At 62.8% G+C, this 115,343-nt stretch carries 103 protein-coding genes and 5 pseudogenes (1 of these 108 running past the window's edge); 58 read left to right on the top strand and 50 right to left on the bottom strand.

The window, feature by feature from the left end; genetic code table 11:
• From CH296_RS26455 to CH296_RS26470, 4 genes are all read right to left on the bottom strand, one after another.
• Nucleotides 1-533, bottom strand: a 533-nt coding sequence (locus CH296_RS26455) for a DUF6668 family protein (RefSeq protein WP_143546417.1), incomplete at its 3' end; no start/stop codon positions are given.
• Between the two features lie 32 nt (nucleotides 534-565).
• Nucleotides 566-2,278, bottom strand: coding sequence for a cutinase family protein (locus CH296_RS26460; RefSeq protein WP_094685987.1), 1,713 nt, complete (start codon nucleotides 2,276-2,278; stop codon nucleotides 566-568).
• A 5-nt stretch (nucleotides 2,279-2,283) separates the two neighbouring features.
• On the bottom strand, nucleotides 2,284-3,192 hold the full coding sequence (locus CH296_RS26465) for a hypothetical protein (protein ID WP_094685988.1): 909 nt from the start codon (nucleotides 3,190-3,192) through the stop codon (nucleotides 2,284-2,286).
• Nucleotides 3,193-3,283: 91 nt separating this feature from the next.
• Entirely contained in the window at nucleotides 3,284-4,531 is a 1,248-nt protein-coding gene (locus CH296_RS26470; protein ID WP_256980578.1) for a hypothetical protein, read from the bottom strand.
• A gap of 1,077 nt (nucleotides 4,532-5,608) precedes the next feature.
• On the opposite strand from CH296_RS26470, the gene CH296_RS26475 reads away from it, so the two are divergent.
• The gene (locus tag CH296_RS26475) at nucleotides 5,609-6,106 is read left to right on the top strand and encodes a helix-turn-helix transcriptional regulator (RefSeq protein WP_094685989.1); all 498 of its coding nucleotides are present in this window, start codon (nucleotides 5,609-5,611) and stop codon (nucleotides 6,104-6,106) included.
• A gap of 173 nt (nucleotides 6,107-6,279) precedes the next feature.
• On the opposite strand, the gene CH296_RS26480 is transcribed toward CH296_RS26475, so the two are convergent.
• Both CH296_RS26480 and CH296_RS26485 read right to left on the bottom strand, forming a co-directional pair.
• On the bottom strand, nucleotides 6,280-7,314 hold the full coding sequence (locus CH296_RS26480) for a GAF domain-containing protein (protein ID WP_094685990.1): 1,035 nt from the start codon (nucleotides 7,312-7,314) through the stop codon (nucleotides 6,280-6,282).
• A 41-nt stretch (nucleotides 7,315-7,355) separates the two neighbouring features.
• Entirely contained in the window at nucleotides 7,356-8,741 is a 1,386-nt protein-coding gene (locus CH296_RS26485) for a cytochrome P450 (protein ID WP_179277823.1), read from the bottom strand.
• Between the two features lie 213 nt (nucleotides 8,742-8,954).
• On the opposite strand from CH296_RS26485, the gene CH296_RS26490 reads away from it, so the two are divergent.
• Together CH296_RS26490 and CH296_RS26495 are read left to right on the top strand one after the other, a co-directional pair.
• A complete protein-coding gene (locus tag CH296_RS26490; protein WP_032370879.1) occupies nucleotides 8,955-9,167 on the top strand; it encodes a hypothetical protein in 213 nt (70 codons plus the stop codon).
• Between the two features lie 296 nt (nucleotides 9,168-9,463).
• Nucleotides 9,464-11,209 carry a hypothetical protein gene (locus tag CH296_RS26495; protein ID WP_179277824.1) on the top strand — a complete coding sequence of 582 codons (1,746 nt, stop codon included), beginning with the start codon at nucleotides 9,464-9,466 and terminating at the stop codon, nucleotides 11,207-11,209.
• A gap of 210 nt (nucleotides 11,210-11,419) precedes the next feature.
• Here CH296_RS26495 and CH296_RS26500 read toward each other — a convergent pair whose 3' ends face one another.
• Together CH296_RS26500 and CH296_RS26505 are read right to left on the bottom strand one after the other, a co-directional pair.
• A complete protein-coding gene (locus CH296_RS26500; protein WP_094685992.1) occupies nucleotides 11,420-12,592 on the bottom strand; it encodes an ATP-binding protein in 1,173 nt (390 codons plus the stop codon).
• A gap of 366 nt (nucleotides 12,593-12,958) precedes the next feature.
• Nucleotides 12,959-13,933, bottom strand: coding sequence for a hypothetical protein (locus CH296_RS26505; protein ID WP_094685993.1), 975 nt, complete (start codon nucleotides 13,931-13,933; stop codon nucleotides 12,959-12,961).
• Nucleotides 13,934-14,895: 962 nt separating this feature from the next.
• Between CH296_RS26505 and CH296_RS26510 the strand changes: the two genes are divergently transcribed.
• The 3 genes from CH296_RS26510 to CH296_RS29940 all read left to right on the top strand — a co-directional run bounded on the left by CH296_RS26510 (nucleotide 14,896) and on the right by CH296_RS29940 (nucleotide 17,782).
• Nucleotides 14,896-15,825, top strand: coding sequence for an alpha/beta fold hydrolase (locus CH296_RS26510; RefSeq protein WP_094685994.1), 930 nt, complete (start codon nucleotides 14,896-14,898; stop codon nucleotides 15,823-15,825).
• Complete coding sequence (locus CH296_RS26515) at nucleotides 15,809-16,681, top strand: metal-dependent hydrolase (RefSeq protein WP_094685995.1); 873 nt, start codon at nucleotides 15,809-15,811, stop codon at nucleotides 16,679-16,681. Before CH296_RS26510 ends, CH296_RS26515 begins: the two co-directional genes overlap by 17 nt.
• 786 nt (nucleotides 16,682-17,467) lie before the next feature.
• Nucleotides 17,468-17,782, top strand: coding sequence for a 2Fe-2S iron-sulfur cluster-binding protein (locus CH296_RS29940; RefSeq protein ID WP_373557311.1), 315 nt, complete (start codon nucleotides 17,468-17,470; stop codon nucleotides 17,780-17,782).
• Nucleotides 17,783-18,824: 1,042 nt separating this feature from the next.
• Here the strand turns inward: CH296_RS29940 and CH296_RS26525 are convergent.
• Entirely contained in the window at nucleotides 18,825-19,313 is a 489-nt protein-coding gene (locus CH296_RS26525; protein WP_094685997.1) for a hotdog fold domain-containing protein, read from the bottom strand.
• A gap of 138 nt (nucleotides 19,314-19,451) precedes the next feature.
• On the opposite strand from CH296_RS26525, the gene CH296_RS26530 reads away from it, so the two are divergent.
• The 7 genes and pseudogenes from CH296_RS26530 to CH296_RS26555 all read left to right on the top strand — a co-directional run bounded on the left by CH296_RS26530 (nucleotide 19,452) and on the right by CH296_RS26555 (nucleotide 29,458).
• Nucleotides 19,452-21,698 carry a molybdopterin-dependent oxidoreductase gene (locus CH296_RS26530; protein WP_094685998.1) on the top strand — a complete coding sequence of 749 codons (2,247 nt, stop codon included), beginning with the start codon at nucleotides 19,452-19,454 and terminating at the stop codon, nucleotides 21,696-21,698.
• Nucleotides 21,699-21,866: 168 nt separating this feature from the next.
• Nucleotides 21,867-21,995, top strand: a pseudogene (locus CH296_RS29700) (helix-turn-helix domain-containing protein); the annotation flags it as partial.
• 45 nt (nucleotides 21,996-22,040) lie between these two features.
• Nucleotides 22,041-22,442, top strand: a complete 402-nt coding sequence (locus CH296_RS26535) for a hypothetical protein (protein WP_256980597.1) — start codon at nucleotides 22,041-22,043, stop codon at nucleotides 22,440-22,442.
• A 291-nt stretch (nucleotides 22,443-22,733) separates the two neighbouring features.
• A complete protein-coding gene (locus tag CH296_RS26540; protein WP_306436984.1) occupies nucleotides 22,734-24,437 on the top strand; it encodes a nitroreductase family deazaflavin-dependent oxidoreductase in 1,704 nt (567 codons plus the stop codon).
• 729 nt (nucleotides 24,438-25,166) lie between these two features.
• A complete protein-coding gene (locus CH296_RS26545) occupies nucleotides 25,167-26,714 on the top strand; it encodes an MFS transporter (protein WP_094686001.1) in 1,548 nt (515 codons plus the stop codon).
• 1 nt (nucleotide 26,715) lies between these two features.
• Complete coding sequence (locus CH296_RS26550; protein WP_094686002.1) at nucleotides 26,716-27,537, top strand: GNAT family N-acetyltransferase; 822 nt, start codon at nucleotides 26,716-26,718, stop codon at nucleotides 27,535-27,537.
• 196 nt (nucleotides 27,538-27,733) lie between these two features.
• On the top strand, nucleotides 27,734-29,458 hold the full coding sequence (locus CH296_RS26555; protein WP_179277826.1) for an NAD(P)/FAD-dependent oxidoreductase: 1,725 nt from the start codon (nucleotides 27,734-27,736) through the stop codon (nucleotides 29,456-29,458).
• Nucleotides 29,459-29,712: 254 nt separating this feature from the next.
• On the opposite strand, the gene CH296_RS26560 is transcribed toward CH296_RS26555, so the two are convergent.
• Nucleotides 29,713-30,114: a helix-turn-helix domain-containing protein gene (locus tag CH296_RS26560; protein ID WP_179277827.1), complete on the bottom strand. Its 402-nt coding sequence runs from the start codon at nucleotides 30,112-30,114 to the stop codon at nucleotides 29,713-29,715.
• An 83-nt stretch (nucleotides 30,115-30,197) separates the two neighbouring features.
• Between CH296_RS26560 and CH296_RS26565 the strand changes: the two genes are divergently transcribed.
• The gene (locus tag CH296_RS26565) at nucleotides 30,198-31,001 is read left to right on the top strand and encodes an NADPH-dependent F420 reductase (protein ID WP_256980593.1); all 804 of its coding nucleotides are present in this window, start codon (nucleotides 30,198-30,200) and stop codon (nucleotides 30,999-31,001) included.
• A gap of 236 nt (nucleotides 31,002-31,237) precedes the next feature.
• On the opposite strand, the gene CH296_RS26570 is transcribed toward CH296_RS26565, so the two are convergent.
• The 6 genes from CH296_RS26570 to CH296_RS26595 are packed head-to-tail and all read right to left on the bottom strand — an operon-like array spanning nucleotide 31,238 to nucleotide 36,631.
• Nucleotides 31,238-31,918: an enoyl-CoA hydratase-related protein gene (locus CH296_RS26570; RefSeq protein WP_094686006.1), complete on the bottom strand. Its 681-nt coding sequence runs from the start codon at nucleotides 31,916-31,918 to the stop codon at nucleotides 31,238-31,240.
• A complete protein-coding gene (locus tag CH296_RS26575; protein ID WP_094686007.1) occupies nucleotides 31,915-32,772 on the bottom strand; it encodes an N-acyl homoserine lactonase family protein in 858 nt (285 codons plus the stop codon). Before CH296_RS26575 ends, CH296_RS26570 begins: the two co-directional genes overlap by 4 nt.
• Nucleotides 32,769-33,686: an NAD(P)-dependent oxidoreductase gene (locus CH296_RS26580; RefSeq protein WP_094686008.1), complete on the bottom strand. Its 918-nt coding sequence runs from the start codon at nucleotides 33,684-33,686 to the stop codon at nucleotides 32,769-32,771. Before CH296_RS26580 ends, CH296_RS26575 begins: the two co-directional genes overlap by 4 nt.
• Nucleotides 33,687-33,743: 57 nt before the next feature.
• The gene (locus CH296_RS26585) at nucleotides 33,744-34,139 is read right to left on the bottom strand and encodes a carboxymuconolactone decarboxylase family protein (RefSeq protein WP_094686009.1); all 396 of its coding nucleotides are present in this window, start codon (nucleotides 34,137-34,139) and stop codon (nucleotides 33,744-33,746) included.
• Nucleotides 34,132-35,202 (bottom strand): NAD(P)-dependent alcohol dehydrogenase, encoded by a 1,071-nt coding sequence (locus CH296_RS26590; RefSeq protein WP_094686010.1) that lies wholly within the window; start codon nucleotides 35,200-35,202, stop codon nucleotides 34,132-34,134. The genes CH296_RS26585 and CH296_RS26590 overlap by 8 nt, the downstream gene beginning before the upstream one ends.
• 52 nt (nucleotides 35,203-35,254) lie before the next feature.
• Complete coding sequence (locus CH296_RS26595) at nucleotides 35,255-36,631, bottom strand: MFS transporter (RefSeq protein ID WP_256980580.1); 1,377 nt, start codon at nucleotides 36,629-36,631, stop codon at nucleotides 35,255-35,257.
• A 239-nt stretch (nucleotides 36,632-36,870) separates the two neighbouring features.
• On the opposite strand from CH296_RS26595, the gene CH296_RS26600 reads away from it, so the two are divergent.
• The 15 genes from CH296_RS26600 (at nucleotide 36,871) to CH296_RS26670 (ending at nucleotide 52,552) form a co-directional block, all read left to right on the top strand.
• Nucleotides 36,871-37,296, top strand: a complete 426-nt coding sequence (locus CH296_RS26600) for a MarR family winged helix-turn-helix transcriptional regulator (RefSeq protein WP_256980581.1) — start codon at nucleotides 36,871-36,873, stop codon at nucleotides 37,294-37,296.
• Nucleotides 37,293-38,711, top strand: a complete 1,419-nt coding sequence (locus CH296_RS26605; RefSeq protein ID WP_094686012.1) for an MFS transporter — start codon at nucleotides 37,293-37,295, stop codon at nucleotides 38,709-38,711. The genes CH296_RS26600 and CH296_RS26605 overlap by 4 nt, the downstream gene beginning before the upstream one ends.
• Nucleotides 38,712-38,819: 108 nt before the next feature.
• Nucleotides 38,820-39,824, top strand: a complete 1,005-nt coding sequence (locus tag CH296_RS26610) for an MDR family oxidoreductase (RefSeq protein ID WP_094686013.1) — start codon at nucleotides 38,820-38,822, stop codon at nucleotides 39,822-39,824.
• A gap of 29 nt (nucleotides 39,825-39,853) precedes the next feature.
• On the top strand, nucleotides 39,854-40,621 hold the full coding sequence (locus CH296_RS26615; RefSeq protein WP_094686014.1) for an SDR family NAD(P)-dependent oxidoreductase: 768 nt from the start codon (nucleotides 39,854-39,856) through the stop codon (nucleotides 40,619-40,621).
• A gap of 85 nt (nucleotides 40,622-40,706) precedes the next feature.
• Nucleotides 40,707-41,498, top strand: a complete 792-nt coding sequence (locus CH296_RS26620; RefSeq protein ID WP_094686015.1) for a CoA transferase subunit A — start codon at nucleotides 40,707-40,709, stop codon at nucleotides 41,496-41,498.
• Nucleotides 41,495-42,160: a CoA transferase subunit B gene (locus CH296_RS26625; RefSeq protein ID WP_094686016.1), complete on the top strand. Its 666-nt coding sequence runs from the start codon at nucleotides 41,495-41,497 to the stop codon at nucleotides 42,158-42,160. The genes CH296_RS26620 and CH296_RS26625 overlap by 4 nt, the downstream gene beginning before the upstream one ends.
• A gap of 149 nt (nucleotides 42,161-42,309) precedes the next feature.
• A complete protein-coding gene (locus CH296_RS26630; RefSeq protein ID WP_094686017.1) occupies nucleotides 42,310-43,476 on the top strand; it encodes an acyl-CoA dehydrogenase family protein in 1,167 nt (388 codons plus the stop codon).
• Between the two features lie 61 nt (nucleotides 43,477-43,537).
• The gene (locus CH296_RS26635; RefSeq protein ID WP_094686018.1) at nucleotides 43,538-44,302 is read left to right on the top strand and encodes an enoyl-CoA hydratase/isomerase family protein; all 765 of its coding nucleotides are present in this window, start codon (nucleotides 43,538-43,540) and stop codon (nucleotides 44,300-44,302) included.
• On the top strand, nucleotides 44,296-46,560 hold the full coding sequence (locus CH296_RS26640; protein ID WP_094686019.1) for a CoA transferase: 2,265 nt from the start codon (nucleotides 44,296-44,298) through the stop codon (nucleotides 46,558-46,560). The genes CH296_RS26635 and CH296_RS26640 overlap by 7 nt, the downstream gene beginning before the upstream one ends.
• A gap of 74 nt (nucleotides 46,561-46,634) precedes the next feature.
• Nucleotides 46,635-47,414: an enoyl-CoA hydratase-related protein gene (locus tag CH296_RS26645; protein ID WP_094686020.1), complete on the top strand. Its 780-nt coding sequence runs from the start codon at nucleotides 46,635-46,637 to the stop codon at nucleotides 47,412-47,414.
• A 53-nt stretch (nucleotides 47,415-47,467) separates the two neighbouring features.
• Nucleotides 47,468-48,652: a thiolase family protein gene (locus CH296_RS26650; protein ID WP_094686021.1), complete on the top strand. Its 1,185-nt coding sequence runs from the start codon at nucleotides 47,468-47,470 to the stop codon at nucleotides 48,650-48,652.
• 87 nt (nucleotides 48,653-48,739) lie between these two features.
• Nucleotides 48,740-49,567: a CoA ester lyase gene (locus CH296_RS26655; RefSeq protein ID WP_094686022.1), complete on the top strand. Its 828-nt coding sequence runs from the start codon at nucleotides 48,740-48,742 to the stop codon at nucleotides 49,565-49,567.
• Nucleotides 49,567-50,826 carry an acetyl-CoA hydrolase/transferase family protein gene (locus CH296_RS26660; protein WP_094686023.1) on the top strand — a complete coding sequence of 420 codons (1,260 nt, stop codon included), beginning with the start codon at nucleotides 49,567-49,569 and terminating at the stop codon, nucleotides 50,824-50,826. The genes CH296_RS26655 and CH296_RS26660 overlap by 1 nt, the downstream gene beginning before the upstream one ends.
• A 58-nt stretch (nucleotides 50,827-50,884) precedes the next feature.
• The gene (locus CH296_RS26665; protein WP_256980582.1) at nucleotides 50,885-51,694 is read left to right on the top strand and encodes a FadR/GntR family transcriptional regulator; all 810 of its coding nucleotides are present in this window, start codon (nucleotides 50,885-50,887) and stop codon (nucleotides 51,692-51,694) included.
• 51 nt (nucleotides 51,695-51,745) lie between these two features.
• On the top strand, nucleotides 51,746-52,552 hold the full coding sequence (locus CH296_RS26670; protein WP_094686024.1) for an SDR family NAD(P)-dependent oxidoreductase: 807 nt from the start codon (nucleotides 51,746-51,748) through the stop codon (nucleotides 52,550-52,552).
• Nucleotides 52,553-52,667: 115 nt separating this feature from the next.
• On the opposite strand, the gene CH296_RS26675 is transcribed toward CH296_RS26670, so the two are convergent.
• Nucleotides 52,668-54,026: an SLC13 family permease gene (locus CH296_RS26675; RefSeq protein ID WP_094686025.1), complete on the bottom strand. Its 1,359-nt coding sequence runs from the start codon at nucleotides 54,024-54,026 to the stop codon at nucleotides 52,668-52,670.
• A gap of 110 nt (nucleotides 54,027-54,136) precedes the next feature.
• Nucleotides 54,137-55,525 (bottom strand): MFS transporter, encoded by a 1,389-nt coding sequence (locus CH296_RS26680; protein WP_094686026.1) that lies wholly within the window; start codon nucleotides 55,523-55,525, stop codon nucleotides 54,137-54,139.
• A gap of 232 nt (nucleotides 55,526-55,757) precedes the next feature.
• Here CH296_RS26680 and CH296_RS26685 point away from each other — a divergent pair, with 232 nt between their 5' ends.
• Complete coding sequence (locus CH296_RS26685; RefSeq protein ID WP_094686027.1) at nucleotides 55,758-56,756, top strand: amidohydrolase; 999 nt, start codon at nucleotides 55,758-55,760, stop codon at nucleotides 56,754-56,756.
• Nucleotides 56,757-56,798: 42 nt separating this feature from the next.
• On the opposite strand, the pseudogene CH296_RS29705 reads toward CH296_RS26685, so the two are convergent.
• Nucleotides 56,799-57,449, bottom strand: a pseudogene (locus CH296_RS29705) (penicillin-binding transpeptidase domain-containing protein); the annotation flags it as partial.
• Between CH296_RS29705 and CH296_RS29350 the strand changes: the two are divergent.
• Nucleotides 57,395-57,850 (top strand): S1C family serine protease, encoded by a 456-nt coding sequence (locus tag CH296_RS29350; RefSeq protein WP_373557312.1) that lies wholly within the window; start codon nucleotides 57,395-57,397, stop codon nucleotides 57,848-57,850. The pseudogene CH296_RS29705 and the gene CH296_RS29350 sit on opposite strands and share 55 nt — an antisense overlap.
• A gap of 24 nt (nucleotides 57,851-57,874) precedes the next feature.
• Here the strand turns inward: CH296_RS29350 and CH296_RS26700 are convergent, their stop codons facing one another.
• Nucleotides 57,875-58,639 (bottom strand): SDR family NAD(P)-dependent oxidoreductase, encoded by a 765-nt coding sequence (locus CH296_RS26700; RefSeq protein ID WP_094686029.1) that lies wholly within the window; start codon nucleotides 58,637-58,639, stop codon nucleotides 57,875-57,877.
• A gap of 157 nt (nucleotides 58,640-58,796) precedes the next feature.
• On the opposite strand from CH296_RS26700, the gene CH296_RS26705 reads away from it, so the two are divergent.
• On the top strand, nucleotides 58,797-59,714 hold the full coding sequence (locus CH296_RS26705; protein WP_179277829.1) for an SMP-30/gluconolactonase/LRE family protein: 918 nt from the start codon (nucleotides 58,797-58,799) through the stop codon (nucleotides 59,712-59,714).
• Between the two features lie 126 nt (nucleotides 59,715-59,840).
• Here the strand turns inward: CH296_RS26705 and CH296_RS29710 are convergent.
• Nucleotides 59,841-60,866: pseudogene (locus CH296_RS29710) on the bottom strand (alpha/beta fold hydrolase).
• Here CH296_RS29710 and CH296_RS26720 point away from each other — a divergent pair.
• Complete coding sequence (locus tag CH296_RS26720) at nucleotides 60,769-62,163, top strand: MFS transporter (RefSeq protein ID WP_094686032.1); 1,395 nt, start codon at nucleotides 60,769-60,771, stop codon at nucleotides 62,161-62,163. The pseudogene CH296_RS29710 and the gene CH296_RS26720 overlap by 98 nt on opposite strands.
• Before the next feature lie 129 nt (nucleotides 62,164-62,292).
• Here CH296_RS26720 and CH296_RS26725 read toward each other — a convergent pair whose 3' ends face one another.
• The 14 genes from CH296_RS26725 to CH296_RS26795 all read right to left on the bottom strand — a co-directional run bounded on the left by CH296_RS26725 (nucleotide 62,293) and on the right by CH296_RS26795 (nucleotide 75,617).
• Complete coding sequence (locus CH296_RS26725; protein WP_094686033.1) at nucleotides 62,293-63,006, bottom strand: alpha/beta fold hydrolase; 714 nt, start codon at nucleotides 63,004-63,006, stop codon at nucleotides 62,293-62,295.
• Between the two features lie 4 nt (nucleotides 63,007-63,010).
• A complete protein-coding gene (locus CH296_RS26730) occupies nucleotides 63,011-63,430 on the bottom strand; it encodes a cupin domain-containing protein (RefSeq protein ID WP_094686034.1) in 420 nt (139 codons plus the stop codon).
• A 40-nt stretch (nucleotides 63,431-63,470) separates the two neighbouring features.
• The gene (locus CH296_RS26735) at nucleotides 63,471-64,532 is read right to left on the bottom strand and encodes an alpha/beta fold hydrolase (protein WP_143546420.1); all 1,062 of its coding nucleotides are present in this window, start codon (nucleotides 64,530-64,532) and stop codon (nucleotides 63,471-63,473) included.
• The gene (locus CH296_RS26740; RefSeq protein ID WP_094686036.1) at nucleotides 64,529-65,563 is read right to left on the bottom strand and encodes a hypothetical protein; all 1,035 of its coding nucleotides are present in this window, start codon (nucleotides 65,561-65,563) and stop codon (nucleotides 64,529-64,531) included. Before CH296_RS26740 ends, CH296_RS26735 begins: the two co-directional genes overlap by 4 nt.
• Nucleotides 65,560-66,474 (bottom strand): NAD(P)-dependent oxidoreductase, encoded by a 915-nt coding sequence (locus CH296_RS26745; RefSeq protein WP_094686037.1) that lies wholly within the window; start codon nucleotides 66,472-66,474, stop codon nucleotides 65,560-65,562. Before CH296_RS26745 ends, CH296_RS26740 begins: the two co-directional genes overlap by 4 nt.
• 38 nt (nucleotides 66,475-66,512) lie before the next feature.
• Entirely contained in the window at nucleotides 66,513-67,535 is a 1,023-nt protein-coding gene (locus CH296_RS26750) for an ABC transporter permease (RefSeq protein WP_094686038.1), read from the bottom strand.
• Nucleotides 67,536-67,587: 52 nt separating this feature from the next.
• The gene (locus tag CH296_RS26755) at nucleotides 67,588-69,156 is read right to left on the bottom strand and encodes a sugar ABC transporter ATP-binding protein (RefSeq protein WP_094686039.1); all 1,569 of its coding nucleotides are present in this window, start codon (nucleotides 69,154-69,156) and stop codon (nucleotides 67,588-67,590) included.
• A gap of 69 nt (nucleotides 69,157-69,225) precedes the next feature.
• Entirely contained in the window at nucleotides 69,226-70,320 is a 1,095-nt protein-coding gene (locus CH296_RS26760; protein ID WP_094686040.1) for a sugar ABC transporter substrate-binding protein, read from the bottom strand.
• Nucleotides 70,321-70,590: 270 nt separating this feature from the next.
• The gene (locus tag CH296_RS26765; protein WP_143546421.1) at nucleotides 70,591-70,857 is read right to left on the bottom strand and encodes a hypothetical protein; all 267 of its coding nucleotides are present in this window, start codon (nucleotides 70,855-70,857) and stop codon (nucleotides 70,591-70,593) included.
• A 393-nt stretch (nucleotides 70,858-71,250) separates the two neighbouring features.
• Nucleotides 71,251-71,517 carry a hypothetical protein gene (locus tag CH296_RS26770; RefSeq protein ID WP_143546422.1) on the bottom strand — a complete coding sequence of 89 codons (267 nt, stop codon included), beginning with the start codon at nucleotides 71,515-71,517 and terminating at the stop codon, nucleotides 71,251-71,253.
• 558 nt (nucleotides 71,518-72,075) lie between these two features.
• Nucleotides 72,076-72,480: a cupin domain-containing protein gene (locus CH296_RS26780; RefSeq protein WP_094686044.1), complete on the bottom strand. Its 405-nt coding sequence runs from the start codon at nucleotides 72,478-72,480 to the stop codon at nucleotides 72,076-72,078.
• 11 nt (nucleotides 72,481-72,491) lie between these two features.
• On the bottom strand, nucleotides 72,492-73,376 hold the full coding sequence (locus CH296_RS26785) for an aldo/keto reductase (protein WP_094686045.1): 885 nt from the start codon (nucleotides 73,374-73,376) through the stop codon (nucleotides 72,492-72,494).
• Nucleotides 73,377-73,491: 115 nt separating this feature from the next.
• On the bottom strand, nucleotides 73,492-74,196 hold the full coding sequence (locus CH296_RS26790) for a flavodoxin (protein WP_094686046.1): 705 nt from the start codon (nucleotides 74,194-74,196) through the stop codon (nucleotides 73,492-73,494).
• Nucleotides 74,193-75,617 carry an MFS transporter gene (locus tag CH296_RS26795; RefSeq protein WP_094686047.1) on the bottom strand — a complete coding sequence of 475 codons (1,425 nt, stop codon included), beginning with the start codon at nucleotides 75,615-75,617 and terminating at the stop codon, nucleotides 74,193-74,195. Before CH296_RS26795 ends, CH296_RS26790 begins: the two co-directional genes overlap by 4 nt.
• 130 nt (nucleotides 75,618-75,747) lie before the next feature.
• On the opposite strand from CH296_RS26795, the gene CH296_RS26800 reads away from it, so the two are divergent.
• From CH296_RS26800 to CH296_RS26810, 4 genes are all read left to right on the top strand, one after another.
• Nucleotides 75,748-76,647, top strand: coding sequence for a helix-turn-helix transcriptional regulator (locus CH296_RS26800; RefSeq protein ID WP_094686048.1), 900 nt, complete (start codon nucleotides 75,748-75,750; stop codon nucleotides 76,645-76,647).
• A gap of 44 nt (nucleotides 76,648-76,691) precedes the next feature.
• Entirely contained in the window at nucleotides 76,692-76,838 is a 147-nt protein-coding gene (locus CH296_RS29130) for a hypothetical protein (protein ID WP_179277831.1), read from the top strand.
• Nucleotides 76,839-76,877: 39 nt separating this feature from the next.
• Nucleotides 76,878-77,642: a carboxymuconolactone decarboxylase family protein gene (locus CH296_RS26805; protein ID WP_218830274.1), complete on the top strand. Its 765-nt coding sequence runs from the start codon at nucleotides 76,878-76,880 to the stop codon at nucleotides 77,640-77,642.
• A gap of 76 nt (nucleotides 77,643-77,718) precedes the next feature.
• Nucleotides 77,719-78,693: a zinc-binding dehydrogenase gene (locus tag CH296_RS26810; RefSeq protein WP_094686049.1), complete on the top strand. Its 975-nt coding sequence runs from the start codon at nucleotides 77,719-77,721 to the stop codon at nucleotides 78,691-78,693.
• Between the two features lies 1 nt (nucleotide 78,694).
• On the opposite strand, the gene CH296_RS26815 is transcribed toward CH296_RS26810, so the two are convergent.
• Nucleotides 78,695-80,281: a Na+/H+ antiporter gene (locus tag CH296_RS26815; RefSeq protein ID WP_094686050.1), complete on the bottom strand. Its 1,587-nt coding sequence runs from the start codon at nucleotides 80,279-80,281 to the stop codon at nucleotides 78,695-78,697.
• A 63-nt stretch (nucleotides 80,282-80,344) separates the two neighbouring features.
• Entirely contained in the window at nucleotides 80,345-81,361 is a 1,017-nt protein-coding gene (locus tag CH296_RS26820; protein ID WP_094686051.1) for an aldo/keto reductase, read from the bottom strand.
• A 269-nt stretch (nucleotides 81,362-81,630) separates the two neighbouring features.
• Here CH296_RS26820 and CH296_RS26825 point away from each other — a divergent pair, with 269 nt between their 5' ends.
• The gene (locus CH296_RS26825) at nucleotides 81,631-82,668 is read left to right on the top strand and encodes an alcohol dehydrogenase catalytic domain-containing protein (RefSeq protein WP_094686052.1); all 1,038 of its coding nucleotides are present in this window, start codon (nucleotides 81,631-81,633) and stop codon (nucleotides 82,666-82,668) included.
• Between the two features lie 195 nt (nucleotides 82,669-82,863).
• Nucleotides 82,864-83,229, top strand: coding sequence for a DUF2255 family protein (locus CH296_RS26830; RefSeq protein WP_094686126.1), 366 nt, complete (start codon nucleotides 82,864-82,866; stop codon nucleotides 83,227-83,229).
• A gap of 702 nt (nucleotides 83,230-83,931) precedes the next feature.
• Here CH296_RS26830 and CH296_RS29945 read toward each other — a convergent pair.
• Both CH296_RS29945 and CH296_RS26850 read right to left on the bottom strand, forming a co-directional pair.
• The gene (locus CH296_RS29945) at nucleotides 83,932-84,489 is read right to left on the bottom strand and encodes a CBS domain-containing protein (protein ID WP_143546423.1); all 558 of its coding nucleotides are present in this window, start codon (nucleotides 84,487-84,489) and stop codon (nucleotides 83,932-83,934) included.
• Nucleotides 84,490-84,916: 427 nt separating this feature from the next.
• Entirely contained in the window at nucleotides 84,917-86,158 is a 1,242-nt protein-coding gene (locus CH296_RS26850; protein ID WP_094686056.1) for a sigma-70 family RNA polymerase sigma factor, read from the bottom strand.
• A gap of 286 nt (nucleotides 86,159-86,444) precedes the next feature.
• Here CH296_RS26850 and CH296_RS26855 point away from each other — a divergent pair, with 286 nt between their 5' ends.
• From CH296_RS26855 to CH296_RS26875, 5 genes are all read left to right on the top strand, one after another.
• The gene (locus tag CH296_RS26855) at nucleotides 86,445-87,086 is read left to right on the top strand and encodes a hypothetical protein (protein ID WP_143546424.1); all 642 of its coding nucleotides are present in this window, start codon (nucleotides 86,445-86,447) and stop codon (nucleotides 87,084-87,086) included.
• A 398-nt stretch (nucleotides 87,087-87,484) separates the two neighbouring features.
• Complete coding sequence (locus CH296_RS26860) at nucleotides 87,485-88,537, top strand: hypothetical protein (protein WP_143546425.1); 1,053 nt, start codon at nucleotides 87,485-87,487, stop codon at nucleotides 88,535-88,537.
• 246 nt (nucleotides 88,538-88,783) lie between these two features.
• Entirely contained in the window at nucleotides 88,784-91,381 is a 2,598-nt protein-coding gene (locus CH296_RS26865; protein ID WP_143546426.1) for a DEAD/DEAH box helicase, read from the top strand.
• Nucleotides 91,382-91,619: 238 nt separating this feature from the next.
• On the top strand, nucleotides 91,620-92,270 hold the full coding sequence (locus CH296_RS26870; RefSeq protein WP_256980583.1) for a hypothetical protein: 651 nt from the start codon (nucleotides 91,620-91,622) through the stop codon (nucleotides 92,268-92,270).
• A gap of 145 nt (nucleotides 92,271-92,415) precedes the next feature.
• On the top strand, nucleotides 92,416-93,792 hold the full coding sequence (locus CH296_RS26875) for a HEPN domain-containing protein (protein ID WP_143546427.1): 1,377 nt from the start codon (nucleotides 92,416-92,418) through the stop codon (nucleotides 93,790-93,792).
• A gap of 83 nt (nucleotides 93,793-93,875) precedes the next feature.
• On the opposite strand, the gene CH296_RS26880 is transcribed toward CH296_RS26875, so the two are convergent.
• Nucleotides 93,876-95,039: a tyrosine-type recombinase/integrase gene (locus tag CH296_RS26880; protein WP_094686062.1), complete on the bottom strand. Its 1,164-nt coding sequence runs from the start codon at nucleotides 95,037-95,039 to the stop codon at nucleotides 93,876-93,878.
• 857 nt (nucleotides 95,040-95,896) lie between these two features.
• Between CH296_RS26880 and CH296_RS29715 the strand changes: the two genes are divergently transcribed.
• The 10 genes and pseudogenes from CH296_RS29715 (at nucleotide 95,897) to CH296_RS26930 (ending at nucleotide 103,298) form a co-directional block, all read left to right on the top strand.
• On the top strand, nucleotides 95,897-96,028 hold the full coding sequence (locus CH296_RS29715) for a hypothetical protein (RefSeq protein ID WP_256980584.1): 132 nt from the start codon (nucleotides 95,897-95,899) through the stop codon (nucleotides 96,026-96,028).
• Nucleotides 96,029-97,381: 1,353 nt separating this feature from the next.
• The gene (locus CH296_RS26885) at nucleotides 97,382-98,185 is read left to right on the top strand and encodes a ParA family protein (RefSeq protein WP_094686063.1); all 804 of its coding nucleotides are present in this window, start codon (nucleotides 97,382-97,384) and stop codon (nucleotides 98,183-98,185) included.
• Between the two features lie 521 nt (nucleotides 98,186-98,706).
• Nucleotides 98,707-99,006 carry a recombinase family protein gene (locus CH296_RS26895; protein WP_143546428.1) on the top strand — a complete coding sequence of 100 codons (300 nt, stop codon included), beginning with the start codon at nucleotides 98,707-98,709 and terminating at the stop codon, nucleotides 99,004-99,006.
• Nucleotides 99,007-99,146: 140 nt separating this feature from the next.
• On the top strand, nucleotides 99,147-100,085 hold the full coding sequence (locus tag CH296_RS26900) for a DUF2637 domain-containing protein (protein WP_094686066.1): 939 nt from the start codon (nucleotides 99,147-99,149) through the stop codon (nucleotides 100,083-100,085).
• Nucleotides 100,086-100,199: 114 nt separating this feature from the next.
• Nucleotides 100,200-100,904 (top strand): hypothetical protein, encoded by a 705-nt coding sequence (locus tag CH296_RS26905; protein ID WP_094686067.1) that lies wholly within the window; start codon nucleotides 100,200-100,202, stop codon nucleotides 100,902-100,904.
• A gap of 190 nt (nucleotides 100,905-101,094) precedes the next feature.
• Entirely contained in the window at nucleotides 101,095-101,547 is a 453-nt protein-coding gene (locus CH296_RS26910; protein ID WP_094686068.1) for a PaaI family thioesterase, read from the top strand.
• Nucleotides 101,548-101,593: 46 nt separating this feature from the next.
• A pseudogene (locus CH296_RS26915) lies at nucleotides 101,594-102,171 on the top strand (hypothetical protein); the annotation flags it as partial.
• Between the two features lie 75 nt (nucleotides 102,172-102,246).
• A complete protein-coding gene (locus CH296_RS29135) occupies nucleotides 102,247-102,675 on the top strand; it encodes a molybdenum cofactor synthesis domain-containing protein (protein WP_256980594.1) in 429 nt (142 codons plus the stop codon).
• A gap of 15 nt (nucleotides 102,676-102,690) precedes the next feature.
• Nucleotides 102,691-102,927: a hypothetical protein gene (locus CH296_RS26925; RefSeq protein WP_143546430.1), complete on the top strand. Its 237-nt coding sequence runs from the start codon at nucleotides 102,691-102,693 to the stop codon at nucleotides 102,925-102,927.
• Between the two features lie 35 nt (nucleotides 102,928-102,962).
• Nucleotides 102,963-103,298, top strand: a complete 336-nt coding sequence (locus tag CH296_RS26930) for a molybdenum cofactor biosynthesis protein MoaE (RefSeq protein WP_373557310.1) — start codon at nucleotides 102,963-102,965, stop codon at nucleotides 103,296-103,298.
• A 132-nt stretch (nucleotides 103,299-103,430) separates the two neighbouring features.
• Here CH296_RS26930 and CH296_RS26935 read toward each other — a convergent pair whose 3' ends face one another.
• The 6 genes and pseudogenes from CH296_RS26935 to CH296_RS26960 all read right to left on the bottom strand — a co-directional run bounded on the left by CH296_RS26935 (nucleotide 103,431) and on the right by CH296_RS26960 (nucleotide 107,879).
• Nucleotides 103,431-103,631 carry a MoaD/ThiS family protein gene (locus CH296_RS26935; RefSeq protein WP_256980585.1) on the bottom strand — a complete coding sequence of 67 codons (201 nt, stop codon included), beginning with the start codon at nucleotides 103,629-103,631 and terminating at the stop codon, nucleotides 103,431-103,433.
• Nucleotides 103,632-103,690: 59 nt separating this feature from the next.
• On the bottom strand, nucleotides 103,691-104,764 hold the full coding sequence (gene moaA, locus CH296_RS26940) for a GTP 3',8-cyclase MoaA (RefSeq protein WP_094686072.1): 1,074 nt from the start codon (nucleotides 104,762-104,764) through the stop codon (nucleotides 103,691-103,693).
• Nucleotides 104,764-105,951, bottom strand: a complete 1,188-nt coding sequence (locus tag CH296_RS26945) for a pyridine nucleotide-disulfide oxidoreductase (protein WP_094686073.1) — start codon at nucleotides 105,949-105,951, stop codon at nucleotides 104,764-104,766. The genes moaA and CH296_RS26945 overlap by 1 nt, the downstream gene beginning before the upstream one ends.
• A gap of 118 nt (nucleotides 105,952-106,069) precedes the next feature.
• Nucleotides 106,070-106,547: pseudogene (locus CH296_RS29815) on the bottom strand (hotdog fold domain-containing protein); the annotation flags it as partial.
• Nucleotides 106,544-107,206: an enoyl-CoA hydratase/isomerase family protein gene (locus tag CH296_RS26955; protein ID WP_094686074.1), complete on the bottom strand. Its 663-nt coding sequence runs from the start codon at nucleotides 107,204-107,206 to the stop codon at nucleotides 106,544-106,546. The pseudogene CH296_RS29815 and the gene CH296_RS26955, both read right to left, overlap by 4 nt.
• Nucleotides 107,207-107,219: 13 nt before the next feature.
• The gene (locus tag CH296_RS26960) at nucleotides 107,220-107,879 is read right to left on the bottom strand and encodes a helix-turn-helix domain-containing protein (protein WP_094686075.1); all 660 of its coding nucleotides are present in this window, start codon (nucleotides 107,877-107,879) and stop codon (nucleotides 107,220-107,222) included.
• Between the two features lie 571 nt (nucleotides 107,880-108,450).
• On the opposite strand from CH296_RS26960, the gene CH296_RS26965 reads away from it, so the two are divergent.
• From CH296_RS26965 to CH296_RS26985, 4 genes are all read left to right on the top strand, one after another.
• On the top strand, nucleotides 108,451-108,837 hold the full coding sequence (locus tag CH296_RS26965) for a hypothetical protein (protein WP_094686076.1): 387 nt from the start codon (nucleotides 108,451-108,453) through the stop codon (nucleotides 108,835-108,837).
• A gap of 623 nt (nucleotides 108,838-109,460) precedes the next feature.
• Nucleotides 109,461-109,694: a glutaredoxin family protein gene (locus CH296_RS26970; RefSeq protein ID WP_094686077.1), complete on the top strand. Its 234-nt coding sequence runs from the start codon at nucleotides 109,461-109,463 to the stop codon at nucleotides 109,692-109,694.
• A 50-nt stretch (nucleotides 109,695-109,744) separates the two neighbouring features.
• A complete protein-coding gene (locus CH296_RS26975) occupies nucleotides 109,745-110,413 on the top strand; it encodes a DnaB-like helicase N-terminal domain-containing protein (RefSeq protein WP_143546431.1) in 669 nt (222 codons plus the stop codon).
• A 445-nt stretch (nucleotides 110,414-110,858) separates the two neighbouring features.
• A complete protein-coding gene (locus CH296_RS26985; protein ID WP_094686128.1) occupies nucleotides 110,859-111,194 on the top strand; it encodes a CopG family ribbon-helix-helix protein in 336 nt (111 codons plus the stop codon).
• 319 nt (nucleotides 111,195-111,513) lie between these two features.
• Here the strand turns inward: CH296_RS26985 and CH296_RS26990 are convergent, their stop codons facing one another.
• The 4 genes from CH296_RS26990 to CH296_RS27010 form a co-directional block, all read right to left on the bottom strand.
• A complete protein-coding gene (locus CH296_RS26990) occupies nucleotides 111,514-112,527 on the bottom strand; it encodes a hypothetical protein (protein ID WP_094686078.1) in 1,014 nt (337 codons plus the stop codon).
• 120 nt (nucleotides 112,528-112,647) lie between these two features.
• Nucleotides 112,648-113,073, bottom strand: a complete 426-nt coding sequence (locus CH296_RS26995) for a hypothetical protein (protein WP_094686079.1) — start codon at nucleotides 113,071-113,073, stop codon at nucleotides 112,648-112,650.
• A gap of 594 nt (nucleotides 113,074-113,667) precedes the next feature.
• A complete protein-coding gene (locus tag CH296_RS27005) occupies nucleotides 113,668-114,810 on the bottom strand; it encodes a lipase family protein (RefSeq protein WP_094686081.1) in 1,143 nt (380 codons plus the stop codon).
• A gap of 261 nt (nucleotides 114,811-115,071) precedes the next feature.
• Nucleotides 115,072-115,343 carry the final stretch of an IS110 family transposase gene (locus CH296_RS27010; protein WP_094686129.1) on the bottom strand. Its footprint extends 721 nt past the window's final position, so only the last 272 of its 993 coding nucleotides appear in the window; the start codon falls outside the window, past its right edge; its stop codon occupies nucleotides 115,072-115,074.

Below are 115,343 nucleotides of genomic sequence, written 5' to 3' on the forward strand. Positions count from 1 at the left end.
CGAACGGGTGAGTCGGGCTCGGTGGGGGTCCAGATCGCGAGTTCGTTCTGTCTGTGGATGCGCAGATCCTCGACGTACGGGATTCGCCACACCGCTGGTGCTGCGGATGCGACGACGTCCGCCCATCGGCGCAGGGTCTTGGGGAGTGGGCCGGGGGCGTCGGGAACCAGGACCAGTCCGAGGAGAGTGCAGTCGCCGACGAGGCCGGCCTGAGCTTGCAGGAGAAGGTCGTGGGCGGCGTCGAGGCCGGCGCGGTCGGTGCGGCAGACGACGACGACATTGCGGTGCCGGTCGGCGGCGGGCCAGCCTCGGCGAGCATCGCCCGCCGGGGCCCAGATCTGGGCGAGTGTGCCTGCGCCGGAGCGCCCGTGAGCGGCGAGGAGCCACATCACGGGCGGGCGACCGTGGACTGCGACCGGGTCGTCGTGAATCGGTGCTCGGCGTTCGGGCGGTGGTATCCGCAGCCCTGCCGGGGTGACCGACACGTCGTCGTCTCGGTAATAGTCATGGTGCTCAGCTGGTTGTGCGGCCATCTCGGGCGCACCTCTTTCTCCGGCGTTCTCGGTCACCAAGTGGTGGTTGGTGAGACGGTGGTCGGCACAGCGGCAGAAACAGAGGGGGTCGTCGTGGTGGCCGCTGTGTTCGTCGTTGCGGTGCCGGTGGCCCCGACGGTGGCGTGGGCGGCGAGGATGCTTCCCGCGCTGCGGACGGTGTCGGTGGTGGCGAACAGCGACGCGCCTTGTTTGATCACTGCCCCGACCTTGTCGGCGAGGCTCTGATCGCCGGTCAGGTCGGCGGCGAGCGCGACGATCCATCGCACGGTCAGCTCGACGGGGGTCTCACCTTTGGACCCGACCGGAACACTGTCGTAGGAGCCGTGTTTGGTGGCGGTGTTCCAGTACGAGGTGTCGGTGACGAGCTGCGCGAGACCGGCGTTCTCGTCGATGGTGTTCGACACTTCCTTGAACGCGACGTCGACGGCGGAGTCGATGGTCGCCGGGGGTACGAGCTTGACCGCCGAGGACAGCACCTTGGTGGCGAGTATGCCGAGGGCTGCGGGTGGGTTGGTCAGGCCGACGGTGGCGAGCTGGCCGATCGTTTCGGGGGTGATGACGTCCTTGGCGACGGTGATCGCCGCGCCGATAGCCATGCCGGCGATCTTGGTGACCGCGCCGACCGCTTGGTCGATCATCTCGTCGGTCGAGGTTGCGGAGGGGTCGGAGTACTTGGCCATCTTCGACAGCACGGTCTCCGATGACGAGTTGACCTCGAATCGTCCTGCCTTGGAGTCGAAGTCGATGTTGTCGTTGATCACCGACGCGCCGGTCATCAGGGCGGTGCGTCCGACGGCGGTGGAGACGTCGGTGAGGATCCGGACGGGGTCGCGGGTGTCCATCGAGGACTGGCCGGCGATGGAGGCCACCAGCTTGGCGGCCGGAGCGTCGATGGGGGTGTCGCACGCGAGATCGCCTGCGGTGCAGTACGAGGCGACCCGGTCGGAGACTGCTCCGAATCCGGCGATCTTCGGTGTCGGTGAGATACCGCCGCCTGCGGGGGCGGCTGCGGCGACGGCCGGGGCGAGTTGGACGGTGTCCACTGCTGCACCGCTGGTGCCCGGTGCCGGGGCGGGGGTGGAGCCACCGCTGGCGATGACGTCTTCGCCTTCGGCGCGGGTGGGGTCGGAGAACAGTGCTGCGCCGGCGAAGTGGTCGGCGTCGACAGGTCCGGATCCTGCTCCGATTTCACGGGTGACCTGGGAGGCGACCTCGCCGCCCTGGGAGTAGCCGGAGAGGAAGACCTTGGTGCCGGGGCAGCGCGCGGCGATGTCGGAGATCATCTTGGTGGTGTTCTCGACGCCGATGTCGACGGACTGGGCGTAGGGAACGGCGGAGCGATCGCCGGGCTTGCCGCCGAAACTCGCCGGGTACGGGACGTAAGTTCGTTCGAGAGCGGGCCCGTCACCTGAGTTCGCATCGCGCATCGCGGGCACGGTCAGCCGGGAGAAGAAGCCGGAATCGGTGTCGGGTGAGGTGTTCTCGTCGATCTCGGTGGTACCGGGGACGACGACGAGATGCAATACCGGGCAGTCCCCGCTACCGGTGTCCGGTGGGGTGGGTGTGGTGGACGGCTGCGCGGCCGCGACGCCGCTGGCGGAGACCACGATGGTCACTGCGGCGGTGGCGGTGAGCAGGCGCACGGTCAGGCGGCGAACCTGGTCGATGGGTGTGTGCACGGCTTCTCTCTTCTTCGGTGGGATCCAGCGGGTATGCCTGGTCATGGGGGTCAGCGGGAGACGATGGCGGAGATGAGCGTCGTGCCGGCCTGCGCCTTGGTGGTGGTGATGCGTTGGCGACTCATGCGCCCGTCGATGCCGGGGCCGCGCTCGACGACGGTGACGTCGTAGATTCCGGCGTCGATCGGGTCGGCCAGGACACAGAATTCGATATCGGGTTCGAGCTGGTCGATTCCTGCCTGGAGGCGCTGCGCGGACGCCATCACCGCATCGGGTGCACCTGCGGCGCGGGCTGCGACACCGTCGCGGTCGAAGTAGAAGGCCTTCTCGAACCGCCAGATCGCCACCGCACCGGGGTCGTCACTGTCTTCGGTGACCGGGTCACCGTGGGCTTGACCCCGGCACCAGGTGACATCGGCGGCCGCAGCTCCCGCTGCAGCGGGAGCGGTCGAGGTCGAGGTCGGAGCTGCTGTGGTGGTGACGATTTCGTCGGGAAGCAGTACGGGCGTTGGTTGCGGTTCGTCGCCGAATCTGGTGAGCACCAGCCCGGCTCCCACTACTCCCCCGATCAGGACCGCGAGTGCGGTCGTGACGGCGATGGTGGCGCGGTGGCGTCGCCACCACGACTGCGGGGGTGCGGGTGCGGGTGCGGTGTAGGGGCCTCCAGCGCGAAGTAGAGAGGTCCGTTCGTCGAAGGAGCCGTATCCGTCCGTCGGCCGGGATGCGTGGCCATGGTCAGGGCGGTCCACGTCGATGTCGTCGGTAGGGTGCTCGACGAACCAGTCGTCGTCCGGATCGGTGGCGGCGGACTGGTGCTCGGTCAAGACTGTCAGTCTGCGCTCGGTCGGATACTCGGAAGCTGCTGCGGCGGTGTCGGTCTCGGCGACGACCGGGTCGGCGAACCAGTCGTCGGTGCCGTGGTGGGTGTCGGCGTCGGTGGTGCGGTCTCGAGGTGCCACAACAGGCCTTTCCGAGGGTCGAGGTGAGGAACGAGGTCGAACCTTCGGATACAGCCCGACCCATCGGGGGCGGTCGGGCTGCACCCGGAGGTCAGATCGCGAGGTTCAGACCCGCCAGTGCTGCTTTCGCCTGGTCGAGAACGGGCGCGGCGGCGGTGTTGACGGCCGCCACGGTGTCCGCCACGGCGGGCTGCTCGAGCACCGTCGAGGTGAACTGTTGGACCTGCTCGTAGGCAGGTTCGGTCCACCCCTGGACCGCCGTGGCGGCCTGGTCGACGTCGGCCGGGGCGAGGTCGAGGCTGCCCTGGATCTGGTCGACGGTGGTGTCGATGGCGTTCTGCACGCTGGGGGAATCGACGGTCAGCGGCGCAGCAGGGGTAGCCGGGACGCTCTCGGGTGCCGGAAGCGGTGCGGGCTCTTCGATGATCTGCTGCTCGCCGCCGAGGACGGTGGCACCGAGGATGCCGCCTATGACTGCACCTGTGCCGGTCAGGCCCAGCACGATCGGAGCCGAGAGGGCAGCGCCGACTCCTGCGCCTGCGAGTGCCGCTGCGCCGGGGATGAAGACCCAGCCGACAGGTCCGCCCCAGACAATCGCACCTGTGCCGGTGGTGGCTGCGACGCCGAGTCCGCCGCCGATGGCGGCTGCGGTGCCGGTGATCACTGCGGCAGGGGCCACGGAAGCGGCAAGGCCGACAGCGCCGCCTGCGACGACTCCGGTGATGGTGCCCGCAGCGATACGGTCGGCGCGGGATGCGTCGGCGAATCCGTTGTCCACCAGCCAGTTTCCGCCGTCGGCCTGGATTGCGGCTCCGGTGTTGTTGAATTGCTTGACCAGGTTCGGATCGAGCAGGTTCGGGTCGTACGGCACGAGTTCGCCGCCGACGAGGACGTAGCCCTCGGGTGCGTCGATCGGTGCAATGACCTTGCGCTGCACAGTCGGAACCGGCGGCGGGGACGCTTGCAAGGCGTGCGGTGCGTCGGTCGGCGCGGCCTGCGGCGCGGGGGCAGGCTCGTAGTAGGTGTTCTGGTACGAGGACTGCTGGTTGCCTGACCGGTAGTCGTCGTAGCTACGCCACTGCGACTGCTGGACCTGGGGTGAGGCCTGGTAACCGGGCAGGAACTGGCGTTCGCTGGTCGGGGCCGGCGACGGCGCGACGGGGGTGGTGTCGGTGGTGCCGGACTGGGCGGTGTCGGGTGCGGTCACGAAGTCCTGCGGTGCCGCGTGTGCGGTTGCGGTGCCCCACGCCAGTGCGACGGCGACGGGCACGGCAGTGAGAACGAGTGCCCGTTCTCTGCGGCGGCGGTGACGCCCACCGATTCCTTGCTGGGGAGACATGTGTGGTGGTGCCTTTCGTAAGTCGCTGCGATGCAGCGGTATTGGGTGATGTGTGACTGGAGTGGTTGATGGTGGAACCACCACCGTCCGCGCTGGGAGAACGACCGAAAACGAGGGTCAGCCTTCGGGTGATCCCTCAGCGCGGACGATGGGTGATGCCTTGGGAGTGGATGCCGGCGCGCGTCCGTTGCACGCTGGCATCCACGCGAAATGTCAGCCGAACAAAAGGCCGAGGCTGCGCCAGAACCAGTCCTGCGAGAAGATCCAAGGCATCGGTCGTATTCCTTTCTGTCAGTGGAGTGGTGGGAATGTGTTCGATGTCCCGGCGGGGTCGCGCAGTTCGGCACACGATGAGGTCGAAGCGTCACCACGCGACCCTCGCGCCGGTCCACCAACTGAGGGGCTACACGGGAGCCTCAGTGCAGTGAGTTCGCCGCGTAGACCCTCGCGACTGATCGCCTCTTCAGGCGTCAGTCGAGATTGGGGGTACTAGGCCACGTGGCTGAAGACTGGAGACCGTGGGAGTGGTTCCAGGAACGTCGTATTGGCGTCAGTCCATTCACCGATCACCGCGTTCGTCTCTTCGCAGATCAGCCTGTGGTGGCTGTGGCGGGGCGCGGCTGGGAGCGAACACACGGCCAGGCCCGCAACACGGTCGTTGACCGAGGAACAGAGGGCGATGCCGGGATTGCAGGTGGAGCCCGGATGTAACGTTCGCGGTTGCGCGACAGATGTCATAGGTGTCTCCGATCCGATTGCGGTTCTGCTAGATCCGCATAGGCTGGGAGAGCCCCTGCGGATACAAGTTGGGCCCGATATTGGGGCTTTGTTCTGTAGGTGGAGGGACTCCGGATGCGTTTCGGGACGACCAATCACGGCGCATCTGGAGTCTGCTAATTCGAGTTACTCTGTGCCAGTTGGCTTCTCGCTTTCTTTGGCGTATCAGTGATGCGTAGACGCCGCGGTTGATGCGGTGTGCGTCTGTAAGCCGAATCTTGCTCTGCCGACACCCAGGGGCGAACCCCGATCGCATTGTCTAAACAACTGTGTCTATACAATAGCATCAAAACATGCTTTATGTGCTACCGAATTGGGACAAGTGGCATCGTGTCCTCTCGTGAGGTTCCATCGGTGAGGCGTCGGTTGCGTGGTTTCGCACCTGACAAGCTGCGGGCGCGACGAATTGAACTCAAGCTGAGTGGTGCCGAGGTTGCGCGCGTTCTCGGAGTGGCTTTGACGACGTACTCACAGTGGGAGCGAGGCCAGTCCCATCCCCGCATAGACACTCTTGCTCGATGCGCTAAGGAATTCGGGAGCGAGATCAGCGATTTCGTCTCAGTGCCGGAGGACGAGGAGTACCTCGGTGATCTGCGAATATCCAGGGGGCTGACCCAGGGGATGCTCGCGAGCGAAATCGGCGTCAGTAGCCAGTACATCGGGGCGCTCGAGCGCGGGCAGAGCAAGCTGAGCGCGCCGGCCGCCCGCCAGATAGCGGAAGCGTTGGGGTACCCGGCGCAACGGGTCAGCGAGGCATACGAGCGTGTGCGGAAGCGGCCACGGGGCGAACCGGCCTGACTGGGGACCTGACTCTGGATCGACATTCTGGCTCCAAGACGCGTGCTTGTTAGCCACGTGAAATGTGTTCCACGTGGTGCTCAAAGGCTGCGTCTGAGGGCCATGCGGCCGACAGGAAATCTTCAACTCTTCGGGAGAGCGGAAGGTGCCGAGGGCGAAGCTATCACGATCGGTTAGGGAGTGGGAACCTTGAGCACCTGCTCGGAAGGTTGTAGCGCGGGGAGCACCGCAAGGACCAGCCGGTCACCAAGCTGTCCAGGGTAGGGCCTTAGTTCGAGTCGGGTTTGCTGCCACTTCCAGCCGGTCGCGCCGCCGCCGTCGATTGCACGGACGTGTACATCAGCTGACACAGGAGACGTATCGTGAGTCCACTTTTCTAGAGCACCCGACAGTGTCGCCCGGTCGTCGTCGTGCAACACGCCGCACCCGCTTGTGAGATCACGCCATTTCACCCAGGTTGGAGCTTCCGGCAGCCACATCGTCAAAATCCCGGTTCGGCCGTCGAATACAGCGATGCGTGTTCCACCGCTCTCGAGGCCGCTCGGCATTCCCAGCTCAGCCAATGTTGGTTTGTCGGGTTCCGTCGTGTCTGTCACGTCGTGCCAGAGCAGCCTCAGACCGACGTTGGCAGGGTCAGTTCTCCCCCTGCCCCAGCAATGCCAACGCATGATTCGGCCATCTGCGTGAAGAACGGACATTGGGCCCTCCCACTTCTGACCGTGGGTAGGGACCAGTGCCTGGGCGAACAACTCCTCGGACCCATCGAATTTGACGGCCTTGGCGTTGTACTCCGCCGGGGTTCGTTCCGGCACGTGATCAGCGGCAGATACACCGGACATCGCGGAAGCCTCGACTGTCTGCTCGATGACGGTGCGTTCGAGTAGCCAGGCTATTCCGGAAACGGTGCGCACAGGATCGGGTTCGACCTCCGGGTCCCCCACCCAGACCTGTATGCCGTGGGTTTCCCCTGACGGCCCCAGAACTGGTACTGCGCGAATCCGAGCTTGACGCCGACGGCCTTTGAAGAGCACATCTTGCTCGGCGCAAGAACTGCGTGTGAGTTCCAGAAAACCATGCAGATCGAACTCAGGCCCAGGTGACAAGCGATCGATTTTGGTCCAATCTCGGACCTTCCCCCCAGTACTGATGACTGTCATCTGTCCTGGAACCAAGGTTTCCACCAGGTTCCAGCTATTCACGATGTCCACAGGTTCCCCTTCCTGATCGACCTAGACCGACGACGGTACAGTCACGGCCGCCGCGAAACAGAAAGTCTGACGCCATGTGGCCTCATTGTCACGGCTTCTCGCACGTCGAGCTGGTAATCGGGGTCTGCCCGAATCTCGTACCGACGAGCGATGGACGCCAACGCAAGCACCGCCTCGTGTAAGGCGAATTGGCGACCGATACACGCTCGCAGACCAGTGCCCCAAGGCTTGTATATACGGCGGTTGGTGTCGCTGGCCTGCCCTGTGGCGAACCGGTCGGGGTCGAAGGTGTGTGCCTCTGGCCCCCACTCCGGTGAGCGGTGCAGCTGTGGAAGGAGAACAAAAACCCATCCCTCGGGTACTTCATACCCGCCCAGCGAAGTTGCTCCGCGCTCACGTGCCTTGCGGAAGTAACCGGGTGCAGCGGGCCACAGCCGGAGAGTTTCGTCGACGACATGTCGTGTCCGTCGCAGCTTGGGCACGTTCTCGAACTCGATGTCGGTGCCATCAGGAGCGACGGCATCGACTTCGGCCCGTATCCGCTGCATCTCATCGGGGCGGGTGCTCAGGAAATGCAACGCAAAGGCGATGGTCGATGCTGTTGTCTCGTTCCCCGCTATTAAAAAAGTGATGATCTGATTGCGGATGTTCTCCAGTGTCAGTCTGTCGCCCGTATCGGGGTCTGGCGTATTGAGCATATGTTCGAGCAGATCCGGAGACGTTTTGCTGGAGTCAGGCTGGGCCATTCGCTGTTCGATCAGGGAGTCGACAGTGTGGCGTATGAGCTGGAGGTCCTCATCGTGCTGCCTCGTCGCCCTTCGTCCTAAGACAGAGCGGATGATCGGCACATCGTTCGATGACTTGTTCACATAGTGAAGGACGCGAGCGATGGCGTCCGCAAAGGGGACGGGCTGGCGAAACGAGCCGAAATCATGCGCCAGGGCGCAACGCCCGATCACGTCGAAGGTCAGTTTGGAGCACTCGTCGTAGGCGTCTACCGGACCCGATCCGCTGTCCCACGAGGTCAGAAGTTCGTTGACTGATTCCTGCATGGCTTCGTGGTAACCGCGCATGGCCCCTTTGCTGAACGCCGGCCCTAACACGGCATGCGCGCGATGCCAGTTCGGCTCCGAGTTGAACGCGGTGAACAGACCGTCTTCGCCGATGGCGCGTAGCTTGCGATGTGGCAGGGCAAGAAATTTTGCCCAGTACTTCTCGTCGTTTACTTCCGCGACAAGCTCCGGTTCGGAGACCACCACGAGTCGGTGGCCGAAAATCTTGCGTTCGTAGATCCCACCGAGCTCAGTGGCCATCGCCATCTCTTTTTGAACAGGCTTGGCGGTATCGAGGCCAATGATGTCTCCGGCAAACGGCAGTCGGTAACGCGGGTGAGGCAGAGTCTTCGAGATGGTTTGGGCGATCTCCATGCCAGATAGTGTCCACCACGTCCGCAGACATTGGTCGACGGCCACTGTGTGACGCCTGCTGCGAGTGCGGACCGGTCAACGCGTGAAGACCGCTTGAATGACAGAGGTGTAATTCCTGGTGACTTCCTCGGCGTGTCTCAACGCTTCGAAAATGATTCTGGTTCAGGATAGACACCGGTTGGGACCGCGGAAGTAGACGAAGGAGGCCGTGCCATGCCGATGCCCAGTAAGGGTGACCGGACGTCGCTGACTGTCCGACTGCCGTCGGAGCTGATTGACACGCTCAAGGCGCAGCGAAGCTCGGCTGGCGCGACATCTCTGAGTCAATACGTCGCTGATCTGATCGCGATTGCCAGCGACCGCGAAGATCTTGCGCGCGAACTAAATCGCGCGCATGAACAGGGGGTATTGCCCTTGACTGCGTAGCCGTCTCGACCTGAATCGACATTCGGGTCTTAGTCCAACTAAATCTACGCAGCACCTTGAGATGACAAAAACCCCCGGCGTGCGGGCCGAGGGCTTCTGAAGTCAGAGAAGCGAGTGACTAGCTCGCAACTCGTTCTGTGGTGCTCTTCCCCGAAGGGACTGTCTTGGCGGACATGTCTCAGGGTACATCGTGCCCTGAAGTAGGTACAAGATTGAATGCTCGTGTCGTCCATCCGGATGCGACTGCAGACCGGCTGTGGCATCGTTTCGCACCGGCCATTGCTGCCCGCCGATCGATGAGGCTGTACGACCCGACGACGCGTAAATACGTGTCCGCGGGGCCGTTAACGGTCAAAAGGCCGGCACTGCCGGCAGCTGTGCCGCTCTTCTCACGTGGGCGCGCCGGTGTCGTTGCCTTGGACTTCGACACCAAACATCACGGCCACGCCTCCGTTGCCGCTGACGTGACGCGTCTGCTGGCGTGGTTGTCCGAATGCGGTGGCCGCGTAGTAGTCGATGAATCGACGAGCGGCGGCCGACATGTGCTGATACCGCTGGCACCGGGAAAAACAGTCACCGCCGACGAGATACGTCCGTTGTTGCGCCTTCTGGCAGCGCGACTTCCCACGTTGGACATCACACCGATGACCAACCACAAAACCGGGTGCATCACCGTGCCGGGCTCGCAGTGCAAAGAAGGTGGTTACCGCACCCTCGTCGATCTGGACCCTGCGGCAGCGTCCGACATCCTGACCGTCGGGTCCGATGCCGGCACACTCCAGCGCCTCGAAGCCCTGCTCGGAGGAACGGGCCGACCGATCATCAGCCCGATCGACGCCCACATCCGAGCCGAGACGTCAGCTGAACGCGTCCTCGGCAGTAGTGATGACGCCCGGTTGCATCCGCGTTTCTGTCGCTCCACCCCGCCGCCGCGCTGCGTCCTCGACTTCGCCCGCACAGGCCGCATCGACACCCGCCGCTGGCCCTCTCGCTCGGAAGCACGCCAGTCCGTCATCACCCACGCCGTACTCTCCGGCGCCAGCGCCGCCGACATCCTCACCCGCGTCACCGAACCAGCCTGGGCTGGTGTGCATGCCGCGTACGCCCGCTACGCCGAACCTGAACGCGCTGTCCGCCGCGACACTGCCCGCGCACTCGACTGGGCCGCATCGACCCTCCCCGACCCAGTCCGGAATACCGGGCACAAGCAAAAGCACACAGGGGGTACCTACGACCCGGTACTTTGCTTCTGGCTTACCCACGCTCAAACTTGGGTCTCTTCCGCGTTTCTTCATCGAAGAGATCGATGGACTACCCATGCAGTTGTTCAAGCTTTGGCGTGGGCTGCGGCAGTGTCCGGTCAAACAGTCGAAGGTGTTCCCACTGTCGGTGTCGGTGGGCGGTCACTGTCCATCGCCGCCGGCATGCTCCCGGAATCAACGGTGTGGTCAGTTCTGGAGCGGCTGAGGGACATGGAAGGGTCGCCGCTGCTGCTCATCGAACGCGGGGTGGGTCAGAACCCCGACCGGTACGCGTTGGTGCCCACACACGCGGGACGAGCGACACCGATCGACATCGTGGCAGGGGCACCAGAGGTCGAGTCCGTACACCCGGCGTGGAGCGTCATCGGATGGCGTCACCGCATCCTCTACGACGCAGTCGTCGCAGCAGCAGAACCCCTCACCCCGGACGAGTTATTCACAGCCATCGGGGTCGGCCGCACCAGCGGATACGAGGCCCTGCTGGATCTGCGCGTCGCCGGTCTGCTCACGGTCGAGAACGCCCACATCGGTGTCGGGCCGGTCGAACTCGACGACATCGGCCATCGTCACGGCCTCACGTCCGCGGTCCGTGCCCGCATCGTGCGCCACCGCGCCGAACGCATCGTCTGGCGAGAATGGCTCGCAGCACGGGAGGAGGCACGCACCCCGCCCGAGCCCGATCGGTCGGTGTTTGTGGTCGCCGACGATCACCCGACCGATCCACCCGACCACGACTACATCCTGGCCGTGATGAACACGGGCCCACCGGACCCGTTCTAACGCATTTGTGTGGCGTACCGGCCACGAATCCAGGACAGACGTGAGCGCCGGCCTTGTTCGCGTCGCTCGCTCTGACCCCGCCCACCGCGCGGTTGCACGCTGCAATGGTGGACCGAACTGGAATTCATACACCGGCGTTGCCGTGTGATGCCGGTGCTGCACGACCCGTCGACGTGCTCGATCCGACCCGGTCGACGTTCGTCGTCGAGATCAGATGATCGGTGCGTTGGGTTGGCGACGGATGAACTCCGCCATCCCGGGGACGGTGAAGGCAACCAGGCCGCGGGCGGGAGACCAGATGAGTCCTTTGCGTATGCAGGAGTCACGGTGCGGTGCCATCGATTGCGGGTTCGATCCGAGGGCCTCGGCGAGGGCGGCCGTCCGCGGAGTGTCGGTTCCGCTGCGTGCAATGGCAACCAGATACCGTTTCTCGGCTTCGGTGGCCCGTAGCCACCTCGAACTGTAGAAACCGGAATCGAGCGTGGCGTGGCCGGTGTCCACGGCGTCCTCGGCGTCGGCCAGTGTGAACGGCGATTGCTGGGCCGCCTGCCAGAGCTCGTGACCGAACACCTGAAGAAAGTACGGGTATCCATTGCTCGCCGCGACGACGTAGTCGGTCGCTTCGACAGAGATGGCCTGGTTCAGCCTGGTGATGGGTGTGACGATCGCATCGCGGGCCTGATCGTCGGCGAGCGGCCCGATGGTCCGGTAATCGAACTGCCGCTCGGCGTACGACCGCGCATCGGCCAATGCTTGCGCGAGGTTCGGCAGGCCTGCGCCACACACGAAGAACGGCCATTCACGCTGAGCTGCACGGTGCTGGGTAGCCAGGATCACCTGCAGGAGCGCCGGCTCGAGTTCCTGCATCTCGTCGATGAACAGCCCCAGCGCGGTGCCGTCCTTGCGGAGTTCCTCGGTGAGATCTTCGACGAGGTCCTCGAATTCGACCCCCAGGGTCGGCCTCTCGGTGCCGGATGAGCGAGCGAGCTCGACGCCGACACCGAACGCGGTGGCGGACACCGAGAACTCTTCGGTCAACTGCCGGATCTTGTCCGCTACCGGGCCGGCGAACTGACGACGACGAACAGCGCGAGAGATATCTTTGGCGATCCGCCGCCGCAGGGCTTCGGCACCTTCCACGCTGGTCTGGGCTTCGACCTCGACCACCACCCAGTTGTGGCGGCGAGCTTGGTCCGCCATGGTCGCCAAGAGCGTGGTCTTCCCGACCCCTCGGAGTCCCTGCAACATCAACCCACGGTCATAGTGCCGCCGCTTCGTCCGCGCGATCAACAAGTCGAATCGTTCGAGCTCGGCGGTACGTCCGACGAGTTCGGGTGGGCGCGTGCCAGACCCTGGTGTGAAGGGATTCAGTCCGTACTCCATGTACCTCAGACTATCGGATTGTATCTAGTTGTATCGGACTCAGTCTTATATATTCGGATACAATCTGATAGGCGAAGTGACTCGGCGTAGATCCGGGCGCACTGAGTCGACAAGCTGCACCCGGGGCCACCGGAGTAGTGCGGTGCCGATGTCGGCTGATGGACGGGAAGTGGCTACCGCGTCGTCAAGAAATGCTGACAGTGTGCGGGGGTGTCGGGGGTGAGCCCTAGGCCACACGTCATTTGTCGCCGCTATGCGTTGAGGTGTTGAGCCCCCGTTGCGACAACGGGGGGTGTCCGATCGTTTTGATCGATGAGGTGTACGACGGCGGGGGGTCTCCGTGCGCCGGATCTTGAGCCCGACGGGTCAGGTGCTACCACCGCTGTCGGATGAGTCGAGGAGTTGCAGGGTGCGTTCGAGGAGTTGCTCGATACGGTCCTCGACGTCGTCGACCATGTCCGGTACACCGGCCAGCGCCGTGTGCGCGCGGCGACGTGCCTCGACACCCGACCGGTAGTAGCCGGAGTCGAGCTCGACAGACACCGGCTCCGGCGCGGCGATCGGCTTACTCCGATCGGTACCGTCGGACGGTCTGACGATGGCGCGACGTGGGGTGTGCAGTGGAGAAACGCCGGTACGGTGTCCCGCGATCACCGCTCCGACCTCGGCCGCGGTCATCGCCGTGACCGGCAGAGGCAGGTGGCCCCACCGATCGATCGGCACCGCGACCGGACCGCGGCGGTGCGGCGATCCTGTCATGTCGGGAAACGTGTTGCGCTGCAGATGTTCTGTCAGCAGCGTCGTCGACGGATAGCGGTCGGCGAATTGCAGGACCGTATGCCACAGGTCCCATAGCGTGGCGGGCTCGAAACCGGTGGCGTCGCTGGGGGCGATGTCGACTCGGTGGCGGCCCCCGATCCACACACTGTCGCCGTCTGTGGCGATATCGGTGCGGTCGAGTCCTGCAATAGCTCTGTAGGACAAGCCCGCTCCGGCGAGAACGAGAAGAACGGCATCGCGGCGACCGAACAGTGCAGCCGTCGATCCGGAAGTCGGCAGTCCGGCAGCGATAACCCGGTACTGCGCGGCACGCCGCATCGTTCGCTCGCTACGTGCAGAATTCAGTGCGATCCGGAGCGACGTCACTCGTCCGGGAGCTGGCTGGCCGGCATCGAGGTGAACGCGGTTGATCGCGGACACCCGGCGCAACTGAACCGCGTCGCGGGCGGGGTTTTCGGCGAGGAACTCCGCCAGCGTGATCGGCGACGCGGGGAGAGCATCGACGTCGGCCGCGGCACACCAGTCGACGAACAGCGACCACTGGTAGCTGTAACCGCTCACCGTGCTCCGTCTCGGCGTCACATGTGCGACGGTACCGGGCTGAAGGCCGGTACCAGATCGGACACAGTCGCGCGGGTCACTCGCCGCGAACCTGGGACGCAGGCGTGTTGACGGCTATCGCTGGCGTCGTCGTCTGTGCGTACTCGCGCCTTACTCGGCCAGCTTGGCGATCGACTGCGCCCACAGGAACTACTTGTTCCGTCCGAGATCACCGATGGCCTTGATCCATACATCATGACCATGCCCGGAAGCCCGAGTTGCCCACCGCGGGTTCGAGCAAGCCTTGCACCGAGCACACCTGTGAGTTTCACAGTCTTCAGAGTGGTCCGTAGGGATGGGCCGCGGATCGTCATGGCGCGTCTCTCGATGCTGAATATTGTTTTGAATTAACGTATTTCAAGGTCGATGGGTTCAGGCTGTTCGTTCGGTATCGACGTGTCGGGTCCGCGAAGCATCGCTGGCGCACGTGCCGGAGGTCGGTTGTCGGGTCGATTTCCGTGTTCCAATCCGGCGACGAGGAGTCCTCGATAGGCAGTAGTGCACGTCGTCGAGTTGGAGTGCCCGAGTGCATGATGCGCGCGCCGTCAGTCGTCTGTCCGTGCCTGGTGCCTTCGATAGGACTACCCGGCGAGCCGTGGTGCCTTCGATAGGACTACCCGGCGAGCCGTGGTGCCTTCGATAGGACTACCCGGCGAGCCGTGGTGCACGCGGAGAGTCTTGGCGGCATCAGGGCGAGTCGTATCTCGATGAGTCGTCGCAGGGTGCGGTCCTTTCGTCAGTCAAGTATTGCCGAACTCTGGGTGTTGATCTTCCCTCAGCTATCTGTTATATGTATACACACATACATATAGATGCAAGGGGCACCCGCTGCGACTCGAGCGTTCGAACACGCCGCCGACTCGCCTGGTTCGGTCTGTGCGAGCGCCGCAATCGTGAATCTATCGACGAACGGGAGTTGTGCGATGACGTGGTACGTGGAGGCGTCGGACGGTACAAGTCTGGCTGTGCAGGAACGCGGGAATCCTGACGCACCGACGATACTGTGCGTGCACGGGTTTCCCGACGATCATTCGGTCTGGGATGGCGTGGCACGCGAGCTTGTTGCATCGTTCAACGTGGTCACTTTCGACGTCCGTGGTTCCGGTTTGTCCGACGCGCCTGCAAGGGTGGCGGACTATCGGCTCGACCAACTCGCCGACGACATCGTTGCGGTGGCCGATGCCGTCTCACCGCACCGACCGGTACACCTTTTGGCTCACGACTGGGGATCGGTGCAAGCCTGGCATCTCGCGACCGAGCCTCGACACCGCCACCGGGTGGCCTCTCTGACGTCGATCTCGGGCCCATCCCTCGACCACATCCCGGCGTGGATCAGTGAGCGACTGCGGCGTGGACCGAACGGGTGGAAAGATATTGCCCAACAATGGAAGTCTCCTTTCTATATGGGATTCTTCCAGATGCCGTGGCTGGCACCGCTCGCGTGTCGGTTGGGCATCGTGGACCGAGTGATAGCGTTCGCGGCTCGATGGGAGTCGGGATCTGCACCCGTATCGACTTCGCGGCATCGATCGCGTGACAACAGAAACGGTCTTAAAATCTACACAGCCAATCTTCTTCCACGAATACTGTTCCCAGAGAATCGTTTCAGCGATGTGCCAGCCCAAGTGCTGGTACCCAGAGGCGACATTTTCATCACCCCATCCATTCAGATGGATATTCATCGGTGTACCAGCGCCGGCGAAGTCCATTTCATTGACGGCGGCCACTGGGCCCCGTCCTTCCACCCCGCGGTCGTCGCGACCGCGACACTCAGTTTCGTAAATGATCATTCAACGCCTCAGGTCGCCTCGACAAATAATGTGAACGGAGCCACTGATGGATCCCAAGATTGACATCGACAAGGTAGCCCTCTCCGCCCGAGACGTCTCGTGGGACTGGAGCGGCTTGCCTATGCACTACTTCGACGAAAGTCCTTTCGCGACCCACTTTGCAAATGGCATGAATATGCTCCTCCCGGAGGGAGAGATATTTTTCGTCGACATATTTCGCCGAGCACTCCCCTTCGTAGTGGATGAAACGGTTCGCGAGGATGTAATCGGATTCATCGGCCAGGAAGCAACTCATTCATCAGCGCATCAATCTCTGGTCGATCACTTTCAGAACACCGGACTGGATATGGAGCCGTTCGTCTCAGACGTACGGGAGCTGTTCCACAAGATGCTCGGTGACCGTGATTTGACGGGTCGGCGGGCCCACGCATGGCTGATTGAGCGAGTGGCAGTGGTTGCGGCGATCGAGCACTTCACCTCCTATCTCGGGGACTTCGCGCTCAATGCGACGGCGTGGGACGACGCCCTCAGTCCTCGAGTGCTGGATCTGTTCCGATGGCACCTGGCCGAGGAGGTCGAACACCGACATGTCGCGTTCGACCTATTCACCCATCTCGACGGAAACTACTTCCACCGTGTTCGCGCCTGGATGCTGGCGGCACCGACGCTTGCCCTGATGTGGGGGCGCGGTACGAGACACCTGATGGCTGTCGATCCGGAACTCGCGAACGAACAACGCGCGATTCGTTTCCGCGATTTCCGGAGAACCTGGAGGAAAGGGCTGCTACCGAGTCCGTTCAGTCTGACAAAGATGTTCTTTCAGTATTTTCGCCCTGGCTATCACCCCTCGCAGTACGGGTCGACAACGCAGGCTGTCGGGTACCTCGCGACCTCCCCGGCCGCGCGCGCGGCCCTCTAGAGCATGGCTGTATCGCGCGTTTACTCCGCAGTTGGTGCAGGTCGCGCTCGGGGCCGTTCGGGCGGCACGAGCGCCGTGATGTCGTTTTTGCGTGCCGGTGCGGGCGCGTACGCCGCGACAGCGACCAGGAGTGGACGTAAGAATCACGAACCCGTGGCTTCGGTCATTCCACTGGAACTGATCGTCCGATCGACACGGATCGAAGCCGACGGGGTGCTCAGCATTGACCTGGGTGCCCGGAACGGCAGGGACCTGCCCTCTTGGTTCCCGGGCGCGCACATCGATCTGATCATGCCGTCGGGAACAATCCGCCAGTATTCGCTGTGTGGCCCGGCATCGGACCGCACGTTCTACCGGATCGCTGTGCGCCGGCTCGACCACGGCAGCGGTGGGTCGATCGAGGCGCACACGCTACGAACAGGATCGCTCGTCAGCGTGCAAGGTCCACGGAATGCGTTCCCCTTCGTACACTTTCGGAATGCCCTACCGGGGGCACCGCGGGTAGTCTTCATTGCCGCTGGCATCGGAATCACAGCTCTGCTGCCGATGATCGAAAGCGCCGTGAATGCAGGAGCCGATTGGCACCTGACGTATATCGGGCGAGGCCGCACGGCCATGGCTTTCCTCGATCGCCTGGCAGCATTCGATCCTGGTGGGCACAGAGTTCGGATCCATACCGGACCACGACAATCCCCTGCACGCATCCTCGAACAAGTGCGCGCACAGAGTTCGGTCTACTTCTGCGGCCCGGCTGAACTTCTGTCTGCGGTGCGTCCACTGTTGGACATGGACCCGACCGTCGGTCTCCATTACGAACGTTTCGGCCCTCCTCCAGTGATCGGCGGCACACCGTTCAGCGTGCGTCTAGCCAACGGTGATGTCATCGAGGTCGATGCCGCAAGTTCCACTCTTGATGCCGTTCGCGAAGCCAGACCCGACGCACCCTATTCGTGCCGCCAGGGATTCTGCGGCACCTGCAGAGTACGAGTGCTCGACGGGGACGTCGAGCGGCGAGGGCGATCGCGATTTCTCGACGAGCAGGACACAATGCTGATCTGTGTGGACAGGGCCCGAGGAACGGAAGTGACTCTCGATCTCTGAGGCATGACTCAACTGTGACCGCGCAGCGCCGGTTACGTGAGTACGAACTTCTTGGAGCCCCGTACCGGGCGGCCAGAAGGTGCTTGTGAAAACACAATACGCAGTCCCCTATGCATCAGCGGGTGGCTTAATCACAAGGCCGGTCTGGCGTGCGGAATGGGTAGAAGCTTCTCAACAACCAGACAACTACAGCGTTGAGACATGCCGGGTCGGCCAATGAAGACGCCAGGTTCTATTCCATACATTTCTACATCTCGCAAGGCCCCTTGCCCGAGGCCATTCCCGCGTGGGTCTGCACGCAATCGAAAGTCCGCACGTTGATCCCTTCGCTCATACAGTTCACATGGCCTACAGGTGAGAGCGCGGTGGTCTTGGTCGACAGAGGGATGGACGCTGCGCCGATATCCAAGCCTGGTCCATCACTCGAATCGCCGATACAGGTGCGAAATATTCAGCAAATCTTGCTACTATTGTGGGGAACGGCTGGAATTCAAAACCCCCGGCTCCTGGCCGTTCAGAGCGCCTCGCGTACCCCCCTCCCCCCCGCGCGGGGCGCTCGTATGCCGTAGGAAAATTTTGTTGTATCATGCACAATCTGATTTCTCTTTCGATGGCAATTCTCGTCGAGGCTACCGTCGAATTGACGAGTCGGTGTCGAAGAAGGTGCCGCCAATGGCCAGCAGTTGATAGTCGCAAAAGGCAGGACTCTGCTTTCAGAGTGAGAATTGGACTCTGAAAGCGGCTAGGAATGCGGCAATCCCGCTGACCTGTATCGCCGCAACAACGACAGCCACCTCTGAGCTGCGCTCGTTGGGGCAGGACCGTACGTGGCGAGGCCGGCCACCACTCAGGTGTTGTTGACGTCGAAGACTGCGCACCCCACGTGCCCCTCAGCGGACTTGCATTCCCGCTTTCGACCCGCTGCCGTCACACTGACGACGCGCCGTGCTGCATTCGCAGTCGACCACGCAAAAAAAGCACGTCGTTACGTCAAAACTCTGTCGAAACACGCGGCACTCCAGGTGTATAGGTTCCCGGGTGTCTAGCTGCGCTTTGGTGAGATGTGCATCGTAATCTCCGCAGCAACGACAATCACGCGGTTCGTGTCCAATATTGTCACCGGTACAATTAGTTGCGACGGGCTATCGGCAAAGACCGGGATGCTGTCCAGAGACGCCACAGCAACGAGATCGGTCGTAGCCTTCGTTCGGTATTCCACGGTCATTGCTTTGGGAATCCATCGATGGGAGTTCGGGACGGTGGCGTCCGTCATCAATCCGGCCGCCAGTTCGGCCATGTTGCATGCGGCAATCGCGTGAAACGTGCCGAGATGGTTGTGAACCCGCCACCTGTTCGGTGCCTCGACCCGGCACAGTCCGGGCTCGAGTGCAACCACCGTGGGCCGGATGGTGCGAAAGTAGGGGGCCTTGAATCCAAGTCCCTTCGCAAAGAGCCACGGCCCGAACGGAACCCGTTGCAAGGTCTGCCAAATTTTGAGGTTCAGGCCGACCGTCGAAAGCTCAGTGGTCATCGGGTCTTGATCCTTCCAGTCGGTCCATGGAGCGGAGGTACTGCTCACGGCGCTCGAACCAAAACAGTTGTCTGCTCCAGTATGCTCAGCGCCATAATAATAGTATGGTTAAGTGCATAGTACGACAAGGGAGACCGCATGGCGAACGCGAACAAGCTGGATTGGCAGAAGACGGCATGCATCCTGTGCGAAAACAACTGCGGGGTGATCGTCCGCACGGAAGGTCGAGCAATCGTGAAGATCCGCGGTGACCAGGACCACCCCCGGTCACTCGGTTACACGTGTAACAAGGCCCTTCAACTGGACCATTACCAGAACGGTGGGACTCGGCTCGACACACCCATGCGCCGAGAGGCCGACGGGAGCTATACCGCAGTCGGATGGGACATCGCGATCCGAGAGGTCGCCGCTCGCCTAGGATCGGTCCGCGATGCTCACGGGGGGAAGAGCATCTTCTTCTACGGTGGCGGCGGGCAGGGAAACCACTTAGGCGGGGCGTACAGCGGGGCACTTATGCGCGGACTCGGTGCCCGGTATCGGTCGAACGCGCTGGCGCAGGAGAAAACCGGTGAAGGCTGGGTCGACGCACACCTGACCGGCGGGCATACAGTCGGCGATTTCGAGCGCGCGCAGGTGAGCGTCTTCATCGGCAAGAACCCATGGCAGTCTCACGGAGTTGCCCGTGCTCGCACCGTCTTGCAGGAGATCGGCAAGGACCCGGATCGGTCGATGATCGTGCTCGACCCGGTGCGATCCGACACAGCCGCTCGCGCGGACCTTCACTTACAGATCCGCCCCGGAACCGATGCCTGGTGCCTCGCGGCCATTCTCGCTGTGATAGTCGAGGACGACCTCCTTGATCACGACTTTCTCCGCCTGCATACTCGCGGCGTCGAGCTCGTCCTGCCAACCATCCTTACGATCGATGTCGCGGCTTACGCCCTCATCTGCGGCGTCGAGGAGCGCGATATTCGTTCTGCTGCTTACTTGATCGGAACGGCTGAAAGCGTCTCGACCTACGAAGACCTCGGAGTCCAGCAGGGACCCAACAGCACGTTGGTATCATATTTGAACAAGCTGATCTGGTTACTCACCGGAAACTTCGCCAAATCAGGTGCTATGCAGAATCATTCGTGGCTGGCACCACTGGCCGACTATTCGTTGACCGAGCGACGGACACCGGTGCACAAGACTCCGATCTTCGGCGGTCTCGTTCCTGGGAACGTCATTGCCGAGGAGATATCCAACGACCACCCGGATCGATTCCGTGCCATGGTCATCGAATCGTCCAACCCCGCGCACTCGTTGGCGGACTCGCAGCGTTTCGTGCAAGCGATGGAAGATCTCGAGTTCAGCGTCGTCATCGACGTTGCTATGACCGAGACTGCTCGTCGCGCTGACTATGTGCTGCCGGCGTCGAGCCAGTTCGAGAAGTGGGAAGCGACGTTCTTCAGTCTAGAATTCCCGCACAACAGCTTTCAGCTTCGGGCACCGATCCTCGAGCCGCTGCCGGGCACTCTCTCCGAACCGGAGATCTACTCTCGATTGATCGCCGAACTCGGACTCGCCAAGCCCTTATGGCTGACCGTACTCCGCACCGCACTCAAGCTGGGTCGCAAGGTTTACGCCGCCGCTTTCCTGGCTCTTCTCAAACTGGACCGAGACTCAGCAGCATTGGCACCGTACCTGCTCTACGAAACCCTCGGCCCCACGCTTCCCCACGGCGCGAAGGCCGCCTCGGTGCTGTGGGCACTCACCCAGAAACTTCACCTGGACCATCCTCGTGCGGTCCACGCTGCGGGCCATAAAAACGCGGAAAGCCTCTTTACAGCCATCCTGGAGAACCGCTCCGGAGTGAACTTCACCGTGGACGATCTCAAGGGCGGTGCGTGGCGGTACGTCCCCGTAGCCAATCAACCCGTCTCGCTGGCCATCGCACCGCTGTTGTCGTCCCTGGCTTCATTGCGGACAGCGAGCCCTAAATACACGAGCGAGGAGTTCCCGTTCGTTCTTTCCGCGGGAGAACGTCGTGCGTTCACCGCCAACACCATTTTCCGCGACGAGAGCTGGCGGAAGCGTGGTGGCACCGGCGCATTGAGAATGAACCCGAGCGACGCTGCGAACCTGTCTCTCGTAGAAGGCGACCGAGCCACGATCACCACGAACCGCGGCTCCGCCACTGCGGTCGTAGAAGTGACAGATGCGATGCAGCCCGGCCACATTTCGCTGCCCAATGGATTTGGACTCGACCTTGCAGGTGGATCCGAACGCGTCGGGGTGGCACCGAACGACCTGACCGACTCTGATCGCCGCGACGAATACTCCTCGACGCCCTGGCACAAACATGTTCCGGCCAGGGTCGAAGCGTGGACCGGCGGCCGCTGAAGTTAATGACAATCGGACCGGACTTGGTGGGTGACGGGTGGTCTGCGTGTGGAGGCCTGGTAGTTGCGGTAAGGACATCGTTCAGCTGTGCAGTTCATGAACCAGCTATACTTCGAGGCATAATTTGATTGGAGCATGATGCCAAGGAAGACGACGGCGCGTAACGATATGTTGCGCAGCGCCGCATTGCTGTTTCGAGAGAGGGGCGTCGAAGCGACATCCGTGGCCGACGTCATAGACCATGCAGGTGCTCCTCGCGGGTCGATATACCACCACTTTCCGCGCGGACGACCTCAACTGGTCGAAGAAGCAACGCGGGTAGCCGGTGCAACCATGGGTTCGATGATCTCAGCAGGTCTCGCGTCGATGGGTCCTGCGCGGACAGTCGAAGCGATCATTGCGTGGTTCCGTGATCAACTTGTCGCGAGCGATTACGCCGCGGGTTGCCCGGTGGCACCGGTTGCGATCGAGGGACCCCAAAGCCCTGCGGCTTTGAGTGCAGCCGGGGAATCCTTCACCTCGTGGGAAGACACCATCGCGGCGTCGTTGTGGCAGAACGGAGTCGGGCAGGACCGCGCTCACGGGTTGGCCACGATGGCGATCTCCGCTATCGAAGGTGCCCTACTCCTGGCCAAAGCTCAGCGGAGCACGCGGGCGCTGGACCGCGTCGAAGAAGAGCTCGCCTTTCTGCTGGCCGCAGCTCTGGGCGGCGTGCCCTCTGGGCCAGATCGCAAGCCTTCCTGAGCGGCTCGATCCAACACTCGCACAGGCAGTTCGCCACGATGCTCAGTGCGGAGTCGCTGAGTTGCAAGAATTCGGCGGACGATGATGTTTGACTGCGATAGACCCAAGGCGCGGACGCGCAAGGTAACTGCAGTTCGATGAGAGGCCCCAAATCTTGACGTGACAGAGGTTCACACATAGAGTCAAAACTCGGTAATATGTTCCGTTGCATACTCGGCGGGACGACCTGCGAGCATCGGACGTGACGCCTTGAACACCGATAAAAGCCGACTTTTACCGACGGTCAAGAGTGTGGCTTTGAGTGATCCGCTGCCGTTGGCGTGCGGTCGTGTACTCCCCAACCGGATAATGAAGTCAGCCTTGAGCGAAGGCCTTGCTACCCGCGGGCACGGTCCGGACGCCCGACTCGAGCGTCTTTACACTCAGTGGGGTGCCGGCGGTTACGGCCTGGTAGTGACAGGCAACGTTATGGTCGATCGACGGCACCTCGGCGAACCCGGCAATGTCGTCCTCGAGGACGAACGTGACCTCGATGCCCTCACTCGGTGGTCGAAAGCGACCCGCGACGGAGGTGCGCCGATCTGGATGCAACTCAATCACCCCGGACGGCAAGCGAATCCGCTGGCAACCAGATCTCGTCCGGTTGCGCCGTCCGCGATCGGATTGAATGTGCCTGGCATGCCGACTCCACGCGAGTTGACCGGTACCGAGATCGAAGAGATCGTCGACCGCTTCGCCGCGGCGGCCTGCGTCGCTGAAACGTCAGGTTTCGACGGTGTTCAGATCCATGGTGCCCACGGATACCTGGTTTCGCAATTTTTATCGCCCTTGTCGAACAAGCGTACCGACGCGTGGGGAGGCGACATCGATGGGCGGATGCGATTCCTGCTCGAGATCGTCCGGAAAATACGCGGTGCCGTCTCACCTGGGTTCGCTCTCGGCGTCAAGCTCAATTCTGCCGATTTTCAGCGCGGCGGATTCGATGAAGAGGAATCGCGGCTCACCGTCGAGCGCCTTGCCCAAGAGCAGATCGATCTCATCGAAGTCAGTGGCGGCAGTTACGAATCCCCGGCGATGATGGGTCGTGGCAACCGGTCGCTGTCCGAGAGCACCCGCATCCGGGAAGCGTACTTCCTGGACTATGCACGCACCGTCCGTCTCGCGGCAGGAACGGTGCCGCTCGCCGTCACCGGAGGCTTTCGCACCAGAGTCGGAATGGCCGCAGCGCTTGAATCCGGCGATTGCGACGTCGTAGGGCTCGGCCGCCCTGCTGCGGTCAGCACCTCCGCAGCCAATACCTTGCTCAGCGGACAGGTGGACAGGCTCTCCGCACCCGCCATCTCGTTGAACCTGCCGTCGACGCTCCGCTCGGTGCCTGCCCTGAAGTCCCTGGACGGGGCGCTCGACTTGCAATGGCATACCGACCAGCTGCATTTGATCGGCGACGGGAACGATCCCGACCCACATCGATCCGTGTGGCGAACTGCAGTGACTACCGTGCAGCGCAACGGTATCGACGCCTTCAGGAGTACGCGCGGAGGAAACTCGTCGGCGGATATCAAAGCCAAGAAGAAGTTTCGCCTCGAGCGAGCCGTCGGGCGATACCTCGCGAACCCAATGGTTCGTGGGCTCACCGCCGTTGGCGTTCGAGTCTCACTTGTCAGCGATATCGAGACCACGGGCCGAAGAAGTGGCCTTCGTCGCTGCGTACCGGTCTCCGCTGTATTCGACGAGAACGGTGCCTGGATCATCTCGCAGCACGGCACCCGATCGGGCTGGGGCGCGAACATCACCGCGGACCCGCGCGTCCGTCTACGCCATGGGAAGCAGTGGCGAGCTGGTACCGCTGTCCTCGTCCGCAGCGACGACGTCACCGCTCGCGCACGAACCTTCGCGACCCATCCATTGCTGAGCCGTGTCGTCGCCGCCACATTCCGATCGCTTCAAACCACACCCATCTCGGTACGGGTGACGTTCGACGAGTCTCTAGGATGACGCGACGAGATCGACGGGGCGCGCCAGCGCATAGCCTCGACCTCGCACTGCACCTGGCATCTCGGCACGGTCCGTAGGCGCGGTGCAAACCCGGAGCTGAGTCTGAACGCCGAGGGTGGAGCCCACTGAGGCGTTGCCCGCCGGAATGGCCACCCGGTTGCCCGGCCGCGCTGACCCCGTGCAGGTTCGGCTATCGGGTGCCGGACCGAAGATCACCACACCGGCGGTAGACAAGCCGCGGCCGACCTCACGGATCGACGTCTACACGGGTGCATGGACTCGATGGGTACCGAGCCCCACGCGGCACGGGTGATCTGTACTTCGCCACGCTAGCGGCATGACAGCGTCAGCGATATTCAGTCACTGGCATTCCGCGGTCCGCATCGATAGGGAAATCATCTCAATGCGCCTCAGGGTTCTAGACGAATGCCACTGCGGAACAGAGGATCTCAGGACTCGCCTGTGTTACCGCCAGCCGACCGACAAGTGCTGAGCCCATCGAGTCAAACCTGACGGCACGGAATTTCGATCCTTCCTTTTTGGACGCACAACCAAGCTGCGGGCCGTGGCGTCAACAGCGACCGAGCCCAAGTGGGGCAATTTGCTATTACTCATGGTTACATATAATTTCTTAATTATGTACCGAAACATACTCGGGAGGGTCTCGTGAGGTCACAGCAGCGACGGACCGACAAACGGTCGACGTTCCGCGGGCGGTGGATAGCCCTGATGGTGATTTGTGCCGCCGAGCTACTGGTCGTCCTCGACAACACTGTTGTCAACGTCGCCTTGCCGTCGCTGGGCGTGCAACTGCTGGCAAGTATGAGTGGCCTGCAATGGGTCGTCGACGCCTACACTCTGACGTTCGCCGGACTGCTGCTAGCTTTCGGTCATCTTGGCGACCGATACGGCAGGCGTCGAGTAATGATGATCGGATTGGCTGGAATTGCCGCGATGTCGATCGGTGGAGCCGTGGCCGCCGATCTGGGTCAGGTCGTCGCCGCTCGGGCGGCTATGGGTATCTGCGCCGCAGCTGTCTTCCCCGCAACTCTGGCGCTGATCATCAATATTTTTACCGACGCGAAAGAACGTGCGCTGGCGATCGCGGCATGGACGGCTATGGCCGGCTTCGCCATCGCCATCGGCCCCACGGCCGGCGGATTTCTCCTCGAGCACTTCTCGTGGCACTCGGTGTTCTGGATCAACGTGCCCGTAGCGGTGGCCGTACTGCTTGCCACGGCAGTGTTCGTGCCCGAATCGAAAGCGTCACACGTCGGCAAATACGATCCGGTAGGTATTGCCCTGTCGTTCGGAGGTATCACGGTATTGGTCTGGGCGATCATCGAAGCTCCCCATCATGGATGGCTGTCACCGATCAGCGTCGCTGCCTACGTGGTCGCCGTCCTGTCTCTGACGGTTTTCGTCGGATGGGAGCTCAGGCACCCATCGCCGTTGTTGGACATGACATTGTTCCGAATCCGCCGGTTCTCACTGCCCGCGTTGGCGATCGCAGTTGCATACTTCAGCATGTTCGGATTTCTTTTCATGATCACCCAGTACTTCCAGGGCGTGATGGAGTTGAGCCCCTTGCAGTTCGGCATTCACTCGTTGCCGTTCGCCGCTGCGATTGCGATCGGCGCGCCTGTTGCGACGATGGTCGCTCAAAAGGTCGGGACGACTGCGGTCATCGTGGCCGGGCTGACAATCATGAGCATTGGAATGTTCTTGGCTGGGCAGACCGAGGTCAATACGCCGTACCTGGGACCGGTCGTTGTGTCGATGGTACTGATGGGGCTCGGTCTGGCCATCGTGCAGGGTCCGGCCACCGAGTCGATCATGTCGTCGGTCTCGCTGGATGAAGCCGGTGCCGGCTCTGCAGTCAACGACACCACCCGTGAAGTAGGAGGAACTCTCGGAGTGGCAGTCCTCGGTTCGACTATAGCGTCGATCTACACAACACTGGTCGCGCCTAGAGTCGATGTCATACCGGACTCCCTGATGAATGACTACCAAAAAAGTTTCGCACGCGAGACCGTCATCAGCGTGATCGAAATCAACGATACGCCGATCAGTCCGATATTCGCGCAGCAGCGAGCGGACTTGGTCTTTGCGATGAAAGACGCAGCGCTACAGGGTTTTCAGATTGCATCGTTCGTCACGGTCGGCGCATCGATGGCGTGCGCAGTGGCAGTAGCAATCTTCCTACCGTGGTCACGCGCAAGCACCGAAAGTGTATTGCTCTCGTGGCGGGACAAGTCGACCGAGCGAGGGCAATGAGATGACTGGGACCTCTTCGAAGCTCACAGGCGCGCACCGATTCACCGTGGGACGCGGTTTCACCGGCCTTCGCTGGACCGATGTCGCCACTACCTTGACGCCGGAGGCACGTACTTTTCTCCGCCGAGAGTTCATACCCATTGCCGTAGAGACGTTTTCCGGTACCACAGCGGACTTCTGGGACGAATGGTTGGCCGACGAACGCCTGGACGACCTGCACGGCCTTGTTCTCGTTCTCGATGCTGACGGGATCCCCGCTGCATGGGTCGCAAGCAACCAGCGGGTGTTCGGCGGTCGGACATGCTTCTACGCCAATTCTGCCGGCGTTCGCCCGCAGTATCAGGGCGCAGGACTGTCGAGCGCGATCTGGCGCGCGCTGCTCACCAGTGCCATTCGGGAGTCGTTCCCACGACGACTTCACGCAGTCATGCGCACCGCGAATCCGCTGGTGTACGGAGCGTGGTCTGCAGCGGCTGGAGGGATCGCGAACACCTACCCGTCTGCGGGTACCGCGGCGATACCCGAGAGCATCCGTCGTGTTGCCTTCGATGTGGCCACAGATCTCGGCCAACAGCAACGGTTCTCGCCCGACACCCTCGTGATCGAAAACGCATACGAGAACACCGCTAACGGCCTGTGGGCACAACCGCCGACATCTGATCGCACGGATATCGACGAATGGATGAGATCGATCCTCGGACCCAAGGATGCGATCGTGCTGGTGGTGATCTTCCACCCCATATCGATCCTGTTCAGCGAAGCAGTTCGGGTCGTACGGCGTCGTTTCGGGCTGGCATCCAAACGTACGTCTCGCGAGAGATAGTCGACGTCCGAGTATCCCGCCCCTTGACTGCGTATTCGAAGTAAACTCTCCAAATACGACTACTATGCACCATTGCATAGTACGATCATGCGGAGCCATCTCCGCCGTAAGGCCGCTGGCCGGATACACATGCATCATGCCCACCTTTCTCTGCGGACCGTCCGCCTGTGAAAGCCAACCAGAAGGGGCTAATAGAATGAAGACGTACGACGCTGTAGTGATCGGCGGCGGATTGGCCGGCTTGACAAGCGCCGCAGCGCTCGCCGCCGCGGGGAAGAAAGTTGTTGTTCTCGAGCAATATTCCGTCGTCGGGGGTAGCACTCACGTGTTCAGGCGTAAGGGCAAGTGGGAGTGGCAGGTGGGAGTACACCACGTCGCCGACTGTGGCCCGAATGGCGATATGCCTACCGTTTTCCGAGGGCTGGGCCTCGAGGAGCACATCACCTACGTTCCCATGGATCGCACCGGTTACGAGCGGTACGTGTTCCCGGACTTGGTGTTCGAGCCAGCAGCAGACTGGGACGAGTTCATGACTCGGCTGACCGGATTGTTTCCTAAAGAGCGCGCAAATCTCGAAAAGTTCTTCAAGGTGGTGCGCAAGTGCGGTAGCGCCGTCGACCGTGGACCCGCGACATCGTCCGCTGGAGGGATCACGAAAGCCGCGGTCAAGCTGGGACTGCACGCGCCACTGGCCACGATGTCGACCACGGCGGTGATGAACCACTACAACTTGAGCAGCCGAGTGCAAACCTTGCTCACCACATCACCGTGCGGAAGTCTGAACTGCCCACCGGACCGATTCCCGTTCATCGCCTTCTCCACCTTCTGGTATCTCTTCGTTACCGGCGGGGCATGGTTCCCCAGCGGCGGGGGGCAGGTATTTTCATCGAACCTTGTTCGAGTGATCGAACAGTTCGGCGGCGACGTGGTCACCGGAGCATTCGCCGAGGAGATTCTGGTGGAGAACGGACGCGCAGCAGGCGTACGACTCAAAGGCGGTGCCACATACCGCGCTGACACCGTCGTGTGCACAGCCGATATCAAGAAGACCTACAACAATCTGATCCCCGCATCGGCAATGAAGCCGTCACATCAAAAACGGGTCAACAACTACCGTATGGCGACACCGTTCTTCAACGCATTCTTGGGTGCCGACGTCGACCTCGCCGCGCTCTACCCCAACCGAGATCACTTTTCGATGCCAACATGGACGACTTACGGCGAGATCGAACGCTTGCTGAAGTTCCAGGACGGCGACACTCCCGAGCGATGGATGGACCGAGTACGGCCGGTACTCCCCGCGTACATTCACTGCTCCAGCATGAAAGACCCTGTGCCGGGACGGTATGCACCGGAAGGTTCAAGCTCCCTCGAGGTCATGTTTCCCATCCCGATGGACTATCGACTGTGGGCGACCGGCGCGGCCGATGTCCGCGATCATGACTACTCGAGAAGCGACACGTACTCAACCATCAAGGAATTCCTCACGGACCGAATGATCGACCGCGCAACAGAGATCTTTCCGGAACTCGACGGTCATATTGTTCATCGCGAAGCCGCAACTCCGATAACCCAGGAGCGCTACACACAATCGAGCGACGGTTCGTCCTACGGGATCGAGTGGAACATGCGGCAGAACGCACTGTTGCGTCCCGGGCCGAAAACTCATATCGAAGGACTTTTTCTCGCCGGTGCAAGTTGCCGACAGGGACCAGCAACCGAAGGGGTGTTGCTCTCCGGGATTATCACCGCTGGAACAATTCTCGGCCGCGACCTGCTTTCGGAGTTCCGTTCCGGAAAGCAACTCGTTCCAGCGGGAACGATACCGTCGGTTCCTGCCGGATGGGATCCGCTTGCAGCGGCCAAGGGGCAGCGCGTGAAAGCCCCCCGGGTTTCGGCGTCGGACTCGACTGCCCTCTGACTCGACCAGCGCGGTTGATCGTCGGTGCTAGCTGACTGCCGTTCCACCAAGGCCCAACGGACCGGCGTTACGCTTGTCGCGGGGGTGCGTGCCCAGCACCCCCGCGACATTCCCACCAGCCAATATCGAAGTCGCGACCCTAGTCACTGAACGATCCACGACGCTGCTCGACATGTGCTGCACCGATCGGCCGGGCCGCGGCTTCGGTCACACATATGGAGCGCACAGCACTGCGCCCGACCCGATTCACCCCGCTAGATGATGTCGCCCGCCGCTTTGGAACGGCCCAAACTGATCTCCGATTGGTGACCAGCGTGATGCAAATTCCGTTGATACGCAACAATTCCGGGCAAGACACGATAAATGGCATCGATGAGGTCGCAAACACTCTGCGCTATGGGATCGCCCAGGTGTGACAGTTTGTAGTCGACGCCTCTCGCATCGAGCTCCGACCGACTGCGGTCGACGAGACCGTCCGCTTCGAGCCGCTGGAGCGTACGCGACAACATCCTGTCAGTAATCCCGTCGACCGCACGTTTGACCTGCGCGAAACGAAGCGGGCCGTCGACCAGCGCAGCCAAAACCAGCGAACCCCATCGCCCGGTCGCATGTTCGAGCACTTCCCGGGACACGCAATCGGGATCGAACACACTCATACCCGTGGCGCGCCCTCCCGGACCATCCATCATCGAATTTTAGCAGTTGCCCTGAGCATTATTTCACTATACTTTAGTAAGTAATCACGCACAGAGCGCGACCGCATCCGGTAGCCGGTCCTCGCCAGGACCCCCACCGGAGCACACAACCTCGAACCTCTCGGAGCCAAACAATGACCATAGGACACATCGGAATACTGGGAAGCGGAATGATCGGGGCAGGTGTGGCGCGGCTCGCCGCCGATGCAGGACTCAAGGTCACCATCAGTAATTCTAGAGGACCGGAATCCTTGATCGACCTTGTCTACGAGCTCGGGGATCGCGCCGTCGCCGACACTGTCACCAATCTCATCGCCAACTGCGATACGATCGTTGTCGCTGTACCCCTAGCAGCATGGAAAGCCCTGCCGGGCAAAGCTTTTGCAGGAAAAACACTGTTGGACGCAACCAACTATTACCCGGACAGATTCGGCAAGATCGATGAGCTCGACGCCAGCGGCCTCACGTCGAGCGAGTTCCTTCAGCAAGCGTGGCCCGCCGCCGCCCTCGTCAAAACGCTCAACACTGTCGACTACGTTCGACTTCCGCGACTAGCTGTCAAGACAGCCGGATCGGTCCGCACGGCCTTACCCGTAGCAGGAGACTCCGCCGACGCCCGAAACCGAGCCACCGCATTTCTGGATGCAATCGGCTTCGACACGGTCGACCTCGGCGAGTTGCGGCACGGGTGGAGATTCGAGCCAGGAACACCCACTCACGTGGCACCGTACTCGCGCGAGAAAGAGCCTTTCAGCGACGATCCGTACACGCGTTTCCTCGAAGCCGAGACCGTACCGGTCCCCACCGAGGATGCACTGCGACTTCTGAACGCGGCTACACGAGAATGATCGTGTGGGGATCCCGGAAACGGGTCTACGGTCCGGCATCCCCACCGAAGATTTCCGGTCGATTACCCGCTCGTGCAGATAAACGCATGATCGCGAGTGCGTTGTCAAAACCCATGACAGAGCCACTCGCACCTGCCGAAGTGTCCACCTCAGCGTCGTCACGCGACTTCGCTGACCCGATTCCGCAGGCGCAGACCAGTCGAGACGAGCAGGCAACGTCGGTTGCTCGGTCGACTTTACAACGCCAGGTCGATGCCGGCCTTCGGTTTCGACAGCGCCGTAGCGACTTCAGCGAACATCGTGGATTTGATGGCACCGAGGGTGACCGCATCCTTGCCGACCAGCGGGCTGACCATGTCCGAGGCCGCCGACATCAAGGCGTCGATGTCTGCGGTCGCGTCGATCAATCCGGCGATGCGGGCCTCCTCGCCGGAAAATCGTCTACCGGTCGTCATGGCGGCGACCGCTGTTCCGGGGGTCGTCTTGGCCTGGATCAGGGCCGCCATACCCGCGGTGAACGGAATCTTCACGTCCACTTCGGGGAAGCAGAAGTAACCTCGATCGGTTCGCATCACCCGAAAATCGTGCGCGGTAGCCAGCATTGCTCCGGCACCGAACGCGTGACCGTTCACTGCCGCAACGGTCGGCAACGGCAACGTGAGAATGCGAGCGAGCAGCGACTCCACGGTGTCGAAATACCAGTCGAGCCGATCTCGGTGGCCGGTCATCCACTCCACGTCGAGTCCGTTGGAAAAGAATTTGCCCGAACCGACGGTGACCAGTCCGGTCGGCTTTCCTTCGGTGACTACATCGAGCGCCGAGTTCATCGACTCCAACCAGTTGGGCGAGAAACGATTCTCGTCGGTGCCGACATCCAGAACGGCCACCTCGCCGCGGTAATCGACGGATACCGTCATGTCACAACTCCAGTCTCGACTGCGCGTGTGCCGTAGGTGCCGGCGAGTCCATCGGTTCGCACGGTCAGATCGACGCATTGATCGGCGACCGTCGCGAACATCGTCATGACCAAAGGGTCGTGTCCTGCGACGAGGGTGATCCCCGGCTTGTCGGCCAGTGACCGAAACCGCTCGTACGTGCCGAATGTCTGCACGAAATCCGAACAGGTGTGGAAGGGGCGGTCCAAGATCATCTCGTCGTAGAAGTGCAACGCATCCGAGCCGAGTACGACTACGCCCGCGGCCGTATCGACGCTGGTGACGAGTTGTCCGGGAGTATGCCCGGGCATGCGGGACAACCGAATTCCCGGGAATAGCTCCTCGTCGTCGTCCACGATCAGTCGCAGCCGCCCGTCCTCGCGGCGTTCCTCGATCAGCGCGATCTCAGCAGCTTCCACCGGCCAGGCTATGGCCGGCCTGTCCGCGTACGGCCCTGTCCAGTAGTCGAATTCGGTTGCAGCCATGCTGAACGTGGCGTTGTCGAAGAGCCCGACGTTGCCCACGTGGTCGTAGTGCATGTGCGTCAGAACCACATGGTCGATCTCCGACGGAGTGGTACCCATTCGCGCCAGCAGCTCGACGGGATCGGTCTCCTGCAGGCGATTTCGTCGTCGTCCCCGTTCGCGGTCGTAACCGCAGTCGACGAGAACGGTGCGATCCTGGTTGCGCACCAGCCAGAAGTAGTAGTCCATCGGGTAGTGCGCGTCGGGCTCGCCGTAGATTCCGTAGTGGAAGTACGCGGTGCTCTTTCGGCTTTCCGCCTCCGGCAACGCGGCATACCGCAGCGCGAAAGCGTCGTACACGGCGGCGGTCACGGGAGACTGGTGGTCGGCGCGAGCGTGTGGTCTACCGGCACGATGTGGGAACCGGCGAACCGGTCCATCATCAGAGCGGCAACGTTGACGTCCGCTTCGCGGCCCATCTCGTTGACACAGATCTGATAGAAGTCCTTGACCTGGTTGCCCAGATGCATCGGCACGTCTGCGTCGACACCCATCTGACAAGCCAGGCGAATATCCTTGTGCAACAACCCGACTGTGAAACCCGAAGTCAGGTGGCCTGCGAGGATGTCTGCGACGAACGTTTCGAGGTGGAAATTTCGGCCGGAGCTCGCGAGAAAGATCTCGAGTGCCTTCTTCGGGTCGACGCCGTTCTTCGCAGCGAGAGTGAGAGCTTCGAGACTCACCATGCGATTGACCGCGGACAGCATGTTGTTGGCCAGTTTCGTCACGTGCCCCGCTCCGATGCCTCCGGCGTGAAACACGTTGGGGCTGATGGCCCGGAGAATCGGCACCACCTTGTCGTATTGCGATTCCTCCGCGCCCACCATGATGGCGATGGTGCCGCTGTCCGCACCCATCGGACCGCCACTGACCGGGGCGTCGACGAATTCGATCCCGCGAGCGGCGAGCGTCGCGGCTATCTCACGAGTCGCCACCGGATCGCCGGTCGTCTGATCGAGAACGAGTGTCCCCTTCGCCGCGCTGTCCGCTACACCGCCGTCGTCGAAGATCACCGAGCGAACGTGGTCTGACGTCGGCAGGCACAGGAGGATGACGTCGCACTGCGCCGCCAGATCGGCCACACTCGAGCACGCCGTGGCACCGCGTTCGACCAGACTCGCCACAGCGGCTTCGCTGCGGTCGAAGACAAATAGCGGGTGCTCGAGTACGACGCGACGCGCGAGCCGGCCGCCCATGTTTCCCAGACCTACGTAACCAATTTTCACGGTGGTGCTCTTTCCGACCTCGACTCGAGGCCTGTGTCGATGGAACGGGTGGTGCGGTCAGGCTTCGGCGCGCATGTCGGAGAACGTTTTCGAGGCTACGAGAAGCGCTTTGCGCGCCATGGGAACGCCGACGTACCCCATCAGATGCAGGATCACCTCGGTGAGTTCTTCCTCGGAGTAGCCGTGTCGACGAGCGAAGCGTAGGTGCAGCCCCAGCGCCTCGGTCTGACCGGTCGCCACATCCGACGCGACGGTGACGAGGCATCGGGTCTTGATGTCCAGGCCCTCGCGGGACCACAACACCCCGAAGATCACTTCCTGGGTCAGATCGCCGAACTTCGCCATGATCGGGTCGTCGTCGTAGACGGCGGCGTCGAGCTTGTCGATGGCCTCGCCGCCCATCAGCTCACGCCGAACGGCCCTCCCCTTGGCCCGCAGGTCCGGTTCACTCATGTCCCGTTGCCTCCGATTTTGCTCCGAGGGTGGCGATGTCGAGAACAAACCGGTAGCGGACGTCACCCTTGACGAGACGGTCGTAGGACGCGTCGATCTCGTCGGCCCCGACCAACTCGATCTCCGCACCGATGTTGTGTTCGGCACAGAAGTCGAGCATCTCCTGCGTCTCGCCGATGGATCCGATGCGGGTACCGGCGATGGAGCGGCGGTGGCTGATGAAGTGGAACGCTTCGGCGGTGATCGGCCCCTTCGGAACGCCGATGATGACGAACGTCCCGTTCAGAGTCAGCGTCGACAGGAACGCGTTGTAGTCGAGATTGGCCGGAACGGTGGAGATGATCAGGTCCAGGGAGTCGGCGAGATCGGTGAACACGTCCGGTTCCGTGGTGAGGTGAAACTCGTCGGCTCCCAGCCGAAGCGCGTCCCCACGCTTTTCCTCGGCGAGGTCGAACACGACCGTGTGGGCACCCATGGCCGCACTGATCTGAACACCGACATGGCCGAGTCCACCGAATCCGACGATTCCCACTCGCGTTCCGGGTCCGACGTTCCAGTGTCGCAATGGCGAATACAGTGTGATGCCTGCGCACAGCAGGGGTGCCGCGGTGTCCATCGGCATGCCGTCCGGCAGGTGCAGCACATAGCGGTCGTCGACGACGACGCGGTCGCTGTATCCGCCCTGGGTGACAGTGCCGTCACGGTCGATCCAGTTGTAGGTCTGGGTGTTTCCCTTGCGGCAGTACTGCTCGAGCCCCTCACGGCAACGGTCGCATTCCTGACAGGAATTCACCATGCACCCCACCGCCGCCCGGTCGCCCACGGCGAAACCGGTCACCTGATCACCCACCGCACGGACGTGGCCGACGATCTCGTGCCCGGGCACGATCGGAAACTTGGTGGCACCCCAGATCTCTCGGGCACGGTCGACGTCGGAGTGGCACAGGCCGCAGAAGGCGATGTCGATCTCGACATCGTGCGGGCCCACCGCGCGCCGGGCGATCTCCATCGGGGCGAACGGTTGGTCTTTGCCGGTGACACCACGGGCGTGAGCGAGGGTCATTCTCTACTCCTTCGTGTGAGGGGAGGATCTTCGAGGACGGTAGATGAACGGGCTACGCCGTACGAGCAGAATCGTCGGCCGCGCCGTCGTTCGGAACGGAAGCGGTTGTGGCCGTGAGTTCGTCGGCTCGAACGATGCGCTGCAGTGCGAACACGACCACGATGGCGACAGCGACCGGCACCAGGAGCGAGAGGTACATGTTCTCGGTGGAGACGACGGCCAGCGCATATCCCACCGCGATCGGCGACACGATTGTGCCCACCCGGGCGACACCGAGCATCGAGCCGTAGCCCTTGGCGCGGGCCAACACGGGATACATCGAGGTCGAGAGCGCGGTGAACACGCCCGCGACTCCGTAGAGGGCGGCACCGAGCACGGCGGCCATGATCAAGGCCAGCGTGAAGGCGGCTTGGAGCAGCAGCGAGAAGGCCACCAACGACACCAGAGCGACCGTCAACATGGTCCAGCCGATCCGGGTGACCGGATGCCTCAGGCTCAGCACGCCGAACAGCAACGCGCCCAAGACGGTTCCGATGCTGACCAGAATTCCGGCGAGGGCCCCGCTACCGACGTCGCCACTGACGTTGGTGATCAACTGCGGGGTCCAACTGCCGACGAAGTAGTACGACGCAGTGACGATGCTGTAACCACCCCACAGCAGGAGTGTGCGTTTGCGCAGTTCCGCGCCGAGCAGGTACACCTTCTGGCCGCTGTCCGGTAGATCGTCCGCTGCGGGCGATGCGTCGTCGTCGACTGCGTCGTTGTCCATTCGAGCCGAAATCGCGTCGGCCTTGGCGATGGACTCGGCGGTCCCGACTCGGGTCAGGTACTTCACCGACTCCGGCATGAAGAACACCGACAGCGTGAACGCGGCAACTGTCAGCGCGGCCCCGATCCAGAAGAGCCCCCGCCACGAACCGTCGGCCACCGAGATGATCGCGGCACCCGATGCGCCGGCGACCATGCTGCCGATCGGGTAACCGATCATGACGATACCGATGGCGAGGTTTCCCTTCGACCGCGGCGCGATTTCCTTGCCGAGCACCATGATGACGACGCCGATCGTTCCGATGGCGACACCGGTGACGAATCGCGCGCCGAGCAGAACCGCGAAGCTGGGTGCGAGAGCGGAGACGCCCAATCCGACGATGTTGAGGATCAATCCCAGCAGGATGGTCCGTCGCCGCCCGACGATGTCGGCCAGGCGCGCCAGCAACGTCGCCCCGACTCCCATTCCGGCCAGAGCGGCACTGATGAGATATCCCTTCTCGGCCGTGGTGGCGAAGCCGTCCGGAAGCAACGGAAGCGCGAAGCCCATGATGAAGATGTCGTATCCGTCGAGCATGTTCAACAACATGCACAGCAGGACGATCCCGAACTGGAAGGGACGCATCCCCACCCATCGACGCTCGGTTTTCGGCGATGTCATGTGCTCTCCAGCGGTAGAAAACGGGGGCAGCGTACGCCGCGGTCGCACCGCAGCTCACCAGGTCGATCCGATTCGAGCGCCCGCGGGTGACCGCTGCGACAGGAGCCGTTGACGAGTAACCCTAGTCACATCAGTGGGAAAGTTCAATGGTTAGTCCATTTAGTGATGTGCATCTTTCGGATGGGTGACATCAGCCATAAAGACAACTAGATTGATCAATTTAGCTGTAGGTTTTAACGGTGCCTCAGTCGGAACCGCTCGCCGCAGAGCTTCGAGAATCCCTCCGCCCTATCTGGCGGCGACTCACCGCTGGCCGATCGATGTCGGTCGGCAAACTCGGGATACTGGCGTATCTCGCCGGACGGGGACCGGCCACCGCGTCGACTCTCGCGACCGCGGAGACGGTCAGCCCGCAGGCAATCGCCACTGCTGTGCGCGAGCTGCACACTCTGGGCCTGGTGGCGAAGACGCCCGACACCGACGATCGGCGTCGACAGTGGATAGAGATCACCGAGGCGGGGCGACGAACACTGGCCGAGGAGCGATCGCGTGGACTCGAGTGGCTGGCCGTTGCCATCGACACCCGGCTGACCCCGCGCGAGCAATCCACCCTCGCGGAGATCGTTCCCATTCTGCGCACCCTCGTGGACGAGTCGGACGCATGATCGACTCTGCAACCCATCGCCGCCTGCTACCGGTGCTCGTCTACGCCGCACTCACCAGCGCGGTGGTCAGCTCTCTGGGAATGCTCCTCGTCCCCACCATCTCCGACGAACTAGGTGTGGAGGTCAGTACCGGTCAGTGGATGCTGACGGTGAATCTCCTCGTTGGAGCCGTGTCGACCCCGATCATGGGCCGACTCAGCGACGGTCCGCACCGCACCCGCCTGCTGGTGTGGTCGCTGGTGATCATCGCAGCCGGGTCCGTCGTCGCCGCGACGGCCACGAACTTCCCCATGTTCCTGCTCGGACGCGGGATGCAGGGGCTGAGCTACGGCATAGTTCCGGTGACGATCGCTCTCGCGCGGCGATACCTCGCCGAGGACAAGGTCCGACACGGAATATCGAGTCTGTCCGTCACCGTCACCACCGGCTTGGGCGTCGGTTACCCGTTGACCGGGATACTCGCCGCGACGGTCAGCTTCCGCCTTGCCTTCTGGTGCGCCGCAATTTTCCTGGCCACGACGATCGTCGTCGTCTGTCTCGTCGTCCCGAAAGGGCCGGACGAGCAGGCTCCCCGCGCCCCCTTCGACTTCGTCGGTGCCGTGTCGATCGGCCTCGGACTGTCGCTGATGCTCATCGCCGTCAGCGAGGGATCGCAGTGGGGCTGGTCTGCCGCGCCGACGGTGGGCCTGTTCGCGGCGGCGGCGGCAACGATGGCCGCGTGGACCGCGGTCGAACTTCGCTCGCGCAACCCCCTGGTCGACCTGCGGGTGTTTCGCAACGCCGATGTGCTGGTGGCCAACTGCACGGCCATCGGACTCGGGGCCGTCATGTACATCGGCCTGTCCATCGGCAGTCTGGTGGCCCAGTCTCCAGCGTCGACCGGATACGGGATCGCCCTACCGCTGTTCTGGGCCGGATTCGTGATGCTCCCGTTGTCGGTGGGCAGCTTCGGGGCCAATCGACTGGTCCGCGCCGTATCGCATCGGGTACCACTGCGACTGTTGCTACTGATCGGTGCCGGACTCGTCACGGCGTCGGCCGTCCAACTGTGGGTCGCACACGATGCGTTGTGGGAGATCATGATCGGCATGTTCGGCTTCGGCGCAGGCATGGGAATGACGTATGCCGCCATGCCCGCCCTGATCGCCAGGAGTGTCGCGGACACCCAACTCGGTAGTGCCGTGAGCTTCAACCAGGTACTGCGGACGGTCGGTGGATCCTTCGGCAGCGCGGTGTCCGGCGCGGTGCTCGCCGCGCATCTAGGACCGAGCACGCGGCCCACCAGCACCGGCATCGACCTGGCGTTCTCGATCGGTGCAATCGGGTGCTGCGTCGTCTTCCTGGCCCTGTCCGTCAACTACGTTCTCTCGCGCGCGAACCACCGCGCGGACCGGGTCGCGCCGGTGCCCCAATAGACGTACGTCGCACTCGATGATTGCAGTGACGACTGACACAGTGTAGAAAGGTCTTACCATTTAATTTTCAGCCAAATTCTCGCCCGGCGACAGACAACGAGGAGAACGATGACGAACGCCCTTGCCCACCGCGCATACCGAGTCACAGCGCCCAAGGCACCCGCCGAGCTCGTCGAATTGTCCGAGTCCGATCTCGCCGACGGCGACCTGCTGATTCGCGTCACCCACTCGTCACTGAACTACAAGGACGGTCTCGCACTGCTCGGCAAGCCCGGCGTCGTGCGCACCTACCCGATGACCTGCGGAATCGATCTCGCGGGCACCGTGGTGTCCACCAGCGGCGATTCGTCGTTCGCCGAAGGCGACGACGTCGTGCTCACCGGTGCCGGACTCTCCGAGACCAAGCCCGGGGGATTCGCCGGCTACCAGCGGGTCGATTCGAGCCACGTTCTCCCCGCCCCCACCCGCCTCGGCACGTGGGGTGCAATGGCCGTCGGGACCGCCGGACTGACGGCAATGCTGTGCATACAGCGCATGCAGTCGGCCGGCGTCGGCACCGAATCCGGACCGGTACTCGTCACCGGAGCCACCGGCGGCGTCGGTAGCTTCGCGGTCTTCATTCTCTCGCGCCTGGGCTACGAGGTCCATGCCGCGACCGGCAAGGCGTCCGAGGCGGAGTACCTCCGAACCCTCGGTGCCACCACCATCGTCGAGCGCGAGAGCCTCACCGGAGAGCCGAAAGCACTCGGCAAGCAACGCTGGGCCGGATGCATCGACAGCGTCGGCGGCGTCACCCTGGCCAACGTCTTGGCCCAGATGGACTACTCCGGCGTCGTCGCGGCCTGCGGACTGGCCGGCGGGTCGTCGCTGCCGACCACCGTGATGCCGTTCATCCTGCGCAACGTCTCGCTTCTGGGTGTCGACTCGGTCAATGCATCGCTCGACCTGCGGCGCGCCGCCTGGACGTCGTTGGACGAGATGTTCACCCCCGACGACCTCCGCGAGATCGCCGTCGAAGTCACGCACGACGAACTACCGGCGCAGGCCGAGCGCATCCTTTCCGGAGCTGTGCGCGGGCGAGTCGTCGTCGATACGGCAGGACTGGCCGGCTGAGCCCGGCCGCCGCGAGGAGTCGTCCCATCATGAAACTGGGCATCGACGGCAAGGTCGTCATCGTCACCGGAGCCACCGCCGGAATCGGCCGGGAAGTGGCCCTGACCTTCGCGCGCGAAGGTGCCCACGTCCTAGCCCTGGCCCGACGGCCCGAACTGCTCGACGAATTAGGCCGCGCCGACACCGGCGACGGCACCATCACCGGCGTCGTCGGCGATGTGACCGTCGCCGACGACCGAGCGCGCACCATCGACCGTGCGCGCTCGGAGTTCGGCCGGATCGACGTATTGGTCAACAACGCCGGGTACTCCACGCCTCCGGGCTACCCGCTGTCACTGCCCCTCGACGCAGGCGAGGAGCCATGGCGCGCGGCTTTCGAGCTCAACTTCCATGCCGCGCGCCAACTTTCACACCTCGCGCTGCCGCACATGATCGAGCGCCGAACCGGATGCATCCTTAACGTGACCGGCAACCGCGAGCCGTCCGCGATCGGCGCGTCGGTCGCGGCCAAAGCCGCCCTGCACGCGTGGGCGAAGGGTTTGTCGCGAGAAATTGCCCGGCATGCGATCCGGATCAACAACGTCATCCCCGGACGCATCCACAGCGAGCAGGTCGACATCCGCATCTACGCGGACCCGGAGGTCCGGGACGCCTTCATCCGCGACAACATCCCGCAGGGCCGATTCGGCACCGTCGACGAAATCGCGCCGTTGATCGTCTTCCTGTGCAGTGACCTCGCGAGCTACATCACCGGTCAGACGGTCAGCGTCGACGGCGGCATGCAGCGCTCGATCTGACACGACCCACCCACCCCGACAGAACGTGTTTCGAGACATGCGCAGCATTCGATCGAGACACCTACGGTAATCGAAAGGCCGGAACATGATTTCGGAACAACGCTCAGCCCTCGAAGGGCCCAAAGTGGCCAGAAGTACCGCCGACGCCGTCGCGGACATCCCGTCCGGTGCCTCACTCGCCGTCGGAGGGTTCGGGCTCGCCGGCATACCCGACAGCTTGATCGCCGCGCTTGCCGAGACCGGTGCCGACGACTTCGAGGTGTTCTCCAACAACTGCGGCGCTACCGGCCACGGACTCGACCTCCTACTGACGGGCGGCAAGATCCGCCGCATGGTGGCGTCGTACGTCGGTGAGAACAAAGAATTCGCCCGTCAGTACCTGTCCGGCGAGCTCGAGGTTCACCTCACCCCGCAGGGGACGTTGGCCGAAATGCTCCGGGCCGGAGGGGCGGGCATACCCGCGTTCTTCACCCCCGCGGGCGTCGGAAGTCCGGTCTCCGACGGCGGTCTGCCGTGGCGATACAACTCCGACGGCACCGTGGCACTCGCGTCTCCGCCCAAGGAAATTCGTGAGTTCGGCGGCCGACGTTTCGTGCTCGAAGAATCGATCACGGCCGACTACTCGTTGGTGCACGCCTCGGTAGGAGACACCGAGGGGAATCTGATCTTCAACAAGGCCGCAATGAACTTCAACCCACTGGCCGCGATGGCCGGGCGCATCTGTATTGCACAGGTGGAGCGCTTGGTACCGGTCGGCGAACTGGACCCGGAACACGTGCACCTACCCGGCGTCTTCGTCAACCGCATCGTGCACACCGGACCACAGACGAAGAGGATCGAGAAGATCACCGTCTCCTCGGCGAAAGGAACGGCATGACAAGCAGCGTTACTTCCAGCAGTGCAACCGGCCGGTCTCGGCAGGATATGGCCGCACGCGCCGCGCAGGAACTGAACGCCGGTGAGTACGTCAATCTCGGAATCGGTCTCCCCACCATGATTCCCAGCTATCTACCTCCGGACGTCCGAGTGACTCTGCATTCGGAGAACGGCATTCTCGGAACCGGGCCGTACCCCACCGAGGATCAGGTCGACGCCGACCTGATCAACGCAGGCAAGGAAACGGTCACCGTCAACCCGGGCGCATCGTTCTTCGATTCGGCGTCGTCGTTCGGAATGATCCGCGGCGGTCACATCGACTGCGCGGTTCTCGGCGGAATGCAGGTCTCCGTTGCGGGTGACCTGGCAAATTGGATGGTGCCCGGGAAGATGGTCAAGGGCATGGGCGGAGCCATGGATCTGGTGCACGGGGCACGGCGGGTAATCGTGCTGATGGAACACTGCGACAAGGCCGGCAACTCGAAGATCGTCGAGAAATGCACGCTGCCGTTGACCGGTGAAGCGGTCGTCGATCGCATCATCACCGATCTCGCCGTCATCGACATTACCGAGCGTGGCCTGGTTTTGATCGAATGCGCACCCGGAATCACCCCGGAGCAGGTCACCGAGGCGACATCCGCCTCACTTCGCGTCGATATCTAAAATGGTCTAACCATTGACTCAATTGTACAACGAGATTAACATCACTCTCGACTTCGATTGTGTTCGACGACATCGCCTTCGGAGCACGCCCACCGAATCGACGAACGGTCGGCCCTTCGAAATCCATCACGAATTGCAGGGGTAGAGAAATGAACTTCGAGATCTCCGACGACCACAAGGACATCCGCCAGGCTGTCGCTGCGCTCGGCCGCCGCTTCCCGGACAACTATTGGATGGAAAAAGACCAGAAGCACGAGTTTCCCACCGAGTTCTACGAGGCCTTCGCCGACGGTGGATGGCTCGGCGTCTGCGTGCCCGAGGAATACGGCGGAATGGGAATGGGCATCACCGAGGCGTCGATCATCCTCGAGGAGGTCGCCGCCAGCGGCGGTGCCGTCAGTGCCTGCACCGCTGTGCACGGATCGATATTCGGGCTCGAGCCGGTCATCAAGTTCGGCGACGAGAACATGAAGCGCGAAGTTCTTCCCCGAATCGTCGACGGCAGTCTGCACGTCGCGTTCAGTGTCACCGAGCCCGATGCCGGACTCGACACCACCCGCATCACCACGTTCGCACGCCGCGACGGTGACAAGTACATCGTCAACGGGCGAAAGATCTGGACCTCAAAGGCCTTGGAGTCGGAGAAGGTCCTGCTCCTGACCCGCACCACCAAGCGCGAGGACGTGGAGAAGCCGCACCAGGGCATGACGTTGTTCCTCACCGATCTCAAGACCGCAGGCGTGGAGATGCGTGCCATTCACAAGATGGGACGCCACGCCGTCTCGTCGGCCGAAATCTTCATCGACGACATGGAGATTCCCGTCGAGCACCGCGTCGGCGAAGAGGGCAGGGGCTTCTACTACCTGCTCAACGGCCTCAATCCCGAACGCATGCTCGTTGCCGCGTCGGCACTCGGCATCGGCAGGGTCGCACTGAAGAAGGCTGCCGCCTACGCCAACCAGCGGGTCGTCTTCGGTCGGCCGATCGGAATGAACCAAGGCATTCAGTTCCCGCTCGCGAAGGTGCAGATGGAACTCGACGCCGCAGAGATGATCCTGCGCAAGGCGACCTGGCTGTACGACAACGACAAGGAGTGCGGTCGCGAAGCGAACACCGCCAAATATCTTTGTGCCGCTGCGGCATTCGAGGCCACCGACCGTGCGGTTCAGACTCACGGCGGCATGGGCTATTCCGCCGAGTACGCGGTCGAGCGCTACTTCCGTGAGGCTCGGATGCTGCGCATCACCCCGGTCTCGGAGGAGATGATCCTCAACTACATCGGTCAGCACGTTCTCGGGCTTCCCCGAAGCTACTGACCAGCAACATGATTCGCGCCACCTGGTGTGCGCACCACAGCTTCGGTGAAGGGGAACGACAATGGCAGACGAGGTTCTGTACGACGTGCGCGACGGTATCGCACGCCTGACCATCAACAGGCCGGCGCAGCGAAACGCCATCGACAAGGCGGTTCGAGAAGGTTTGCGCGCGGGGTTCGCCGACTTCGACGCGGACGAGGACGCCCGCGTCCTCATTCTCACCGGAGCCGGTGACCGCGCATTCTGTGCCGGCGGAGATCTCAAGGAGATGGCCGAGACGAGCCTCGGCGTTCCTCCGCCCGACTTCCTGGTGCAGCCCGGTCGCAATGTCCGCGTGGACAAACCGATCATCGGAGCTATCAACGGCTTCGCCTTGGCCGGCGGTTTCCAGTTGGCGCAGTCGTGTGACCTCGTCGTCGCGGCGGACACCGCCACCTTCGGTATCACCGAGGCTCGCGTGGGCCGCGGCGCACCGTGGGCAGCTCCGCTTCCGTGGCTCGTCCCACCGAGGATCGCGATGGAGATTCTGATGACCGCCGCGCCGATCACCGCACAGCGGGCCTACGAGGTCGGACTGGTCAACAAGGTGTGCCCGTTGGCCGACCTGATGGCGGAGGCCGAGAAACTCGCTCGCACGATCGCCGCGAACGCTCCCCTGTCGGTGATGGCATCGAAGAAGATGGTGTACGAGTCCGCCGAACACGGGCGCACGCGCGCATTCGATGTGGCAGACGAGATCTGGGACCCGGTCTACCGCAGTGCCGATGCGGTGGAGGGCCCCCTGTCGTTCAAGGAAAAGCGAGAGCCGGTGTGGACAGGATGCTGAACGAGAAGACGACCGCTCTCCCACTGGCCGGCCTCACCGTGGCCGCGGTGTCGCATTCACCCGCTGCCGCACTGAGCGCCTCGATCCTGGCCGATCTCGGTGCCGCCGTCGCCGTGCTCGACCGCTCGGACCTGTCCTGTGACCGATGCCTGGTACCGCGGCACGCCGAGTTCATGTATTCGGCGGGAACCGAGACGCTCGACCGCAACCGGCACGCGGACACCCGATTCGACGTTCTCATCGACGATTCGGCGCTCTGCGTGCACGACGCCTCGAACACGCCCGAGTGGATCCGCTATCGCACCGATGCCCGGATCACCGCGTTCGCGTCGCGGTCCGACGGCAGCGTCGCACGTCGAGGATCCCCGTTCACCGCCGAGAGCGCGGCAGGCGTGGCGGTGGCCCTCGGTGAGTCGGGCGAGTCGCCTCTTCGACTGCCCACCGGCGTTGCCGAATCCATCGCGGGTCTCAATACCGTCGCGGCCGTGCTGGCATTGGTTTACCGGCACAAGGGCGCTCGGCTCGGTCGCCACACTCTCGAAGTGTCGGTGGCGAGCTCGCTCGAGTATCTGGTCGGGATGAACACCAAGATGTTCGAGGGGTACCCGCGTACCTGGCACCGCGAGGGCCGCCGTTCGGCGGGGTCCTCCGGCCCGTATCCGCTGGCGATCTTCGACGCCGCCGATGGCTTGATCGGAATGGTCGGGCGCTCGCACGGCGACTGGTCCTGCATCATCGACGCCATGGGCAACCCGTCCTGGGCAGACGCGGAGAACTACCGCGACCCCTACTGGGTCGCTCTGAACTGCGCCGACGAAGTGGACACGTACGTCGGCGCGTGGGCCAAGAGCCTGACCATCGCCGAGATCGTCGCCAAATCGCACGAGTACGGTTTCGTCGCCGCACCGGTGTCCAGCATGGCCGCGGCGATGGGCGAGGAGCAGCTCGCCGAACGAGGATTCTGGACGAAGGCCGACGACGGAGCGTTGTCCGGCATGCGTCTGCCCTTCCGGCGGCTGGCAGCCCCGAATTCCGATTCCGCAGGCGATACCGCATCGAACCGACCGCTGTCGCTACCGCAGACGATCGTCGCCGATCCCACCCGGTTGCTGGCCGATGTCCGCGTCCTCGACTTCACCTGGGTGTGGTCCGGTCCCATGACGACCGGCATCCTGGCGAGCCTGGGAGCCGAGGTCGTCAAGGTCGAACATCCGGACCGTAAGGACGGTGCCCGGTTGCGCGGTCGAACCGTCGACGCGGACGGGGTGCCCCGGTCCGGCCCGGAGTGGGAGGTCACGCCGTACTTCCACCAGAACGGCGCAGGCAAGCTCAGTCTCGAAGCGAGTCTGAAGGATCCGGACGCCGTCACCGTTCTCACCGATCTGGCACGTACGTGCGATGTCGTGGTGGAGAACATGCGTCCCGGAGTGCTGCAGAAGAACGGTCTCGGGTTCGACGCGCTCCGTGGGAGCAACCCCGAGATGGTCATGCTGTCGATGTCGGTTGCCGGGCAGCAGGGCCCGCTGGCGCGGACCCGCGGCTACGCCACCGTCATGAGCGGCCTGGCCGGGTACGAATCCCTGGTCGGGTACGGACCCGATCGCGTCACGGGCGGTTACACGTTCGCGATTGCCGATCCCGTCGCCGGGTTGTACGGGGCTATCGCCGTGCTGTCCTCGCTCATCGACCGGGACCGTGGCACCGGCGGCAGCTACTTGGACATGTCGCAACTCGAGTGCATCCTCAACACCCTCCGGTTGCCCGTCGCACGGGAGCTGACCGGTCGCCGTGCGCACGCCGAGGGTGTAGCCGACGAACGGTTGGCAGCGCAGTTCGCCTGCCGGGTGACCGGCGACGACCAGTGGGTGGCCATGTCGTTCGGCACCGAGGAGTCACTCGCGCAATTCCGTAGCACGGTCGCGGCCGCGACGTCCGCCGGTGAGCAGGACTTCTGGGACACGGTCGACGCGTGGGCGTCGACCCGTTCTCACGAGGACGTGGTCGCGCTGATCGAAGCGTGCGGAGGGATGGCAGCCCCGGTTGTGGCGTGGGGCGACGACCGCCTTCGACGCATCTATCTGGGCGACGAGGCGTCGGTGAGTCTGCACCACCCGTTCGGTGGACGTGAGCGAATCTTTGTGCCGCCGTGGGACTTCGATGGATCGCGGCCGGGATTCACGCGGCGAGCGCCACTGTTGGGCGAACATACCGCCGCGATTTCGCACTGGGCCGATTCGAGCGGCCCCAGCTCCGCCTGACGAACAATCCGTCCAGCTACCGCATACCGGCGTGTCGTCGAGAAAACGACCCGCCGCATTTTCGAGGAGAAGTCATGGATACCTTCGACACGATCGTCGTCGACACACCGAAGCCGGGCGTCGGTCTGATCACCCTGAATCGGCCCAAGAGCCTCAACGCGCTCAACTCGGTGGTGGAGTCGGAAATCCTCGCCGCCGCAACGGCGTTCGATTCCGATCCCAGCATCGGAGCCATCGTGATCACCGGCGGAGAACGAGCATTCGCTGCCGGTGCCGACATTTCCGAGATGGCGAGCAAGACGCTGCGCGATCTCGACTCCGCGGCCGTCTTCGCGGGCTGGGATCGGCTCGCGACACTGCGAACACCTCTCGTCGCAGCCGTGTCCGGCTACGCCTTGGGCGGCGGTTGCGAGCTGGCCATGCTGTGCGATCTGATCATTGCCTCCGACACCGCCAAGTTCGGTCAGCCGGAGATCAAGCTCGGGATCCTCCCCGGATTCGGCGGCACCCAACGACTGATCCGCGCGGTCGGTAAGGCCAAGGCCATGGACATGTGCCTCACGGGGCGCATGATCGACGCGCACGAGGCCGAGCGCGCCGGATTGGTGGCCCGCGTGGTCACCGACGGCGCATACCTCACCGAGGCCATCGAGGCCGCGGCGACGATGGCCACGATGTCCAAACCTGCTCTGGCCGCGACGAAGCAGGCACTCAACAGCGCCTTCGAATCGCCGCTCGCCGAGGGGATACGACTCGAGCGGACCCTCTTCAAATCTCGATTCGCCACCGCCGACCAGAAGGAAGGCATGGCGGCATTTTTGGAGAAGCGTGAGCCCGACTTCACCGACTCCTGACATTTCACCGGCACATCCGAACGCACACTCACGAACACGGAGAAGACACGACTATGGCCGAGGCCGAGAAAATTCTGATACTGGACGGCGCGCGGACACCGGTGGGTAGCTTCGGCGGAGTCCTGTCCTCCGTACCCGCCCACGAACTCGGTGCTGCGGCAGCCAAAGCCGCACTGACGCGGTCCGGCGTCGCCGCCGAGGACATCAGCGAGGTCGTCATGGGGTGCATCGGACAGGTCGGCCCGGACGCCTATATCGCACGACGCGTCGCACTGGCTGCGGGGATGCCTCGTCGCACACCTGCGTACACCGTGAACAGACTGTGCGGCAGCGGGTTACAGGCAGTGTGGTCGGCCGCCATGCAGATGCGGTGGAGTGGTACGGACTTCACCCTGGCCGGCGGAAACGACAGCATGTCGCGAATGCCGTTCTACGACTTCGAGGCTCGCTCCGGATACAAGCTGGGCGATCGGGCCCTCGTCGACGGCACCGTCGGCATGCTGACCGACCCTTTCCATAACGTCCACATGGGTGTGACCGCGGAGAACGTCGCGCGCAAGTACGAGGTCTCCAGGCTCGAGCAGGACGAGTTCGCACTCGAATCGCAGCGTCGCGCTGCCACCGACGCCGCGAAAGCGGCCTTTGCCGACGAGATCACTCCGATCCAGACCCAGGGCCGCAAGCCGGTCACCGTCGAGGTCGACGAGCACCCGCGTCCGCAGACGACCATGGAAACGCTGGCGGCCTTGCGTCCGGTGTTCGAGAAGGGTGGCAGTGTCACGGCCGGCAACGCGTCGGGGATCAACGACGGTGGTGCCGCGCTCGTACTGGCCCGCGAATCCGCCGCTGCCGCGCGCGGCCTCACCGCGTCGGTCGAACTGGTGGCGGTGACCACGGCTGCGATGGAGCCCGAGCTGATGGGCTACGCCCCCGTCCTAGCGCTGCAGAGCCTCTTCGAGCAGACCGGCACCACCCCCGCGGACATCGACGTCGTCGAGCTCAACGAGGCGTTCGCGTCGCAGGCCGTGGCGGTCATTCGTGACGCTGGACTCGATCCGGAGAAGACGAACCCCTACGGCGGAGCGATTGCCCTCGGCCACCCGGTGGGCGCGACCGGCGCAATACTCACGCTTCGAGTCGCCAAGGACCTCGTCCGTCGTGACCTGGAGCTGGGCATCGTGACGATGTGCATCGGCGGTGGGCAAGCTCTGGCGGCCCTGTTCCGCCGCGTGCACTGACATTTCACCTCCACGGACTCGATACAACGGTAAGGTCTGACCATTGAACTACTACGCACAATCGGCGGGCGCGAGGAAGGCGAAACCATGACGTCACAGGAACGGGTGTTCGCCACCACTCTGCTGTACTGCCCGGCAATCCGGCCGGAACGTTTCTCGAAGGCTTTGGCCGCCAGCGAGCAGATCATCGTCGACCTCGAGGACTCGGTCCTGCCGGACGACAAGAACGCCGCGCGTCGATCGGTCGACGAACACTTCACCGACGGATCGTTGACGGCAGATCGCGTCATCGTCCGCATCAACGGCACCGGAACCGAATGGTACGACGCCGACGTCGAGCTGTGTCGTCGCCACGGCGTCACGGTCATGCTGCCCAAAGCGGAGGATCCGCAGCAGTTCCGCGCTCTCGCCGGGCTGTCGGTCGCGGCTATCTGCGAGACACCCCTGGGGGTTGCCAACGCAGGAGCCATTGCGCGAGAGGTCAATTGCGTTGCGTTGCACTGGGGCGGGGAGGACCTGACCGCTGCTCTCGGTGGCCGGTCCAGCCGTCGTGCGGACGGAACGTATCTCCCCCTGGTGCAGTACGTGCGGCCGCACATCCTGCTCGCAGCAGGTGCAGCCGGTAAACCGGCGATCGACGGCGCGTTCGTCGATCTCCAGAATTCGGACGGGTTGCGCGAGGAGACGACCGATGCCGTCCTGATGGGATATTCGTCGAAGATCGCACTCCATCCCAAGCAGATACCGGTGATACTCGACGCGTTTCGGCCCTCGGCCGACGAATTGGATTGGGCCGTTTCACTTCTCGCCGAGTCCGCCGGCCACGACGGCGCGTTCACCTTTCGCGGCAGAATGGTCGACGCCCCGCTGCTGCAACAGGCGCGATCGTTCGTCGCCGCCGGAGGGATGCCCTGATGCTCATGATCGAGAACATCGACGACCTGGTCGACGCGTTCACCGAACGGTTGTGCGACGGCGGAAGCATATTGCTGCCACAGGCGGTCAGTGAACCGACTGCGCTCGTAGAAGTCCTGGCCCGCGTGTCCGGACTGAAGAAGAAGGTCACGGTGTACGTCTCGCACGGATTGGGCGACGTCGTCGAGAAGCTTCCCGAGGACTCGTTCCGCATCGTCGCGTTGGCCGGCGTGGGTACGAGTCAGCGTCTGGTTCGATCGGGCCGCGCCGAAGTGTTACCCATGCAGTGGTCGCAACTCGTCGCCGACATCCGGTCGGGCAATCTGAAACTCGACATCGCCCTCCTGCAGGTATCGCCCGCAGTGGACAGTGTGCACAGTTTCGGTGCTGGGGCCGACCTCGGCGCGCTCACCTCGATGAACGCCGGTGTGGTGTTCGCCGAGATCAACGAACGGATGCCGCACACCTTCGGGCACGATGGAATCGAATCCGACAGAATCGATTACGCCATCTCGACCGACCGGGCACTGCCCGAGCTGGCAGCGGCCGTGCCGGGCGAGACCGAGAAGCGGATCGGGCAGTACATTGCCGAGATCGTCCCGGATCGAGCTGTCCTGCAGATCGGAATCGGCGCGGTCCCCGAGGCGGCGTTGGCTGCGTTGCACGGCCATCGTGGGCTGGGCGTCCACACCGGCGTTCTGGGGGACGGGCTGATGGCCCTGATCGAACGCGGCGTCGTCACCAACGAGCACAAGGAAATCGACAACGGGCTCAGCGTCACCGGCGGAATCCTGGGGACGGCCGCACTGTACGAGTGGGCCGATCGCAATCCTGCCCTGTCCACGCGCGGATTGGACTACACCCATTCCGACGCGCAACTGAGCCGGTTGACCACGTTCACCGCCATCAACTCGGCGATCGAGGTCGATCTGTCCGGGCAGATCAACGCCGAGGTGGCCGGGTCCCGGTACATCGGCGCGGTCGGTGGTCAGGTCGACTTCCTCCGCGCCGGCGCGCGAGCTGCGGGCGGTCTGTCCGTCGTCGCTCTGGGATCGCGGACCAACCGCGGTGCGGGCAAGGTGGTTGCGGCCCTGAAGGGCAGTGTCGTCACTACCCTGCGGACAGACGTCGATATGGTGGTAACGGAGTTCGGCATCGCCGATCTACGACGTGCCTCCCTGACCGAACGTAGGCGGCGTCTGATCGAGGTCGCACACCCGGACGACCGAGAGATGCTCGACAGCACACCAACGGAGTAGTTCGCCGCCATCCGTGAGGACGCTCGACCCGGCGCGCCACGCAGCATAAGGAGCATGCATGTCCACCAAGCCCGAGGCCGACCCGTACGCCACGGCGTTCGGAACCGAGACCGACGTTCCGATGACCGGTGTTCTGCCACTCATCAAAACGCAGAAGGCGTCGGACGTCCTCGCGGCGGAATTGCGTACGCGCATCGTCAACGGAATCTACTCCATCGGCGATCTGTTGCCGGCGGAGCGAGCTTTGAGCGAGACGTGCCAGGTCAGTCGCACAACGGTACGAGAAGCACTACGTATTTTGGAAGTGCAGGAGCTGATCCACATTCGCACCGGACGCAGCGGCGGTGCCGTGGTGCGGCATCCGTCCACTCAGTTGGTCGCCGATTCTCTCGACATGTTGATCCGAAGCCGAAAGATTGCACTTGCCGAGTTACTCGACGCACGAAAAGCGATCGAACCATCGAGTGCACGTCTGGCCGCGCTCCACCGTACCGACGAGGATGTGGCCGCGCTCAACGACGCGCAACAGCACCTGATGAATACGATCGACGGAACCCACCTCGAGTTCAACCGCGCCAACCTTGACTGGCACAGCGCCGTGACCCGAGCGAGCCACAACCGGATATTGATCTCCATGATGCACGCGCTGTCTCCGGCGATCTACCGTTCCACCGAGATGGAATCGGTACTCACCCAGGACGTGCGTCGATCAGTTGCGAAGATACACAACAAGATCACCGACTCGATCGTCGGACAACGCGCCGATGAAGCGGAACGCCGAATGACGGCCCATGTGGCCGCCGCCGCCGCCGAACTCGAGGAGTTCCTGGTGGAGGAAACGCAGTCCGAAGACGGCTCGACGGAATAGCCGACGTCGGTGGTCTCCCCTGCCGCTCGAACTAGTAGAAGGAGACCGACAATGACGGAGCCCGAAGACAACTGGCTGAAACTACGCGGCGGCACTGCCGTGGTGACAGGTGCAGCCGGTGGCATCGGTGCAGCAATCGCACTCGAACTCGCCCGCAACGGAATGCGGGTCGCGGTACTCGACCTGCAGGAGGACAAGGCGGCGGCGGTAGCCGACGAAGCTGCCGAGCTGGGCGTCGACGCGGTCGGGATGGCCATCGACACCAGCGATCCCGATGCCGTCACGACGGTGTCGAACCGCGTACTCGAACGGTTCGGTGAGGTCGACGTGTTGATCAACAATGCCGGCATCGTTCGTCCCGGGCCGCTCGCAGACATCTCCCTCGCCGATTGGCAGCGGGTCATTGACGTCAATCTCACCGGATATCTACTGTGCGCCCAGACTTTCGGCGCTGCCATGCGCACCCGCGGTCGCGGCTCCATCGTGCACGTGTCGTCGATCTGCGCGTCCAATCCGCAGCCGAACTCGGGTGCCTATTCGCCGAGCAAGGCGGCTGTGTCCATGCTTTCGCGCACCTTGGCGCTGGAATGGGCCGGATCGGGTGTCCGCTCGAACGTATTGTCGCCCGGCATGATTCGCACTCCGATGACCGAGACCATCTACCTCGATCAGCGTGTGGTCGACGCGCGCAACGCGGCGATCCCACTCGGCCGCGTCGGAACACCGCAGGATCTGGCTGATTGCGCAGCGTGGCTGGCGAGCACCCGCTCTGCATATGTGACGGGCCAGGACATCATTGTCGACGGCGGGTTCGATCAGTCTCTGCTGACGCATGTTCCGCTTCCCGCCAAGGACTGATTACGCACACACCACAGACAGAAACAGACAAAGGCCTCGGCCGAAACCAATGGGTCTCGGCCGAGGCCTCGAGTCGTAGCTGTCCGCGCTGGTAGGGGTTCTCGCTGTTGATGGTCTACAGAGCGGTGGGAACGATTCCCAGTCCCCACACCAGCAATGGGCTGACGACCACCATGACACCGCAGTACGCCAACATCTTTCGTTGCAGCGGCAGACGGTCCTTCTCATCCGCACTGGCGATCGTCATGGCGGTGGCGGCACCGAACGGCGTGACATCGACGACCGTGGCGCAGAATCCCAGCGCGGCGACCATGATCACGACGTTGACCTCCCCGGTGACCAACAGCGGGGCAGCAAGCGGCAGAACGACACCCAGGGTTCCCAGCGACGATCCGAACGCCGAGACGATGGCGACGGCGATACACAGCACCAACGCCGTCAGTATCGGCGAACCCAGCGATGACGCTGCCTCGCCGAACAGGTCGAGCGTTCCGTTCTGCTGGAGCACGGCCATGTACGTCAACATTCCCGACACCATCGCGATGGTGGGCCAGGGCAGGCTGTCGAGCACCTTCGGGTAGGCCTTCGGGGTCAGCAGCAGCAATGCCGCGCTGATGCACAGGGAACTGACACCCACATCGAGACCGAAGAAAACGGAACCGAGTACCAGAGCGAGGATTCCGATCAGGGTTGCCAGCCGTACCGGGTTCAGTGGAACCTCGGTTCCGACCTGCACGGTCTGCAGTCTCTTGGTCTCGAGTCCGACTCCACCGCCGACTCCACTACCGCCGCCCACGCCGCCCTCGGGTGCCGGCCGGCCTGTCGTGCTGGCTGAACCACCCGAACCTGAACTCTCGGAACCGGTGCCCTCCACCTCGGTCCGGCCTACTCCGCGGCCGAAGATCGCGAAGACGATCACGGCCAGAGCGAGATTGAGCACGAACGGCACGATGTACATGAGCCCGGGATTGGGGGTGAATCCGGAACTCGATACCAGCCCGTTCACGAACGCGCCGTACATGTTCACCGGCGACAACGCGCCCGCGAATGCACCGTGTGCGAGCATCGCCGCCATGAGGAAGGGCTTGATGCGGTATCGCGCCGCGAGCGGCATCGCCACCGGCGCCAGGATGCCCGCGGCGAGAACGGAACCGAGCGACATCAACAATGCGGAGAGGGCGAACATCATCCACAGAATGGCTTTGGGTTTGTCGCGCACCACCTTCAACGCGTGATGGGTGATCAGGTCGATGGTTCCGTTGGATTTGGCGATCGCGAACATCAACGTGATTCCGAAGACGATCAGGAACGTGGACCCGGGGAACGCGTCGATGATGTCGGCGACGGGAATGCCCGACACCGCGGCACCGACGATGAACGCGGCCGCGAAAGCCAGAACTCCCATGTTGATGGTGGTGGTCGTACCGACCGCGAAGATGATCGCCAGGACGATGAACGAAATTGCGTAAACCATAGTTTCCTTTCGGCGAAGATTTCGGTGAGATGTGTAGCCGAACAACGCACTGCGCTCCGCGGCAGCCGCGGCAGCCGCGTCACCGGCTGCCGCGGAGCGCGGCGGGACTGTCAGTCGACGCGGGCGGCGACGGCTGCTTCCTGCTCCTCGTGCGTGTCGTTGAGGTCGCTACCGCGCGTATCTCGACCCGCTGCGACGGCGCCGAAGGAGATGACCGAACCGACGGTCATCATGACTGCGACCAGAATCCACGACCCGCTGGCCTCGGAGAGTCCTGCGGCGACGAGCGGCGTGAGGCCGCCGACGATGGCGGCATTGACCTGATAGGAGAACGACAGGCCGGTGTATCGCACGCCCGTTCCGAACAGCTCGGACATGTACGTGGCCAACGGGCCGTATATGCAACCGATCAGAACGAGGGTGACCGTGATTGCGATGACGATGCCGAACCCCGAACCGGAGAGCACCAGCGGGAAGTAGGCGAAGCCCCAGACCATCAGGCCGCCCGCTCCGATCATCATCGGCAGCCGGCGCCCGACCTTGTCCGACCAAGCACCGACAAGGATGGTCGAGCATACGTAGATGACCTGTCCCACGGTGATCATCGCCAACAGAAATGGTGTCGACACATCCGAATTTGCGGTGACGTAGGACACGCTGAAGACCATGGCCACCGAATAACACACGAGCATTCCGGTGGGCATGAGCACACTGACGAGCACGGCGCGCGGATACTTCCGGAAGATCTCCATCAGCGGGCTTCGGACCGTTTCACCGTTGGCGACGGCGGCCTTCATGACGGGCGTCTCCTCGATGCGCAGTCGTAGGTAGAAACCGATACCCAGCAGAACTGCGCTGAGCAGGAACGGGATTCGCCAGGCCCAGTCCTCGAACTGCTGCTCGGTGGTCACCGCCGTCAGGACGGCGAGAAGGGCCGAGGCGAGAAGGAAGCCGCCCGAGGAACTACTGGCGGTGAGGCCGCCGTACAGACCGCGCCTGCCAGTGCTGTTGGTGTGTTCGAGCACCATGACCATGGCACCGCCGTATTCGCCGCCGACACCCAGGCCTTGAACTATGCGCAGAAGAACCAGAATGATCGGTGCCGCGACGCCGATGGTGGCGTAGGTGGGGAGCAAGCCGATCAGAACGGTAGCGCCGCCCATCATCATGAACGTCGCGAAAAGCACCCGCTGGCGGCCGTGCCGGTCGCCGAGGTGGGCAAAAATGATTCCGCCGATTGGTCGGACCAGGAAGCCGACCGCGAACGTCGACAGCTGCAACATGGTGCTGACGAACTCGTTGTCGCTGGGAAAGAACAGTTTGCCGAACACCAGACTCGAAACGGTAGCGAAAACGAGAAAGTCGAAGTACTCGATGACCGATCCGATCATCGCGGTGACGACTACTTTGCGGCGCTGTTTGCCCTCGGCCTTGTCCGAGGCTGCGGTACCCGATGACGACTCGGGCTTCCCTTGAGCCGACGTGAGGTGTTCTGTCATCCGATCTTCCTTCGGTCCGAGTCCTGGCTCGAACCACCCGGGCGGGCTGCCGACAATCAGAACGTCTGGCACTAAGAATGGTATTACCAAATGCCTGTGTCAAGGGTCACTTGGACTCGACTGCTGTAATCGAGATCACGGAGCGAATTTTTTGGTCTGTCCATTGGCATTTGGCGCAGATGTGGCTACCATCACGCGTGCTATCCATTTTCGACAGACGGGGTTCGACTTCGTGAACGAATCGCAAAGCGACCAGGACGACGTGATCGTCGACCCGACGTTGCGCATCATCGACGCCCATCATCACCTGTACGACCGAGCCCCGATGCCGTACACCATCGACGATCTGATGACCGATACGCAGGTCGGCCATGACATCGCCGCCACCGTCTACGTCGAAACGCAGGCTCATGCCCTCACCACCGGCCCCGAACTGCTTCGTCCGGTCGGTGAGATCGGCTACGTCACCACCCTGTCCGCGACGGCCGCGGGCGTCGAACCCGCCGCATGCCGGGTAGCGGCCGCCATCATCGGATTCGCAGACCTCACCGCGGGACACGCGATCGCCGACGCCCTCGATGCCTTCGTCGACGCGTCACCGAACCAGCTTCGTGGGGTACGCCAGAATGCGTTCGATTACCCGAGTCCGGCACCGTACCGGTTCATGACCTATCCCCCGCCGCGCGGAATCCTCCAGGCACCGGGTTTCGACGACGGGTTCGGTCAGCTCGCGGCCCGCGGGCTCAGCTTCGACGCAGCCGTGTTCCACACACAGATTCCCGAGATCGCGGCGCTCGCCGACCGGCATCCGAACACGACCATCGTGCTCGACCATCTGGGCTTGCCCATGGCAGTCGACACGACCGAGTCGGAGCGGGCCGAGGTGTTCGCGCGGTGGACCGCAGCGTTGCACGATCTGGCGAGACGGCCCAACGTGACGTGCAAGGTAGGCGGATTCGGTATGCCGTTCTGGGGTTGGCCGAGCGGGGATCGCACGTCGATGAGCTACCAGGCTCTCGCGGCAGAGTGGAAACCGCTGATAGAAACGGCGATCGAGGCATTCGGAGCCGACCGCGCCATGATGGAGAGCAACTTCCCGCTCGATAGCCGCACCTGTGACTATCGCACCCTGTGGAACAGCCTCAAGCACGCAGTCGCGGACTACTCGGCGGACGAGCGAGTGCAACTGTTCAGCGGGACGGCCGCTCGCGTCTACCGAATCGATCTGTGACCGGAGGGCCTAGCGGGCTCGGTCTGCGGAATCGGAGAACGGTCCATTCTGAGCACCGCGAACGTAGCGCGGATCGACCTCGGGTAGCGAGACAGATCCGAGGTCGGCTCCGATGGGCGTCATCGCGTCGAACCAGGTTCGGGCCGGCTCGTTACCGCCGAAGAGGTATGCCGACGAACAGGTGCGCACAGGGTACGAGCAGATCTTGCCCGGTTCGGGCGAGTCGCCGTAGGTGTAGACGACACCGGCGTACCGGTTGGTGAATCCCAGGAAGCCGGAGGACATGTTCGACTCCGTCGTACCGGTCTTGCCGGACATCGGCAGCGTCCATCCGGCGGATCGGGCCGCGGGTCGCGGCGGTTCCGCCCGGCTGATCGTCTCGGCTCATCGCCAACGCCGACGTGTTCACCAGACCGGGATCGACCACCTGCTCGCAGGCCTCCGACGGCAGCGGAACCGGAGTTCCGTTCTGGTCCACCACCGACTCGACGGGGTTGGGCGGGCACCACATGCCCCCGATGTCAGCGCCGCACCGACATTCGACAGTTCGAGGGGGTCGATCCAGGCCGGACCGAGAGCGAACGAACCGAGATTTTGGCTTCGTTGGAAATCCGCCGTGCTCTGCTCGCCCCCGAAAGATCCGGGCTCGAGGTAGGAGCGCAGGCCAAGGCGAACGGCCATGCAGACAACGGGGCGACACCGATTCGGACAGCGAGATGGCGGTGCTGCGCGTCGCGGGCACCGCACAACCGACCGTGGCGCTCGGTACCAGTGGGGCACTGCGGATCGGACAGTCCGTGCTGGCCGTGGGTTCCCCGCTCGGCCTCAGAGGCACCGTGACGGCGGGTATCGTGAGCGCCGTCGATCGGCAGGCGCGCAACACCCTCGGCGGCGGTCCTCCGATACAGACGGATGCCTCGATCAACCCGGGCAATTTCGGTGGTCCACTCGTCGATACGGCAGGGCGGGTGGTCGGGGTGAACACCGCGATCGCCACGGTGGGAGGCCGGGGGTCGGGCAACATCGGGATCGGATTTGCGGTGCCCATCGACCGAGCGGTCCTGGTCGCCGACGCCATCATCGTGGCGGGATGAGCGGCCCGGTGCCCAGCCGGTCGATCAGTCGCGGAGCAGGAAACCTCCGTCGACGACGAGGTCGGCACCCGTCGTGTATCCGGACAGGTCGGACAGCAGGAACACGACGGAAGCGGCGATGTCCTCGGGTGTTCCCAAACGTGCCAGGGGAATGTTCTCGGCCAGCCGCTCGGTGACCTCGCGCTGACCGTCGGCCATCGTCAGCGGTGTCGCGGTCACCCCGGGCGAGACGCTGTTGATCCGGATGCCGTGGGGTGCGTAATCCACTGCGGCACCCTTGGTCAATCCGCGGACGGCATGCTTGGAGGTGGTGTAGCTCGTGAACCCCCGAAGCACGGTGTGGGCTTCGACCGACGCGATGTTGACGATGGATCCGGCCTTACCCGCCTGCAGCATCGACTCGATCTCGGCCATTAGGGCGAATCCGACTCCGTCGAGATTGACACCCAGCACGTTATTCCAGTTCTCGGATCCGGTGTCGTGCAGTGGGCCCGGGAGTCCGGCGATTCCCGCGTTGTTCACGGCCAGATCGACCGGCCCCAGTGCAGCGACAACCGCGGCGACGGCGTCGATCACGTCGGACTGGGACGACACGTCCGCCCGTACGCCGACCACGCATCCGGGATGGCGTCCGTTCAGGTCGGAGACCACGTCGTCCAGCACCGTTACGTCACGGTCGAGGATGCCGACGGACCCGCCGCAGCCGAGGATGGCCTCGACCACTGCCTTGCCGATGCCCTGCGCACCTCCGGTGACGATCGCAACCCGGCCTGACAAATCGATCTTCATGGCACACCTCACATTTATGGACAGACCATTGGACGTTAGCCCGTATGCACGCACGACACAACACACTGTCGACACTCATCGTGATGCTTGACACATCTCGCGCGCTGTGTTTATGGTCGAACCATTTAGCCCTAGTCACATTCAGGAGTCGTCGACCATGTCACACCACCAGCCTCCCGCATCACCCCCCGACACGAAGGTCGTCCTGAAGGACCTGCACTTCCCGGAAGGAGCGCGCCGCGGACCGGACGGTGCCCTGTACATCTCCGACGTCTACGCATTCGAGATTCTGCGCATCGATCCGCACACGTACGAGCACACCTCCATCGCGTCGGTTCCGAACCAGCCATCGGGCCTCGGTTGGCTACCGGACGGCAGAATGCTCATCGTCTCGATGCGCGACCTGAAACTGCTGCGGCTCGAACCCTCGGGCGAGGTCGTCGAGCACGCCGACCTCAGCTCGATCGCCGTCGGAGCGATCAACGACATGTTCGTCGACGACGACGGGCGAGCATGGGTGGGCGACTTCGGTTTCGACTACTACGGCCTGCTCGAACGAGAACCCGACGCCGATCCGTTGTTCGGCCCGGATGCCAATCCACCGTCCGGACACGTCACCCGCATCGACCCCGACGGCAGCGTTCACGATGCCGCGCCCGACATGCGCTTCCCCAACGGAATCGTTGCGGTCGACGAACACACCCTGGTCGTCGCCGAGACCCTCGGTTTTCGACTGACCGCCTTCACCATCGGAGCCGACGGCACGCTCACCGACCGACGAGTGTGGGCCGACCTGGCAACTGCGGCACCCGGTGGCGGGCCGATTTCTCCCGACGGCCTGGCGCTGGGCCCCGAGGGAACGGTGTGGGTCGCCGATCCAGGCAATGCCGGCGCACACTGCGTCGAACAGGGCGGCCGGGTACGTCAGCATGTGCAGGCATCGCAAGCGTGCTTCTCGGTCCTCGAATTCGAGGGATCGGTGCTGTGCTGCACGGCCGAAACCTCCAACTCGAACTACGCGACCGCACACGCCACGGGATTGATCGAATCAACGGCGGTCGCGCTCGCACCCTGAGCAGCGACCCACCACACCGACAGACGCCGCCGGGCGGCATTCGCCCTTTCGCCAGTGCCGACCGGCGGCGTCGAGATGCAGCGGGACACGATGTCCACAGCTGAACCTTCTCGAGACGCGTTCGAGCTAACCCGCGTTCAGCGCACGAGCACGCGCGTCCAGTAGTGTCACGACCGCATCGGTAGCGGAGTAGAACGGCGAATGGTCGGCGTCGAGTTCCGTGGTGAACGTGGCCGAAGTGGCACGTTCGCGCTGATAGGCCGGATTCATCGCATAGTCGTCGGTACACACGACGAACGTCGACGCGACGTCCCGCCACGCCGGGCGCGTACCCGTCTGGCGCTGAGCCAAGGTTCGCATGGGCCTTAACCTGGCGATCGCCCGATCCGAAAGATCGGGCGGACAACGGTTGTAGAAGGCCTACCTGGCATGTTCGGGATCGAGTGCCACCGTCTCGCCGTCGGCAGACCGGACGACGGCTGCCCTCAACTCGGGTGTGGCCACCCTCGGAAACACAGTCGCCGTTCCTTCACCGTGCTTGAGCATCGAACCCGCAAGGTAGACAACGTGATCGGCCTGATGTCCCCCCTCGGTCACCACAGCGCCCCCGTAGCTGTGACCGACCAGCAGCACGAACGAAGCGTCTCGACGCGCGACCTCGATCGCCTCACGCACCACCCTGGCGTCCTCGTACAGCGATCGAAGAGGCAGGTCGACAGCACTGACCGAGTGGCCCAGTGCGCGCAGCGGTGGATCGACCGATTCCCAACACCACGGCCCATGACACGCTCCGTGGACGAGAATGATCGAGACACCAGAAGTGCTGTTCGAGAGCATGATCGACCTTCTTCTTCGACATCGTCCGCCATCGAGACACGTCGGTCCATGCGGAACCCGCTGCCCTGTCTCCAAATGGTCTATCCATTGACTATAACGGAACTCGTGATTAGCATCACACCCTGTGGATTGCGCTCCACAACTTCGTCTCGTGTTGCGGAAGGCTCCGCCCCGCAGTGTCGGGTTTCCCCGTATTTGGCCCCCTCTAGGAGATTCGATGGCAGAACATTCACTCGACGGGATCGACGGGCCGAGGAAGGCAGTCGCACACACCGACCCTCGCCGCATGAAACGGATTGCGTTCGCCAGCTTCATCGGCACGCTGGTCGAGTTCTACGATTTCGTCATCTACAGCACTGCCGCTGCACTGGTTTTCCCGCAGGTGTTCTTTCCCGCTCTGGGCGCCGCAGCCGGGACCGTGGCATCGTTTGCGACCTTCGGTGTCGCTTTCGTTGCACGCCCGTTCGGATCGATTCTGTTCGGCCACTTCGGCGACCGCCTGGGACGCAAGAAGACATTGATTGCGACACTGCTGCTGATGGGTATCGCCACAGGCCTGGTCGGACTCATGCCCACAGCAGACAAGATCGGTGTCATCGCGCCGATCATGATCGTGTTGCTGCGGGTTCTGCAGGGCCTGGCGGCCGGCGGCGAGTGGGCAGGTGCCGTTCTCTTCGCATCGGAGAATTCGCCGAAAGCCAAGCGAGGCGTCTGGGCCGCCGTTCCACTGCTGGGTGCCTGTGCCGCAATCATTCTGGCGAACGCGACGTTCCTGGTCAGCGGCCTGTCGATGACCAATGAGACCTTTGTGAGCTGGGGCTGGCGAATTCCCTTCCTGGCCAGCATCGTTCTGGTCGGTATCGGCCTGTGGGTCCGGCTGACGATCGAGGAAACTGCGGTCTTCAAGACACAGGTTGCCCGACACGGCACATTGAAGCTGCCGTTCCTCGAAGCGTTCAAGAAGCAGCCACGCATTCTGCTTCTGGCGGCAGGAACCGAGGTCACCGCGTTCACCCTGTCGTACGTCGCCGGCCCGTACATGACGAGCTACGGCACAGCGGTACTCGGACTCTCGCGTAACTACGTGCTCACCATTGCAATAGTCGGCGGCGTCTGCCTGTTCGCGGCGACATTCTTCGGCGCGTGGATTTCCGACCGTATCGGCCGTCGGCGGACGATCATCATCGCTGTCTCCACCGGCATCGTCTGGTCGCTCGTACTGTTCCCGATCCTGGAAACGAAGTCGCGGGTGGCATTCGCTCTGGCCGTGCCGTTGACACTGATGATCGCGGGCATGGCCAACGGCCCGGTGGGCGCGTACGTATCCGAGCTCTTCCACACTCGTTACCGTTACACCGCAGCCGGATTCAGTTACAGCCTGGCCGGTATCCTCGGCGGTGCCGTACCGCCACTCGTCGGCGCCTACCTGACTGCGCGCTTCGAACTGGGCGGGATCATATTCGGTGTGTTCGTAGCGGGTCTGTGCTTGCTCAGCCTGCTGTGTGTCCTCGCTCTGACCGAGACCAAGGCACAGAGTCTCACCGAGCTCGACGCGGCGTACAGGGACGCCGACGTCGGGACGAAGGTCGACGACGAGGTCGAAGTTCGTTGACGGACAACCGATTCGATACCGAATCGCCGTCCTGACGGCATTGTCCTGCGCGGTCCGCACACGAGAGCTGCCCCGGAGTTCGATCGAACTCCGGGGCAGCTGTCGTCGCGCCGTCGACGCGGCCGTGGGTCAGGTACGTCCGGCCACCCTGCGGGCGAGTTCGTCGAGACGGTCGACGACCTGATCGGTGGCGGAATAGAAGGCCGAATGGTCGGCGTCCAGTTCGACGGAGTCGCCGACGAGCGCCGCGAGTTCGCGCTGATACGCCGGTGCCATGGCGCGGTCGTCCGTGCACACGATGTAACTGGTGGGCACGGTTCTCCACGCAGCCGTGGTGATCTTCTCGTGCTGGGCCGCAATACCGAACGGCCGCAACCGTCTCAGCGAGCGCGCCACCTGATCGTCTCTGCAGCGGTTGTAGAACGCGGGCACCGCATTCTGCGGATGCAGCTCGATCCACTTCTCGTCTGAAGACAGGATCACCGCGTCGGCCAACTCCGGTGTGTCGATCCGGGGAAAGACACTGGCGCAGCTGTCACCCTCGTCCAGCATCGATCCGGCGAGGTACACGAGGGCGTCTGCGCCGCTCCCACCCTCGGTGACGACGGCACCGCCGTAACTGTGGCCGACCAACAACACTCGACCACCGAGGGCCTGGGCATCGCGTACGGCTCGAGAGACGACTTCGGCGTCGCCGTAGAGTGATTCGAGCGGCAACTCGACCGCATCGACCTTCCATCCACACTCGGTCAGGGGACCGACGACGTCTTCCCAGCACCACGGGCCGTGGCAGGCACCGTGCACCAGCACCAGCGTCACGTCGGTCTCGATATCGCTCGTCATGATCTCACTCGGCGGGTGTCGTTGCTGCGCAGGCGCAGTATTCTTCCTCGGTGACGTGCTCGCCCCACTGGGCGTCGGATCCACCCTCCGGCGCGCCCTGGAACATCGCGATGTGCGTCATGGCATGACCGGGCGCAGCGCCGTGCCAGTGCCACTCGCCCGGCGGCGTGTAGACGGTGTCGCCAGCACGAATCTCGACGACCTCTCCCCCGCGGCTCTGGACGAGGCCGATACCCTCTGTGACATAGAGTGTTTGGCCATGGATGTGATTGTGCCAGGCGTTTCGTGAGCCCGGAGTGAAGCGAACCACGCTCACTCGAAGGGGCATATCGCCCTCACCCCTGGTGAGAACGTCGATCCACACGTCGCCGGTGAACTTCTCGCTCGGTCCCCTCGTGGTTTCGGGGGAAGGTATGACGTCCACGGTGATTACTCCTCGGTTGCAGTCGGTTCAGCCTGACGGCCTAGAAAACGTTCTCGGCGATGAAAGCGCTGAGTCGGTCGGCGACCTCGATGTTGTTGAGATCGGAGAACATGAAATGCGAGTTGCCACGCAGACCCACCTCGGGCAGCAGCAACACGCTCGCTCGGGCACGAGAATCCACCTGGTTCAGCGCAGAAACGAATTGCCGTGCCGCCAGCACCTGAACGCGCCGTTTGTCGGCGGGCAGGTCCGCGACCGGCTCGGTGGGGATGTTGTCGCCGAACACGACCTGAATGGGGATCCGCGCGAGTCGATCGAATTCTGCCGCAGGCACGGTCGTCCCCGCAGGCTCGAGGCCGGACGACAGCGGAATCGGATGCGGCAGAGATTCTTCCGCGAAGACGACACCCGGCTCGTAGCTGACCACCGCGCGCACCTCACTCGATCTGGCAGCGGCCAGCCATCCCCACAATCCCGAATTGGAGTGCGTGACGAGAATGCACTCCCCGATCTCGTCGAACAGTGCGGTCAGTGCGCCCGCCACCACGTCGGCGTCGTCGGAGATCAGCGGCCGCAGGTGCTGCAGAAACGAGTCCACCGCATCCATCGGAAAGGCCTGCGTGTCGTATACCTGCGGATACGTGGGGCCCAGACGCCAACGAGACCAACCGTGTTCGCGTCCGGGGCGCAGAGTACGGGCAGGCACGAATTGCTGTGTCTCGTCCAGCTTTCCGACGTCGCCGTTGAAGCTGGGAAACCCGGATCTACCCCCGCGTGGGGCGTCGACGATGTACACTGGATGCCCTCGGCGCAGAAAGATGTTCTGGTAGCCCTCGCGCCCGTCTGGGGTGGTCTCCCACACGCGACCGGTGCCGCCGCCGCCGTGCACGAGAACGACGGGCAACCCGGTCCGATGCCGGGGAATCTGATATTGCACGTACATCTGGTCCACCCAGAAGCTCTGCCCGGTGTTGGGCGGGAACGTCGATACGGTCCCGTCGTAATTACCAGCGGCAGTGACCATCCGACCCCCGACGAAGAAACTCCCCTGGCCGGCCAACTCTATGGGTTCGCCGAAGGTGCGGTGCGCAGCGCGAGTCACGACTGTAGCTCGGCCGACTCGCGGCGTTGCGCGTGCACGGCCTCGCCCCAACCGTGAATCCGCGACCACAGGCGGAAACGAGTCCCACCGAAGTTGTGCATGTGGGCCATGCCCTCGCAGACGAAGACCGTGATATCCCGGGAATTGGGGTAGGCCGTCGGTTCCGACAACGGCGCAGGCACCGTGTCGCGTTCGCCGACGCCGACGAACACCGGTACCTCCACGCACGCCGCCTCGGACGCGATGGCACCCGGCGACATCATCGTCACCGCGCAGGCCGGAATGGTTCTGCTCGCCCAGACCGGGAGCTCGCCCCGCCGCGCCGGGTAATCGATCATGTCGGCGGCTACGATCTCCGCCGGCTCGGCCTGGTGGTGAAAACCCGGTGCGCACAGCGGCATTGCGTTGTCGTCGAACGCCATCTCGGGCATGGCCGAAACGAAGACGTCCGGCGTCAACTCCGCCAGATTCGTTCCGCGGGGGATGTAGGTTCGACGACCGACGGCCATCGACGGCGGTGCCCAGGTCTTGGTATGGTGGCCGGAGAAGCCGAGAACCGCGATGGCGTCGAACGTTCCGTACTGCCCCTGGGTGAGTACGGCAAGCGATCCGCCCAGTGACTGTCCGAGACCGATCGTGGTCGGGTCGACGATTGCGCGGACGCCGTCGGCGATGGTCCCTTCCACCAGTTGTCTCGAAATCGCCCGCACCGTGGCGTCGTTGGCTGCCGTGAGGTGTTCGTACGTCAGCGCGACACCGTCCGGATGAGTGCTGTCGCCGGAGTTCACCGTGTCCACCGCGACGAAGATCCAGCCGCGGCGAGTGTGCCATCCGGCTTGTCCGCCGCCGCCGCTGTCCGGCATGTCGAAATCGAAGTAGTGACGACCGTATCCGCCTCCGGGCCACGCGAAGCACACGACTGCGGGTTCGGCGACGTCCTCACCGATGTAGACCGTGGCAACAGTCTCGACATGCCGACCGATTCCCACCGCATCGGTCACATCTGTGCGGATGTCGATGGCCCGCGTCATCGGGTACCGCCATCGAGCGCCGACGAAGCGGGAACGACGGCGGTGCCGGCCATCCGATCCATCACGAGCGCGGCCGTGTTGACCCCGGCATCGGGACCGCGGTCGTTGATGCACATCTGGTAGAACTCCTTGACCAGATTTCCAAACAGCATCGGAACGCCGGATTCGTCACCCATCCGACATGCGAGCCGAACGTCCTTGTGCGACAAGCCCAGGCTGAATCCCGAATCGAGGTTGCCGGCCAGAATGTGCGACCGGCCGAACGTTTCGAGAAAAAAGTTCCGGCCACTGCCGGCCAGAATCATCTCCAGTGCTCGCTCGGGGTCGACCCCGTTCTTCGCTGCCAGCGCCAAGGCCTCCACACCTACCGCACGGTGCACGGCCGAGAGCATGTTGTTCACCAATTTGGTGACGTGGCCGCTACCCACGCCCCCGGCATGGAAGACGTTGGTGCTGATCACCCGCAGGATCGGTTCCAACTTCTCGAAGTCGGGATCGGCCGCACCGACCATGATCGAGATGGTGCCCTGATCGGCACCCATCGGCCCGCCGCTCACGGGTGCGTCGACGAAGACGAGGTCGCGCTCGGCCAAGTTCTCTGCAATCTTCCGCGACATCGCAGGGTCACCCGTGGTCTGGTCGACGACAATGGTTCCCGGCCGGGCAGTTTCGGCAACGCTGCCGGCGCCCAACACCGCGGACCACACGTGGTCCGAGGTCGGTAGACACAGGAAGACGACATCGCACGTCCGGGCCACCTCGGCCGCGCTCTCGGCCCCGCGGGCACCCGCGTCGACCAGGGCGGCCACCGCGCTCTCACTGCGGTCGTACACCGTCAGTTCGTAGTTGCGTTGCAGACGGCGGGCCAACCTGCCGCCCATGTTGCCCACGCCGATGTATCCGATGTCCATCTTTCAGCTCTCCATTGTTCGGACCGACTGTGCGGCGGCTACTTACGGCTACGTCGGGCGATCGCGTCCAAGGAGACCGCGACGAGCAGGATGGCACCCTGCATCAGCAACTGGCTCGAGGTGTCGAGAGCCAGGGAGTTGAAGACGTTGCTGATCGTTCCCCACATGAGGAGGCCGATCACGGTGCGCCACATGGCTCCCTCGCCGCCCATCAGCGAGGTTCCACCGATGATGACGATAGCGATGGCGTCGAGTGTCACCGTGGGGCCGATGTTGGCCTGGCCGACACCGGTCTGCGAGGCGACGATCATTCCGCCGATGGCGGCGCAGCTGCTGGCGATCGCGAAAGCACTGATCTTGACGAGCTTGACGCGCATACCTGCGAGCCGGGCGGCTTCCAGGTTGCCACCGACCGCGTAGATGGAGCGGCCGTACGGTGTTCGCGCGAGCACGAGCCCACCGACGATGAGCAGACCGATGAGAATGTAGGTGGCAATCCAGACTCCGCCCCATTTACCGGATCCCATATCGGTGAACACGGCCACGGTGCTCTGAATGGGTGCCGAATTGGCGTACAGGTACACCGCGCCCGAGAACAGCGACGCCGATGCCAGTGTCGCGATGAACGGGTTGACGTTCAGGCCGGTGATGACGGCCCCGTTGAAGATGCCGGCGAGGATGCCGATGACGACGGTCAGGGCAAATGCTGCGGTGAGTGGCATCTTGTTCGACAGGTCGGCGTACAGCACTGCGCCGCCGGCGAATACGGCTCCGACGGACAGATCGAAGCCGCCACTGATGATCACGTAGGTCATACCCACCGCGACGATGGCCGTGGGGGCAACCTGTCCGACGACATTGTTCAGGTTGGCGGAGGTGAGGAATCCCGAGTACAGCCCGTTGGCGACGAGGGCCAGCAGAATCAGCACCAGTACCATTCCGTACTTCACGAACAGTGTTCTGACGAAAGCGAGTTCGAACGACGGGCGGTGACGACGGGGCGGGGCGGCGGGTGTCTCGACCGCCTTGCCCTGTGGTGCACTGTCGGTGGTGGAGGACATAGCGGGTACCAATCTTTCGGTCGTGGCCACGGCGATGTGAGCCGGGGAGTTATCAGGCAGAGTCACGGACGCGGAATGCGAGACCGAGGATGTCGGAGGTCGTGATGCCACCGTCGGCGGAATCGAGGGTGCCGACATGCCGACCTTCGGACAGGACTACGACTCGATCGGCAACGGCGACAACCTCTTCGAGCTCGGACGAGACGATGACCAAGCCGAGTCCGTCGAGAGCCATGCCTTCGAGGGAACGCACGATTTCGGCTTTTGCGCCCACATCGATTCCGCGCGTCGGTTCGTCGGCCAGAAGAATTCGCGGGGTGCGATGCATCCACCGGGCCAAGAGCAGCTTCTGCTGGTTACCGCCGGAGAGTTCCGAGGCCCGACGCTCGAGCAGTTCGGGCGAGAGCCCGAACGCCGTTCCCGAATCGGTCACCGTCGATCGGACCGACTTGGGGGTCACCATCCCCCACCGTGATGTCTTGCCGAAGCCCGACAGCGCGATGTTGTCGGCGACGGTCATCGACAGGACGAGCCCCTGCCCTTTGCGATCTTCGGGGAGGAGCGCTATTCCGTACCGCAGCGCCTTGCGCACGGTTTTGGGCCACGCCACTTCGTTCCCGTCGATCCACATCCGCCCGGTCGCGGTACGTTCGAGGCCGGCCAACGCCCGGAGCAGGGTGGTTCGTCCTGCGCCGACGAGTCCGCCCACGCCCACCACTTCGCCGGCCCGAACCTCGATGTCCACGTTCTCGATCGCGCCCGGGACGGTCACCCCTTCGGCAACGAGAACGGGTTCCGTCGTCGACGCCGCTCGCGCCGACGGGACTCGCGCAGTCGGCATCGCCTCGGTGGGTACCGGTGCGTCGGCGTCGAGCAACTGAGCGGCGAGTCTGTCGTCTCCGGACTTGCCGATCATGGCCTCGACCAAGTTCTCCTTGGTGAAGTGCCCACGGTCGGCGGTCAGTGTCAGCCTGCCGTCACGAAACACCGTGATCTCGTCGGCGATGTCGAGCACCTCGTCGAGATTGTGACTGACCAACACCATGGCGACTCCCTCGCTCCGCAGGGTTCGCATCAGGCGGAACAGCGATGCGCGTTCGTTCTCCGCGAGGGATGCCGTCGGCTCGTCGAACAGGATGACGCGGGCGTCGCTGACCAGAGCTCTCAGAATCTCGAGTACCTGCTGTTCGGCGACCGACAACGACCCTGCAGGAGTTCCGGCCGGGACCGCTCGGACACCTGCCCGCTCACACAGTTCCAGGTATCGCGTACGCATGTTGCCGGTGGCGAGAAAGCCGGCTTTGCTCATCGGAGCGGCCAGGAACACGTTGGCCTCGGCGGTGAGCGCCGGGACGATCGTGAGCTCCTGGTAGATCGCCACCACTCCCGCCTTGCGGCAAGATCGTGGATCTCCGTACTTCAGCTCCTCACCGAAGACGTCGACTCGCCCGCTCGTCGGTGCGATGCGGCCGGCCATGATTCCAAGGGTGGTCGACTTTCCTGCGCCGTTCTCCCCGACGAGGGCGTGTACCGTGCCGGCTTTGATCGACATCGACACACCTTTGACCGCGTGATTGCGACCGAACGACTTGCTGAGGTCGGAGATGACGACGCTGTCCATGTTCTGCTTCCTTCTTCGAGGCCACGGTGGTGGCGGAGCTCCGCCACCACCACCGGCTGCTGCGACAGATCAGAATTGCGGGGTGAAGGAATCGACGTTGGTCGAATCGACGATGTAGACGTCGCCGGTGCCGAGCTCCTCGGGAATGTCACTGACGAACCGGGGCGACGTCGTGCCGTCCTGGGCGTCCTTGATGGAGGCCATCATCTTCTCCGCCATGACCGCGGGGAAGAGCGGACTGGTGAATTCGACGTTGCCCGCGGTGATTTCGTCGAGCGAGTACTGAGCGCCACCGCTGTCGACGACCTTGACGCGGCCCGTCATGCCTGCGGCTTCCACTGCCTGGATGACGCCGCGCGTCATGTCTGGGGAGTAGGTGGACAAGATGACGGTGGTGTCCGGATGGGCCGACAGGTAGTCGAGTGTGGCCTGGTAGGAATCGGGAGTGGTGTAGTCGGTGTAAATGAAGTCCTGGATGTCGAAATCAGGGTTCTCCGGCTGGAATTCGTTCATGGCCACCTCTTCGATGACCTGCTGAGCGGTGAGCAGCTGGGGTCCGACCACGTAGGCGACACGCTGCGGACCGGGGTTTCTCTCCACCGCTTCGGCAAGCCACGCGCGAACGTAATCGGCGGTGGTTCCGGTGCCGCCGACGAAGTTCAATGTGCCGCTTTGCCATAGTTCGTCACCCGAGGCCATCGACTTTCCGCACAGCTGCTGCGCACCGACGGTCACCAGCACCCCGGCTTCCGGCAGGATCTTCGAGAACGCATTGCACTCGAGCGCGCCGTCGATCGGGACCGCCAGGATGGCGTCGTACTTGCCCTGCGCAGCCGCGGTCTGCACCTGGTTCATCTGCTTCTGCACGTCGTATCCGCCTGACACGATCTCCACCGTCCAGCCGTACTCCTCCGCCGACGCAGTGGCCGCTTGCACCATCGCCTCCTGCCACGCATTGGTGGTGTCGTTCATGAAGACGCCGACGTTCAGTGGGCCGGTCGGCAGCTGGAGCGGTTCATCCAATCCGACATCGACCGGCACCGTCTCGCCGCCGCCTGAATCCGTCTCGCCGCTGCTACAAGCACCCAACAGCACGACGGCAGACGTCGCCAGCGCTACCGCGACCAGGCCGTGACGCAAGCCTGCGCGTGAACTACTTCTCATGGACTTCTCCTAGCAAGTGCGAGCCGCGCACAGCGGACTCAACGAAATGGGCGAGGCGGACCAAAGTGTGATTTCTCCAACCCGACTGACAAACTGTGACCCAAATCATTCTAAGTGTCAAGGGTCAGACCAATTAGAACGCGCGGTCTTCTACGGATCACTGGCGAGCAGGTAGATGTCGGCACGAAAATCTCAGCCGCCCGCACATAACGATCGAACCCGCCCGACGTGGGAGGGGTTCGGGCGGGTTTTCGTCTACGCAACCAGTGGTCAGAATTCGATGAGCACCTTCAGCGCTTCGCGGGCATCCATCGCGGCGTAACCGGACGACACGTTGTCGTCGGTGACTGTCTTGTCGAACACCCTGCCCGGGTTGATATCTCGGCTTAGCACCTGCGAAACTGCCTGCTCGATACACGCGCGGACCGGTGCGATCCCGTAGGACTGCTCGTACGGCGGCATGTGCCCGGCCGCCTCGAGCTGCAGAAACCACCTTGCGGATCGACCCCGGTAAGCAAGTGCAGCGTAGCCAGCCAAGACACTGTCCAGTCTTCACACCGCGGTTCCGATCCCCTTACTGGGGTGTGAGCCGCACAATCAACGACCGTCCGGCGGCGATCACGACGTACCGGCCATTTCAACGCGTACTCGACCCCCGGCCTGCGGAGCACTTCACGCACAATCAAAGCGGTCGCTCGCTCGATGCCGACAATCACCATGGCCCACTCGGCTGCGCGACCCTGATCGGGCAACGTCGAGTGCAGGCGCGAAATGTCCGTAGTTGCGCTCGTCCCCAATGCCGCTGCGAACTTGATGCACAGCATTCATCTCCTGGAACCTTGTTGCAGCCCGGAGAGCAAAATTTGTCGCTGTCAAAGTCGGCAAGAACTGTCACGGAATTCGCCGACTCGACCGCCGACGACTCCAACATCAATGCCACAGCAGTGACCACACCACGGTTAACAGGGCGAAACCGCCGCCGGTCGTCTCAGTCGTCATCGTCGAGGGGGCGCGCGCGACCACAAGAACACCGTCGAGCAAAAACGAGGGGCTCTCAGAAACAATCGGATCGACCAAAAAAGCAACGGCACAGGAGCTTCCGCCCTCAGCCTTCGTTTCGACCTCGCCGCGCGGTATGTCGCCGAACCTCGTCACAGCCCGAAATCGGGTAACACCGCCGGTCGACCCCAGTGCCATACCTGACCCAGGGTCGCACCGAACGACAACGCACGGCATGCATGCTCGGCGTCTTCGATACCCTCGGGAAGAATCGATCGCGGCACCGGTTCGCTCGGCATGTGCAAGAACCGCAGCGAGGGTTCTCGCCGTGCTCTCGGTCAGATCCTCTGCGTCGAGAGCGGCGTCGATCTTGATCGCGTCAAGGACACGAACGGGAGCAAGGCCACCGTGTTCGGCTTTGCACCGACGTCATCGAGCGTGACAACAAGCCCATGCCGACGCGCCCAGGACACAGTCCCCAACAAAGCAGCAGGGTTCTCGAGCAGCGAGCGTCCGGTCATCTCGATCACCATCCGCAACTCAGCAGAGGCACGTCCGAGAACGCTCACGAACTGCGCAGGTGGAGGCCACGCGAGACCTGCGCTGGGGGATTCGACATTGACGAACTACGTAAACTCCGTTGCGTTCCGGTTGCGATCGGTCTCGAAAACGTTGCGTCGCTTATTCTATTCGCAATCAAACAGACGATAACCCCCGACTCGCGGATGGCGGATCGGGGGTTCTCAGTGGGTTGATTCAGGGCTTTGCTGCGTACTCGGTGTCGCTCACATGTTCGAGCCATGTCGTGGTCGAGGCGGGATCGTCAGCGTTGTCCAGCATTGCCAAATGCTCCATGAACGAGTCCGGGGACGCACCGTGCCAGTGTTCTTCGTTCGGCGGGCAGTACACCGTTTGGCCGGCTGTCGCTTCGATCCTGTCACCGTTCCTGGTACCGATCCAGGCGATTCCCTGGGTGACGTGCAGCGTTTGGCCGAGCGCATGCGAATGCCACGCAGTGCGCGAGCCGGGTGCAAAGCGCACTTTGGCGACGATCATGGTCTGACCGTCCTCTCGCGGGAACGCGATGGGGTCCAACCAGACATCTCCGGCGAACTGTTGGGGTGGGTTCTTGGTAGTCGGCTTATTCGTATCGAGTTGCATGTCAGTCCTTTTCAGGCTTCTGGGATGTCCCGGCCGAAGGTTTCGAGGGTGACCGCTTCGGGCTCTGGTCCGCCACGGACGCCGGTGTCGAGATCGTCGATCGCGATAACCTGGTCGGCCGTGAGCTCGAAATCGAACACATCGAAGTTCTCTTCGATCCGCGACGGCGTTACCGATTTGGGGATGACCTGACGTCCCTCCTGCAGGTGCCACCGCAGCATGACCTGCGCCGGAGTCTTACCGTGTGTTCCTGCGATGTCGACAATCACCGAGTCCTCAAGTGTCGAACCCTTCGAGCCGTCCCGGTAGAAGGTAATGCCGCCGATCGGCGACCATGCCTGCGAAATGATTCCGCGTTCACGGTCTGCAGCGAGGAGTTCCTTTTGCTGGAAGTACGGATGGACCTCGATCTGGTTCACAGCGGGGACGATGGACGATTGTTCGGCCAGCCGCGCGAGATGATCGGGCATGAAGTTGCTGACACCGATCGCCCGCACCTTGCCGTCGGCAAGCAGGGTCTCCAGTGCGCGGTACGCATCGATCGTCAACTGGAACTCGCCGGGCAATGCCTGGTGCAGGATCAGAAGATCGATCTGCTCTACGCCCAGTTTTCCTGCGCTCTTGTCGAACGAATGCAAGGTCTCGTCGTAGCCGTAGTCACTGATCCAGATCTTCGTCTCGATGAAGACGTCCGAGCGGTCGAGACCGGAGCGCGCGATCGCCTCACCCACACCCCGCTCGTTGCCATACGCTGCAGCGGTATCGATGTGGCGGTAGCCGACTCGCAACGCTGTGTCGACGGCTGTGGCCGTCTCTTCCGGTGGCGTCTGAAAGACACCGAACCCGAGAGCCGGGATCTCGACGCCATTGTTGAGTGTCAATGCGGGTACGTTCATATCTTCACACTAGGCGCGAGGTTTCAGTCGTGGGAGTGTCCGCGGATCCAGGTACCGACAGTGCCCCTATCGTGGCGGCGTCGGGCCGCAGGGAGCGAAAACACGCAGGCTACCGCTATAGGAGACGCAGGCCCGACAGCCAGCTATCGACCTCATTTCGTGCGTCCCACACTTCCTCTCCCTGCACCGTCAACCCGTCCCCGATGACGGCACCGGGGCACGTCTGCTCGTACACAGCGGGCACCCCGCTCAGCCCACTGACGGCATGCGTCGTGACCGGGTGCAGGATCTTCCCGCCGAAATTCAATCGCTCGGCGAACGTCCACATCACCATCGGTGCGGAACTGTTCCAGACCGGGCAGGCCAGAATCACGGTGTCGTAGTCGTCCAACGACTCGATCGGATCGACGAGCGCGGGGCGTGCGTTCTCGCGCTGTTCGACTCGGTTGCGTTCCACGGTCTGTTCGTAGTCGAACGGGTAGGGCTCCGATGGCTCGATCCGATGCACGTCGCATGCGATGCGCTCGGTGATCATGCCCACCAGCACCTCGGTGTTGCCGACGTCGAGAACGGTGCGGTCACCGTAGTAGTAGTTCTCACCCGGCCGTGAGAAGAACGCGAGCAGAATGCGGCTGCCACTCCCCTGCCGCGGCGCGACAGCCGAGGCGGGCTGCGAGCCAGCAGCCTGGGGCGCATCGGGCGCCGCAGATTCCGCGTTCGAACAACCAGCCACCGCGACGCTCACACCCGTGGCACCGAGAGCCAAAGCCCCGCGCAGAACGGATCTTCTCGTTGCCACTCGGGGCAACTGCCGCGTCATCGAGCACTCACCGATGCAGCGCCGCGTGCCCCGCGCTCAGCAGGAACGATGACAGCGAGAACGACAATCAGGGCGAGAGCGAGAATGACACTGCCGCCCGTCAACGCGGCGCTAGCGCGCTCGGCGGCCGCCGCCGCACCGGCGCTGTCGGCACCGGCGTTCGCCGAGACCGCCACGAGAATTCCCAAGCCGAGAGCCATACCGAGCTGGTGAGCAGTGTTCAGCAGTCCCGACGCCGCGCCCGCGTCGGCGGGTTCGACGTCCGCGATACCTGCGTTGGTGAGCGGCCCGAAGACGAATCCCTGTCCTGCACCGATCAGCATCATCGGAAGCGCTACGGCGGTGAGGTAGCTGTCTCCCACGCCGATGGTGCTCAGCCACACCATGCCGATCAACGCAACGACCACACCGGTGGCCAAGAGTGTCGCATTGGACAACCGCGCGTTCATTTTCGGGATAGCCGTCGCGACAATGAAATTCACGACAGTCATCGGTAGAAAACCGAGACCGGCTTGGAACGGGGAGAAGCCGAGAGCATCCTGCATGTACTGCGTGGTGAAGAAGAAGAAACCGATCATCGCACCCAAGAACAACAGCCGTGTTCCGTACGCTCCGCTGCGGACCCGGCTGGCGAAGAGTCGCAGCGGCATGATCGGCTGATCCACCCGCGATTCGTTGTACACCAACCCTGCCAACAGCGCGAACCCGAGTACCAGTGAGACAATCACTCGTGAACTCCCCCAACCGGTTTCACCCGATTCGATGATGCCGAACACCAAAGCGCCGACACCGAACGTCGCTGACAAGGCGCCGACCACGTCGAAACGTCCCTTCTGTCCCGGAGCGTGGTCCAGCACCGAGCGTGCCGCGATGATCATCGCTATCGCGATGGGAACGTTGACCAAGAACCCTGCTCGCCAGGACACCCACTCGGTGAGCGCACCGCCCACCAACAGACCGAGGCTCGCGCCGACACCGGCCGAGGCTGCGTACCAAGCCACTGCACGTTTGCGTGCTTCGCCTTCGAAGTACGTCGTGATCAATGCCAATGAAGTGGGCGCGACGATGGCAGCCCCGATCCCCTGCACTGCGCGACCCGCAATCATCCACGGCCCGGATGGCGCGAGACCGATTAGCAGCGACGCCGATCCGAAGATAGCGAGACCGACGATGAAGAGGCGACGACGTCCGACGATGTCGCCTACCCGGGCCGCAAGCAGAAGCAGACCACCGAAGACGAGCGTGTATGCGTCCTGAACCCAGGACAGTGCTGTCGGAGACAGATCGAGGCCGACCCTGATACTGGGCAGTCCGGTGAAGATGACGGAGTTGTCCATCAAGACCATGAAGTAGCTGATCAAGACAATCGCCAGAATAGCGACCGGCTTGGTGGTGGTACCTGGTGCGGTAGTTGTCGTCATGTCCCCTCGGACCCGTCGAAACGAATGTGTGAATACAGTTGACGTCAATCCCCGCCGCTCGAGGAGTGACCGTCGTTCCAGGTATCGTCAGTGCCTCCCAACAACGCGATTCCACTTCTATCGTGGTGTCATGAGCAGCACCGACCTACGCGCAGAGATTCGCGATTTCCTCAGCTCCAGGCGAGCGCGCATCACCCCAGAGGAAGCCGGTTTGCCCGCGTACGGAGGCAACAGGCGCGTCAAAGGATTGAGGCGCGAGGAGGTCGCCATGCTCGCCGGCGTGTCCGTCGACTACTACATCCGAATGGAACGGGGCAGTCTCACCGGTGCCTCGGACAGCGTCCTGGACTCGCTGGCCGTTGCCCTCCGACTCGACGATGCCGAACGCGATCATCTGTTCGCGCTGGCGCATCAATCGCACAGCACGCTTACCCGGCGGAAGCGGTCGACGGCCGTTACGGTGCGTCCGGTCCTACAGCAGGTACTCGACGCCATCATCGATGCGCCGGCGTGGATCCGCAACGGACGTCACGACATCTTGGCCATGAACCCGCTGGCGCGAGCTCTGTACTCCCCTGTGTTGGCCGAACCCAGGCGCCCGGCCAACACGACGAGATTCGTCTACCTCGAACCGGAGGCGGCGCAGGAGTTCTTCGTCGACTACGAACAAATCACCCGCGACGCAGCAGCAATGCTCCGCCTGGAAGCCGGCAAGAACCCACACGACAAAGCCCTGATCGAACTCGTCGGTGAGCTGTCGACGCAGAGCGGCCTGTTTCGCAAGCACTGGGCTTCGCAAGACGTGCGCTTCCACCGCAGTGGGCGTAAACGCCTGCGGCATCCCGTTGTTGGGCAGCTCGACCTCGACTTCGAGGCAATGGAATTGCCGTCCGAACCAGGATTGCAACTCAACATCTACACCGCCGCTGCCGGGACACCCACGGCCGACGCAATCAAGATGCTTGCCTCGTGGGCGGCGAGTCAGGAGCTACTTCCCACCGAGCAGAAGACTGCAGACGAACCCGGCTAGCTGCCTCCGGCCGGTTGAAAGATCGCGTTACGTAACCGGAAAGCATGAACATGACAGCACGATGTGAACAACAGAGAAACGCTGAACTCGGCTTCCTGTCAAAAGTGAAAGACCGGTTCAGCCGCTTCACCGACCCGGAAGATCTCAACGCCCGGGCGATGGGCACCGTGCACGACGACATAGTTCCCTGACCGAGCAACGGCCCGACCGACATCAGAGAGGACGCTGCAATGAACGTGGCTCCGAACGAGACAGCCCGCAACTACCACGACCTACTCTTTCCAGATGCAACCGCGACACTCGCGGCGACCGACCCCGAACTCGTCGAGTACTTCGACAACTTCGCCTTCGGCGACGTCATCGCAGAAACCGACCTCGATGATCGCACTCGACTCATGGTGCAACTTGCCGCGATCATCGCCTGCGGCGCGCTGACGGAATATCGCGTAATGCTCGGCGGCGCACTGACGATCGGTGTCACGCCGGTCGAAGCCAAGGAGATCGTCTACCAGGCTGTCCCCTACATCGGCATTGCCAAAGCAATCGACTTCGTCCACGCCACCAACGACGTTCTGACCGAACGCGGTGTCGAATTGCCACTGCCGGGCCAGTCCACCACCACGCCGCAGACGCGCGCCCTCGACGGTCTAGCGGTTCAGAAGCGCATCGTGGGTGACCCGGCGGTAGCCAGAATGTACGAGTCCGCGCCGCAGGACGAACAGCACATTCAGCGATTCCTGTCGGCCAACTGCTTCGGCGACCACTACACGCGCGCAGGCCTCGACGTCCCGACCCGGGAACTGCTCACACTGTCGACCCTCTCCGCCCTCGGCGGGTGTGATCCTCAAGTGAAAGGCCACGTAGCAGCCAACCTGAACGTTGGGAACAAAAGAAAGCTTCTGATCTCGGTCATGACGTCACTGCTCCCGTTCATCGGATATCCGCGCACCCTCAACGCGCTTCGAGCAATCGACGAGGTCACTCTCGGAAGTTGACCAGCAGTCACATATTGGAAGCCGGACCCTGGTCGCGCTGTCGACCCCGAAACGAACGACGAATTGGACACGCGTAATGAATTCGGTTGAAACCATAACTGCGTTGATCGGCGGTGGGGGCACAACACTGACGCAGCGTCGAGTGCCGAAGCCCACGATCGGGTCGACCGAGGTGCTGGTGCGCGTGCGCGCAGTTGCACTGAACAACGCCGATCCCGCCATGGCGGCAGACTCGACGTCCGACGAATACGTGGCTGGGTTCGAGTTCGCTGGAGATATCGTCGAACTGGGTGGCGATGTTCCTGGATTGGAGATCGGTCGACGCGTCATGGGTTCGACCCCGGCCAGCTTTGCGCAGTACGTGGCGTGCGACTACCGGCATCTGCTACCCATGCCCGACTCGATCGACTACGTCGACGCGGCACCACTGACCACCGGTCTGCTGACCGAGTACGGCGCGCTACGACGCGGCGGATTCTCGGCGGGAGACACTGTTGCGATCACGGGCGCAACCTCGGCCATCGGGCTCATCGGCATCCGGATTGCACAGGCTCTGGGCGCCGGGCTCGTGATCGCGACGAGCCGTACTTCGAAACGCACTGCGTCACTTCACGATGCCGGCGCGGACGTGGTCGTGGCCACCTCGGAAGAGGATCTGACCGCAGCACTACTCGCTGCGACCGATGACAAGGGCGTCGACATAGTGCTCGATCACGTCGGAGGTTCGATCTTCGGCGCATCCCTCCCTGGAATCCGCAAGGGCGGATCGATCGTCAACATCGGCCGTCTCGGTGGGCCCGACGCCACAATCGACCTCGACGCCCTGTCGTACCGCCTGTTGAGTGCGTATGGGGTGTCGTTCGGTTTCAGCGACCCCGATCAAATCGGTGACATCCTCGAAGGCGTCACGGCAGACCTGCTACCCGCGATCGCAGACGGACGTGTACGCGCAACCGTCGATTCGGTCCACACTTTCGATACTGCGACAGAAGCGCTGGCTCTCGTCGGCCACGGCCGCTCACGCGGCAAAGTGGTAATGACTGTCGACTAGTTCAGTCGAGCACTTCGGGCTGAAGCAACCGCAGAGCTTCACGGTCGAGGCGTGCCTGCATCGTCACAAGCGTCGTGTCGCCGATGATGTGTGTATCTCTCAGCTGCAAGATTGCAGCCCGCTTGGGTTCGAGCATTGCCACTCGCAGCTGGGTGAGCTCCTGCTGTCTTCGTACCGAACCGACGTCGTCTTCGCTGTCGGGGTCGAACGAGAGGAGTGCAAGGTGATCGTCGTACTCACGTCGGAGCCTGTCCGTGACCGCCTCGTCGACACCCAAGGATCGCGCCACGTCGGGTAGAGCGCGCACGGCTTCCTCGACCATCGCATGTTGGGCCAGTTCGAGCTCGTCCTCCCTCGAGGTGTCCGCGGGAAGATCGGCCCACCGAAGAACGGGCGGCAGTATCACCCCCTGCACCATGAGCGTGAGCAGTACGACGCCGGCAGCAACGAAGATGACCTGATCACGGCCCGGAAACGCCTCACCCGACGCGAATGTGACAGGAACCGCGAGCGCTACCGCCAACGACACGGCTCCTCGGAAACCCGCGACCGTGCTGACGACTCGCGCTTTGGTCGGCATTCGGCGCGCGTGCTGGGAGGGCCGTCGGTCGATGAGGCGGATGAGTGCCACGACGGCGACTTGAAACGCGAATCTGATGACCAGCAGGCCGATCCAGGCAGCGAATGTCAGCACGATCAACGGGCCGATTTCCGAGACAGCCACAGCCCGCACGGCCGATTGTGCCTCGATCCCGATCAGCGCGAACAACGCGCCATTGAGTAGAGACGTGGCCAGTGTCCAGAACCCGAAAGTCTGCTGACGCGATCGGGGCGTGCTCACCCGAGGACCGGACTGGGTGATGAACAAGCCTGACACCACGACCGCGATGACGCCTGACGCGTGAATCAGTTCGGCGAGCAGGAACGCGAAGAACGGAAGAACGACCAGCACGGTACTGATGACGAGGGGGTCGGACAGACGACGAAGCACGGCCGTGCCGAGCCACGCCGAAGCCAGACCGACAGCGGCACCGCCCAGGTAGGAGACGACGAGCAACCACGTGATGGACGCGGCGCTGTAGTCGATGCCGCCGACTGCCACGCCTACCGCGATGGTGAACAGAACCAAAGCCGTGCCGTCGTTGATCAGGCTTTCGGCGCGCAGCAGTGTCATATTGCGATGCGGTAGTGACTTCGCCATAGACGAGACGGCTGTCGCATCGGTGGGCGCAAGTGCGGCACCCAAAATCAGTGCGGCGCCCCATGTCATACCCAGGGCAGTTCCGAGGCCTGCTATTCCCAATGCGGTCGCGACCACGAGAACCGTGCTGAGTAGCAGAATGCCACGCAGGTCGCGTCGGATCTCCCGCAAGGACGTGGTCAAGCTCTCCCAGAACAGCAATGCGGGCAGGAACAACACCAGCACCGCTTCGGAGGGCAGGTGGATCTCACGTACCTGCGGGACGAAGCCCACCACGATGCCGGACACCAGCAGAACGAGCGGCACCGGTACTCGCAGGCGCGGTGCCACCACCGACGCGACGACCATCAGTACACCGATCAGCACGATCGTCTCGAGCGACTCCATGGACGTGACTCATTTCTCGGGTGGTAACACCAGCGAATTCGGGCGATCGACGCAATCGAACGATCAGCGACGTCGTGCGCCGACTGTCAGTTCCGTTGCGCCATAGCTGTTGTCATCGGGATTGACGGTGACGCCTGGGGCGACCAGCTCATCGATTCTGTCCAAAACCTCGGTCGACAGGGTGACCTCGGCGGCGGGCAACTGCGACACAAGCTGCTCCATCGTGCGCGGGCCGATGATCGCCGACGTGACGCCAGGATGATTGATCACGAAAGCGATCGCCAGTTCGATGACGCTGATCCCCGCTTCCTCGGCAACCGTCGCGAGCGCGTCCACGATGTCGAGCTTCTGTTGGTTGGCCGCACTCGACATGTCGAAGCGCGGACTCGGCCGAGCCGCCGAGGTAGGCACCGGTGGCGCATCCTTGCGCCACTTACCGGACAGCCATCCGCCGGCGAGCGGGCTGTAGGTCAGCGTTCCCATTCCGTGGCGGAGTGTGGTGGGCAGAACGTCTTGTTCGATGCCGCGCACAAGGATCGAGTACGGAGGCTGCTCGGTGACGAATCGCGCGAGATTGGCGTCACGAGAAGCGAATTGCGCTTCGACGATCTGGCTCGGTGCATACGACGAGGAACCGATGTAGCGAATCTTGCCTTGGCGCACCAGATCGGTGAGAGCGCCGAGCGTTTCTTCGACGTCCATCACTGCACTGGGACGGTGGACTTGGTAGAGGTCGATGTAGTCCGTTCCGAGTCGCCGGAGAGAGTTTTCGACTTCCTGGACAATCCATTTGCGCGATCCGCCGCTGCGGTTCGGGCCCTTGCCCATCGGCATGAAGAACTTCGTTGCGAGAACGACGTCGTCGCGCCGGCCCTTCAGCGCTTTGCCGACTATTTCTTCGGATCCTCCGTCGGAGTAGACATCTGCCGAATCGACGAAGTTGATGCCTGCGTCCAACGCGTGATGGATGACTCGGATCGAATCGTCCACATCTTTGTTTCCCCACTCACCGAACATCATTGTGCCGAGGCACAGCGGGCTGACTTCCACACCGGTCCGACCCAAGAGACGGTAATCCATGTTTCTCTCCATCTGTCCAGTTCAGGAATTGACGAAATGAACGCTAGGGGCGATTCGCTGCGGATGGGAGGCCCTGTCGGTACCCCCGGCGCGTTAGGGCGGATCGCGAAAGCTCTCGGCGTGCGAAGGGGGCACTGCCATTACCTGGATGACCAGACACTCCCATGAGCACCGATCGACACGTTCAATGGATATCGACCGGCGCGACGATAAGTAACTCTTCGACTCATACCGCCTCGGAACAGACATTTCGAAAGGGAACCACCGCTATGCGAGCAACGTTCATGTACGGCGCAGGAGACGTGCGCGTCGAAACCGTTCCAGACCCTACGCTCCAGTCGAGCACCGACGCCCTGGTCCGCGTAGTACGCGCATGCGTCTGCGGCTCCGACCTGCACCCGTACCACAACATGGAAGCGTCGCCGCAGGGCACACCGATGGGTCACGAATTCGTCGGCGTCGTCGAGGACATCGGCAAGGACGTCGCCACCCTGAAGAAGGGTGACTTCGTCATCGCACCGTTCGCATGGTCGGACGGTACTTGTCAGTTCTGCCGCGAGGGACTCCAGACGTCGTGCGAGCACGGTGGATTCTGGGCCGCAGGCGGCATCGGCGGCGGACAGGCCGAGGCAGTTCGCGTTCCGTTCGCCGACGGCACACTCGTCAAGGCTCCAGTAGGCGAAGATTCCGCCCTTCTCGCGTCACTGCTGACCCTGTCCGACGTCTTCGGCACCGGCTACCACGCCGCCGTCAAAGCAAAGGTGACTGCAGACACCACGGTGACCGTCATCGGGGACGGCGCGGTCGGCCTGTCCGCAGTTCTGTCCGCCAAGCGCCTCGGTGCGCAGCAAATCATCCTCATGGGACGCCACAAGGCACGGACCGATCTCGGCATCGAATTCGGCGCCACCGACGTCGTCGCCGAGCGAGGAGACGAGGGCATAGCCAAAGTCCTCGACCTCACCGGCGGCACCGGGACGCATACCGTACTCGAAGCCGTGGGCCACATGCCCGCATACGAGCAGGCTGTGCGCGTCGTTCGGCCCGGCGGCGTCATCAGCCGTGTCGGCGTCCCTCAATACGAGGATGCAGGGGTCGGCTTCGGCAGCCTGTTCGGACCCAACATCACGTTGACCGGCGGACCGGCACCCGTTCGGGCCTACATCGAAGAACTACTCCCCGACGTACTGGACGGAAAGATCGAGCCCGGCAAGGTATTCGACCGAACGGTCTCACTCGACGACACCGCCGAGGGATACCGCGCCATGGACAACCGCGAGGCCCTCAAGGTGCTCGTCCGTCCGTGAAGGAGTCGAACTTTGTAGTGCAGCTTTGCCGTGCGTGGTGGGGGTCGTGAAGGAGCACGGCCCCCACCACCGGCGGGGCGACAGCGCAGGACCAGAGCCCGGACGCGCGACCGCTCTACTTTTTGCAGCGGTGATCGTGCTGTTGGCTCTACTGAATTATCTGGATTCACAAGGGATCTGAGAGGTGTGGACACAATGACCGAGTGGAAATCCGCCGAACTGGACGCAGTCGGAAGAGCAGGCGAACTGCGCATAGCCGGCCGCCGCAAGGACGGCACGCTGCGCAAGCTGATCATCATCTGGGCCGTCCGCGTGAACGATTCGCTCTACGTCCGGTCGGTGAACGGCCCCGACGCGGCATGGTTCCGGGGTACGCAGAGTGCAGGTGAAGGACGAATCGAGTCGGGCGGCGTCACCAAGGATGTCATGTTTGTGCGTGACGACTCGGTGGACGAGGAAATCGACGCGGCCTACCGGCGCAAATACGGATCGGGCTCAGCGGTGCGGGCGATCACCAGCGACCTCGCCATCAGCACGACGTTGCGCGTGGATCCGAAATGACGGTCGACGTCGAAGCTGAACTGTTGAGCGCATATCGGTCGATGTACCAGGGCATTGCCGAAAGCGACACCGATCTGCTCGACGATCTCCTGGGCCGACGACTACACGCTGACCCACATGACCGGGTACACCCAGTCGAACGGAATGCCGTCGGCCCACTCGGAACAATCCACAGGCCAAGGATTTGTCCAGTTGTGTCTCATGGCTGGCGAGCCCACCGCTCTTCTTACATAACCGGTCAGGAGATCCTGGTCGACGACAGTTGCGACCAATTGTTATCGACGTACGTGCCACATCCCTTCTTGAGAGGTGCCTGAGCAGCCCGTTCCGGACCTCCGCGTTGAACGGGATTGAGGGGGAGATCGTCGATATCGACCCGTCAACCTTTCAGGCAGTTGGCGATCCGGCCAGCCCGACATATCCGAAACGGATTCGCCTGAACATGTTCTGCCAGCAACGTCTAAGTCGGGTGGCGGTCAAATAACTGCAGCACCGACGCCACCGCTCCCGCATCTGCGCCGGCGCTCTACTTCGCCTACGTGGGTACGAGCCATTCGGTTCGGGGACCCCTCCGAAGAGGACGCACGGCCAGGTACCCGTCCGCAGCGCTTGGGATGTGCAAGTGGCGATCGATGATGTCGTCGCAAGGGCGCGGGTGAACTCGACTGAATCATTTGACTGTGACGACGCGGCGCGAAACCGTCACCGAGTGTTACGCATCGCCTCGACACCGGCGTCGGTGCAGAACCCGTCCATCCGTGTTTTCAGACAGAGAAGTCCGAGTAGGTGGCGGGCGTCGTCGACCACTGCCAGGCGTCGAACGCGATGTCGAACCATATGTTGGTGGACGACTGCGATCGGAGCGTGAGCGTTGATTGTGCGACCCTGAAGAGTGCCGAAGGTTGCGGCGTGGCGGTTCGGCTCATCGGCATCTTGGAGGTCCGGTCTGCTCACGGTGTTGGCGAGCCGATCGCTGGCGACGAGCAGAAGCAGATGATGTTTCGGGCTCGCAGCGAAGACTGCGCGGGCCCCGGCGACTGTGAGGTCGAGCGGGTGACAATTGGGACGGCTCAGCATGTGGTCCCGCACAGCGCCGGTGAGACCCGGGGGCGACGCCCCTGTGGCTGGTTCCAGTCCTGCCACCTCGTCAGAACACTCTTGTCGGTGGCCTCCGGACATACATCTCTCCTTCGGAGATCTCGGGCACCCAACCCGCTGGCTGCGTCGGCACAGCGGCGCTGATGTGGTTCTTGATCGCATCGAGGGTTGCTACGCCCGCTCGAATAGATACTATGTCAGTGTCCATAATATACGTGATTTGCGCTGCTAGTTCGGGTTGCAGGGCGGGCCCGTCACGACTCCACGCTTCCTGCGAGGGGGAGTGTGTTCGCATAGGTTCCGTCTGCGCTGCGATCCTGGTCAAAGTCGCTGAGCGAAATCAGCGAGTGTCCTCGGCCGTCACGCAAATGGGCGAGGCTCATGACCACGAGCTGCCACGCTCCTGCGAATTCGGCAGTTACCGCACCGTCAAGAAATGTTGACGTGAGGCCCGCCCGATATCTGATCTTCACGTCAGGCCAGATAGCGTCCATGACTCTTGGCGTCGTGGAGCAGATCGAGAGTGTGCTTGCAGCAAACGTTCCATGCCGTCTTCGCGCGACGTACCAGTGATTCCAACGAACGGCCCTCAGTCGGTGAAATATACCTCGGCAATTTTCCGTATTTTGTTCAGACGCTTCGATATTGCGCTGTGGTTTGAATATCCGAGTACCGACGCGATGTCTTGCTGTCGGGTCCAACCGCTGTTCAGCAGAAATACGATCTGCCGTTCCTTCGGGTCGAGCAGCGCCATGAAGTCGCTCGTAACCAGTCGACCATGAACGTCGGTGTCCGGGCCCTGGATGGGAATTGTGTCGGTCATTTCGACGAACCGGACCTTCACTTTGACTCGCTTGTTGCGCAGCTTGCGTTCGAAATCTTCTCGCGCGAATGACCATCGATCTGAGAAGTCGTCTTCGACCCGGTTCGACTTCACAGCGTCCAGAATTCCACGAAGGCGACCCGCGGAGTCTGCTTCTTCGACGGCCATCTGCAGGATGTCTGCTGCGTCTTCCTCGCCGCGCCATAGATCCCCTCCCATACGAGGGTTGCCGACGGTCGCTTCCAGAATCGATCCGTCCTGCAGGACCGCTGGCTGCGGTTCGACTCCTTTGTCGACTTCCGGGAAGTCGCCGAGGAGTTGTTCGATTGTGGAAGTAACTGCTGGAAGCCAAAAGTCGAGATTGTGGGCAAGCAGTCGCAGTGGCTCGTTCCGTGAGAAGGCACTGAGTCCGGATCCGGAGTTCAGGAGTGGCCACACCTGCCACGCCCATGCCTTGGAGAGTTGATCGGCGAATCCTGCGGGCAGGTGACGGTCTGCGTTCGCCCAGTCGGCGAGGAACGGCCACTGACCCGCCCTGACAAGTGGTAGCCCGAATCGTTCCAGGGTTGTTTTGGGGAGCAGATGCATTAGTGGGGCGTACTCGAAGTAGCGCGAGCTTGTTCGGGGGACGACGATGATGTTCCGGTCCCCGAGGTCTGCGAGCTGCCCGAGCTTTCCTGGTAGCTCGTTCTCCGAGTCGAAGTGGCGGCGGCGAAATTGGGCGGATTCCCACGCCATGTTCCATCTACCGACTGCCCCCGCCATCTCCAACGATCGATGATTCATTCGGATCGCGACGTAGTCTGCAGGCTCGGGAGTGTGTGGGCGTAGTACGGCGTCGAACATAAACCCTGCCGACATGTTGGTCATCCGAGGATACTGATCTGCGGTTGCGTCCTCGGGGGAGATGAACAGCCCGTCGCGCTGCCACTGCCTGATTTCGGACGCAGTTGGCTCGGGCTCGTCGGCTGTAGTTGGGTGCACCGTATTGGCTTTCGTCTGTGTCATACCTTCTCCACGACAGAACGGTCTGGATTTGTTCCGTGCGGGCATGATTTTCTCGACGGTACAAGACGCGGGCTCCACTACTGCGCCGTCAAGATGTCTTGATGGAGGTGTACCTGCAACGAGATGTGGTCGTAATCGGTGTCGGTGTCAGATGGTCCAATAGCGCATGACTATGAACGCTCGCCGTGCTGTTCTCGCTCGCCTAGGCAGTGGGGGTGCCTCGCGGTTCGGCCGTCCGTATCTAGTCAGCACCCTCCGCGAGGAAGTCGGATGCTCGGAGACCGAAGTGTGGGAAGCGCTTTGGGGCCTGGTCGGCGAGGGGTTGGTCTACCTAGACACCGCCGGACAGGGGTCGGGTACCGACAACTGGCAGTGGCGGTTGTCGTCGGATGGCCGGCGGATTGCTAACGGTGGCTCGTGGGAACCGCGTGACCCGGAGGGCTACTTGGATCGGGTTCGAAGACAGATCCCCGATTTAGATGGACTCGTTGAGCTGTACCTGACCGAGGCCCTGCAGTCGTTCAACGGGCGATGCTACTTGGCTACCTCTGTCATGCTGGGCGTCGCCGCCGAGCGCGCTTTTCTTGTAATGGCAGCGTGCTACGCCGCCTCCAGTGTTCCCGGTGCGCGAGCCATGACAAAGGAGTTGGCACGGCCGCGTGGCAACTACTTCGCTCTGTGGACTGAGTTCAGGAAGCGCATCGAGCCTATCCGCCAGGATCTACCCAACGGGCTGGCTGACTCTCTCACCCTTGATGCTATCGCTGACCTCATTCGTCTGACCCGAAATGAGGTCGGTCATCCGACCGGTCGCCAGATCGACGAAGACACCGCCCGAGTTCACCTGACGATCGCCCCTACATACCTGCGAAAGATGCGCGCGCTCACCGCGCACTTCGCCGAGAAGCCAGCGGAGGTCGAAGCGTGACTCAACTGCCAATTGCGGTCCAAGTCGGATCCGAACCTCCCGAACAGTGGGAAGACTTGGAGGAGAGACAGCGTCGGAATAGCGGTGATCCGGGACGGCATCTGAGTGAGAAGCAACGGCCGTCCGTAGCCAGTCCTGACCTCGACTGGCCCGCAATGGGCTTGGAGCCTCGGTGGGTGGGATTCGACACCGCAGATTGCTCAGCTGCGTTGCAACCAAGCATCTTCTCCGGGCAGGGGGCTGATGAGTTCAGCCGTTTCCGTCGGGGTGCTGAGGGGCGGGGTGAAGTAGCACTGGTGATAAGCCCCATCGGGGAACCTCAGGACGGATCTCGCAACACGCACCACATATTCGGCCCGCCCGTCGACTCGGTCTTGATCGGGCGGACCCAAACGAGCGTGGCCGGTCAGTGGATCGGACAGGGTGCACGAATTCGGGTTGTCGACAACGTCGGTGACGCAGACAGAGAACTTGCTCTTCGCGTGTTGAATTGCAACCCGACGCCCACGTGGCGCAGCCTGACTTTGATTGGATCAACGCTGGAGTCGATTCACGGCAAAGAACAGCATGCTCCAGAAGGAACACTGCTGCCGATACTGGAAACTGAACTCGGCGAACCAGTCGTCGCCGTCTGGCTCTCTCCCGATGGTGTCGAGCGACGCTACATCGTTCCGATCGAAGTCCCCTGGAAATTGCTGCTTTCGTGGCTACTCGAGCAAGCGATGCCGGAGTTCGTCCCGGACACGTTACGCAGAGCGCGGCGCGTGATGGCTTTCGACGAGAATTTGATGACCCGCAGTGAACGCGATGCCCGCAGCGCACTGACCGCGCTTGACGCGGATTATGCTGCGCGACGCCGCCAGCTGGAGCACCAACTCGAAGTTGCGGAGTCTGCCGCCGCGGCAACCCGTGAGGGTCTGATGTACGGAACCGGCCAGCAACTCGTCGACGCCGTGACGTCAGTCTTCGAGTACGCAGACATCGACGTCACCAACCTCGATGACGAGCTCGGAGGCACCAAGAATGCCGATCTGCTTTGCGCCCACGGAGGTACCTCACGGCTAGTTGAGGTCAAGTCAGCGACCGGAAGTGCTCCCGAACGCGCCTACCAAGATTTGGTCCGGCATATGAGGGAATGGACAACCTTGCCCGGCGCTACTCCGATCGACGGAGGAGCGCTTGTCATTAGCCACGACCTTCGCACCATTCCGCATAAGCGGAATCCGACTCCGTATACCAGGCCGGAGTTCCTATCCGCGCAGGCCGAGCCGGTGATTTCAGCGCTCGACCTGTTCTCAGCCTGGCGCGACGAGGACGTTGAAACAATCCATCGGCTGCTATTCGGCAGTGTCGCGGTAGCGGCTAGCGCGCTGCAGCGAGACGTTCCAGCGGATGTCGGCATGGACGCTGCCGTACCCAGCTCCGCCCGAAAACGTTGGTTTCGGAGGTAGGAACCATGACGCGGCAGCCCGGACCATCCTATTGACGCTTACTTGCAGAAGTTCTCGGGCTCGGGCGCGAAGTCGAGCTGCGTTATGCGCCGGCCGCCGAAGCATCGAACCCGACGAACTGGACTACCATTCAAGGTCGTTCGACCTCAAGTAACGTGGATTGACAAGCATCCCAGGGCCGTAGTTGTCGCACCGTATCCCGAAACGGGCGGAGATGGATCGGGGAGCTGCAGACTCTCGACGAACATGACGGGCAGGCATTTAACTGGAATGGCATTTCTAGGAAAGACTAAGCGGGCGGACCAGCAGTTTTCCTCGCCGGAGGAGCTTTACCTGAGCGGCACTCTGCCGCGCACCACGGCCGCCGTCGACTCTCTTTGGCTTCATCAAGGCGACGTCATCCGCGCCTACGCCGAGGACCATCAAAACACCCCTGATCTCGCGTTGGAGCTTCCGACTGGAACCGGCAAGACGCTGCCCGGCCTGCTCACTGGGGAATGGGTGCGACGCATGGCCGAAGGCCCCGTTATCTATGCCACGCCGACCAAACAGCTCGCACGGCAGGTGGCGGCTACAGCGGAGCGCGAGGGTATCCCTGGAGCGCTTCTGATCGGAGGCGTTAAGCACTGGGACCCAGCGGATCGAGCCTCGGTTGAGGGGGGCGAGGCAATTGGGATCACCACCTACAGCGCAATTTTCAATAGCAGGCCGAAACTTCCCGAGCCCCGGCTATTGCTTTTCGACGATGCCCACGCTGGCGAGCAGTTCGTCGGCAACGAGTACGGCATCAGCATCCGTCGTCACGACGACGAAGACGCCTATCTCCAGGTCCTTGAGGCGCTGAAGCCCTTCGTGTCCGGACTCTTGCTTCAGCGCCTGACAGGCAACCCCGATCCTGGCGCTCACCACCAAGTGCGATTGATCATTCCCGCGGTAAACGAGGCAGCCTTGACTAGCCTCGACGCCGCCTTGGCCCGTCTTCCCAATCCTCACTCGTACAAGCTCGCCATGATCCGCTCGGGCCTGCCAGCCTGCTGTGTCTACTTGTCGTACGGCGGAATCCAGATCCGGCCCATGATCCCGCCAACCTACGAAAACCATGTCTTCGCCCGTGCGAAGCAACGCATATACCTGTCGGCAACTCTCGGGTCGGGCGGAGAACTGGAACGAGCCTTCGGCCGCCGGGAAATTATCCGAATGCCACTCCCTACTAAGACGCCACCGCGGTCGGGTCGGAGACTGTTTATCTTCCCGGACCTGGTCAAGGGTGGGGATGCTGCTGGATTGACCAAGCAGATCATCGGGCTCACCGACAAGGCGCTCGTTCTGAGCCAAGAAACCGTCGCAAAGACTGAGAGTGCAGCCAAGGCATTGGCTGGGCCTGGCGTCCCGGTGATGGGGCGGGACGACTTGGAGGAACAAGGGTTGGAGTCTTTCGCGAAGGCTTCGGTCGGTCTGCTCAGCCTGGCCAATCGATATGACGGCCTAGACCTGCCCGGTAACGCTTGCCGGATCGTCGTTCTCGGTGGCAAGCCGGATGCAGTAGGGCTGCAAGAGAGATTCCTGAGCGAGCGGGCTGAAGCCCACGCGGCTCTTGCGGAGCGACTACGAACCCGAATCGTGCAGGGTGCCGGCCGGTGCACCCGCGGTCCCAACGACTACGCAGTGGTTGTCGTGCTCGGTTCGGACATCATGAGGTACTTCTCTCGTCCCGAAAACCTCAAAGCGCTTGAGCCGGAGTTGCAGGCCGAGGTCGAGTTCGGTTGGCAGAACAGTAAGGGTGCCGATCCCGACGCAGTAGTCGAGAATGTGTCGACGTTCCTTGAACACGGTGCCGATTGGCGTGCGCAAGGCGAGCCCATGGTGGCCGAATTTCGCAGGGACGCCGTAAAGGTCGAGGCTCCAGGAACCGACGCTCTCGGCAATGCCGCGGCGCTAGAGGTCGAGGCCTGGCAGCTGGCCTTCGGTGGCGACTGGACTGGTGCCAGTATGAAGTTGCAGGAAGCAGTACCGCATGTCGGCCCTGCCGCAACCCGCGGCTATAGAGGCTTGCTGCTGTACATCGCGGGTGTGTGGCTGCATCTGGGAGCCCGAGACGAGACCCAGCGCTCACGGGCCCGGAAGCTTATTCGTGACGCTGCTCTCGCGGCGAATCGTGGTGCTTGGCTCAATGAGATGCCTGAGCTACCGGGCGCAGAGGAGGTTCCATCCGTCTCGGAAGACGTCGTGGCTGTGAACGAGGTGGTCGCCCGCCTGCGTGGACAGCTCGGACCGAAGCGGATCAACACAGACATGACAGAGATGCAGGAGGCGCTCGACCAGGATGAGGCGAAGAGGTACGAGCGTGGTCTGACGACTCTGGGTTCCTTCCTCGGAGCCGACGCTTCCAAGCCGAAGGGGCAGGGGCGCTGTGACTCAGCTTGGTTGTGGGGCACCGCTATGTGGATGACCATTGAAGCGAAATCAGAGCCCCACGATGATGGGCTGCTCCCACTCAAAGATGTTCGTCAGACCAACACGCAGCTCGACCAGCTGGCTGCGGACCGAGGAATGAGTCACCCGCCAGCGGGCAGCCCAGCGATTATCGTCTCCGACAAGCTTTCGGTGGATCCGCAGCATGCATCGGCGGCGAACCCTAACGTCTATCTGGCTTCGACCCGGGTTGTTCGGGAGGTTGCAAGCGACGCAGCCATGGTCTGGGCTGACCTGCTTGCTACCGCTGTCGGACTTACCTCTGAGTCGGCCCAAAAGCAGCATGTCCGCTCGGTCATGACTGAGAATGGCTGCCTTCCAAGCCAGGTGATCGATCGGCTCACACAGAACAGGATCAGACCCGAAGAATGATGGGGCGTTGAATCTCGTGCCCTTGGTCGTCTGAAGGTGCTACCCGAGCAACCCGCCAGACCTTCTCGTCGGTACTCATAGCCGAGGTCAACGCACGCTTGTCCCTTGATTCAAACGAGTTTTCGCAGTGGAAATAACATGTTTAGGTGGGGTAATGACGTGTGAGAATGAAGGTGGCACTGCCCGGTTGCACCGCTTATTGTCCAGTCATGTCGGGTTTCTGAAACGATCCTGTTGGTTGTTCGATCAGGGTCACGAAGACGAGGCTTTGCGAATTGCGACAACGCTGCGAGTCTTGTTCCACGACACTGGCCAATCAACGTCGCTATTGACTCACCTCGGGTGGAAGTCGAGCGCGGTGATGCTCGGAACGCCGCGGGAGTACGAGGGAGACGGCTGGTGGCGCGATTTTTTCGGGGTGCGTATTGAACTGGCGAATCCGGAACCTGTTCGGGCGATCGCAGCATGCGGGACCACCCAGTACACCGCTCAGCCGGTGAACCGGTGGTGGGATGGAGACGTGCTCTTCAACCATGAAAGCGGCAGCTGCACGCGTAAATCGGTGGTGACGGCGATAGCCAACAGGGACGGTGGCGCTCACGTAGACCTGCGTCTGCAGCAGTTCTACAAGCAGTTGATAGCCCACAGTGATGGTCTTGGTATAGATGCGTCCGGAATCGAGTGGGCAGGACGGGCACCGTTCGACACAACGATCACTCAGTACGCGCGCAATGCCCACCTCGTGTTGATGCGAGTGTTTGCCCACGAAGTGCTGTCGACATCGCAATATTACGGCTGGCCGGTCGCGGATCGACCGATCATTCCCTGGGTGGCGTATCCCAAATCAGGTTCTGAGGCGATAGCATCGGCAGCCCCGTCCTCTGAGTAGACCCAGCCTGGCAGGCTTGACCGGACCCGACGGCGTCGATCGTCACCTGGTCTCTGAATGATGGGGCTTCGTCTCGTTTGGATGCGCTTCGTCGATCCCATCGACATGCTGCAACTTGACCCAGGGAGCAGGCAGACTCAAGGGCGTGGACTCGCGAAAATATCTAGGCAAGTGGTGGTTGGCGTCCGACGTGGGGCGGACAATGCAAATTGGTGGAGTTCTCACCGTCGAATCGAACGGCCGGGTACTGCTAGACCTTGCAGGCGACTTAATTCCGACACAGGTAACCCGCGGTGCGCAACAGCCCACTCATCCGTCACTGATCCACGGTGCGGCAAGCGGGCAGCAGATAACCCTCATTGCTTGCTGTGAGGCTGGCGGTACAACCGCAATCGGCCAAGAGACCACTACCAACCAGCTGATTCGCGCTCAAGCGGCAGTGATAGGGACGCTTCTGCGCGACGCGGACGACCAGGTTTTCGCAGGTGTTCGAGTTCGTCTGTCGCACTTGAACAAATGGGCGAACATGACCGGCATCAGCGTCCAGACTAGCCACGCCGATAAGGACGGCGAAAGGAACGGGCCCATGTACGTGGGCTTATTGAATCCGGTAAGGGAGCACTACTGCCGACTCGAAGCGAGAGGCATCGGTGTCTCACTCAAATGGCGACAAGAGATGTCATTAGGCAATCGCTCGACAGCGTGGACGCGCGAGCTTCATGCGACGGAGACTATCGAGTTCTGCGTCGAGTCGGACATCCCTCGCGCCTGGCACGAATACAGCGAGATCTACGGCGGTATACAAGACCTGGTCACTCTCGCTACCCAATCGGCGTGCGAAGTCGGCGACAAACATCTTGAGATAGCCACTGACGGATTCCCCATGAGTACAGCAGACCTGCACTACCGCACGACCCAGAGTTCGGCGAAGGATGACGCGGCGTCTGTCGACACCCTCTTCACACTTGACAATATCGAGCCCTTCGCCGAGTCGTTCGTTGAGTGGATGTCGCTCCGCGAGAAGCTAGGGACGTCTCTGGCGGTCCTGTTCGGCCTGGATTACATGCCAGTGGGGTACCTCGACGATCAACTGTTCAATGTCGCTGCCGCAGCGGAGGGCATGCACGCAGCCCTGCGCCCAGACGCCAGTGCGCTTAACGGTGTGGTGCACAACAATATCGAGAAATTGATCAAATCTGCTGTGCAGCAGAGTGATCAGGATGCCGTGGTTGCAGACTGGGTGAGCGACGCCGTGGGCTCTAACCGCCCTGGATTCAGCCAACGTTGTCGCGAACTTTCCGAGATTCCGGACCCGGAGGCCGTGAAGTATTTGCTCGGCGACGTGACTCAATGGGCTCGATGGCTTCGAGATGCCCGCAATTCGGTCGGTCACGCTACGGGGCAATTGGGCAACAAGATGCCCGATCATGCGCTCCATCCGCTATTTACCGTGACCAAGGGACTACTACACCTCGTTCTTATGTCCAGATTGGGCCTCGGGCCAGACGTCCGCCGTGCGTAGAACATGGGGCCACTCTGCCGGACAATTCAAAGACGCGGTGGCCGCCGTTTCAGGTCCATGAGGGAGTGGACTTGGAACTCTGACTATAAGCCAATTTCGGTCACAGCGTTCCCGACCAGCGGCGCGTGTTCTCGGCGGTAAACCTCGACGGAGTCGAGGCTGGCGTGACCGGTCTGCCGTGCGATAGCAGAGCCGTCGGCACCGTTGCGGGTGCCTTGGGTGACGAAGCCGGCGCGGAGCGAGTGCCCGCCGAGTTTGCCAAGCGCGGTGGGGTCGTAGCCTGCGTGTTCGGCGCGGCGGCGGATGGTCTGATGGATTGCTGCCCCGGACAGTGCCATGGCTCCGAGATTGCCGTTCTTTGCAATTGCCCTCAGTACCGGTGACCGGGCGGCGGTTCGGGGCACTCCCCCGCGACACACGTGCGCGTCGAACGGTTCCGGCCTGCGGAGTAGCCGAATGACCGCGGGCCTGCCACCGGCGTCGAACGCGGCCACGACCTGGATCCAACGGACGTACGCGCACGGCGGGCAAGTCTCGTGAGAGTCGGTGTACGGCAGCGCCTTGACCGCTCCCCTGCCCTCTTGGTCTGTCTTCGACTTCCGCAGTCGTATGTGCAAGCCGTCGCGCCGGTGCACAGTGACGTCTCCACAGACCATCTCCGACAACTCGCTACGTCGGTAGGCACCGGCGAAGCCGATCAAGAGGATGGCGGAGTCACGGCGTTCGAGAACTTCGTCCGCCCAGCCCCGACATCGCTTCCGCGCCGTCGAGACAAGGAGTTTGATGTCTTCGACCATCAGCGGATCTCGTGGGGTGCGGGGGCGGTCCCCCGCGGCGGCGTACTCGCGTCGTAACCCCGACAGGGTTGCGGTGACGAGTTCGTGCGCTGACGGGGACAGGTGGCCGGTGGTGCGGTGTTGATGATTGATCGCCGCGATCCAGGTGCCGAAGGTGGCGACGGCGTATGCCCGCTCCCCTGTTTCGGTGCGGGTGTCGGCTGCATCGACGAGGTAGGCGGCGACAGTGATCGGGTGTGCTGGAAGCGTCACGTGACCATTCGTCTCGCACCAGCTTGTGAAGCGTCTCCACGCGGCCGCATAGGTCTTGCGCGTACCCGCGGAGCGCGAGGACTGCACCGCGCTTGCGATGCGTTTCGCGACAGCAGTCGGGATCTCCGGCTCGACAGCGACCGACCCTACGCTCTCAGGGATGCCCACCGCGGGTGTTCGGGCTGGTCGGAAGTCCATAGGAGCAGCCTAACGCAGGTCGCCGACATGTCTGCAGTGAAAAATTGTGCTGAACTGGCGTTTTGGGGTTGACGGTGCGGAAAATGCAATTTACATGGCCAAGATCTACAAATCTAGGGGCGACTGTGGCTGAGGCCAAAGTCCGCCAAATTGTCCACGTCCGTGAGAGGCCGCACTAAAACGTCAGCCATCTGACCTGGGCGTACCTCAATCGATGTCAGTGATAGGCCGCAGTGGATGTCAGTGGGTATCGCCATAGACGCAGCTTGAGCTGCGGAGACGATGGTTCCATGGAGAGTTTGTCTGTTTTGCCGGGCGGCTCGGGGACCTGACTCGCTACCGGCCCCGGACTCGGTAGCGCCTCAGGCAGGAAGCGAGTCGTCGCAGGAGGCACCCGAAGCTGAACGTGGCGCGCCTCGATCTAGCTGCGGGTTTTCCGGTTATACACAGGTTATGGTGTGACACGCGCTATTCGTGCGCCCAACAGCAGGTCCGGATTTCAACCAAGGCGCTTCTCGCCTGTGGCTGGGCCGCAACGACCCATCAACGACATGCCCGGCTACATGAACGCTAATGTCCCACTCCTCCGATAGGCTCGGGCCGTTGGGCGGGACGACGCCCTCAAACTGGCATTGTCGCCAAGCGCGCGATGACTGATCCAGCGTGTCGTCGAGTGAGCGACTGGTGCTGCCGTCACACTGAAGACCGGTAGCACGACTGTGCCCAACACCCGATTTCGCGGTTCAGCGAGTCGGGTTTTTTCATGCCTGCATCAGGGCCCCAGACTCCTGCCGCGACAATGCCGCAGGACATTCGCCCACCACGGTGGGCATCACCCCGGAAGCGGAGGTGGCGTCATGGACATCTACGTCTTCATCGCTCTTCTGCCGATCGTTCTTCGCGAACTTCGCGAATGGGCACCCTTGCTGTCGGATCCCGTGTGCGCACGGGCTGTCCGGCTGGCAAAAGCCCGACGTCGGCGCAAGTAGCAAAAACGCCCTTCAATTTCGGAGGGGACAATTCTGCCCAAAATATCTAGCAAAAACCCAGGTCGCGACAAGAATCGCGGGATTTGTGAGCTGGCGAGGTGATAGGAGTACCCGTCCTACCCGACATTCATGGGGTCCTACCCGACCGAGATCTCCAAGGCAGCCGCGAGTGTGGAGACGTCGACGGTTGCTGGCCATTCTCGGTCCTATCGATGACGGGCGGGCAGCGTCAGATCGCACGCGTCCGCGCGTCACGTACGAATCGGCCTTCACGGCCGAGGCGCGTGTCTAGGGTGTCGGCCTGACGCACGTCGTGCACCTTGTGAAATGGTTCCGAAGGCGCTTGTGTTCACCGCCATCCGTCAACTTCCCATACTCGCCGCAGGCTGAGTCGGTCGCAGCCAATCGGGTTGAGCTACGTCCTGTACGTCACCATCGTGTGGAACGACCGGCCAACCTGTTGTTTGTTGGGAACGCTAGTGATGATAGCTAGCTGTGCTAGCAAAGCTAGAGGCATTAGCATCGGGCATCATCGCGCACAGGTTGGTTGAACAAAGCGGCCCAATCCGTACGTAACCACCACGCACGCTCGCGATCATTTGGGTTGCGATGTTGCTGTCTGGTGCAGTCGGTCGTGGGTCATGTCGCCTCTGAATACAGTCCGCCGACCCCAGGGCCCGTCGACATTCGGTTGACGCACTGTGGAGCAAGGTGTTGCAAGACTCTGCAACGCCAGCTTTCAACGGGCACTCTTGGCTTCGGCGTATTCGAGTGCTAGGCCATCTAGCATTGCTATTTGTCGTGGTGAGGGCCGTTGCTTGCGAGGTGCGGCTGCGCGCAGACTGCAGTTAACGGGTTCGCTCCGTGCGTGCTCTATCGAGCAGTCATTGGCGAAGTATGAGTGCAATGATAGCTAGCAAAGCTATCGCAGGACGCAGAGCGAGCGGAGCGCTGCACTGGGTGCTAATGTAGCGGACATAGCTAGCAGAGCAACGCGCGATAAGCAAGGTGTGCTAGATATAGTTGCTACACAAGCTTTGAAAGCGAAAGAAGATAGCGTTGTTTGTTTAGCATGCGTGTCTTGCTTAGCTAGTGACAGTTGGCTAGATACGCAAGGTACTGCAGCACGGCGTGCAAACAGTGCGAGATAAGCGAAGCAAGCTACGCGAACGAGCAGAGCGATCGTCGCAAGCTTCGCTCCGCGTGTTAACGCAGCACACGAAGCAATTGGTTATAGCGTAGCGAGCCAGAAGGCTTGCAGGGCATAGGTCCAGGGTGCGAGCCAACGCAGTCTTCCTCGGAGAAGAGTTCGTTGGCCTTGATCCTCGAACAGAGAAAGGAACGCGAATCCCAATGTCGACGTCGTCGAAGCAACCCAGGAAGTTCGCCATATGCAACCAGAAGGGTGGGGTTGGGAAGACAGCGACAACACTCGGATTGGCGAGTGCATTGGCAGACAAGGGTAGACACGTCCTTGTCATCGATATGGATCCTCAGGCCAACGCGACGACAGGTCTGGGAGTCGACGTTGATGACGACATGCGAACTACCTTCGACCTGATGTCGGTCACTGGCGAGGGGGCAGCAGCGGATGCGGTAGTAGCAACCGAATGGGATCGGGTCGACCTGATCGCGGCGACTCAGAGCCTCGCCAATCTTGAGGCTGACGGCGCAAACGACCTGATCTTTCGGTTAGATATCGCGCTTGAGGGTGTCGATCTGTCGCCTTACAGTGCAGTCTTCATCGACTGCCCGCCGTCGCTTGGAAAGTTACTTTTCGCGGTCCTCTGCGCCTGCGACTCAGTCATTGCGGTCACCGAACCCACCATCGACAGCGTGCGAGCGATTACCAAGGTTGAGGAAACCATCACCAACGTCAAGCGGCGTGCGAACCCTCGTCTCGAACTTGAGAAGATCGTCTTGTCGAAGAAACGAAGGACCTCGGAGCATCAGTATCGCGAAGACGAGTTGCGTGCTGCATACGGCGAATTGGTTGCAAGAGCGGGGATCCCGGAGCTGGCGGCGCGCCAAGACGCTCACAGCAGCCATACCCCCATCCACTCTTACAAGGGAGGCCGAGCGATAGATCTGCAAGTCGCCTACGACGCCCTGCTGAAAGAACTGTCTATCGACCTTCTAGGAGAGCCTGCCGCATGAACGCACAACGCGAACCCGCCATCCGCCGCCACCCGGCTGCAGACCTCCCTTCGCGACCGGCCGTTTCACCCCGGCGCGTTGGTCACGAAGCACAGCAAGAATCAACCGGGTCGCCGAGCGTCGACCTTTCGACCAGCGCTGGCGGTATCGGACCGACAAACGAGCCCACTCTTCCGGCCTCGAACGAACCTTCGGCTCCGCACAATGCGCGGCCGGCGGCAGGACCAGGTGCGGAAAAATTCACTGAGCAGCACAATGTGCGGATACGGAGTTCGACCAAGCTTCGTTTGAACAGAGCCGTCGACAGGCTGCGGTATGAGACAGGGGACCGATCAATCAGTATTGCTTCCTTGACCGACGCAGCGCTCTGTGAGTACCTCGACAAGCGGGGCATCTAGACCGCTGAATGAGGATGCCCGCTTGCTGTGCTAGCTAGCGTTGCTAGCACTGCCCTTTTGGTCACCCATCACCATTCAGACGTGTACGTGTGCGCGATGGCAGACCTGTAGCGGGGCTGAGACTTGATCTACGGTGGCCAGGTCAATAGCCCCGGCGACCCGGCGAGCAAAATGTTCTTCACCGTCCTCGGCGCGATGGCCGAGTTCGAGGCCGACTTGACCCGCGCACGCACCCGTGAAGGTGTGGCCATCGCCAAAGAGCAGGGCCGGATGACCGGACGCAAACCCAAACTCACTGCGTTGCAACACGAACACATCCTCGAAGACTACGAATCCGGTCGATACGGTGCAGCTGCCCTCATGGACCTCTACTACCTCAGTCGCTCTGCTGTTTACGCCTCGCGTGCTCGTGCACGCCACTAACGCGACACCAGCTCACCCCGCACCGCAACGACCAGAAATTAGATCGCCGCAATCGCGCCACCACACCAGCCGACACAGAGGCCCCGGTAGTGCTCCACACACCACCGGGGCCGGTCGATCACAGAACGGACCTGCGATCAATGAACAACGCTAATACCCTCGACCTCGACGCAACCAGCGAGGACACACTCGACATCCACCCACGCGTACTGACCGGCGCACTGATCACCGGCCTGACCATCGCCATCATCGTCGGCGCGGCTTCGTTCAAGCTTTCTTTCTCCACCCTGCTCGACCTCGCCGTCATGGCCGGCATCGACCCGGCCGACGCCTGGGTCATCCCCGTCGCCCTTGACGGCCCTATCCTCGCGGCCGCCGTCATCCGGATCGCCCTCTCTCAGCACACCGACGCTGCCACCAGGCGAGGCCGGCGACTCGTCGTGGCTGTGCTGACCGTCTCGGCGATCTTGTCCATCGCAGGCAACGCTTACCACGCAGTCTTGACCGCCACCGTCCTCAACGCCGCCGTCGCAGCTGCAATAGCAGCATTAGCGCCCGCGATGGTCCTCACGATGAGCGAGGTCGTCGCGGTCGTCCTGCGCGCACCACGTCGCCGCCGGGCCACGACCAAGATCGACACTGCCGGTGCTACCGCCGAAGCGGCCGTACCAGCTCGAACCAACGAACCGACCACCCGCGCGGAAATCGAACAGGACACTGCCGGAACGGTATCGGGCATTGCCGGTATAGACGAGGACCTCGACAACGGCCTGCTCAAACCTGCCGTGTGGACCAGCGTCGACCTCTACCTCGCGCACCCCGACTGGTCACTGAGCGACATCGCACGCCACCTCGAACTCCACACCTCGACGGTCTCGCGACACATCAAGACCTGGACTCAAGTCCAGCAGAACATCGCCGCCGAGCGCAGCACCGCCGCCCCCATCCTGGCCAACCAGGCACACGCCGCCGATCCCGACCACGACTCCGGCGACGCGCAGACGAGTTCGGACTACCGCGTAGACGACGACTACGCCCCGATGAGCAGCGATCGTGATTACGCGGCTGCGGCGCGATGACCCAACAGTGAGCCGTCAGAACATGCGCAGACCTTATCGGTCAGAGCTGCAACAGAATTCGCCCGATACGGTACGGGGTGACTAAACGAACGCTATCGAAGAACGGGAAGAGACATGGACGCCGAACAGGCGCGGTACGAGGTCACCGAGATCAAGGTGATCCGGGGTGCTGAGTCGAAAACGATCGCAGGTAAGCAGCAGGAAGGTTGGGAACTGGTCGACCGACAGGATGGCATCCTGCGAACCACCATAACCTTCCGTCGACCAAAGCCGAAGCCTCCCTGGCGATTGTGGGCCGCACTGGGAGGGGTCGGTGTCATCCTGGCGGGCATCATTACCGTCGGGGCGCTCACAGAGGACGACGACGCGTCCACGACCGACGCCGCAGCGCCCTCGCGCGCCGAACAACCCTCTCCGCAGCCTACTCCGGAACAAGAAGCGGAACCCTCCTCTTCGGCCGACCCGATGATCTGCGATACGACGGACCCGTGGTCCCGGGGAGGTCCATGCAGGTTCGGGCAGACCGCGATCTACAGCGACACGAGGCGGGATTTGAGCGAGGTGAGGCTGGAGATCACCGTGGGCGCACCGGTCGAGTTCGTACTGAGTGAGGACGCGATCATCGAATCTGACCAGCCTCCGTACCCCGTGAGCGTCTACTTCCCGGTCACCGTCAAGAACATATCCCCTGACTCAACGATGCCGAGTAAGGTCTCTACCCAGGCGACAAATGCCGAACAGAGCAAATACAGCGGTACTTACGTCGGTATTCAGAAAGTGAGCGACGGCGACGTCGGCTCACGCTCGGTCACTCCCTGAGTTGTCAATCGTCGGTCGAACGGACTGCGCTGGCCTTCGACCGGTTGCCTGGCAGGACTATCGGCGGCCGAGTGTTCGTTGCATCACCGAATGCTTAACAGAGCGTGTGCTCTGATAAAGTTGGTCGTATTGCGCCGGTCCGTTTCGCCGGCATCACCCCTTTTCCGATCGACTGTTTCGAGGTACATCCATGACCACAACCGACTTCAGCGCCATGACGGGACTCGACCTCCTGCGATGGGCCAGAGACGAACGCACAGACAACATTCCTTCGATCGGTCGTCTCTTGGGAATGACCTTCATCGACATCGAGCACGGTCACGTATCAATGGAAATGATCACGCAACCGGACTTCGCCAACCCATTGGGAACCGTGCACGGTGGTATCGCTGCAACGCTTCTGGACTCCGTGATGGGATGCGCCGTGCACACCACCCTTGCGGCGGGGGTCGGGTACACGACGTTGGAGTTGAAAGTGAACTACATCCGATCGGTATCGACAGATCATCGTCCTCTGACTGCGCGCGGCTCGGTGATACACGCCGGCAGAACGACAGCGACCGCAGAAGGATCGGTACGTGACAGCCAGGATCGCTTGATCGCACACGCCACAACGACCTGTCTGATCCTCGGCCGGGACTGATAAGCGACGAAATCGGCCGACAGGGAACATATTTCGATGATGTTGCATGGTGCGCCGCTACGACCGTGTCGGCGTGGTCCGAGCCAGCACTGGACCGTTATTGGTGCCGGGGAGCGGCCATCGCGCCAATCTGACAGAACGTCGTTCCGTGCTCGATTTCGACGATTGTTACAGAGCGACCGCTCTGCTATCGTCGGGTGAGTGCTCGGCGTGCGCAGCGTGCCGGCCTCATCCTCCCACCCCGATTGTCGAGGTCACCCCGGCAGCCGCCGACGGACTGGTCCTCACGCAAGCAGTCGATGCTCCGAACCCGTTGCCGCGCTTCGACAACTCCGCCGTCGACGGTTACGCGGTGTATTCACCCGATATCGCCCGTGCCGATTACGGACGACCGATATCACTGCCGGTTCACCGCCACATTGCCGCGGGGAACCCCACACCTATGACACTGACGCCGGGGACGACCGACAAGATCATGACCGGAGCCCGATCCCGGCGGGCGCAACCAGGGTCGTGCCCGTCGAAAACGTCGACCGGCTCAGCGGAACCGCGCACTTCGAGCGACCTGTCCTGCCCGGTGCCAACGTGCGGGTGACCGGAGAAGACATCGCCCACGATCAGCGGCTGCTCGACCGCGGAAATGTGCTGCGGCTGCTCCATATCGGTCTACTGGCCGCGGTCGGAATCGACAGGGTTGCGGTGCGGCGGCGGATCCGCGTCGCCGTCGTTTCCACTGGCTCGGAAATCACGCGCGGTTCGGGCCCGCTGGGATTCGGGCAGATTTACGAGTCCAATTCAGCGATGCTCGCGGCCGCTGTGCGCGCCTGCGGTGCAGATGTCGTGGCGTGCGAGACGGTGTCGGATTCGGTTCCTCTCTGCCGCGTAGTCCTCGGCCGTGTCTGCGCGGTAGCCGACGTCGTCATCACGACCGGCGGAGTCAGCGCCGGCGACCACGAAGTCGTCAAACAGACGTTGCGCGGGCTGGACGGCATGCTGTTCCGCGGTGTTGCGGTGTCCCCAGGTAAACCACAAGGGCCGGGCCGCATCAACGGGACCACACTGTTGGCATTTCCCGGCAACCCCCTCGCTGCGTACGTCTCGTTCGAACTCTTCGCCCGCCCGCTGTAGCGCCGGGCGATGGGAATGACCGACGACGAACGACCTACCGTCACTGCACCTCTGGCGTATCCGGTGACCACGACAAGTGGGCGAACGGGCGTCTACCTCGCCCGCCGCAACGAGTCAGGAACGATCACCCTCGCATCGGGGACAGGCAAGCATGGTCTCGGCGGCGTCCTCGGCGCAGACTGTCTCGTCCAGATCGGCCAGGACGGTGCCGCACTACCCAGTGGGCACCCCGTCACAGCGACAGTGCTGTGACGATCGAAACCGCTTCACGCAGAGGAAGTCCGCACATGAACGACCCGACACCACACCACCGAGCAGGCGCGCTGCTCGCTTCGGTGACGCCGACGACACTGTCGGTTCCCCATCACGAGGCGTTGGTGAGCATGCCGGCGCCCGGCGCGGTGGTCAGCTTCAGCGGCGTCGTACGCAACCACGACCAGGACCGCGGTGTTCACGGCCTGGAATATCACGGCCATCCCAGCGCACAAACGGTCCTCGAACGAGTAGTCGGTGAAGTATCCGAACGATTTCCTACTTGCTGTGTCGCGGTGTCGCACCGGATCGGGATGCTCGCCATCGGTGACGCAGCGCTGGTGGTGGCCGTGTCATCGGCTCACCGATGAGAGGCGTTCGTCGCCTGCTCCGAACTGGTAGACCACGTCAAAGAGCACCTGCCGGTGTGGAAACAACAAGTGTTCGACGACGGAGCAGACGAGTGGGTCGACTGCGCCTGACCGCCGGCGTCGAGGCGGTGCTCACCCACCCGCAAATGGGGGCAGCACATCGAGAATGCCCACATCGTCGACAGTGCGCTGCGGGTCCGCGGACGCGATGGCGTCGAGCAGGTACGAGCACCGCGGCAAGACCGCAGCCAAAGCTGGGCGCTCGGCTACCGCCCGGGCCAGCACGGTGGCGATGGTGTCGTTCGGCCGCAGGTCCCGTAGCTCTTCCTCCACCCCGGCAGCGTGCGCAGCGCCCGCGAAGTAGCGGATTCAAATTATGGCGGCGGTCACGGTCATCCTCCGATCGCGCTCATCGGACGTGCCGGCTGCAAGAACGCCGGGTCGTCGATGCCGTGGCCGGGTTGCTTGGTCCACATCGCATCTCGCCACCGTGCGGCAATCTCCGAATCAGTGTCAGCAGCGTTCTGCGACAGGCCCCGCAGCAGCGACATGAGATCGGTTTCCTCGCCGGCGAACAAGCAACTGCGCACTCGTCCGTCTGCAGTGAGCCGGACGCGGTCGCAGTCACCGCAGAACGGCTCTGTAACCGAGGCAATGACGCCGACCGCGGCGGGACCACCGTCGACCAGCCATCGCTGCGCCGGAGCAGCGCCGCGCGGCGTCGGATCCACCGTCAGATCATGACGCTCCCCGAGCAACGAGTGGATCTCGGCGGCGGTGATCATCTCCGAACGCTGCCATCGATGGCCGGCGTCGAGGGGCATCTGCTCGATGATGCGCAACTCGAAACCCTCTCGGAGGCAGTAGTCCAGAAGGTCACCGACACCGCTGTCGTTGACCTCCCGGATCAAGACCGCGTTGATCTTGATCGGATGCAACCCGGCCTCCCGCGCCGCACGTAGTCCGGTCAGCACGTCGTCGAGACGGTCACGGCGGGTGATCGCGGCATAGACGTCTCGGTCGATACTGTCGAGGGAGACGTTGATCCGGTCCACACCGGCATCGGCGAGCAGGTGCGCTTTGCGGTGCAGACCGAGGCCGTTGGTGGTCAAAGATATCGATGGCCGAGGGTGCAGTGCCGCAGCAAAGGACACCAGCTCGGGGAGGTCAGCGCGCAGTAGAGGTTCACCTCCGGTAAACCGGATTTCCTCGACACCGAGATCGTCGACCGCGATCCGTATCAACCGCTGTAGCTCTGCAGTGGAGAGCAGCTGGTCTGCCGGTTGCCAGTCGAGACCCTCCGCGGGCATGCAGTACGTGCACCGCAGATTGCATCGATCCGTCAACGAGATCCTGAGATCGGTTGCGGTACGCCCGAAACGGTCGATCAACCCATCGGCGTCGGGCCTGTCGGATACCGGCGTGACACCCCGGAGGGTCGGCAGACCCAGGGCAGTCGACGACATCAGGCACGCACGCTGGGCACTGTGTCATCCAATGCCCGGGACGCGGCGAGCATGTCGTCGCGCTCGACGACCTTCACGCGTTCACGGCCCTCGGGTTCGCCGAGTGAGCGTTCGTGTGCGTCGAGTCGGTACCAGCCGTCCCAGGTGGTGAAGGGGACCTGCTTGCCTTCGAGGAACGACGTGACGGCATCGAGATCCGGCTCGGCCGCACCGGTGAAGTTGGGTGCATCTTCGAGCAGGTTCGCGACGGTTTCGTTGGCGTCGCCTTTGGTGTGACCGATGAGGCCGACGGGTCCGCGCTTGATCCAGCCCGTGACGTACGTGGCGGGGACGGGAGTGGTGGAGTGCGGTGACTCGACGACGCGTCCGGCCTCGTTGGGGATGGTGCCTGCCTGCTCGTCGAAGGGGAGTGCGCTGATGTTCTGGCTGAGGTAGCCGACGGCGCGGTAGACGGCCTGGACGTCCCAGTCGTTGTACTTGCCGGTGCCGCGTACGTTGCCGGTGCCGTCGAGCTCGGTGCGTTCGGTGCGCAGTCCGACGACCTTGCCGTCCTCACCGAGCACTTCGCTGGGGGATTCGAAGAAGTGCAGGAACAGCTTGTGCGGGCGGGTGCCGACGTCGCGGATGGCCCAGTCCTGCAGGGTGTTGGCGACCATGTCGACCTGCTTGGAGCTGCGGCGGGCCTGCTCGGATCCTTCGTCGTAGTCGATGTCCTCGGGGGCGACGATGACTTCGATGTTGGGGGAATGGTCGAGCTCACGGAGCTCGAGCGGGGTGAACTTGGCCTGAGCCGGTCCGCGACGTCCGAAGACGTGCACCTCCAGAGCTTTGTTGGCCTTGAGTCCTTCGTAGACGTTGGCCGGGATCTCGGTGGGGAGCAGTTCGTCGCCGGTCTTGGCGAGGACGCGGGCGACGTCGAGGGCGACGTTTCCGACGCCGAGGACGGCGACCTTCTCGGCGTCGAGTGGCCAGGTGCGCGGCACGTCCGGGTGGCCGTCGTACCAGGAGACGAAGTCGGCGGCGTAGCGAATGAGCCCGAACGGTGCAGGCATGCGCTCGAAGAGGTCGATGCTGACGCCCGGTCCGCTGACATTGTGGTCGGACTTCATGAGCGCGTCGGCGGCATAGATGCCTGCCGGTCCGGCACCGACGATGGCGACGCGTAGTGGCCGCGATGAATCGAACATGGACTATCCCCTGGTCTGTGTGGATGGATGCGCCAAGTGTCGGACGGAAGGTGCGAACGACTACTCGGTGGCAGGCTGTGGCGGTCCGTAATGTTCTGGCATTGCTGACAATGCAGGCTTTTTTCGACACATGCATGGTGATCCGCGCAGTGACGAATGCGTTTCCGTCGGCGTCGAGGACGTCGACGGGAACAACGAGTTCGGTGGGTTCGTCGGTGAACTCGGGCAGTGTGTCGAGTCGAGCGACCGAGGTGACGGCGGTGGTGGCTCAGGCCTTGTACTCCACGGTCATTCCGATGGGGGTCCATCGGTGGGTGGCGGGGACGGTGGCGTCGGTCATTATACCGCCGGCGAGCTTGGCCATATTGCACGAGGCGATCGCGTGGTAGCTACCGAGGTGGTTACGCACGCCCCGTCGGTTCGGGGCCTGCACCCGGCACAATCCCGGCCGCATCTCCACTATCAGCGGATGGACGGTGCGGAAATACGGGGCCTTGAAGCACAGGGCTTGGGTGAAGATTCAATTCTAAAAGGCAACCGCTGCAGTTTGTCCAGATCTGAAGATTCGCCCCGATCGGTGCGGTCACAGTGCTCATGCGGCACGGCCTTGGCTCAATGCTGCAGTTACCGACGCATACATGGTGGTCTTGATCGCGCCCAGCGTGCCGCGATCCTTACCGGCGATGGGTGTCAACCGATCGATCGCAGCTGTGACCAGTTCGCTCTCGGCGGCGGTGCCGTCGACCAACCCGGCGGCGAGGGCGTCGGCGCCGCTGTAGCGATGCCCTGTCGTCATTGCCGTCGTTGCTGTCTGAGGGGAAAGCTTCGCTTGGACCAACGCCGCCATTCCGGGGGTGAAGGGGATGTTGATGTCGACTTCGGGGAAGCAGTAGTAGCCGCGGTCCTCGCGCATGAGGCGGTAGTCATGTGCGATGGCGAACATCGCACCCGCACCGAAGGTATGGCCGTTGACAGCAGCGACGGTGGGGAGCGGGAAGGTCAGAATTCTGTTGAACAAGGCTTGGACCCGACCGACGTACCACTCGGCGCGATCACCGTTCGACATGAGCCATTCCAGGTCGAGTCCGTTGGAATAGAATTTGCCCGACCCGACCGTGACCAACCCACGAGCCGTGGTTTCGATCTCGGTCAGGTGGGCGTCGACGGTGTCCAGCCATTCGGGTGAGAAGCGGTTCTCGTCGTCGCCGAGGGTCAGTACAGCGATATCGCTACGGAGTTCTAGAGATGCAGTCATGGATGGTGCCCTTCTATTGGTGTGCCAGGTGGTTAAGTGCTGCAGGGGTATTCGATGATTCGGGTAGGGGAAGTGCCAGGATCGCGCGGACCGCAGCGGCCAGCCGTTCCCGGACTGCTGGGTCCGGGGTCCGCGCACCCCGCAGAAGTAAGGCACCAGGTAGCTCTACGACGCAATCTCTGATCACTCGCACCGATTCTCTGTCGGCGCGTCCCCACATCGCGTGCGACAAGCGCCGCAGCACATCGGCAACAGAGGCGTCGAGCGTGCGCAGATCCGCGGCAATGGTGTCGGGTATCTCGGTCGAGCCGAGCAGTTCACTGCGGCGCACTGTCAGCAAGAACCGGCCCGAGACGGGAGACGCGATCAGGAATTTCGCCGGGGCATCGGCTGCTGCGACGACTGCCTCGGCCGCGTCGCCGGAAGGTTCCCGATCCAAAAAGGCGGCATCGACTGCTGCGGCTTGCAGGTCGAGGAACCGCCTGGCCGCGCGCAGCCAAGCGCTCCCGACCAAACCGGCGCGCGATCCGAAAGCGTGATAAATCGCCCCGTTCGACACCGACGTCAGATCCGACAGAGCGCGGACAGTAACCGCAGCTGCTCCGGATTCGACGGCCAGTTTCTCGGCAGCGTCCAGCAGGTTATCGAGATCGTGGATACGCGGGCGTGGCATAGTCCAATAATAGCAGAGCAAAAGCTCTGTTACTTGCTCGATACGATTCCGCCGATCAGGGCCAAGCTCTCAGGTCGTGTGAGTGATGGAGAGCGGGTCGCTGCCGGCAAGCTGCCCTACCAGGAATCGAGGGTCTTGCCCATGGCAGGCCTGACGGTGACGTTACGGTCCACGTTGCCACCGTGGCAGTGGATCCTCGACGCGAAGTCATGCAACGGGGTGGAGTGCGTGTCTACGCCGTCTTTGTGCGGTCGATTATTAGACATCTCAACGTCAAACCCGGCGGCCTGTCACCCCGGAGGTCCGTTTCACGGGTGAAATGCCGATCCGTCCGGGAAGTCAGGAAAGCCTAGGGAGGTGGTTTGCGCGGACAGCCGTTCGGCATCGGCGCGTTTGCTGCGCAGAAACGATCCCCACCGGATCAGTTTTTGGCTTCTGACTAGGCCGCATCCGAGGCCCCCGCCGCAACCATGCGGCGGGGGCCTCGGACATGCCTTCGTCACATACGGGCAGCTCACCCGATCGTCAACATATCTTGACGAAACTAGAATCGTCAAGATATGTTGACGCTATGGAATCTGAGAAGGTCCTCACCCCGCCCGAGCTGACCGAACTGTATGTCGAATACAAGGCCGCGCTGCTCGATGTCGAACTCGCGGAGATGGTGCGCGAGCAGGGAAGCAAGGATGCTGCGAGCTGGGTGAAGAACTCCGAGCGCCGAATGGACGAGGCGGTCTCCGACGTCGACGCACTCGAGATCAACGCGTTCCTAGCCTCGACGATGATCGCGGATCGCTACGCCATCATCGGACGCCTCCGGAGTCAGGAGCGGCCGCTGCCATGGTCGAAGATCGGCGAGATCCTCGGCATGAGCAAGCAAGCCGCGCAGCAGTGGTACGACACCTACAACCTCCGGTCCCCGGTGCAGAACCCCACCAAGCCGCTCGATCCCGCCTGACTGTGAACCGATGATGCTGTAACGCAACCATTGGTTTCGCATGGTCCGCAAGCTCATTGTCTCGGCACACGTCTTCACGGACACCCGCAGTTTGTTCCGACCTGACGACTGACCGCGGACACGGACGTCGCTGCAACCGGCGCGCCAACGAACGACGTCTCACAAACAGGATCGAAACGATGAACGACGTCACCGAACCGTCCGCAGTCTCCCCGTGACGTAACACGCGAGGAAGAGTCACCACCACCCTGAACCGGTGGGCATGGGGTCCGGCCCGCAGCCTCTCATCAGTCGCACCCGAACAGTTCGCCACTCTGCACGCCGCCGTCGAGCACCCTGCTCTGGCGGCGTTCTGTTTCTACTTCACGCAGGCGTTCTCGAAACACACCAGGAATCGCTTGTCTATTCATCGAAATCGAAATCGGAATCGGGTATCGACTTTTCGCCCAAACTAATATTGAAAGTTTCATATCCGGGACATTCTGTCGTTTCGGGTCAAGTGTCGATGCAAAAGTAAGTGCGGCAATGCATCAGAAGTATTTCCGCCAAATTTATCTATAGCGAATTCGGGCGTATTGATCTAGAATTGGACCTAGCGGAGCAATTCTTACCAGGAGCTATTCATGTCGATCACTGTGTACACGAAGCCGAAATGCAACAGCTGCGATCAAACGAAGCGACGTTCAGACAAGCACGGCATCGAATACGAGACCGTCGACGTGACCGAAGACGACGCCGCTCGCGAGTTCGTCACCGACCGACTCGGCTACCGCCAGATGCCGGTGGTGGTCGTCGACGAGAACACTCACTGGTCCGGCTTCCAAATCGAGGCGCTCGACAAGTTCGCCGCTGCCTGACCTGTCATTCTGTCACCACTGTCCGAGATCGCCTGCGAAAACGAGACCCGATGACGCCACTGAGCGCAGTCCCCGCGCCCGACGACGAGCCCACTCGCATCCATCCGCGCGGCCTGACCCCCGTCGCCGACGATGATGTCGCCGCCGTCGACGATTGGAGCGCAGCTCACCTACCCGCCACCGACCCCGAGGCACTGCTGCTGTGCGCTCTGATGTGGAGCGCCCACACCGGGGGAGTGTCCACCGAGGACCAGCGCATCACCGCGATCGTGACCGGCGACGACTTCGATACCGTCGCCTACCGGCGACTGTTCGTCGTAATCGCAGCTCTCGTCGCGGCCGGCGAACCCTACGACCCGGCGAGCGTCACCGCAGCCTTCATGCGATCCGGATCAGGCGGAGCCAAGGACGCACCCCTGCTCCGCCGCCTGAACGAGGTCATCACCGCAGGAGCGGACGGCTTCACCGCCACCCACTACGCCGACATCGTGCTTTCCCAGTCCTACCGGCGCAGTTACCGGACCGTGGCAGCGGCCATCGTCCAGGCCGCAGAAGAGCTGCCGGAGGAATACCTGTTCGATCATCTCGTCGAGTACGGCCGCGCTCAACGCGCACTATGGAAGCGGCTCAACGCCTTTCGAGGACAGCAGCGACCATCACGACCACCGACACGGATGGGCGGATCACCCTGCGGCCAGCCAAGCGTCAAGACATCTTGACGAACCAGAGTGTCAAGATATCTTGACGCTCTGGGCCCGGTTGCTGTTTCGGCGCAGGGTTGTGTACTACACAACCTGATGTTTTGTAGTACACTACCTGTATGGGGATCAGGTGGGCGAACAGCGCGGACAAGCACGGAATCGACCATGACGACGCCCTGCACGCACTATGAAACGCGTACTACGTCGAAGAGGAATTCGACGAACCGATAGTCCCCGGGCACGCGAAACCGACGTTGTTCATCGGCCCACCTCGAACACTCGGAGGTCCGCTGCTGGAGGTGATGGTGGAGATGATCCCGCCGCGCGACATGGTCGTCTTCCACGTCATGGAAGCACGGCGAAAGCATCTCGACCGGATGGACGACTGAACGACCCGTCGCCGTCCGGGTTCGACACGACCAGCTCTACCGCACGACCGCTACCCCGACCAGAGGTGAACATGATGAGCAACTCCGACAAGCCCGACGCGGGCACCGACTACGACGCCCTGTCCGACTGGGCCGAGAACGAAATGACCCTGCCCACGAAGTCGGCCACAGCGAAACGGGGCCGCGAGGCCGCCGCTGCGGGTCGGGCGCTGCTCGACCGTGTCGGTGGACGCCCGTCGCTGGACCCCGATGCCGAACCCGGCAGTGAATCCCCGGTACGCCAGGTCCGGCTACCCAAGCCGCTCGATGCACGGATCGACGCGATCGCCGAGCAACAAGGGCGCAGCCGATCAGCGGTACTGCGCGATGCAGTCGCCGAGTACGCCGACGCGCACAGCGCGAACGCGTGACCGCCCCGGTGTCGTCACCGCTGAAGTGCGCTCTCCAATCGGGGCGTACCTGTGGTGGTGCGGTGCGGACACGTCGGTGCCGACATACTCGATCTCGATGCGCTGCAGGAATGAAACTACCTCCACGCCGATGAGATGGCCGACGCCGAACGCCGCCGCCTGACCGTACGGGCACGCTCGGCTGGGATCTTCGGTGCACCCGACACCGCGCCGCACCCGCAGCACTGACCGCGCGAAAAGTCCCCGCCCGAGCCCGAACAGAAAGAACGGCACCACACGTCGATTGTGTGGGTGCCGTTCTCGTCCAGTGCGAGCGGTGTCAGTGGCGGTCGCTCACCTGTGTCGGGGCCGGTGCGATGTGCTGGCTGGTGGTCACCCGAGACCGTGATCGGCCGACCGCGATATCGCCGCAGTATGTATCGGTGCCGGTGCGGTGTACAGCGTCGGCGATGCAGCCCGCGCAGCGCTGGGTGTGCGTGTTGGCGGGGGAGTGACCAACCCGCGCGGACGCGTCGACGCACGCTCGGCATCGACATCGACCGCGTTCGACATCGACCGCGTTCGACACCGATACCGGCACGGACACAGCCGCCGTGTTGTCGGCGCGCGCGGCCGGCGTCGACCGCGCTTGCAGTTCCTCCAGGTCGGCTGCGAGGGCGGTGATGTATTCCGCGTCGGCCACCGGATCGAGGACGGACAGGTTCGCCCGCATCCGTTGGACCCCGGAGAATCGGTCGACGGCGACGCGGTCGGTGTCCGAGACATTGGCTTCGTGGGTCACGCGCAGCACGGTGTCGTTGCGAATCGGTTCGATCGTCCCGCCAAGGTCGGCCGCGAGCTGCTCGGCAATGCGGTGCGCGTCCTCGGGGATGTACGCGCCGACCTCGGTGCGCGAGTTCGGGATCGGACCCGGACGGGTGGAATACACCTCCACGTCCAGAACCGCGAGCGCGTCGGGACCGTCGACAGCAGAGTCGGGCAACGGCGGCGAAGCGTCGACAACAGCGGCGACGGCTGCGGTGACATCCCTCGGTGCCGGGATGACGGTGCGCAGCACACCGTTCTTGTAGTCCGGGAGCGCGGTCAGCTCGGCGGCGAGTTCACCGGGAGTGCCGATGAACTCGACATCGCGGCGAGAGGTTCCCTCGCCGACTGCGTCGATAACCACGGAGACGGTGTCGACCTCACGGGTGTCCGAGAGTGCTGAGGCTTGGGTGAGTGCGAACTGTGCAGCGGAACGAGAGGTGTAGAACGCGCCGCGGAAATGTACGAAACCGGGGTCGCCGCGGCGATCTAGGGAGGCTACTTCGACGTTAAATCCAGGCTGGCTCATGGCAAGTGGTCCTTCGAGGGTGTGGGTGTGCGCCCGCACGCGAGGAGATTTTTCGAGCCTGCGAGGGCACGGGGGATCCGCGACCGATGCCGGCGCGCGGGCGGTGCGAGAGCAGCAGTGTCAGTGCGCGGGCGAGGACTGAGGTTCGCTCGGCGTTTCGGGTGCAGTCGGCGCGGTCGCATCGTCGTGTCGCCGGTCGGGGCCGGCGGTGTTCTCGGCACCGACTCGGCGGCGCGCAGTGGCGCGACCGGAGCTGCGCTTGGCGGAGGCCTTGGATGGCTTCTTGCCGACCGGTGTCGGTGCAGTCAGACCACTGCCGGTGAGTTCGGCAGCTGTCCACCCGGCGTCGATGGCGTCCTTGTACGCGGCAGCGTGTTCGGCGGCGGCGCGATCGGCCGCGCGGGACGCCTCGGCGACTTTCTCGCGCGCGGCGGCGGACGCTTGGGCGGCGTCGAAGAGAGACTCGATGTATTTGGTGCGGTTCTCGATCGCGGCGCGCGCGCGGGCGATGACGGTGTCTTTGTCGACCGTGGGTGTGATGGACATCAGAAGTGAGGGCCTTCCAGTTTCGGTGCGCGGATATCCCCATCGGACAGGCACCGATCGCTTCAGCCCGCAGCGCCGTGAAGGCGTAGTGCGGGGTGGATCGGTACGGGTGGGGCGCGCTCGAACGTGACCCTCATCGACGCTCGAACTTGATCGAAAGTATAAACGATCCACACCGAATCCGCCCAGACCGGAACCGCACACCCGACCACCGGCGGACACACCGAAAAATCGGAGCTACCGCGACACCGAGCGTGGTTCCGTTTCGTCGCTCCCTCACAGTCACCGGGCGAGCCATACCCCACACCGCGCTGCAGAAGCACCGAACCCCGTCGGCGTCGGGCGTCTCGCCGGTGATGGCCGGTGCAGTTCTCGGGCAGGCCCTGGCGGGCCATACGCGACCCTGCGGGCCGCCGTCGAATCGAACTCCGCTGCGCTTCATCAGCATCGAAGAAATCAATCTCTGTGACGTTGTGGCTTCTTAATAGGGATTGTCAACTGAACGTGACGGGTGCGGTCGGCTTTTCACTTCCTCTTAACTCCAGTTGTGGGCTGGTCCTCTGACGAATTGTCAGCAGGTGTGCGTGGTGCAGTTCAGCGCAGCATGCCGAGGATTCGGGGCAGGGCGTCGCCGACCGTTGCGGCGACGATGTCGTAATGAGTGGCGTTGGGCACGGGCAGGTAGGTCACGTCGTGGACTCCATGTGCCACCAGTTCCGCAGCGAGGGCGGTCGTCAGTGCCGGCGGCACGACGGTGTCGGCCAGTCCCTGCTCGATGGCTACCGGCCGTGTGAAACCGGTGGTCGGTACCGCCAGATAGTCGCGGAGAGCCGAGGCCATGGCGGGGTCGGACAATGATCGAGTCAAGAGTTGTTGTGGTGCAACACCGCTGACCTTCTGTCGTAGGTCGCTGATGCAACGGCCTACGGCCTGTGCCAGATAGTCGCGCCCCAGCTCGCTGAGGTAGCTGTTCACGTCCAGGTCCGGACGAGAATCCCTGAGCCCGTACAGGACGTAGATTAGCGTTGCCGTGATGTTGTCGAGTGCTGCAATGCGGGGAGTGGTGGGAGATAGCAGCGGAAGGACGGCTTCGAGGTTCGATGAGGGTGCGAACGACGTCACCCCGCGAAAGTCCGACCGTTCGCCGTAGATGTCGGCGCGAGCTCCGGTGGTGAGTGCGGCCGCGCCGCCCTGAGAGTGTCCGGCGGCGACCCAGGTGCGCGATAGTTCGGGGAGTTCGTCTGCGGCTGCGCTGACGATGTCGGTGACGGCGTTCGCTTCGGAGATGCTGTTCAGATAGTGGTGGGCATCGGTGGTTCCGAGTCCGATGTAGTCCGTCGAGACGACGGCCGTACCGCTCCGGAGAAGTTGGGTGAGTAGGGGTTTCGACAATTCGACGGCCAGTGGATCGTCTTCGGCGTCACCGTCGCTGAGTGCAATGCTCATGGCACATGAATCACCGACGCCGACGGTGCCCTTGGCCCACGAAACGACTGGCCACCCGCCTGATGGGGGAGGGCCGGCGGGGAGGTAGACCTGTCCGCGAGCAATTGCAGGACGTCCGTGTTCGTCGATAGTTGGGTAGGAGATTGAATAGCCCTCGGCGGCTCCGTCGATCAATCGTGGGAGTGGATCGATGGATCTCGACGGTGCTGCATCGACGATGGGAGTGAACAATCCTGCGGCACCGAACAGTGCTGCAGCAGTCGACAGAATCAGCGTGGATCGAATCGACATGTCTTCCTTCGGGATCGACGGTGGAGGGTGAGGAACGCAGGTCAGCGCGCCCCTGTGCGGGAATATACATGGTGAGTGCGTAGGCATCGGCCTGGAAGGACTGAGTCCAATTCCAGCACAGGGGGTTCGGCGATCGCATCGAATTGCCCGCAGATCTGCTCGGGCTACGCGAAAAGACCTCCAGAGGGTTTCGCGCACCGAGGCCTGGATGGCAGGGTGCGCACCGCGTCGCATCGACTGCGGAACGGTGCGAAAGATGGTTCAGGCGGCCATCGACTCGGTTCCGGTAGCGGCATAAACTCTCTCGTCGCGGAGCATCGCCCAGAGGACATTCGCGCGGCGTCGGGCGAGCCCGACCACGGCCTGGGTATGGCGTTTCCCTTCCGCTCGTTTGCGCTGATAGTAGGCATGCGAGTCCGGCGATGAGCGGATACTGAGCTGCGCGGACATGTAGAACACTCGCATCAACCGGCGGTCGTACCGCCGCTGTCCGTGCAGGTTCCCGCTGATGCGCCCGGAATCGCGGGGAACCG

This window comes from Rhodococcus sp. 14-2496-1d (assembly GCF_002259365.1).
In the GTDB taxonomy this organism is placed as follows: Bacteria; Actinomycetota; Actinomycetes; order Mycobacteriales; family Mycobacteriaceae; genus Rhodococcoides.

Bases quoted from the DNA above. Each gene is read 5' to 3' on its own strand.
- CH296_RS26460 (WP_094685987.1), bottom strand. From the start codon at position 2,278: ATGACCAGGCATACCCGCTGGATCCCACCGAAGAAGAGAGAAGCCGTG.
- CH296_RS26470 (WP_256980578.1), bottom strand. From the start codon at position 4,531: ATGTCTCCCCAGCAAGGAATCGGTGGGCGTCACCGCCGCCGCAGAGAA.
- CH296_RS26475 (WP_094685989.1), top strand. From the start codon at position 5,609: ATGTGCTACCGAATTGGGACAAGTGGCATCGTGTCCTCTCGTGAGGTT.
- CH296_RS26485 (WP_179277823.1), bottom strand. From the start codon at position 8,741: ATGGAGATCGCCCAAACCATCTCGAAGACTCTGCCTCACCCGCGTTAC.
- CH296_RS26490 (WP_032370879.1), top strand. From the start codon at position 8,955: ATGCCGATGCCCAGTAAGGGTGACCGGACGTCGCTGACTGTCCGACTG.
- CH296_RS26495 (WP_179277824.1), top strand. From the start codon at position 9,464: ATGAGGCTGTACGACCCGACGACGCGTAAATACGTGTCCGCGGGGCCG.
- CH296_RS26500 (WP_094685992.1), bottom strand. From the start codon at position 12,592: ATGGAGTACGGACTGAATCCCTTCACACCAGGGTCTGGCACGCGCCCA.
- CH296_RS26510 (WP_094685994.1), top strand. From the start codon at position 14,896: ATGACGTGGTACGTGGAGGCGTCGGACGGTACAAGTCTGGCTGTGCAG.
- CH296_RS26515 (WP_094685995.1), top strand. From the start codon at position 15,809: ATGGATCCCAAGATTGACATCGACAAGGTAGCCCTCTCCGCCCGAGAC.
- CH296_RS29940 (WP_373557311.1), top strand. From the start codon at position 17,468: ATGGACCCGACCGTCGGTCTCCATTACGAACGTTTCGGCCCTCCTCCA.
- CH296_RS26525 (WP_094685997.1), bottom strand. From the start codon at position 19,313: ATGACCACTGAGCTTTCGACGGTCGGCCTGAACCTCAAAATTTGGCAG.
- CH296_RS26530 (WP_094685998.1), top strand. From the start codon at position 19,452: ATGGCGAACGCGAACAAGCTGGATTGGCAGAAGACGGCATGCATCCTG.
- CH296_RS26535 (WP_256980597.1), top strand. From the start codon at position 22,041: ATGATCTCAGCAGGTCTCGCGTCGATGGGTCCTGCGCGGACAGTCGAA.
- CH296_RS26545 (WP_094686001.1), top strand. From the start codon at position 25,167: ATGGTGATTTGTGCCGCCGAGCTACTGGTCGTCCTCGACAACACTGTT.
- CH296_RS26550 (WP_094686002.1), top strand. From the start codon at position 26,716: ATGACTGGGACCTCTTCGAAGCTCACAGGCGCGCACCGATTCACCGTG.
- CH296_RS26555 (WP_179277826.1), top strand. From the start codon at position 27,734: ATGAAGACGTACGACGCTGTAGTGATCGGCGGCGGATTGGCCGGCTTG.
- CH296_RS26560 (WP_179277827.1), bottom strand. From the start codon at position 30,114: ATGAGTGTGTTCGATCCCGATTGCGTGTCCCGGGAAGTGCTCGAACAT.
- CH296_RS26570 (WP_094686006.1), bottom strand. From the start codon at position 31,918: ATGACGGTATCCGTCGATTACCGCGGCGAGGTGGCCGTTCTGGATGTC.
- CH296_RS26585 (WP_094686009.1), bottom strand. From the start codon at position 34,139: ATGAGTGAACCGGACCTGCGGGCCAAGGGGAGGGCCGTTCGGCGTGAG.
- CH296_RS26590 (WP_094686010.1), bottom strand. From the start codon at position 35,202: ATGACCCTCGCTCACGCCCGTGGTGTCACCGGCAAAGACCAACCGTTC.
- CH296_RS26595 (WP_256980580.1), bottom strand. From the start codon at position 36,631: ATGACATCGCCGAAAACCGAGCGTCGATGGGTGGGGATGCGTCCCTTC.
- CH296_RS26605 (WP_094686012.1), top strand. From the start codon at position 37,293: ATGATCGACTCTGCAACCCATCGCCGCCTGCTACCGGTGCTCGTCTAC.
- CH296_RS26610 (WP_094686013.1), top strand. From the start codon at position 38,820: ATGACGAACGCCCTTGCCCACCGCGCATACCGAGTCACAGCGCCCAAG.
- CH296_RS26615 (WP_094686014.1), top strand. From the start codon at position 39,854: ATGAAACTGGGCATCGACGGCAAGGTCGTCATCGTCACCGGAGCCACC.
- CH296_RS26620 (WP_094686015.1), top strand. From the start codon at position 40,707: ATGATTTCGGAACAACGCTCAGCCCTCGAAGGGCCCAAAGTGGCCAGA.
- CH296_RS26625 (WP_094686016.1), top strand. From the start codon at position 41,495: ATGACAAGCAGCGTTACTTCCAGCAGTGCAACCGGCCGGTCTCGGCAG.
- CH296_RS26630 (WP_094686017.1), top strand. From the start codon at position 42,310: ATGAACTTCGAGATCTCCGACGACCACAAGGACATCCGCCAGGCTGTC.
- CH296_RS26635 (WP_094686018.1), top strand. From the start codon at position 43,538: ATGGCAGACGAGGTTCTGTACGACGTGCGCGACGGTATCGCACGCCTG.
- CH296_RS26640 (WP_094686019.1), top strand. From the start codon at position 44,296: ATGCTGAACGAGAAGACGACCGCTCTCCCACTGGCCGGCCTCACCGTG.
- CH296_RS26645 (WP_094686020.1), top strand. From the start codon at position 46,635: ATGGATACCTTCGACACGATCGTCGTCGACACACCGAAGCCGGGCGTC.
- CH296_RS26650 (WP_094686021.1), top strand. From the start codon at position 47,468: ATGGCCGAGGCCGAGAAAATTCTGATACTGGACGGCGCGCGGACACCG.
- CH296_RS26655 (WP_094686022.1), top strand. From the start codon at position 48,740: ATGACGTCACAGGAACGGGTGTTCGCCACCACTCTGCTGTACTGCCCG.
- CH296_RS26660 (WP_094686023.1), top strand. From the start codon at position 49,567: ATGCTCATGATCGAGAACATCGACGACCTGGTCGACGCGTTCACCGAA.
- CH296_RS26665 (WP_256980582.1), top strand. From the start codon at position 50,885: ATGTCCACCAAGCCCGAGGCCGACCCGTACGCCACGGCGTTCGGAACC.
- CH296_RS26670 (WP_094686024.1), top strand. From the start codon at position 51,746: ATGACGGAGCCCGAAGACAACTGGCTGAAACTACGCGGCGGCACTGCC.
- CH296_RS26675 (WP_094686025.1), bottom strand. From the start codon at position 54,026: ATGGTTTACGCAATTTCGTTCATCGTCCTGGCGATCATCTTCGCGGTC.
- CH296_RS26680 (WP_094686026.1), bottom strand. From the start codon at position 55,525: ATGACAGAACACCTCACGTCGGCTCAAGGGAAGCCCGAGTCGTCATCG.
- CH296_RS26700 (WP_094686029.1), bottom strand. From the start codon at position 58,639: ATGAAGATCGATTTGTCAGGCCGGGTTGCGATCGTCACCGGAGGTGCG.
- CH296_RS26705 (WP_179277829.1), top strand. From the start codon at position 58,797: ATGTCACACCACCAGCCTCCCGCATCACCCCCCGACACGAAGGTCGTC.
- CH296_RS26720 (WP_094686032.1), top strand. From the start codon at position 60,769: ATGGCAGAACATTCACTCGACGGGATCGACGGGCCGAGGAAGGCAGTC.
- CH296_RS26725 (WP_094686033.1), bottom strand. From the start codon at position 63,006: ATGACGAGCGATATCGAGACCGACGTGACGCTGGTGCTGGTGCACGGT.
- CH296_RS26740 (WP_094686036.1), bottom strand. From the start codon at position 65,563: ATGACGCGGGCCATCGACATCCGCACAGATGTGACCGATGCGGTGGGA.
- CH296_RS26745 (WP_094686037.1), bottom strand. From the start codon at position 66,474: ATGGACATCGGATACATCGGCGTGGGCAACATGGGCGGCAGGTTGGCC.
- CH296_RS26750 (WP_094686038.1), bottom strand. From the start codon at position 67,535: ATGTCCTCCACCACCGACAGTGCACCACAGGGCAAGGCGGTCGAGACA.
- CH296_RS26755 (WP_094686039.1), bottom strand. From the start codon at position 69,156: ATGGACAGCGTCGTCATCTCCGACCTCAGCAAGTCGTTCGGTCGCAAT.
- CH296_RS26760 (WP_094686040.1), bottom strand. From the start codon at position 70,320: ATGAGAAGTAGTTCACGCGCAGGCTTGCGTCACGGCCTGGTCGCGGTA.
- CH296_RS26770 (WP_143546422.1), bottom strand. From the start codon at position 71,517: ATGGCACTGGGGTCGACCGGCGGTGTTACCCGATTTCGGGCTGTGACG.
- CH296_RS26780 (WP_094686044.1), bottom strand. From the start codon at position 72,480: ATGCAACTCGATACGAATAAGCCGACTACCAAGAACCCACCCCAACAG.
- CH296_RS26785 (WP_094686045.1), bottom strand. From the start codon at position 73,376: ATGAACGTACCCGCATTGACACTCAACAATGGCGTCGAGATCCCGGCT.
- CH296_RS26790 (WP_094686046.1), bottom strand. From the start codon at position 74,196: ATGACGCGGCAGTTGCCCCGAGTGGCAACGAGAAGATCCGTTCTGCGC.
- CH296_RS26795 (WP_094686047.1), bottom strand. From the start codon at position 75,617: ATGACGACAACTACCGCACCAGGTACCACCACCAAGCCGGTCGCTATT.
- CH296_RS26800 (WP_094686048.1), top strand. From the start codon at position 75,748: ATGAGCAGCACCGACCTACGCGCAGAGATTCGCGATTTCCTCAGCTCC.
- CH296_RS29130 (WP_179277831.1), top strand. From the start codon at position 76,692: ATGAACATGACAGCACGATGTGAACAACAGAGAAACGCTGAACTCGGC.
- CH296_RS26805 (WP_218830274.1), top strand. From the start codon at position 76,878: ATGAACGTGGCTCCGAACGAGACAGCCCGCAACTACCACGACCTACTC.
- CH296_RS26810 (WP_094686049.1), top strand. From the start codon at position 77,719: ATGAATTCGGTTGAAACCATAACTGCGTTGATCGGCGGTGGGGGCACA.
- CH296_RS26815 (WP_094686050.1), bottom strand. From the start codon at position 80,281: ATGGAGTCGCTCGAGACGATCGTGCTGATCGGTGTACTGATGGTCGTC.
- CH296_RS26820 (WP_094686051.1), bottom strand. From the start codon at position 81,361: ATGGATTACCGTCTCTTGGGTCGGACCGGTGTGGAAGTCAGCCCGCTG.
- CH296_RS26825 (WP_094686052.1), top strand. From the start codon at position 81,631: ATGCGAGCAACGTTCATGTACGGCGCAGGAGACGTGCGCGTCGAAACC.
- CH296_RS26830 (WP_094686126.1), top strand. From the start codon at position 82,864: ATGACCGAGTGGAAATCCGCCGAACTGGACGCAGTCGGAAGAGCAGGC.
- CH296_RS29945 (WP_143546423.1), bottom strand. From the start codon at position 84,489: ATGCGATCAAGAACCACATCAGCGCCGCTGTGCCGACGCAGCCAGCGG.
- CH296_RS26850 (WP_094686056.1), bottom strand. From the start codon at position 86,158: ATGACACAGACGAAAGCCAATACGGTGCACCCAACTACAGCCGACGAG.
- CH296_RS26865 (WP_143546426.1), top strand. From the start codon at position 88,784: ATGACGGGCAGGCATTTAACTGGAATGGCATTTCTAGGAAAGACTAAG.
- CH296_RS26880 (WP_094686062.1), bottom strand. From the start codon at position 95,039: ATGGACTTCCGACCAGCCCGAACACCCGCGGTGGGCATCCCTGAGAGC.
- CH296_RS29715 (WP_256980584.1), top strand. From the start codon at position 95,897: ATGGACATCTACGTCTTCATCGCTCTTCTGCCGATCGTTCTTCGCGAA.
- CH296_RS26885 (WP_094686063.1), top strand. From the start codon at position 97,382: ATGTCGACGTCGTCGAAGCAACCCAGGAAGTTCGCCATATGCAACCAG.
- CH296_RS26900 (WP_094686066.1), top strand. From the start codon at position 99,147: ATGAACAACGCTAATACCCTCGACCTCGACGCAACCAGCGAGGACACA.
- CH296_RS26905 (WP_094686067.1), top strand. From the start codon at position 100,200: ATGGACGCCGAACAGGCGCGGTACGAGGTCACCGAGATCAAGGTGATC.
- CH296_RS26910 (WP_094686068.1), top strand. From the start codon at position 101,095: ATGACCACAACCGACTTCAGCGCCATGACGGGACTCGACCTCCTGCGA.
- CH296_RS26925 (WP_143546430.1), top strand. From the start codon at position 102,691: ATGACCGACGACGAACGACCTACCGTCACTGCACCTCTGGCGTATCCG.
- CH296_RS26930 (WP_373557310.1), top strand. From the start codon at position 102,963: ATGAACGACCCGACACCACACCACCGAGCAGGCGCGCTGCTCGCTTCG.
- moaA (WP_094686072.1), bottom strand. From the start codon at position 104,764: ATGTCGTCGACTGCCCTGGGTCTGCCGACCCTCCGGGGTGTCACGCCG.
- CH296_RS26945 (WP_094686073.1), bottom strand. From the start codon at position 105,951: ATGTTCGATTCATCGCGGCCACTACGCGTCGCCATCGTCGGTGCCGGA.
- CH296_RS26955 (WP_094686074.1), bottom strand. From the start codon at position 107,206: ATGACTGCATCTCTAGAACTCCGTAGCGATATCGCTGTACTGACCCTC.
- CH296_RS26960 (WP_094686075.1), bottom strand. From the start codon at position 107,879: ATGCCACGCCCGCGTATCCACGATCTCGATAACCTGCTGGACGCTGCC.
- CH296_RS26965 (WP_094686076.1), top strand. From the start codon at position 108,451: ATGGAATCTGAGAAGGTCCTCACCCCGCCCGAGCTGACCGAACTGTAT.
- CH296_RS26970 (WP_094686077.1), top strand. From the start codon at position 109,461: ATGTCGATCACTGTGTACACGAAGCCGAAATGCAACAGCTGCGATCAA.
- CH296_RS26975 (WP_143546431.1), top strand. From the start codon at position 109,745: ATGACGCCACTGAGCGCAGTCCCCGCGCCCGACGACGAGCCCACTCGC.
- CH296_RS26985 (WP_094686128.1), top strand. From the start codon at position 110,859: ATGAGCAACTCCGACAAGCCCGACGCGGGCACCGACTACGACGCCCTG.
- CH296_RS26990 (WP_094686078.1), bottom strand. From the start codon at position 112,527: ATGAGCCAGCCTGGATTTAACGTCGAAGTAGCCTCCCTAGATCGCCGC.
- CH296_RS26995 (WP_094686079.1), bottom strand. From the start codon at position 113,073: ATGTCCATCACACCCACGGTCGACAAAGACACCGTCATCGCCCGCGCG.
- CH296_RS27005 (WP_094686081.1), bottom strand. From the start codon at position 114,810: ATGTCGATTCGATCCACGCTGATTCTGTCGACTGCTGCAGCACTGTTC.